The following is a 111,395-nucleotide window of genomic DNA, read 5'->3' as shown; positions in this document are numbered from 1 at the left end:
CCGCCCCTCGTCCACCCGGCGGCGCCACATCCGCAGTTCGTAGGCGACCGCGAACACCGGCACCAGCACCAGGACGGCGATCACCCCGTTGGGGAAGTGCGGCAGCTTGGCCTCGGCGAAGAGCAGCACCAGCGCGGCGGTCGCGGCCGGGAGGCTGAGCAGCACGGCCGCCGGACGGCGCCCGTACGCGGCCACGCTGTACGCGGCGACGATGACCGACACGCCCGCCGAGTACGCGATGTCCTGCGACTGGTGACGGACCAGTAACGCGGCCGGCAGCACCGTCCAGAGCACCGCCAGCGGGTGGCGGCGACGCAGCACCAGTGGCAGCGGCACCAGCGGGACCAGCAGCAACAGCCCGGTCACCGTGGTCACCTGCGGGTTGTCCGCGATGGTCGCGTAGCGACCGCTGCTGATGGCGAGAAAGAGGGCCAGGGCGACGTCGAAGGCCTGGCCGCGCCGGGTCGGCCGGGGCGGCGGGGCGTCGCCCGGGCCGTCGGCCAGGCGGAGCGCCGCGCGCAGCCGCCGCACCGTCGGATGGTTGATCACCGGGACATTGTGCGGGCCGGGGGCCGCCCGGCACAGCCCTGCGGGCGGCGGTGACCGGTACACCCGGCGACTACGTCGCAAGGATGACGCCGCGTCCGGTCCGCCGGGCGCGGTACGGGAGTTGCCGCGGGCGGCGGACGCCACCGGGCGCCGCCCGTCCGTACCGTCGTGCCGACCACCAGGCGGAACGGACGAAGGAGCGGGGATGAGCGGCGTCCGAGGAGTGACAGGACCGGGGCCGGGCGACGGCCCGGTGATCGAGCTGAACGGGGTGAGCCGCCATTACGCGGGGGCCCGGGCGGCGCTGGACGGAGTCACGCTGAGCGTGCGGGCGGGGGAGTCGGTGGCCGTGCTCGGGCCGTCCGGGAGCGGGAAGTCCACCCTGCTGAACCTGGTGGCCGGACTGGACCGGCCGAGCGCCGGGACGGTCACCGTGGCCGGGATCCGCGTCGACCGGCTGGGCGAGGCGGCCTCGGCCCGCTACCGGCGCGCCACCATCGGCATGGTGTTCCAGTTCTTCAACCTGCTGGACGACCTCACCGTCGCCGACAACGTGGTGCTCGCCGGTGAACTGGCCGGCGTGCCGCGCGCCGAGGCCCGGCGCCGGGCCGGCGAGCTGCTGGAGTCGCTCGGGATCGACCGGCACGCCCGCGCCCACCCGGGCCGGCTCTCCGGCGGTGAGCGCCAACGCGTCGCGGTGGCCAGGGCGTTGATGAACCGGCCGACGCTGCTGCTCGCCGACGAGCCGACCGGTGCGCTGGACTCGGCCTCGGGCGAGGACGTCAAGGAGCTGTTCCGGGACCTGCACGAGGAGGGCCAGACCGTCCTGCTCGTCACCCACGACCTGAGCCTGGCCGAGGACTGCGCGACCCGCACGGTCCGGATGCGCGACGGCCGGGTCGAGGCGGACTCGGAGGTCGCGGCGTGACCGCGCTCGGACGGGTCGTGCGCGCCGGGGTCCGCAGGCGCCGGACCCAGTCGGTCGCGGTCGGGCTGGCCGCGATGGTGGCGACCACCTGCTCCGTCCTCGGCGGCTCGCTGCTGGTCGCCTCCCAGGCCCCCTTCGACCGGGCCTTCGACCGTCAGCACGGCGCCCACCTCACCGCGCGCTTCGACGGCACCAGGACGGACGCCGGGCAGCTCGCCGCCGCCGTGCACGCCGCCGGGGTGACGGCCGCCGCCGGGCCGTTCCGCACCGTCACCGTCGACCCCGAACCCGGCCCGGGAACGGACGCGGGCGTCCCGCCCGGCCTGACCATGGCGCCGATGACCGTCACCGGCCGCGTCCCGGCCGCCGCCGACGTCGACGACGTCGACCTCCTCCAGGGCAGGTGGCCGGAGCAGCCGGACGAAGTGGTGATCGACACCGGGTACCGGAACCAGCAGGCGGACGTCGGCGGCACGCTGCGCCTGCCCGGCCTGCCGGGGGCACCGGTGCTCAAGGTCGTCGGCCTCGCCCGGTCCGTCAGCCGCACCTCCGACGCCTGGGTGACCCCGGACGCCGTCGCCGCCCTCACCGCGCCCGGCGACACCCCCGGCTACGCGCTGCTCTACCGCTTCGCCCGGGCCGGCACCGCCGACGAGGTGGCCGCCGACCGCGCCGCCGTGGCCGCCGCCGCGCCCGCCGGCTCGCTCATCGGCGCGCAGTCCTGGCTCACCGCCAGGCAGGGCTCCGACCGCAACACCGCGCTGTTCCTGCCGTTCATGGTCGCCTTCGGCCTGCTCGGCCTGGCGATGTCCGTCCTGGTGGCGGGCAACGTGGTGGCCGGCGCCGTCGGCACCGCGACCCGCCGGATCGGCGTCCTCAAGGCCCTCGGCTGCACCCCCGCCCAGGTGGTGCGGGCGTACGTCGCCCAGGCCCTGGTCCCGGCCGCCGTCGGCACCCTGCTCGGCGTGGTCGTCGGCAACCTGCTGACCGTCCCGGTGCTCGCCACCACCGGGCAGCTCTACAGCACCACCACCTCCGGCATCGCGCCCTGGGTCGACGTCGCGGTGGCGGGCGGCACCCTCGCCGCCGTCTCCCTCACCGCCTGGGCCGCCGCCGCCCGTGCCGGACGGCTGCGCACGGTGGACGCGCTCGCCGTCGGCCGGACGACGGGCGGCACCCGGCGGGACGCCGTTGCGCGACGCGCCACCGCGCTGGCCGCCCGGCTGCCGCTGCCCCGGCCGGTGAGCCTCGGCCTCGCCCAGCCCTTCGCCCGCCCGGCCCGGGCCGCCGGGACGCTCGCGGCGGTGCTGTTCGGCACGGCGGCGGCGGTGTTCGCCGTCGGCATGGGCGGCACGATGGCCTGGGTGCAGGAAGCGAAGAACCACGACGTCGCCGACGTCCAGGTGCACCCCCAACGGCCCGACGCCCCGACCGCGGGCCGGCCGGCCCCGGTGCCCGGGCCGGTCGCGGCCGACCCGGCCGTCGTCACTGCGGCGCTGGCCGCCCAGCCCGGCACCGCGTCCCTCTACGGCACCGGCGTCGAGGACGTGACCGTGCCCGGAGTCGCCGGCAACACCACGGTGACCGCCTTCACCGGCGACAGCAGCCGGGCCGGCTACCGGATGGTGTCCGGCCGCTGGTACCGGGGGCCGGGAGAGGCCGTCGCACCCGCCACCTTCCTGACCGAGGCCTCGGCGAAGCTCGGCGACCGGGTGACCTTCACGACCCACGGGCGGCCCGTCACCGTCCGGATCGTCGGCGAGGTCTTCGACCCCCACGCGCAGACCGACGAACTGTTCACCGACGCCGCCACCTTCCCGCCCGGAACGGCCCCCGCGCCGGCCGTCTGGTTCGTCGGCCTCAAGCCCGGCACCGACCGCGCCGCCTTCGCCACCGCGGTCAGCGCCGCACTCGCCCCCGCCCACATGACCGCCGAGGCCGACGCGTCGCACCGCTCCAGCGACGTGATCCTCGCGATGCGCTCCCTCACCGCCACGCTGACCGCGCTGCTGGTGGCGGTCGCCGGACTCGGGGTGTTCAACACCGTCGTCCTGGAGACCAGGGAACGCCGACGGGACACGGGCGTCACCAAGGCGATCGGCATGACCCCGGTGCAGACGGTGGCCGCGGTGCTCGCCTCGGTGGTTCTGGTCGGCGCCGTCGGCGGCGCGCTCGGCCTGCCCGTCGGCCTGCTGCTGCACCGGGTCACGGTGCCAGCCATGGGCCACTCCGCCGGGCTGAACTTCCCGGCCTCGGCGCTGAACGTCCTCTCCACCCCGCTGCTGGCGCTGCTCGGACTGGGCGGCGTGCTGATCGCGGTGCTCGGCGCGCTGCTCCCGGCCGTCCGGGCGGCCCGGGCGAGGACGGTGGACGCCCTGCGGGCGGAGTGACGGCGGTCGCGGGAGGCCCGGGTGGCGGCGGGCGGCGCGCGCCGGGCAGCGCGGTCAGGCCTTGCCGGGCCCGTCGGTGGGTCCCTCGGTGGGTCCCTGTGCCGGGGTCTGCCGCTCCTCGGCCTCGTGCTCCGCAGCCCGCTGCTCCTCGGCCTTCTTCTCCGCCGCCCGGACCTGCTCGGTGAACGTGTGTGCGTCGATCCGCTCGACCGTCGCCCCGTGCCGGGCGGCCAGGTCGTCGGCCGGGCCGGGCGAGGCCTCCCGCATTTCCAGGACGACCAGCGCGCCACCGTCCGGCACCCGGGTCGAGAGCACGATCAGGGCGGCGCCGGCCTCGGACGCGTACCGCTCCTCCGCCGCGTTGCCGAGGGCCGCGCCCGCCGCGAAGCCCAGCAGCATGCCGACCGGCCCGGCGAGCAGCCCGACCAGCCCGCCCAGCAGGCCCGAGCCGACGGTGGCGACGCCCGCGCCCCGGGTGAAGGTGTCCTTGATGTCGAGCACCCCGTCGGTGCTGCGCTCCAGCGCGGCCGCCACCCGCAGGCCCGGCAGGTGCTGCGCCTCCTCGAAGGCCGGGCGCCGGTCGGCGGCATCGGGGAAGGTCAGCAGGACGGCGTTGTGCTGCTCGCTCATCGCACTCCGATCGGGCCGGGACCGGCGGGTGGCCGGGCCTCCATCGTCACCCTGGGTGCAGGGCGGTGCCACAGGAGGGCGGTGTTCAAACCTCAGCCGGGGCTCACCCCGTCGCAGCCGTCCGGCTTTCGGACAGGTGTGCGGGGGTCTGTGGGGCCGAGCCGCGCGAACGGGCCGGACGTGGCCTGGGGGAACGGGGAGGAGGGCGTCGGGCGGACGCTATTTCGATCCTGGCCGAAATCGGAACCGGTGATGCGCGGGCCCTGGTGTGACGGGTGGACCGCTGTCAGGATCCCGACCCGGCACACCCGTGCCAGACCGAACGCTTGGAGGAGGCACCATGCAGCCCACGGCTGAGCAGGTTCGCGCGCTCAAGGACGAGGACTTCCGGCTCACCCTCGGTCAGGGCCACCAGGTCCACCCGGCCGGCGAGCCGACGGACGAGCTCTACGTGACCGCCGCCGTGCAGGCGAGCACCTGCGGCGGCTGGTCGAGCTGCGGGCACGTCTGCAGCTTCTGACACCGGGGGCCGACGCGGCCGCCGGTCGCACCGGCGGTCCGCGTCGGTCCGTGCCGCACCCTTCGGAGGCGGCCGTCCGACAGCGCTGTGCAGCGCAACGCAACGCAGTACAGCGCAGCGCAATGCAGTGCCGGGCAGCCCAGCCCAGAGCAGAGAGGCAGCACCGCCCCGTGGCCGACGCGTCCGAACTCCTCCGGGCTGCCGCCCGAGCCGTCCCGCTGTCCGCCCGCGGCCCGGTGCCGGAGGGCGGCGCCCCCGAACAGGAGGCCGTCGAACAGGAGGCCGCCGAACGGGCCGTCCGGAAGCTGGACCGCTGGCGGGCCCAGGCACCGTTCGACCGGGACGGTTGGTTCGAGCGCCGCCTCGCCGCCGACGGCCTCGACCCGGAGGCCCTGCGCGCCCTCCTCGCCGAGCGCCCGGACGCGCTCGCCAGCCGCCTCGGGGTGCCCCCGTGGGCCGAGCGCCTCGCCGCCGCGTTCCACCGCCACGCCCCCGCGGCCGCCCCGGAGGGCCGAGCCGCCCCGGCCGTACCGCCCGTCCTGGCCGTTCCCGAGGAACACGCCTTCGCCCGGCTCGTCGCACCGCTGCTCGCCGACGCCCGCGACCGGCTGCGCGCCGGGATCGCCGGGCTGGACGCCCCCGCGCTCGGCACCCCCGAGGACCTGACCGCGCTCGCCCTCCCCGCGCTCACCGCGACCGTCCACGGGACGGCCACCCGGACCGTCATCACCGAACTCCATGTCGCCCGCCTCACCGGCGAGTCGACCGGCGAGACCCCCGAGCTGCGCTACCGCGACTTCCTGGACCGGCTCACCCGCCCCGAACGGGCACTGCACCTCCTCTCCGAGTACCCGGTCCTGGCGTTCCGCCTCGTCACCGCTGCCGAGCAGTGGACGGACACCACCCTCACCCTGTTCCGCCGGCTCGCCGCCGACCTGCCCGCCCTCACCGCCACCTTCGCGGGCGGCCGCCCGCTCGGCCGGCTCGCCGAACTCACCACCGGTCTCGGCGACCCGCACCGGGGCGGCGCCACGGTCGGCTCGCTGCGCTTCGAGCACGGCGTCCGGATCGTCCACAAGCCGCGCCCGTTCGGCGCCGAGACGCACTTCCAGCAACTCCTGCACTGGCTCAACCCCCGGCTGCGGCTGCCCCTGCGTGACCTCGCCCACCTGCCCGGCGACGGCTACGGCTGGGTCGCCCACGTCACTGCGGAACCGGCACGTGACGAAGCCGAGTTGAGCGACTTCTACCACCGGGCCGGAACCCTCGCGGCGCTGATGTACGTCCTGGACGCGGTCGACTGCCACGCCCAGAACCTGCTCGCCGTTCGCGACCAGCCCGTCCTCATCGACCTGGAGGCACTCCTCCACCCCGACCTGCACGAGCCCGCCAAGGACCTCTCCGAGTCCGAGCGGCTCGCCCGCCACCGGGCCCGGCACTCGGTCCTGCGCTCCGGCCTGCTCCCCGAACGCATGTGGGACGAGGGCAACGGCGGCACCGACCTCTCCGCCCTCGGCTGGGACCCGGCCAGCCTCCCGCCCCGGCCCGCCCCCGTCCTCGTCGGCCAGGGAACGGACGAACTGCGGCTGGAGTACCGGAGGTTGCCCGTCGAAGCGCCCGGCAGCCGTCCGGTCCCCGCCGGGCAGCCGCTGCGACTGGCCGACCACCTCGGCGCGCTGGAAGCCGGATTCACCGAGGCCTACCGGCTGCTGGCCGCCGACAAGGACCGGCTCCGCACGCTGCTCCGGGCGTTCGCGGGGGACGAGACCCGGCTGCTGCGCCGCGACACCTTCGAGTACCGCAGCCTCCTCAACACCGCCTGTCACCCCGACCTGTTGCGCGACGCCCTCGACCAGGACCGCCACCTCGACCGGCTCTGGGCGCTCGCCGCCTGGGAGGAGCACGCCCTCGCCTTCGTCGCCCATGAGCGCGCCGACCTGTGGCGCGGCGACGTGCCCGTCTTCACCGTCCGCCCGGACGGCGTCGACGCCCGCTCCGCCACCGGCGCCGTCATCCCCGGTGTCACCGACCGGCCCGCCCTGGACCTCGCGCTCGCCAAGGCGGACGGCCTCGGCGAGGAGGACCTCGCCCACCAACTCCAGCTCCTGCGCCTTTCGGTGACGACGGCCGACGGTGCTCGCGAGCCGCGCCGGACGGTCACCGTCGACGTGCGGGATCTACCCGCCGAGGCCGGCGAACTCGACGGAGCGGGCGAGGTGGCCGGGCCCGACGAGGCGGCAGGGCTCGCCGGCCGTGCCCTCGCCAAGGCCGTCGAGGCGGGCGAGCAGCTGCTCCGCGAGGCCCACCGGGGCAGCGCCGACCTCGCCTGGGCCGGCCCCAACTGGACGCCGCCCGGCCGCTGGGCCCCCGCCGAACTCGGCCCGGACCTCTACAGCGGTACGGCGGGCATCGCGCTCTTCCTGCACCAGCTCGCCGTCGTCACCGGGGACCGGTCGCACGGCCAGGCCGCGCGCGCTGCCGAACTGACGCTCCGGCACCAGATCCGCCGCCGTGCCGACCGGCTCGGCGGCGGGCTGGCCGGGACGGGCGGCGTGCTCTACGCCCTCGCGCAGTTCGCCGCCCACCACCCCGACGCCGAACTCGACGACCTGGCCGGGCTGGTGATCGGCCGGATCGCCGCCACCGCACCCGAGGACACCCTCCACGACCTGCTCTCCGGCAACGCGGGTGCCATCGGCGGCCTGCTCGCCTGGGAGGCCGTCCGGCCGGGCCCGGCCGTCACCGCCGCCCTGGCCGCCTGCGCCGAACGCCTGGCCCGGTCCGCCGCCCCGCACCCCGAGGGCGGCGTCGGCTGGCTCCCCGCCTCCCTCGCCGGGGCCGCAGACCGCCCCCTGGCCGGGTTCGCCCACGGCGGCTCCGGCATCGCCTGGGCCCTCGCCCGCGCCGGCCACCGCCTCGGCGACCCGGCGCTGCCCGAACTCGCGCTCGCCGCGCTCGACTACGAGCGCACCCTGTTCGACCCGTCCGCCGCCAACTGGCGCGACGTCCGCGAGGACGGCGGTCCGGACGGCCCCTCCTTTCCCGCCCTCTGGTGCCACGGCGCCTCCGGGGTCGCCCTGGCCCGGGTCGAACTCGCCGAACTCCTGCCGGACGGAGCGGAGTTGCTGCGCAAGGAGCGGGACACCGCGCTCGACACGGTTCGCCGCGAGGGCTTCGGCCTCAACTTCTCGCTCTGCCACGGCGACCTCGGCAACCTGGAGACCCTCCACCTCGCCGGCGTCCCCTGGCACGCCCGGGCCCACGCCACCATGGACGCCCTCGACACCCGCGGCTGGGTCTGTGGGCTCCCGCACGGCGTCCACAGCCCGTCCCTGATGGTCGGCCTCGCCGGCATCGGCCACGGCCTCCTCCGCCTCGCCGCCCCGGCCCGCGTGCCGTCCCTCCTCGCCCTTCACCCGCCGGTGGCTCCCTGACCGGCCCCGGCTCGGTTCCCCTTCTCCTCGGGCCGGTTGACCACCGGTCCGAGGTCCGGCGGGAGGTGCTCGACGACCAGGGCGACGGCTGCCTCCGGGCCGGCCGGACTGCCGAGCGGGTCGTGGCCGGACGGGTGGTGGACGCGGTAGACCCCGCCCCCCATCGGCTCCACGAACGGGATGCCCTCGTCGGCCCACGGGGAGGTCGTCGAGCGGCTGAACCGCAGGGTGTAGTGGCTGGTCCAGGGGTAGAGCCAGCGCAGCCGGGGTTCGGCGTACGCCGCCCGCAGCAGCCGGACGAGGTCGACGCATTCGCTTCCTGGACCGCGCCCGTGGGTGCGTGCGGTCGATTCCCACCGGGGGATCACCGTCTGCCACCGTGCCTCCACCGCCGCGTCCGGACCGATCGCGCGGGCGGCGGCGATGTCCGGCATCGCGGGCTTGGGCGGGAGTTCGTTCTGACCGTCGGATCGCATGCCGAACAGTCTGCCCGTCCCGTGCGGGATCGGACAGCACGGACTCATCCGTGATCGACCGCCACCAACTCGGCGTTCCCGACACGGAATCGCCCGGATCGAGAGAGACCCGCCGGGACCCGCCGGGACCCGCCGGACGAACGGCGGCCTGGCGGCCCGGCGGCCCGCCGGACCGGCGGACTCAGTCGGCGGCGCGGGCCGCGTCGCGCAGCCGGCGCCAGGTGCGGCCGACGGACCCCAGCCCGGCGCGTCCGGTGCCGGGCCCGCCGGTCTCCCAGGCCCGGGCCGTCCCGGTGAAGGTCTCCGGCTCCGTCGCGGTGACGGGCCCCCTCCGCGCGGCCGGTGCGTCCGGCGAGGCCGGCTGCGCGGAGGAGCGCCGCGCCGCCCGGGCGGCGCGCAGCAGGTCCCCGGGCTCGACCGTGTCGAGCCGCGTCCTGGCATGGCCGAGCAGGGTGGCGCAGGCGTCGGCGATCGCGGCCTGGCCGAGCGGTCGTGCCGGGAGGTCCAGCCCCTCGGCGAGCCGGCGGGCGAGGGCCGTCCGCAGGTCGTCCAGGGAGAGGTCGCGGACGGTCAGCGACAGGTGGGCGGACAGCCCGCCGGCGCCCACCGCGCGGTGGGCGAAGCCGCGCGGGACGTAGAGCACGTCGCCGGGTTCGAGGACGCGGTGCAGGCGTTGCGGCGAGCGCTCGTCGTCCGGGAGTTCTCCGAGGGACCAGTCCGGTGTGGCCGGCGCGTCGTGGACGTACCAGGTCTTGCGTCCGGCGGTCTGGAGGACGAACACGTCGGCGTCGTCGCGGTGCACCGCGAGGCCCTGGCTGCCGGCGGGGGTGACGAAGAAGAACGCCTCGACGCGCCGGTCGAGTTCCTCCGACAGCCGGGTCACCAGCTCACCGGTCGGGCGGTGCCACTGGTCGACGCACCGCAGCAGCAGCGTCGCCCCGGTGCGCAGGCGGGCGAGGACCTTCGCCCGGTCGGCGAAGCCCTCGTACGTCACGCCGTTGACCACGCGCGGGGTGGTGAAGGCCTCGGCCGGGACGGTGACCTTGTCGGAGCGGACCATCTCCAGGTACGGGGTGCGCAGCAGCCCTCCGTCGAAGGCGTCGTCCAACGCGTCGAGGTCGAACGGCGGGGCGGGGGCCTGCGGGGTGAAGACCGCGGGCTCGCGCTGCCACCGGTGGTCGGCGAAGCTCTCGACGTCGCCGACCCAGTGGGCCAGCGTGGGCGATTCCATGGTGTGTCCCGTGGTGTCAGGGGGTTCGGTTCTCGCGGTCGGCGGTCGGCGGTCGGCGGTCGGCGGTCGGCGGTCGGCGGTCGGCGGTCGGCGGTCGGCGGTCGGCGGTCGGCGGTTTCCGGCCCGGAGCCGCCGGGTCAGGCCCCGGTCGCCGCGTCGAACCGCACGGAGAGCAGGGAGCGCAGGGGGACGGGGGCGTCCCGGTGCGGTCCCCGGATGACGAGGCCGTTGTCGAAGGCGACGGTCAGCAGGCGTTCGGCCAGCGGGACGACCAGGTGCTTGGCCCAGCAGCGCGCGCCGTCGAACCCGAACGGCATGAAGGCGGGCGTTTTCTCGGGGTCCGCCACTCCGGTCCACCGTTCGGGCCGGAACTCCATCGGGTCGGACCAGTAGTCCGGGTGCCGGTGCATCAGGAGTGGGAACAGTGCGACGTCGTCCCCGGGGCCGATCTCGGGGTGCAGTGCGGTGTAGGCGTCCCCGCCCTTGCGCCACAGCATCCACGCGGGCGGGAGCAGTCGCAGGGTCTCCCACAGGGCGGCGGTGAGGTCGGCGGGGGCCGCACCCCGCTCCTCGCCCCGCTGTTCCCGCGCCTGCCGCAGCAGCCACAGGGCGTTGCCGGCCAGTGCGGCCACGCCGTCGCAGAGGGTGGCCGTCGCCCGCCGGTACATCGCGATGGCCTGCTTGCGGTCCAGGGGGTCGGAGGCTCCGCGGATCAGTCCGGCCAGTGCGGTCGACCGTCCTGCGGCCTCGGAGCCCGGCCGGAGGGTGACGGCGCGGTCGACGATCCGGGAGAGCGCGTCGGAGCGGGTGACGCCGCGCTTGGACAGCAGGGAGACCGGCAGCGGGTCGGACGCGAAGAGCCAGCGGCGCAGGTAGGAGGTGGACGCGTAGGGCCAGGCGCCGGCGAGTGCGCGGGCCGGGGGCGGCGGTGTCCGGATGCCCGCCATGACGTCCTGCCCGAGCGCGCGGATCGTCCGGGTCGCGCTGTCGTGGGGGATGTCGGCTCCCGCGGCCGGCTTGTAGACCGAGCGCTCGTCGGACCGCACGGGGCGTGCCGCGACGATGTCGGCCAGGAGCCGGCAGTCGGCGACGCCGACCGTGGCCGGGTCGATCCGGAATACCTTTTCGGTCCGGTCCAGCAGGTCGCGGATTCTCGGGGCATAAACCAGGGAATGGTTGCGCACGGCGGCCGGCGCCATTTCTTCCACGAGTTTCCTGCCTTTGTCGGAATGTCGGTGGCGTGCGTTCGTGCCGCGCCGTCGGGTGGGGGACGCGGCTCGGCCGCGCCGCGTCCCCACCCGTCAGCGGTGCATCAGATGACGTGCAGGACCCAGGCGTTGGCGGCGAGGTCCTCGTCCTTCTTGAACTTCTTGACGATCGCCTTGATCATCTTCATGGCTTTCTCCATTTCGTGGTTGTGGGTGCGACGCAGGGTGCGCACCGAGCCGTGAAGCGAATCGGTAATTCCGCTGGCGGACTCCGAAGCGCTTCATTCGTGCCTGGACCCTAACCGACCGTTCGGTGTTTCGACACCCCTCGGACAGAAGATGATCGGATCTCTATGGAATGTTGACGGCCTATTCTTGGGGGAATTGTTATAACCCTGATCCGGAACGTCCACGGGTGGGGGGAAGATGGCGGTATGGAGCTGGGGACCGAGGCCACCGGCCTGCCCGGCGGCCTGCCCGGCGGCGGGAACGGCGGCGGGAACGGCGGAGGGCCCCGCGTCGCCGCGGGGCCCTCCGGTGCGTACGGGAGCGCTCGGTCGCCGAGCCTCCCGGTCGGTCAGTTGTAGCTGGTGGTGACGGTGACGCCGCCGAAGCCCTGCTGGCCGTAGAGGCTGAAGTACACCCAGCCGGACGGCGGGTTGGCGATGGTGAGGGTCTCGTTGTTGCCGCCGGCGGTGGACTTGGCCTGGTACGAGCCGGTGGTGGCCCAGGCGCCGCCGTTGTAGTACAGGTCGGCGTTGCCGGTGCCGCCGCTGGTGGTGATGGTCAGCTGCTGCACGCCGGCCGGGAGGTACAGGAAGCTGTAGCTGTAGTTCCCGGTGGTGGCGGCCACGCCGTCGCGGCGGCAGTTCTTGTCGAACTGCCGGGTGTCGGCGGCGGTGCACAGCGGCGCCTGGGAGGTGGGCAGCGAGCCGCAGTTGTCGGCGGCGCAGGCCTTGAGCCAGGTGGCGAAGTCGGCGTCGTACCGGGTGCCGATGGTGGTCTTGAGCAGGGAGCGGGCGCCGTTCCAGTCGCCGACGCGGTACTTGGCGAGCAGCGCGTCGACGTCCTGGGGGTGCGACTGGAGCATGTAGCGGACGGCCAGGTAGCCCCAGTTGTAGATCCGGGTGGAGTCGGCGTTGTCGTAGGTGCTGTCGAACAGGGTGCTCAGCGCGTAGGTGCCCTTGCCCGCCTGGGCGACGGCATCGTCGTAGTGGACGCCCCGGTAGCTGTAGGAGACGTACTCGGCCAGGCCCTCGACCCACCAGACGGTCGGGGTGGTCATGCCGGCGTCGAAGTCGCCGTAGAAGTCGTAACGGCCGTCCAGGTAGTGGGTGTACTCGTGGTTGAGGTTCCAGATCTGGAACTGGGGGCGCAGCCAGGAGGCCTCGTGGGCGATGAAGCGGGCCTGGTTGCCGGCGACGTCGGGCTTGCCCTCCTCGTACATGCCGCCGTTGTCCACGGCGATGTTGTACATCTCCCAGGCGTAGAGGCTGTAGTTGTAGTAGTCGTCGAAGACGACGACCTCCAGGCTGGTGTTGTTGTCGTTGGCGACCGGGCCGTTGTCCTTGACCACCTTGTGGAAGTACGCGTCCTGGTTGACCAGGCTGGTGCAGGTGTCGGCGAGCTGCTGCGCGGTCATGTCCTGGGCGCGGATGCGCAGGTTGGCGTTGCAGGTGTGGTCGACGGTGAGCACGAGCGGGACGAGCTTGGCCGGGACGTCACAGGTGCCGTAGTAGGAGCAGTTGCCGCTGTCCTTCTTCTCCGCGAACCAGAGCAGGTTCATGGTGAGCGGGCCGGTGTTGCCGACCAGCGGGTAGCGGTTGATCAGGTCCTTGAGGATCGGGCGGCCCTGGGCGCGCAGCGCGTCGTTGGCGACCAGGTTGCCGATCTGGATGCCGATCGAGGTGACCGCGTCGGAGCCGTTCAGCTGGGAGCTGTTGCGGGTGACGAAGCCCGCCATGCTGGTGGCGAACGAGGGGTCGGCCTGCAGGGCGGCGGTGAAGGCCGGCAGGTCGAAGCCGCGCTCGATGACGGTCTCGGTGTTGGCGACGGCGGTGGCCATCGAGCCGGTCCAGGCGGTCGAGTAGCCGTCCAGCAGGCGCTTGACGACGCCGGTGTAGCGGGCGTTCTCCTGGGCGCTGTCGATCAGGGTGACGGCCTCGGCGAGGGTGGCGCCGTTGGCCTCGGTCACGTCCTTGCTGTGCGGGGCGGCGAAGAAGCCGTCCAGCGCGCCGCGGATGGCGGTCTGCAGGGGCGTGCCGTACGGGCCGACGACGTCCGAGTGGTTCCACTGCACGTAGTAGCCGGCGCGCAGGAAGAGCACCAGCTGGCCGGTGGAGGTGGAGTCGTCACCGGGGTAGTTCGTGGCGCTGTCGCGCAGAGCGTTGGCTACGGTGGCCATCTGGGCCTCGTTGAACGCGGCCTTGGCGTCGTTGCCGGTCAGGTTGAACAGCGTGTTGACGCAGTCGAGTCCGGCGGCCTTGACCTGCTGGACCAGTGCGGCACCGGTGTTGCCGGTGAACGCGGAGACGTCGCAGGCGTTGGCGGCGGCGGTGAGCTGCTTCGCCGTCCTGGAGGCGCCGACGGTGCTGCCCGCCGTCGGGGCGGTGGCCTTGGCCTTCGGGTCGGAGGCGAGGGGGCGCGCGTCCTGGGGCGTGTCGGGGGACTTGGGGACGGGGATCGCGTGCGGTGCGGCGGCCTTGGTGGCGGGCGCGGCCGACGTGGCCGTCGACGCGGGGGAGTCGGCCGCGTGGGCCTGCGGGGCGAAGAGTCCGAGGGCGAGGAAGAATGCGGCGCCGAGCGCAGGGAGTCTGCGCGCGTTCGCCTTCGCTATCCGGAAGGGACGCATGTGTGGGGGCCTCCGGGGCCGTTGAGGGTTCGTGCGGTGATTGGGGCGCACGGGTTCCCGATGTGTGACATGTAAAATGGCACAGGGGTCGGCGCGGTGGGAAGTCCCGGGAATGGATTGCCTCCCGATGAAACCGAAACGTTGTCAGGTTCGCGCGGGCGGTCGGCTCCGCGCGGGCACCGCCGCCCGCGCCGCCCCCTCCGCCGCCGCCCGCGGCCGGCGTCGGCGGCCATGGTGCCCGATGTGACGTGCGGAATAAGCAGGAGCCAATACTTCGTTCCTGCAACTCATACGCAATAGTGTTGTCCCGGCACGATCAGCATCGTTCAACCCGCCGAAAGGGGCCGTGTCCTGATGGGCACCTACACGCTTCCCGACCTCCCGTACGACTACTCCGCGCTTGAGCGGGCGATGTCGGCCGAGATCCTGGAGCTGCACCACTCCAAGCACCACGCCGCCTACGTCAAGGGCGCGAACGACACCCTGGAGCAGCTCGCCGAGGCGCGCGACAAGGAGCAGTTCGGCGGCCTGGTCGGTCTGCAGAAGACCTTCGCCTTCCACCTGTCCGGCCACGTGCTGCACTCGCTGTTCTGGCAGAACCTCTCCCCGGAGGGCGGCGACCGCCCCGAGGGCGAGCTGGCCGACGCAATCACCGAGCACTTCGGCAGCTTCGAGACCTTCAGGAAGCAGCTCACCACCGCGACCACCGGCGTCCAGGGCTCCGGCTGGGGCATCCTCTCCTGGGAGCCGCTCGGCGAGCGCCTGATCGTGGAGCAGGTCTACGACCACCACGGCAACGTGGGCCAGGGCACCACCCCGCTGCTGGCGTTCGACGCCTGGGAGCACGCCTACTACCTGCAGTACCGCAACGTCCGCCCGGACTACGTCACCCGCCTGTGGGACGTCGTCAACTGGCAGGACGTCTCGGCCCGCTTCGCGGCCGTCACGGGCGCCTGACCGCCGGCCCCGGGCGTCGACGGCGCCCGGGGCCGGCGTCGGGTGACGGGAACGCCCCGGACCGGTCGGGCGGTCCGGGGCGTTCCCCCGTGCGCGGTGCGGGGCCACGCGGTCCCCGAGGACCGGCGTCGCCGCCTACGGGGCGCCGAAGAAGCCGTCGAGGATCTGCTGGGCGGCCGCTCCCGCGGGCAGGGTGCCGGCGCGGACGCGGGCCTCCAGGTCGGGGGCGAGGCGCCGGACCTCGGGGTGTTCGTGCAGTCGGGCGTAGAGCTGGTCGTGGACCATGGCCCAGGTCCACTCCACCTGCTGGTCACGGCGCTTGGCTGCCAGGGAGCCGGTGGCGTCGAGCACCTTGCGGTGCTGCTGCAGGCGCTCCCACAGGACGTCGAGGCCGACGTTCTCCTGCCCGCTGCAGGTGAGCACCGGCGGGCTCCAGGCCGCGTCGGGGGCCTGCAACAGACGCAGGGCGCCGGCGAGTTCGCGGGCGGCGGCCTTGGCGTCGCGCTCGTGCGCGCCGTCGGCCTTGTTGATGGCGATGACGTCGGCGAGCTCCAGGACGCCCTTCTTGATGCCCTGCAGCTGGTCACCCGTCCGGGCGAGGCTGAGGAGGAGGAAGGTGTCCACCATCCCGGCGACGGCCGTCTCGGACTGGCCGACGCCGACCGTCTCGATCAGTACCACGTCGTAGCCGGCCGCCTCCATCACCACCATCGACTCGCGGGTGGCCTTGGCGACGCCGCCCAGGGTCCCCGAGGTCGGGGAGGGGCGGACGAAGGCCTGCGGGTCGACGGCCAGGCGCTCCATCCGGGTCTTGTCGCCCAGGATGGAGCCGCCGGTCCGGCTGGAGGTCGGGTCGACGGCGAGGACCGCGACCCGGTGGCCCAGCGCGGTCAGCATGGTGCCGAAGGAGTCGATGAAGGTCGACTTGCCGACACCGGGCACCCCGGTGATGCCCACCCGGACCGCCCCGCCCGCGTGCGGCAGCAGCCGCTGGAGCAACTGCTGCGCCAGCGCGCGGTGGTCGGGCCGGGAGGACTCGACGAGGGTGACGGCGCGCGCGATCCAGGCGCGCGAGCCGTCCAGGACACCCGTCACGTAGCTGTCGAGGTCGATCGTCCTCGGTGGCATCCCTCAGCGACCCCGGCTCACAGCTCGTGGCCGAGTTCGGCGGCCAGGGCCGTGAGCAGGTCGTGGGCGGCGTCCGGGATGACCGTGCCCGGGCCGAACACCGCCGCCGCGCCCGCCGCGTGGAGCGCGTCGAAGTCCTGCGGGGGAATGACCCCGCCGACGACGATGGTGATGTCCTCGCGGCCCGCCGCGGCCAGCTCGGCGCGCAGCGCGGGCACCAGGGTGAGGTGGCCGGCGGCCAGCGAGGAGACGCCGACGATGTGGACGTCGGCCTCGACGGCCTGACGGGCGACCTCGGCCGGGGTCTGGAACAGCGGGCCGACGTCCACGGTGAACCCGAGGTCGGCGAAGGCGGTGGCGATCACCTTCTGGCCGCGGTCGTGGCCGTCCTGGCCCATCTTGGCGACCAGGATGCGGGGCCGGCGGCCCTCGGCCCGCTCGAACCGCTCGACCAGGTCGCGGGTGCGCTGGAGGGATGCCGACGGGCCCGCTTCGTCTCGGTACACACCGGAGATGGTACGGATCTGGCCGGAGTGGCGGCCGTACACCTTCTCCAGGGCGTCCGAGATCTCGCCGACGGTGGCCTTGGCGCGGGCCGCGTCGACGGCCAGGTGCAGCAGGTTGCCGTCCAGCGAGCCGCCGCGCTGCGGGCCGGCCTCGGCGGCCCGGGTGAGCGCGTCGAGCGCGGCCTGGGTGACGGCCTCGTCGCGCTCCTCCCGCAGCCGGCGCAGCTTCTCGATCTGCCGGGCGCGCACGGCGGAGTTGTCGACCTTGAGCACGTCGATCTGCTCGTCGCTCTCCACCCGGTACTTGTTGACGCCGATCACCGGCTGGCGGCCGGAGTCGATGCGCGCCTGGGTGCGGGCGGCGGCCTCCTCGACGCGCATCTTGGGGATGCCGGCGTCGATCGCCTTGGCCATGCCGCCGGCGGCCTCGACCTCCTGGATGTGCTGCCAGGCCCGCGCGGCCAGGTCGTTGGTCAGCTTCTCGACGTACGCCGAGCCGCCCCACGGGTCGATGGACCGGCAGGTGCCCGACTCCTGCTGCAGCAGCAGCTGGGTGTTGCGGGCGATGCGCGCGGAGAAGTCGGTGGGCAGGGCGAGTGCCTCGTCCAGGGCGTTGGTGTGCAGCGACTGGGTGTGGCCCTGGGTGGCGGCCATCGCCTCGACGCAGGTGCGGGTGACGTTGTTGAACACGTCCTGCGCGGTGAGCGACCAGCCGGAGGTCTGCGAATGGGTGCGCAGCGACAGCGACTTGGGGTTCTTCGGGTCGAACTGCTTGACCAGTTTGGCCCAGAGCAGCCGGGCCGCGCGCAGCTTGGCGACCTCCATGAAGAAGTTCATGCCGATCGCCCAGAAGAACGACAGCCGGGGCGCGAAGGCGTCCACGTCGAGCCCCACGTCCAGGCCCGCGCGCAGGTACTCAACCCCGTCGGCCAGGGTGTAGGCGAGCTCCAGGTCGGCGGTGGCCCCGGCCTCCTGGATGTGGTAGCCGGAGATGGAGATCGAGTTGTACCGGGGCATCTTCTGCGAGGTGTACGCGAAGATGTCCGAGATGATCCGCATCGAAGGCTGCGGCGGGTAGATGTAGGTGTTGCGGACCATGAACTCCTTGAGGATGTCGTTCTGGATGGTCCCGGCCAGCTTCTCCGGCGGTACGCCCTGCTCCTCGGCGGCGACGATGTACAGCGCCAGGACGGGCAGCACGGCGCCGTTCATGGTCATCGACACCGACATCCGGTCGAGCGGGATGCCGTCGAACAGCTGGCGCATGTCGTAGATCGAGTCGATGGCGACGCCCGCCATGCCGACGTCGCCGGTGACGCGCGGGTGGTCGCTGTCGTAGCCGCGGTGGGTCGGCAGGTCGAAGGCGACCGAGAGGCCCTTCTGGCCGGCCGCGAGGTTGCGGCGGTAGAAGGCGTTGGACTCCTCGGCGGTGGAGAAGCCCGCGTACTGCCGGACGGTCCACGGCTGGTTGACGTACATGGTCGGGTACGGCCCGCGCAGGTACGGGGCGATGCCCGGGTAGGTCTCCAGGAAGTCCAGCCCGGCCAGGTCCTGCGCGGTGTACAGCGGCTTGACGCCGATGCCCTCGGGCGTGTCCCAGACCAGCTCGTCGACGCCCTTGCCGGTGGACTGCCGCCAGGCGGCCTGCCAGCGCTCGTCGGTGGCGTCCGCGGCGGCGTCGCCGTCCAGCCCGATTCCGGTGAAGTCAGGGATCATCGGGCCACTCCGATCAGGTCCAGCAGGGAGGTCAGGACGGCGACCGCGTCCCCGCCCGCGTAGATGAACTCGTCCACGCCGTCCGGCACTTCACCGGGGCGCCCGGCCAGCAGCACCTTCGTGGCGCCGGCCGCCCGCAGGGCGCCGGCGACCGGTGCGGCGTGCTCGCCGTACAGGGCGTCGCTGGAGCAGAGACAGGCGACGCTGGCGCCGGAGGCGGTGAACGCCTCGGCGAACGCGGCCGGGTCCACGGACTCCAGGGAGGTCGTCGCGATGCCGCCGGCCTGGAACAGGTTGGCCGCGAAGGTGGTGCGCGCGGTGTGCGCGGAGGCGGACCCGATCGAGGCCAGGAACAGCTTCGGCCGCTCGCCGGTGGCGGCGAGCGCCGCGTCCGAGCGGTCCCGCAGGGCCTCGTACGCCTCGGCGCGGCGCACCCGCGGCAGGCCGCCGGAGAGCGCGGCCGGGGCCGGCTCGCGGACCAGCGGCTGCTCGTCCAGGTGCGGGAACTCGCTGACGCCGGTGACCGGTTCGCGCCGCTTGGCGAGCTTGACCGAGCGCTCCGCCCAGGTCGCGGCGAGCCGCTCGCCGACCAGCCCCGAGTCGAGCGCGGCCTGCTGCCCGCCGGCCCGCTCGATCTCCTGGAACCAGGCCCAGGCCGCCCGGGCCAGTTCCTCGCCCAGCTGCTCGACGTACCAGGAGCCGCCGGCCGGGTCGATCACCCGGGCCAGGTGGGACTCCTCCAGCAGGATCGACTGGGTGTTGCGGGCGATCCGGCGGGCGAAGGCGTCCGGCAGGCCGAGCGCGGTGTCGAAGGGCAGCACGGTGACGGCGTCGGCGCCGCCGACCCCGGCGGCCAGGCAGGCGATGGTGGTGCGCAGCATGTTCACCCACGGGTCGCGGGCGGTCATCATCACCCGGGAGGTGACGGCGTGCTGACGCTGCGCCGAGGCCTCCGCGGACGCCCCGGAGACCTCGGCGACCCGCGCCCAGAGGCGGCGCGCGGCACGGAACTTGGCGATCGTCAGGAACTGGTCGGCGTCCGCCGCGTAGCGGAACTCCAGCTGGCCGAGCGCGTCGTCCACCGACAGTCCGGCCGCGGTCAGCGCGCGCAGGTAGGCGACGCCGGTGGCGAGCGAGCAGCCCAGCTCCTGGGCCGGGGAGGCGCCGGCCTCGTGGTACGGCAGGGCGTCGACGGTGAGGGCCCGGATGCCCGGGTAGCCGGCCGCGCAGCGCGCGGCGAGCGCGGCGGCCTCGGCGACCAGCGCGTGGGTGCGCGCGGTGTCGCCGGTGCGGGCCTGCAGGCCGAGCGGGTCGGCGCCGAGGTTGCCGGAGGCGGCGGCGGGGGAGACCTCGCGCTGCTCGTACAGGGCGAACAACTGCTCGGCAGCGGCGGTGAAATCGGGTCCGGCGTCGAGCGCCACGGCGGCCAGGTCGAGGTACACCCCGGTCAGCGCCTCGGGCAGGGCGTCCAGCGGAAGGGCCTCGCCGCCCAGCTCCAGCCAGAGCGAGCCGACGCCGTTCTCCAGGTCGGCGAGCACGGCCTCGTTGGTGCGCCGCCGGTCCCGGTCGGCGTGCCGCTGCCGGACGTCCCACCCGGAGACGGCCGAGCCCTGCGGCCGCCCGCCGCGGACGAACGGAGGGAAGCCCGGGTAGCCGGGGTCGGCCGCGGTGTCCTCGGCGGTGTAGAGCGGGCGTGCGCCGAGCCCGTCCTGGAGCTCGGTGGTGAGTGCCTGCTCGGCGGCGGCGCCGTCCTCGGGCTGGGCACCGGACTTGCGCAGCACGCCCTGGACGAGCTGCTGCCACTGCTCTCGGTGCGCAGCCGGGAACTCGGCGGCGAGGGGGAGCCCATCGGGCGGGACCTTCATGTGCGCAGGTTAGCGCCCGTTCGCATAGCGGCAAGAGGGGCGGCGCGTGTGACCTTTCCCTCGATTTGGCGGGTTCTTGTGCACTTCGTGGGGCGGGCGGTGCCAAGGGGAGTGGGGTCCGGTCGGGCGGGCTGCGGCAGGCCGTCCCGTCGGGCTGGCGTGGTGTCGGCGTCGGTGGCTGAACCGGCGGCAGGGTCGCGTCCGTAGTCAACACCGATGGCACAGAACGCGATCGATGTCCCGTCATGGCACCGAAACGTCATGATCAGGGGGATTGCGGAACCCGGGCCCTCATCTATTAAGTTACTTCGAAGAAGGTGGGCGGGGTGGCATCCCCCCGTTGCTCGTCCTGCCTGCCTTCGCCACCCCCCCGGCCCGTCCGTTCCGGCCGAGATTCCCCCGAAGGAGAGCCGACCGCCCATGGGAAAGCGCCGCAAGCCCAGTCCCCCCGGCCGGGCCCGCATGGCGGTCCTCACCACGGCCATGGCGGCCGGCGGCGCGGTCCTCGCCTCGGGCACCGCCCACGCCGAGCCCGCGCCGACCCTCGCCTCCGTCAAGGAGCAGGTGGACAACCTCAACGAGCAGGCCGAGCAGGCGATCGAGCGCTACAACGGCTTCCAGGCCAAGCAGCAGAAGCTCCAGAGCGACGCCAACCAGATCCAGGAGAAGGTGGTGCGCGGCCAGGAGACCATGAACGAGCTGCGCACCCGGCTCGGTTCGGTCGCCGCCGACCAGTACCGCAACAACGGCATCGACACGTCGGTCCAGCTGATGCTCGACTCCGACCCGGCCGCGTACCTGGAGCGCGCCGCGGTGCAGAACCAGGTCGCCGACTCCCAGGCGAGCCTGCTGAAGCAGGCCCAGGACGAGCAGCGCAAGCTCGACCAGGACCGCGCCGAGGCCACCGCGACGCTCGCCGAGCTCGACACGGTCGGCAAGCAGCTGGCGGAGCAGAAGAACGACATCCAGACCAAGCTGTCCAAGGCGCAGGACATGCTGAACAAGCTCAGCGCCGAGGACCGGGCCAAGATCAACGCCCAGCAGTCCGCCGAGAAGGCCAAGGCCGAGGCCAAGCAGGCAGCCGCCGCAGGGGCGGCGGACCGCGCCTCCCGATCCGCCGACCGCCCCGACATGAGCACCCCGGCGCCGCCCGCGAGCGGCCGGGCCGCCTCCGCCATCGCGTTCGCCCAGGCCCAGCTCGGCAAGCCCTACGGCTGGAGCAGGACCGGTCCCGACAGCTTCGACTGCTCCGGCCTCACCAGCATGGCCTACCGGGCGGCGGGCATCACGATCCCCCGGATGTCCCAGGACCAGTGGAATTTCGGCCCGCACATCGACCGGGCCAACCTCCAGCCCGGTGACCTGGTCTTCTTCTACGACGACCTGCACCACGTCGGGCTGTACATCGGCGACGGCAAGATGATCCACGCGCCGCGCACCGGCAAGAACATCGAGGTGCTGCCGATCGCGGTGATGCCCTACATGGGTGCCGTCCGCCCGGCCTGACCACGGACCCGACGGCCCGCTCCCGCTCCGGCGGGGGCGGGCCGACGCCGTTTCCGGGCGGACGGCCTACCGACCGGCCCGCGCGCACCGCGTCCGGCCCGCGCCCGTCACGGGCGCGGTGCGCAGGCCAGCAGGTACGGCAGTACCGGCAGCACCGGCAGTGCCGCCACCCCGAGCCGCCGGGCGAGCCTTCGCCGGCCGCCGCCGGGGCGGGCCAGCCGCCGGACCCTGGCCAGCACCCCGGTGGCGGCCACCCCGAGCGCCCCGCCGTCCGGGACCGCAGCTCCGGCGGTCGCCAACGCGCAGAGCGCCGAAGCCAGTTCACCCCGCGACACCTGGGCCAGCGCCGCGTCGTCCGCCGCCATCTCCAGCAGCAGCGCGACCTCGGAGCACCCCAGCCGGGCCAGCGGCAGCGGCCCGAGGAGCAGTGCGAAGGTGTCCGCCGGCAGCCGGAGCAGGTGGTGGCGGCCCCGGAGGTGTCCGTGCTCGTGCGCGACTGCCGCGGCGAGCTGCCGCTCGTCCAGCAGCCGCAGCGCCCCGCGCGACAGCACGACCCGGGAGCGGCGCCCGGGCAGGCAGTAGACGGTGGGGTGCGGGTGCTCCAGTACCAGCGCGCCCCAGCGCCGGTCGGGTACGGCGACCACGTCCAGCAGCGCCCGGTGCCGCCGCCGGGCCCGTCCGGTGCGGACGCCGACGGTGGTCACCAGGGCGGCGACCACCGCCCCGGCGGCGGTCAGCAGCCACCAGTCGTGGGTGTGCGGGAGGACGGCGCCGGGCGGCTCGGCGTGGGGGAGCAGGCCGAGCAGCCCGGCCGGCTCGTGGGCGAAGGGCTCCAGCGCGTGGTGCGCGGCGAGCAGCAGGGCCACCATGAAGGAGGCCATCAGCGCGAGCCAGAGCGCCGCGCCGGCCAGTGGACGGGCCTGGAGCCGGGCGGAGCCGGCCAGCCGGCGGGGCAGCAGGACGCCGGTCACCGCCAGGTACAGGCCCAGCAGTGCGAGGGTCACTCGGGGTCCCGGGACTTCACCTGGGCGAGCGCCGAGAGCAGGGCGGAGGCCTCGTCGCCGCTGATCCGGTCGACGAAGTGGAGCAGCGCGCCGGCCCGGTCGGAGGTGGTCTCCAGAGCCTGGTGCATCAGCCGGGCGGTGTACTCCTCGCGGGTGCAGGTCGGCTCGTACACCCAGGCGCGGCCGACCTTGTCGCGGCGCAGCCAGCCCTTGGTGTGCAGGATGTCGGCGACGGTGGTGACGGTGGTGTACGCGACGGCCCGCTGCTGCTGCAGGTCGTCCACGACCTCGCGCACCGTGACCGGCCGGCCCCAGGACCAGAGCCGGTCCATGATCTCGGCCTCCAGGTCGCCGAACCCGCGTAGCACCGCCTTGTCTCCCTCGCCGAGCCCACCGCCGGCGCCCTTCGCCCGCCGGAACGCGGCCCATGGTACGGCGAGCGCCGGGCGCCCGTCCCCGGCCGGTGGGGGAGGGCGCCCGGCGCGTTCCGGGTCGTGTCCGGGTGGTGCCCGGATCGTGTCCGAGCGGTGTCGGTCGGTGTCGACCATTGTCCGGTCGATGCCCGGAGTCGATCGGCCGGTGCTCGACGGCCCGGTGCTCGACGGCCCGGCGCTCGACGGTCCGGGGCCCGGCCGGTGTCCGGGGCCGACCGGCCACCGCGGGCGGCGGTGACCGGTCGGGGCCGCGGGGCGGCGGTCAGGACAGCCGTCGTCCCAGCGGGATGCGGGACTTGGTGAACAGCGCGGCGAGCAGCCCGGCCACCACCGGCAGTACCAGCACCACCACCAGCAGCTCGACCCAGGGCGCGGTGATCAGCGCCGGCTTGGCGCCGAACCCGCTCGCCCGGGACTTCAGCAGACCCACCGCCGGCACGAATCCGTTGGCCGCCCCGAGCAGCGCCCCCAGCAGCGCGATCAGCGCGCACTGCAGGCCCGCCATGGTGCGGCGGATCCGCGGCGGTGCGCCGACGGCGGCGAGGGTCGCCTGGTCCTGCCGGGAGTCGGCGGCCGCGAGGCCGGTGGCGATCCCGGCCGCGCCGAGCACGACCAGCGCGGCGAATCCGGTGAGCGCCAGCGTGAGTGCGTCGCTCTTCGGCTGGAAGCCGCGCTCGATGGTCAGCTCGGCCGTCCGGTCCAGCCGGACCGCGGCCGCCTCGGCGCGCTGCTGCGCCTTGCGGTCGGGCGGGGTGGCGGGCAGCCAGACCGAGCCGGTCGGCTGGGCGGAGAGCCCGAGGCGCGGCAGCACGGAGGGCAGCACCAGGCCCTGGGCGAAGCCGGCGGCGGCCGGGTTGTCGACCAGGACGGCGTCGACCGGTACCTCCTGGAGGTCGGGCTTGGGGATCTCGCCCGGCTGCACGGTGCCGCTGCCGCCGCGCAGCATCATCACGGCCTTGCCGTCGGCGCCCACCAGGGACTTGTCGAAGACCAGCAGTTTGCCTGCGGCCAGCGCCTGTTCGGCGGCCGGGTCGTGGACGGCGAAGAGGTTGTGCAGCACGGTGGCGTCACCGGCGGCCAGGTGCGGTGGGGCACCGAGGCCGCGCAGGTTCACCGGGCCCTTCAGCTGGACGACGCTGGAGCAGTTGTCGCAGAAGCGGTACTGGACCTCGGCGAGGTCCCCGCGCGGGCCGAGACCGGTCAGCTGCTTCTCCAGTTCGCCGCGCAGCCGGTCGAGCTGGGGCCCGTCGACGTGGCTGGTGAGCTGGACGGCGCCGTACGGGGCCTGCGGCCGGTAGTCGCGCCGGTTCTCGGCGTCGGTGCTGGTGGTGTAGACGCCGATGGCGACGGCGCCGGCGACCGCGGCCATCACCGCGGCGACCGCGGGGGCGGTGCGCGAGCGGTGCCGGGCGGAGTCGCGCAGCGCGAGCCGGGGCCCGAGCGGGAGCCGGCCGGCGGCGCGGCCGACCAGAGCGACCAGCATCGGGGTGCAGAGCAGCAGTCCGAGTTCGGCGGTCACCGAGCCGCCGAGCACGGTGAGCGTCCGGGTGTCGTAGCCGCCGACGCCCGGCTGGTCGCGCTGCACGGCGCCCGCGCCGTACATCGCGAGGACGGCGCCGACGGCGACCAGCAGCACGCCGCCGACGGTGACCCAGCGGCTGGGGCCGCGGACGGTGTCCCGGCCGGTGAGGCCGGCGGTGACGCTGCGGCGGGCGGCCTGGACGGCGGGCAGCGCGGCCGCGAGCAGGGCGGTGACCAGGCCGATTCCGGCGATCGCCAGGAGGTCCAGCGGGGGCAGGGCGAAGTGTCCGAAGCGCGTGCCGCCGACCCGTTCGATCTGCGGCCGGAGCGCGGCGACGAGTCCGGTGCCGAGCGCCACGCCGGCCACCGCCCCGACCGCGCCGAGGACGAGGCCGCCGCCGAGGACGACCGCGCCGACGTGGGTGCGGCTGCCGCCGGCCGCGCCGAGCAGGGCGAGCTGGCGGCGCGAGCGGCGGGCGCCGACCGCGAACGCGGGCCCGGCGAGCAGCGCGACCTCCAGCAGTGCCATGCCGGTGACGGTGGCGACGACGACCTCGGTGTTCTTGCCGGTGGCCTGGTCGCCGAGGCGGAACGCGTCGCGGTAGTAGGGGACGGCCCGTGCCGGCGGCGGGGCGAGCGCCACCGAGCGCGCGGTGAGCGTGTAGCCGTGGGCGTTGAACCGCTGGACCTCGGCCCAGTCGAGCGCCGTCCCGGACGGCAGCCGCACCAGCCAGGCGCCGCGTTCGGCCGGCCCCTTCCCGGCGTTCGGCCGGTCGGCGCTCTGGGCGGCGATCAGCTGGTCCAGCAACTCTCCGGGCCGGGCGACGAGTTCGACCCGGCCGAGCTCGTCCGGGTGTTCCACGACGCCGGTGATGGTGTAGGTGGTCCGCTCCAGCCCCTGGACGGTGGTGGTGCCGCCGGGCTTGAGCCCGGAGTGGTCCAGGAAGGCCCGGGTGACGGCCACTTCGTGCGGGGCGCTCGGGGCGCGGCCCTCGACCAGGTCGATCCGGCCGCGCCAGATCGGGTCGGCGAGGTTCGCCTCGGTGGTGAGGGTGCGGACGAGACCCTCGGGCGAGGTCGCGCCGGTCTCCGGCCCCGGCCGGGCCGGGGTGAGCGCGCTGCCGGGGGGAAGCAGCGCGCCGACCAGGGTGACCGGATCGGTGCCGGCGCCCTTCAGCTGCTCGGCGGTGGGCTGTTCCCCCGGGCGGGGCTGGACGGCGAAGGCGCCGTCCTCGGCGACCGGGGCCTGTTCGACGGTGCGGCCCGGGTCGAGGGCGGTGACCAGGGCGTCCGCCCCGCCGACCACCCGCTCGACCCGCTCGGCGGGGCTGAGCTGCCCGCTGCGGTGGACCACGTCGGCGCCGGTGACGCCGAGGACGGGCAGGGCGATCATGGCGACGATCAGGGCACTGCGGCCCTTGGCGCGCAGGGCGTCGCGGCGGGCGATGCGCAGGGCGACCCGCCAGGCTCCGAGCCTCACCACGTCATCTCCTCGGTGCCGCCGGGCCGGTGGACGGCGGCCGGGCAGGTCGCGGAGCGGTAGCCGGGGCTCTCCGAGGCGATCGCGCCGTCCCGCAGGTGGACGATCCGGTCCGCCCAGCCGGCGTGCGCGGCCTCGTGGGTGACCATCATCGCGGCGGCGCCGGCGTCGCAGCGGGCGCGCAGCACGCCGAGCACGGCCTCACCGGTGGCGGAGTCGAGGGCGCCGGTGGGTTCGTCGGCGAGCACCAGCCGGCGTTCGCCGATCAGGGCGCGGGCGATCGCGACGCGCTGCTGCTGGCCGCCGGACATGTCGTCGGGGAAGCGGTCGGCGAGCTCGCCGATGCCCAGTTCCTCCAGGGCGGCCAGTGCCTCCCGGCGGGCCCGGCGGCCCGGGACGCCGTCGAGTTCGCGGGGCAGGGCGATGTTCTCGGCGGCGGTGAGCGCCGGGATCAGGTTGTAGTCCTGGAAGACGTACCCGATGGAGCGTCGCCGCAGATCGGCGAGCCTGCCGCGGCGGAGGCCGCCGAGCGGGACGCCCTCCACCAGCACCTCGCCGCCGCTGGGCTGGTCCAGTCCGCCGGCCAGGGTCAGCAGGGTGGACTTCCCGGAGCCGGACGGCCCCATGACGGCGACGAACTCGCCGGGGTGGACGGCCAGGTCGATGCCGCGTAGGGCGTGTACCTCGGCGGCGCCCCGCCCGTGCACCCGGGTGACGGAGGCCAGGCGCAGGACGGGCGCGGGCCGGGTCGGATCGGTGTGGGACACACTTCCCCCTCGTGAGCTGCTCAACTGCATATGTCGGTGAACTATATATGCCGGAGGTGAGTATCCAAGGCCGGGTCGGGTCCGGTCAAACTTCTACAAAGCTGTCGAGCGAGGGTCGGAAGCCCGGCAGGGCCGGCGGAGGCGTCCTGCGCGCCTCCCCGGCCACGGTGGCGGCGATGGCCATCATCAAGATCGTCCGGACCGCCCCGGGGCGACCGACCCGCCGGTACCCCGATCCCGTGAAGGAGGTGCCGTCGTGCACACCCTGACCACCGCCGACTTCCTGATCCGGCTCGCCACCGGTGTCGCCTGCGGCGCGCTGATCGGCATCGAACGCCAGTGGCGGGCCCGGATGGCCGGCCTGCGCACCAATGCCCTGGTCGCCGCCGGCGCCACCCTGTTCGTCCTCTACAGCGAGGCCGTCGGCGACACCGGCAGCCCCACCCGGGTCGCCTCCTATGTCGTCTCCGGCATCGGCTTCCTCGGCGGTGGCGTCATCATCCGCGACGGCGCCGGCGTCCGCGGCCTCAACACCGCCGCCACGCTGTGGTGTTCGGCCGCCGTCGGGGTGCTGGCCGCCTCCGGCCAACTGGAGTTCGCCGTCCTCGGCACGCTCGCCGTGCTCGCCGTCCACGTGGTGCTGCGCCCCGCCGGCCGACTGCTCGACCGCGCCCCGCAGTCCGGCAGCGACCCGGACTCCACCGTTCGCGCCACCGTCCACCCGGAGTGCGACCGCACGTCCGAGACCCATGTCCGGGCCCTCCTGCTCCAGGCCCTCGCTGCCTCCGGCCTCGCCCCGACCGGCCTGCGGGCCCGCCGTACCGACCAGGGCGACGCCACCAGCCTGCGGGCCACCGTCGCCGTCACCGGACAGGTCGCCCCGGCACTCGAACAGGTCGTCAGCCGGCTGTCGTTGGAGCCGGGGGTGCATGACCCTGCACTGGCACCTGGACGAGGAACCGGACGACCCGGGCGGCCCGGCGCTCGCCTGAGGGAGTAGAACGGAAGGACCGTCACACGAACCGCCTGGGAGGCCCGATGCTGACCCCCGACCCCGACCCCGAGCACGGGCCGCTGGTGCCGATGCTGCTGGTCCTGACCGTGGTCACCGGAGTGGTGGACGCCGTCAGCTACCTCGAACTGGGCCACGTCTTCGTCGCCAACATGACCGGGAACGTGGTCTTCCTCGGCTTCGCCCTGGCCGGCGCGCCCAACCTCTCCGCCACCGCCTCCCTCGCGGCGCTCGCGGCCTTCCTCCTCGGCGCCCTGACGGGCGGCCACCTCGCCCGCCGCCTGCCCGGCCACCGGGGCCGCCTGCTGGCCACCGCCGTCGGCGTCCAGTCCGGGCTCGTCGCGGTGAGCACCGTCCTGGCGGCGGTCGTCGGCCACACCGCCGACCCGGTCCGCTACACCCTGATCGGACTGCTCGGCTTCGCCATGGGCGGCCAGAACGCGGTGGTCCGCGCACTCAAGGTCCCCGACCTCACCACCACCGTGCTCACCATGACCATCACCGCCCTCGCCGCCGACCGCACCGGCCTGCGCCGACTCGCCTCCGCTGGCTGGATGTTCGCGGGTGCCCTGCTCGGCGCCCTCCTCGTCCTCCACGCGAACGTCCCGACCGCCCTCGGCCTGGCCCTCGCCCTCCTCCTCGCCGTGGCCGCCCTCGTCCACCGGGCCGCCCGGCCCACCCCCGCCCCGGCCTGGACCCGGCCCCGCTGACGTCCCGGCCCTCGCCGAGGCGTCCGGCCCTGCTGAACAGCCCGGCCCTGCTGAACAGCCTGGCTCCCGCGGAGCCGCCCGGCCCCGCGGCCCGTGGTCAGTCCTCGGTGCGCTGACCGGCGCGGCCGCTCCAGCGGGGTTCGAGGCGGGCCCAGGCGTCGGCCCAGGCGCTCTCGGCGCGGCGGTCGAGGGCGTGCAGGCGCAGTCGCAGCACGAGCACGACGAGGGCGAGCAGGGTGAGGAGGACGCCGATGCCGGTGCAGGCGGCGGAGACGGCGAGGGCGGCGCGGTCGACCGGGGGAGCGGAGGCGTTGCCGGCCCGGTCGATCCAGATCGGTACGCGGCCACCGGCGGTGGTCGAGTCCGGGGCCTGGACGGTGCCGGAGCGCTGGGTGCCGTCGGGGGCGGTCCACGCGACGTCGACGTCGGTCCGGTTCCGGTGGCCCCCGGCGAAGCGCCCGCCGGTGGCGGCGCCGCGGTCGGGGACGCCGCGCACCACGGCGTCGACCCGGTGCAGCCGTGTGCGTTCGGCGGCGGCCTGGGGCGCCGCACCCCGGTAGAGCAGCAGTGCGCCGCCCACCGAGAGGGCGACGGTGAGCGCCGCGCCGAACGCGGCGAGCAGCCAGGCCCGGGCCCGGGAGCGGTCGAGCGGACGGACCAGCGGTTCGTGCCGGGCGCCGAGGGCCCGCCGCAGCTGGCGGCCGGTTCGCCGCGGGAGCGACGCGGGCCGTGCGGGGCGGGGTGCGCTGGACACGTTGACGGCTCCTCAGGGGCGCTGGGGCGAAAGGCGGTTCGCCACCAATTTCCACCCCTGGCCCCTCCGCGCACAAGAGTCGTGCGCGTTCGTAGCACCGCCACGCCCGTGGGGCGTCCCGCCAGTGCCGCTCGGCCCCGCCGCCGGGACGTTCGGCCCTCGGCAGCGCCGGGCCGGGCAAGGCAGGCTGGGTACCGGCGGCGCCCCCCGTGCCTGGGCGCGGCCGTGGCCCGGTTCGACCGTGGGGGTGCCGGGCCGAACGGCGGAGCAGGGGGTGGTCGTGGGGCCGCCCCCTGCTTTCCCGCGCCCCGACGTCGGCGTCCTTCCAGGTCGGAGCGTTCTTCTCGCCATGTATACACTCGGAGTATACGTCGGGTGTATGTTCCTCCCATGAGTGTTCCTTTGACCCTGCTGGGGCTGCTGGAGCGGGAGCCGAGCCACGGCTACGACCTCAAGCGCGACTACGACGCCCTCTTCGGCCGCGGCAAGCCCCTCCCGTACGGCCAGGTCTACGCGACCCTCGGCCGGTTGGCCCGCGACGGCAAGGTGGTGGCCGGTGAGGCGGAGCCCGGCGACGGGCCCGAACGCAAGCGGTACGTCATCACCGACACGGGGGCGACCGAGTTCGAGGACTGGCTCCGGGAGCCCGTCGCACCCGAACCCAACCTGCAGTCCGTGCTGTTCACCAAGGTGGTGCTGGCCCTGATGCTGGGCCGCGATGCCGAGCAGTACCTGGACGCCCAGCGCGCCGCCCACCTGCGCCGGATGCGCGAACTCACCGAACTGCGTCGCACCGGCGCCCTGGTGGACGCCCTGCTCGCCGACCACGGTCTGTTCCACCTGGAGGCCGACCTGCGCTGGATCGACCTCACCACCGCCCGCCTCGACGCGCTCGCCGCGGAGGTGCGGGCATGACCGCCGTGATCGAGGCCCGGGACGTCGCCCTCTCGTTCGGCGAGACGCCCGCGCTGCGTGGTGCGAGCCTGTCCGTCCAGGCGGGGGAGGTACTCGCCGTCATGGGCCCCAGTGGCTCGGGCAAGTCGACGTTACTCCACTGCCTGGCCGGCATCCTGGTGCCCGACTCGGGCGAGGTGCTGTTCGACGGGCAGCGGCTGGACACCCTGTCCGAGGCCCGGCGCAGCGCCCTGCGCCGGGACACCTTCGGCTTCGTGTTCCAGTTCGGCCAGCTGGTACCGGAGTTGACGGCCGAGGAGAACGTCGCCCTGCCGCTGCTGCTGAACGGCGTGCGGCGGTCCTCCGCCCTGGCCGAGGCCCGCCCCTGGTTCGCCCGCCTCGGCCTGGACGGAATGGAAGGCCGCCGCTCCGGCGAGCTGTCGGGTGGTCAGGCCCAGCGCGTCGCGCTGGCGCGTGGCCTGGTGGCCCGCCCCCGGGTGCTCTTCGCCGACGAGCCGACCGGCGCGTTGGACTCGCTGACCGGCGAACAGGTGATGGAGCTGATGGTCACCTCGGCCAAGGAGCAGGGCACCACCGTCGTCCTGGTCACCCACGAGCCCCGGGTCGCCGCCTATGCCGACCGCGAGGCGATCGTCCGCGACGGGCGGGCCCGTAGCCTCACCGCCGGACCGGTGGCCCCGTGATCGCCTTCTCGCTCCGGCTGGCCGTCAGCGGCGGCCGGGAGGCGGTGGCCCGACTGCTGACGATCGTGGCGGCCGTGGCGATCGGCGTCGGGCTGCTGCTGTCGACCTTGGCCAGTGTCGACGCGATCGACCGCGCCAACCAGCGGCAGTTCTGGATGAACACCGGAGTCAAGGGCGGGACCGTCGCCGCCCCGGTGGACCCGCTCCGGTGGAGCGCCCGGATGGACTACTACCGGGGGAGGGCCGTCTTCCGCGCCGAGGTCGCCGCCACCGGGCCCACCTCGCCCGTCCCGCCCGGCCTGAGCGCGTTGCCGTCCCCCGGCGAGTACTACGCCTCGCCCGCCCTGGCGAAGCTGCTGGGCACGACGCCGGCCGTCGAACTCGGCGACCGCTTCCCCGGCCGACTGGCCGGTACGCTCGGCGACGACGCGCTGCCCTCACCGGACACCCTGGCGGTGGTCGTGGGCCGCACGGTGGACGAGGTCGGGGCCCTGCCGCGGGCCACCACCGTGACGACCGTCGCCACCGAGCTGCCCGCCGTGTGCGACAACGACTGCTACGGCGCGGGCGTGCACGACGACGCCCTGGTGCTGGTGCTCACCGTGGTGGCCGGGGCGCTGATCTTCCCGGTGCTGGTCTTCATCGGCACGGCCACCCGGCTGTCCGCCGCCACCCGGGAGCAGCGCTACGCGGCGATGCGGCTGGTGGGGGCCACGCCGGGCCAGGTGTCGGTGATCTCGGCGGTGGAGTCCACGGTGGCGGCGGTGGTCGGTACGGTGCTCGGCTTCGGCGCGTACGCCGCGTTGCGGCCGGTGGTGGCCGAGGTGCCGTTCACCGGTGACAGGTTCTTCGCCGGGGATGTGAGCCTGAGTCCGTCGCAGGCGGTCGGCGTGGCACTGGCCGTGCCGCTGGCGGCCGCGCTCGCCGCCCGGTTCGCGCTGCGCCGGGTCGTGATCTCGCCGCTCGGGGTGTCCCGTCGGGTCACCCCGAAGCCGCCGAGCCCGTGGCGGCTGGTGCCGCTGGTGGCCGGCCTCGGCGAACTCGGCTACTTCGCCGTCAACCACCCGGCGACCACCAACGCCCAGTCGGCGGCCTACCTGACCGGCTTCGTCCTGGTGATGTTCGGCCTGGTGATCGCCGGTCCGTGGCTCACCGCGGCGGCCGCCCAGGCGGTGGCCCGGCGTACCCACCGCCCGGCCGCGCTGATCGCGATGCGCCGGCTGGGGGACGACCCGCGGGCAGGGTTCCGCTCGGTCGCCGGTCTGGTGCTGGCCCTGTTCGTGACCACCGCGACGCTGAGCATCATGAGCACCATCGACGCGAACCGGAGCGCGCTCAACGGCGCTCCGGAGGTCCGCAAGGCGGTCGTGGACACCCCGCTGCTCGGCCCGGAGAAGCCGGTGCTGCTCCCCGCGGTGCCCGACGGGGTGGTGGCCCGGGCCCGGGCCGTTCCCGGCTTCGAGGGGATGGCGCTGCTGCACGACAACCCGGCCGGGATCGGCGCGTCCCAGGACGGCAGGGAACGGATCGTGCCCGCCCTCGTGCGCTGCTCGGAGCTGGCGCAGATCCCCGTCGTCGGCCACTGCGCCCCCGGGGCCGCCGTCGCGGCCGTCGACCGGAACGGCGTCCTCGACCTCCAGGCGCACCCCGACAAGGAGTGGCCGTCGGCGCCGGTCTCCGCCGACGAGGTCGCCCGCCTCCCGGTGTTCATCATCTACGCGACGACCGACGACTCCCCGGCGGCCAAGGAACAGCTGCGGACCCTCTTCGCCGAGGAGTTCCCGTCGTACCTGGCCAGGATGGCCGAGGACTGGAGCTCCGAGGGGCAGAAGAAGCTCCAGGGCTGGCGTCAGCTCGCCGACGTCGTCCTGCTGACCACCTTGCCGATCGCGGGCTGCAGCCTCGCGGTGAGCGTGGTGGCAGGACTCTCCGACCGCCGCCGCCCGTTCGCGATGCTGCGGCTGACCGGGGCGCCGCTGCGCCTGCTGCGGTGGGTGGTCGGGCTGGAGAGCGCGCTGCCGCTGCTGGTGGTGTCGGCGCTCGCGATCGGGACGGGCTTCGCCGCGGCGGCGATGTTCCTCGAATCCCAGATGCACTACGACCTGGTGTCCCCGGGCCTCACGTACTACGGGCTGACGGCCTTCGGGCTGGCCGCCTCGCTCGGGATCATCGCCTCGACGCTGCCGCTGCTGCGGCGGATCACCGGGCCGGAGGCGGCCCGCAACGGCTGAGCACCGTCGGTCAGTCGAGCACCGGCCCGGCGCCCCCAGTGGGCGCCGGGCCGTCCGTGCGTCCTCAGTGGGCGACGGGGTAGCCGTGCGTCCCGTCCCGCCGTACGCCGTACGGACCGGGCAGCCAGCTGCCGAGGACCAGTGCGGACGGGTAGAACATCGGCTCCGGCAGCTCGTCCACCGCGAAGCGCTCCCAGCCGGCGCAGGCGTGCGGCTCGGTGACCACCGCCTCCGCCAGGCTCGGCGGCGCGAGGACGGCAGCGGTCAGCCGCGGCCGGCCGAGCTCGTGGTCGAGGTGCACGGCGAGCACCCGCATCCCCTCGGCCGGCAGCACGATGCCGGTCTCCTCCGCGAGTTCGCGGGCCGCGGTCTGCTCGAAGGACTCGCCGGGGTCGACCTTGCCGCCCGGCAGGCTCCAGGTGGGCGGCTCGCCGGCGGTGGTGCGCCGGCCGACCAGCACCCGGCCGTCCCCGGTGGGCACGATGATCCCGGCGCCGAGCAGCGGTGCGGTGGTCCCGGCCTGCGGTGCGGTGGTCAACTCGCCGTCTCCTTCGGGTGGTTGCGGGAAGCGCTTACCAGTTGCCGCGCTCGTAGTCCTTGAGGAAGCAGCCGTACAGGTCCTCGCCCTGCTCGCCGCGCACGATCGGGTCGTAGACGCGGGCCGCGCCGTCGACCAGGTCGAGCGGGGCGTGGAAGCCCTCGTCGGCGAGGCGCATCTTGTCCGGGTGCGGCCGCTCGTCGGTGATCCAGCCGGTGTCGACGGCGGTCATCAGGATGCCGTCGGCCTCGAACATCTCCTGCGCGCTGGTGCGGGTGAGCATGTTGAGCGCGGCCTTGGCCATGTTGGTGTGCGGGTGGCCGGCGCCCTTGTAGCCGCGCTGGAACACGCCCTCCATCGCGGAGACGTTGACCACGTACTTGCGGCGGGACGCCGAGGCGGCCATCGCCGGGCGCAGCCGGCTGATCAGGATGAACGGCGCGGTGGAGTTGCAGAGCTGCACCTCCAGCAGCTCGACCGGGCCGACCTCGTTGACGGTCTGCACCCAGCTGTTGGTGGGCGCGAGGTCGGGCACCAGGCCGCCGGCGTCGATCGCGGTGCCGGCCGCGATCCGGGCGGGCGTGGCGGAGCCGGTGACCAGGGCGAGCGAGGTGACGTCCTCGGCGGCCAGCCGCTGTTCGTCGCCACCCGCCTGGTGGGGGAGCGCGGGCAGGTCGACGCTGCCGCTGCCGAAGCGGCCGATGGTGGTGGACTGCGGCAGCTCGCCGGCCGGCAGCGGGGCGGACTCGGCGTTGACCAGCTCGCGGTAGGACTCCGGCGGGCGGCGCACGGTCTGCGCGGCGTTGTTGATCAGGATGTCCAGCGGGCCGTCGGCGGCGACCTCGTCGGCGAGCGCCATCACCTGGGCCGGGTCGCGCAGGTCGATGCCGATGACCTTGAGGCGGTGGATCCAGTCGGCGCTGTCCGGCATCGCCGTGAAGCGGCGGATCGCGTCGTTGGGGAAGCGGGTGGTGATGGTCGTGTGGGCGCCGTCGCGCAGCAGCATCAGCGCGATGTACATCCCGATCTTGGCGCGGCCGCCGGTGAGCAGCGCGCGCTTGCCGGTGAGGTCGGCGCGGGCGTCCCGGCGGGACCGGTTGAGCACCGCGCAGTTCTGGCACAGGTTGTGGTAGAAGGCGTCGACCTCGACGTACCGCTGCTTGCAGGTGTAGCAGGAGCGCGGCCGCTCCAGGATCCCGGCGATCTCGGTGGTGGTGACGGTGGTCAGGCCGAAGGCCCCGGCCGTCTCGTCGTCGATGCGGGTGGGCGCGCCGGTGGCGGTGCGGGCGGTGACCGCGCGGTCGTTGGCGGTCTTGCGGGCCCGGGTCTCCTGACGGCGGCGCTGCTTGAGGGTGCGGAATATGCCGCCCACGGCCTGGCGGACGGTGATCGCGTCCGGGTGGTCGACGTGCAGCTCGTCGAGCTCGGCGATCACCTCCAGGCAGAGCCTCAGGCGCTCGGGGTCGAGGCCGGGCCCGTAGTCGATCGCCTCCTCGGTCCCCTCGTCCTGGCCCTGCTCGATGTCCGTCTGCCCGTTGCCCACGCTTGCTGCCGCTTTCCCGTTCGCCTCGCCCATTACCGCGTGAATGCTACGGGAGCGGTCCGGGCCGGGGCGAAAAGCCGACGTCGGAGGGGGGCTTTGGAGGATCCTCCATGTCTACGCGCGGAGCATTGATCACGGTTTGTGTACAGCCCCAGCAATGCTCCTCGAACTGGCTTTTGCCCCCGCCCTCCCGGAGAATCGAATGCTGGGTGCAGGGCGCCCGAGTGCGCCCCGACGGCATCGCCGCAACCGCACCCGAGGTGTAATTTCTCCCAGCCAGAGAGCCCCCTTCATGCGCTTCCTGAACGACCTCAAGCCCTCGTACGACCTCACGTACGACGACGTCTTCATGGTCCCCAGCCGTTCCGCCGTGGGCTCCCGGCAGGGCGTGGACCTCTCGTCGAACGACGGCACCGGCACCACCATCCCGCTGGTCGTGGCCAACATGACCGCCATCGCCGGCCGCCGGATGGCCGAGACCGTCGCCCGCCGCGGCGGCCTGGTCGCCATCCCGCAGGACATCCCCACCGAGGTCATCGCCGAGGTCGTCTCCTGGGTCAAGCAGCGGCACCTGGTGTACGACACCCCGATCACCCTCGCCCCGGGCGCCACCGTCGCCGAGGCGCTCTCGCTGCTCCCCAAGCGCGCGCACGGCGCCCTCGTGGTCGTCGAGGACGGCAAGCCGGTCGGCGTGGTCACCGACTCCGACTGCCAGGGCGTGGACCGCTTCACCAGCCTCGCCGACATCATGTCCCGCGACCTGCTGTTGCTGGACCAGGGCGTCGAGCCGCGCGCCGCCTTCGAGAAGCTCACCGAGGCGCACCGCAAGCTCGCCCCGGTGGTCGACGCCGAGGGCCGCCTGATCGGCATCCTCACCCGCAAGGGCGCGCTGCGCGCAACCCTGTACACCCCCGCCGTGGATGCGGCCGGCAAGCTGCGGATCGCCGCCACCGTCGGCATCAACGGCGACGTCGCGGGCAAGGCCAAGGCCCTGATCGAGGCCGGCGCCGACGTGCTCGTGGTGGACACCGCGCACGGCCACCAGGAGTCCATGATCAGCGCGCTGCGCGCGGTCCGCGGCCTGGACCCGCAGATCCCGATCGTGGCCGGCAACGTGGTCGCCGCAGACGGTGTCCGCGACCTCGTCGAGGCGGGCGCCGACATCCTCAAGGTCGGGGTCGGCCCCGGCGCCATGTGCACCACCCGGATGATGACCGGCGTCGGCCGCCCCCAGTTCTCCGCCGTCCTGGAGTGCGCCGCCGAGGCGCGCCGGCTCGGCAAGCACGTGTGGGCCGACGGCGGCGTGCGGCACCCGCGCGACGTGGCGATGGCGCTGGCCGCCGGCGCCTCCAACGTGATGATCGGCTCGTGGTTCGCCGGGACCTACGAGTCCCCGGGCGACCTACAGACCGCCGCCGACGGCCGCCAGTACAAGGAGAGCTTCGGCATGGCCTCGGCGCGCGCGGTGAGCAACCGCACTGTCCAGGACTCCTCGTACGACCGGGCCCGCAAGGCGCTGTTCGAGGAGGGCATCTCGCACTCCCGGATGTTCATCGACCCGGCCCGTCCGGGCGTCGAGGACCTGATCGACTCGATCATCGCCGGCGTGCGCAGCTCCTGCACCTACGCGGGCGCCAGCAGCCTGGAGGAGTTCCGCGAGAAGGCGATCGTGGGCGTCCAGAGCGCGGCCGGCTATGCCGAGGGCAAGCCGCTGCACTCCAGCTGGGCCTGATCGCCCGCTCCGGCGGATTCACCGGTCGGCCGGTTCCTCGCTTCGGGGAGCCGGCCGACCGGTGCCGTCCGGGGACCGGCGCCCGGTCCGTCGTCCCGACGGTCGCCCCGGCCGTGCCCCGGTCCGTCGTCTGGTCCGAGCGGGATCAGCAGGGCGCGCCCCAGCAGTCCCACCGAACCGTCCAGCGCAGCGGCGAAGGCCCGGGCCGCGCCCGGCAGGTGCCGCAGCTCCCAGAGCGCCCGGACGGCGGACCAGGCCGTCTCACGGGCGGCCCCGACGGACCAGGTGCCGAGCATGTGGGTGAGCGGTTCGGCGCGCTCCAGCAGGTCGGGTCCGGGCATCAGCCGCTCCCGGACGGCCGTCTCCACCTCGGCCAGCACTCCGTTGATCCGGTGGTAGTCCTCCTCGATCCCGGCCGGTTCGCAGCCCCGGCGGCGGCAGGTGTCCACGACGGCCAGCGGCAGGTCGTGCTGGATGTGGGCGTTCATCCCGGCCAACGCGAACTGCAGCGGGTGCACCCCCGGGCGGGCGCGCAGCGCGAACAGCGGCCGCCAGCAGGCGGGCGGCTCCTGCCCGGCCGCGTCGGCGGCCACGGCCCGCAGGTACCGCCCGGCGAACACCACGTCCAGCTCGGCCATCGCCGACGGGTCGGCGAAGCAGCCGCCGTCGAGCTGGTCGCGGACCGCCTCCGTGACGTCGCAGTAGAGCCGGTTGAAGACCGCCACCCCGTCGGCCGGGGGCAGCCCCGCCCCGATCTCCCGCAGCCGGCCGAGCACCTCCTCGACCGTTGACGCCTCCGTTGCCGACGCCGTGACCACCGTCGTCGTACGATCCACCGCCGTGCCGGGCATGCGCCACCCTCCGATGTCGATCGTGCACTGATCGCATCATCGTGACAGCGCCGCCTAGCGCCCGGCCCACGCGGCACACGGCCGTCGAGGTGACGGAGCCCGCGGGGCGTGAGCCGTCGGGCACGGGCGCGGGCCGTCAGGTGTCGGGAGCGGCCCGTGGGCCGGAGGAGGTGCGCCGCAGGGGCGTCAGCCCAGCTCGTACTCCAGGACGAAGGTGTGGGCATCGGACGCGTCGACGGTCAGGTGGAACTCGCCGGTGATCCCGACCAGCTCGCCCGCCCCCGTGCCCGGCACCACGCGTATCGTCGTGCCGGTGGTGTCCCAGGCCGCGTGCTGGAGCACGAACGAGCCCGTGCGCCCGTCCAGTGCACCCGTGACGTGCTCCACCGCGACGTACGACGCCGGGGCGCCGGACGGACCGCCGACGGAGATCATCCGCACTTCGCTTGTGCCGCTCAGCCCGCCCGTGAAGGTCTTGGCGATCCGGATCCGCCCGAAGGCCGCGCTCTCGCGCTCCTCCGTGTCCACCGGCTCGAACGCCGTCACCTCGAACGATCCCTCAGCCCTGAACCCCATGACACCCGTCCCGTCGTCGATCGTCGACCGTGCTCCGGCGACCGGCTCCCCGCCGACCGTGCACCGAGCCTTGCACAGGCCACTGACAATCCGACCGGGCGGTCGAGGGCGCCCGGCCCCGGGACGGCTCCCGCCGAGCCCTCGCCGAGCCCCCGCCGGGCCTGCCCGTCACGGCTCCCAGCGCACCGCCAGCACCGCCGCGTCGTCGGCCAGCCCGGCGTTACCGACCCAGCCGCCGACGTCCGCCAGCACCGCGTCCAGCACGTCCGCCGGGCTGCCGCCGTGCAGGTGGGGCAGCCGCTGCGCCAGCGGGTAGAACCGCCCCCCGGCGTCCCGCGCCTCCGACACGCCGTCGGTGTGCAGGAGCAGCAGGTCGCCGGGTTCGGGGTCGAAGTGTCGGGTGGGGTACTCGTCGTCGGTCAGTCCGAGCAGGCCCAGCGGGGGTGCCGGGAACGGTGGTTCCAGCTCGCTGACGCGGCCGGCCCGGCGGAGCAGTGGGGGTGGGTGGCCGCAGTTGACGACCCGGACCGGGCCCCGGTCCGGGGGCACGTCGAGCAGCAGCGCGGTGGCGAAGCGGTCCGCGTCCGGGCGGGCGGTGAGTGCCGCGTCCAGTCGCTCGGCGAGCCGGCCCGGGTCGGGTTCGGTGCGGGCCGCTTCCCGGAACACTCCGAGGACGTCCGCGGCGGTCTCCACCGCGGGGAGTCCGTGTCCCTGGACGTCGCCCAGCAGGATCCGTACCCCGAAGCGGGTCTCGACCACGGCGTACAGGTCCCCGCCGATCCGGGCCTCGGCCGCCGCCGCGACGTAGCGCACCGCGACCCGCAGCGGCCCGATCCGCTCCGGCGGCGGCCGCAGCAGGGCCCGCTGCGCGGCCTCGGCCACCGTGCGGACCTGGAACAGCTCCCGCTCGCGGGCCGCCACCAGCACCACGCTGGCCGCGCTGGCCAGCGTCGAGGCCAGTACGGTGACCGGCACGCTGATCCGGACGGAGAGCGGCAGCTGCGCGTTGGCCGACTCCAGCAGCCCGACCACGAGCAGCGCCGCCGCGCCGACCAGCAGCGGCACCCGGGCCCGCCGGGTGGTCGCCCCGGCGAGCACCGGGGCCACCGCGAGCAGCGGGGCCAGGGTGGTCCCCGGGCCGATGGCCAGTGCGGCCACCACGGCGGCGACCAGCAGCAGGAGCGAGCCGTACAGCAGCATCCGGGTCCGTCGGGGCAGGTGCAGCGGTGGCACCCCGTCCGGGCCGTCGGCGGTCACGCGTCCTCCAGTGGTGCGTCGGATGAGCCGACGGGCCTCCGACAGGTGGTGCCCGGCGGATGGCCGCAGGCCCCCGGCGGAGCGGGCCACCGGTCCACTCTCCCCGCCCCGCTCCGGGGCGGCACCTCGACGGGGCCCGGGCCGGCACCCCGAGCCGGTCCCGGGCGTCGGCACCGGCCGGCCACGGGGACGGCCCCGGCGGGGGCCGCACCTCGGGCGCGGGCCCGGCCGGGGCGCGCACTACGCTGGGCCGGGAGATGAGACGCAAGAGCCGCCGACCGGCCTCCCCCCTCCCGCAGCGCCTCGGCGTGGAACCGGTGCACCTCCGGCTGCCGCTCGAAGGCCCCTGGCCGACCGTGCGGGAGCACCTGGTCGAGCGACTGCCCGCCGTCCCGGCCGAGCGGATCGACGCGGCGCTGCGCGACGGCGAGATCGTCGGCGAGCACGGCCCGGTCGCCCCGGACGAACCGTTCCGCCCCGGTGCGCACCTGTGGTTCCACCGCGACCTCCCGGTGGAGGTCCCGGTCCCGTTCGACCTGGTCGTGCTGCACCGCGACGAGCACCTGGTGATCGTCGACAAGCCGCACTTCCTGGCCACCACCCCGCGCGGCAGGCACGTCACCGAGACCGCGCTCTCCCGGCTGCGGCACACCCTCGGCCTGCCCGCGCTCAGCCCCGCGCACCGCCTCGACCGGCTGACCGCCGGCCTGGCCATGTTCATCGTGCGCCCGGAGGAGCGCGGCGCCTACCAGACGCTGTTCCGCGACCGCCTGGTGCGCAAGGAGTACCAGGCGATCGCCCCGTACGACCCGGAGCTGAGCCTGCCGCGCACCGTGCGCAGCCACATCGTCAAGGAGCGCGGGGTGATCGCGGCGCAGGAGCTGGACGCGCCGCCGAACAGCGAGAGCCGGATCGAGCTGCTGGAGCCGCGTGACGGCCTCGCCCGCTACCGGCTGCTCCCGCTGAGCGGCCGCACCCACCAGCTGCGGCTGCACATGAGCGGCCTCGGACTGCCGATCCTCGGCGACCCGGTGTACCCGGTGGTCCTCACCGAGCCGGCCCCGGACGACTTCCGCCGCCCGCTGCAACTGCTCGCCTCGGTGGTCGAGTTCACCGATCCGCTGACCGGCCGCGAACGCCGCTTCGAGAGCCGTCGTACGCTGGCCGCGTGGACCGATCCGCAGGGCTGGTCCGAGGGCTCCGGCGGCGGGTCCCGGCCCCGGCCGTAGGCCCGTGGGCGGTCAGGTCGGTGGGCCCGTGGGCCCTGGGCCGGTAGGTCGGTACGCCGGTCGGCCGGTCGGCCGGACCGGGTCACCGACGGGGTTGCAGGCCGTCCGTCGGCTCCTGGACGGGCGGGCCGTCGGCAAGATCATGGTCACCGTCCGAACCCGTTCGCCGCCCGGGCCGTCGTCGCCGGTATCCGGCCCGTAGGCCAGGATCCGACCGGTGGACGAGGAGGTCCTAGGACGTTCCGTCGATCTAGGGCGAACGTCCGACCGGTCCCGGTCCCGGGGGCCGATCCGCCGCCCGCCCGGCGGCGGGATCGTTGCGGCATGAACGCAGCACAGCGCACCGCCGCACCGCACACCGCCCCCGTCGCCCTGGTCACCGGCGCCTCCCGGGGCCTCGGCCTGGCCCTCGCGCGCGCCCTCGCCGCCGACGGCTGGCAGCTGGTGATCACCGCCCGGGGCGCCGCCGCCCTCGCCGCCGCCGAGGCGGACCTGGCCGCTGTCACCAAGGTCGTCGCCCTGCCCGGCAGCGTCGTCGACGACGACCACCGCGCGCACCTGGCCGAAGCCGCCGAGCGGCTCGGCGGGGCGAGCCTGCTGGTCAACAACGCGGGCACGCTCAACGGCGCGCCCGCCCCCGGCTCCCAGCCGCTGCCCCGCCTGGCCGACCACCCGCTGCCGGACCTGCTGGAGACCTTCGAGGTCAACGCGCTCGCCCCGATCGCCCTCACCCAGCTCGTCCTGCCCCAGTTGCGCGGGCACGCCGGCGCCGTCCTCAACATCAGCTCCGACGCCGCCGTGGTGCCCTACGCCGGCTGGGGCGGCTACGGCGCCAGCAAGGCCGCGCTCGACCTCGCGACCGCCGTCCTCGCCCAGGAGGAACCGGAGTTGCGGGTCTGGGCCGTCGACCCGGGCAGCATGCGCACCCGGATGCTCCAGGAGGCCGGCCCGGGCGAGGACATCTCCGGCGAGCCGCTCCCCGAGGAGGTGGTGCCGGTCCTGCTCGGCCTGGTCCGCGACCGCACCCTGTCCGGCCGCTACCTGGCCGAGGACCTGGCCGCGCAGGTCGCCCCGGCGGCCCCGGTGGCCCAGGCCACGGACGCGGGTGACCGATGACCGCACCCGCCGACCTCGGCCTCGACCTCACCGTTCCGCCCGAACTCTCCGCCCGCGCACCGGCGGAGGCCCGCGGCGCGGCCCGGGACGACGTCCGGATGCTGGTCGGCCGACGCGCCACCGGCGGCGTCGAGCACCGCCGCTTCACCGACCTGCCCGAGGTGCTGCGCCCGGGGGACCTCCTGGTGGTCAACAACTCGGCCACCCTCCCCGCCGCGCTGCCCGGCCGACTGCCCGACGGCACGCCCGTCGCGCTGCACCTCTCCTCCGCCCAGCCGGACCGGTACGGCTCCCACCTGGTCGAGCTGCGCCGCGTCGTCCCCGGGGAGGCGGCGGCGTACTACCCGCCGGCGGAGTCCCCGGCCCGCGCGGGGCTGCGGGTCGCCCTGCCCGCCGACGGTGCGGCGGTGCTGACCCGGGCCTTCACCGCCCGCCTCTGGTACGCCGAACTCACCCTGCCCACAGACCTGTCGCCCTACTTGGCGGAGCACGGCCGGGCGATCCGGTACGGCTACGTGGACCGTGACTGGCCGATCGACGCCTACCAGACGGTGTTCGCGACCGTCCCCGGCAGCAGTGAAATGCCCAGCGCGGCCCGCCCGTTCAGCGCCGAGGTGGTGGCCCGGCTGGCGGGCCGGGGCGTGCTCGTCGCGCCGGTCACCCTGCACACCGGGGTGGCCTCGCCCGAGGCGCACGAGGCTCCGTACGCCGAGCGCTTCCACGTCCCCGCCGCCACCGCCCGCCTGGCCGGCCACGTCCGGGCCGGCGGCGGCCGGGTGATCGCCGTCGGCACCACCGTGGTCCGCGCCCTGGAGTCGGCCGCCGATCCGGACGGCACCCTCCGGGAGGCCGACGGCTGGACGGAGCTGGTCATCACCCCCGAACGCGGCGTCCGCGCCGTCGACGGCCTGCTCACCGGCTGGCACGAGCCCCGCGCCTCCCACCTCCTGATGCTCGCCGCCGTCGCCGGCCGCCCCCTCCTCACGGCCTGCTACCGCGCCGCGGTGCGACACCGCTACCTGTGGCACGAGTTCGGCGACGTCAACCTCCTGCTGCCGGACTGAGTGCGGCGTCGGCCCGCGCCGCGTCTCCCCACCGGTCCGTCCGCCTGCCCGAGAGCCCGTCGGTCCGAGAGTCCGTCGGCCCGCTGTCCCGCCGGTCAGGCGAGCAGGGTACGGGCGACGTGGTCGGTGTCCAGGTACTCGCGGACGGCGGTGACGCGGCCGTTCTCGACGGTGAAGACGCCCAGGCAGTGGTTCTCGTACGGTTCGCCGTTGGCGGCCCTGCCGACGGTGGTCCACTCGGCGACCGCCTGCGGGCCGTCGGCGAGGACGTGGGTGAGGGTGATGACGGGCAGGCCGTCGGGGGCGAAGTAGTCGCCGATCCGGCCGAGGAAGTCGCCGAAGATCTCCTGCTTGCCCTGCCAGGTGCGGGAGATGGGGAGGTGGCCGGGGTAGGTCCAGGTGGCGTCCTCGGCGAACAGGGCGATCGCGGCCTCGCGTTCGCCGGCCGCGAGGAGGTTGACGTAGTCGGTGACGACGGTGCGGGCGTCGGGGTGGTTCACGGTGGCTCCTCTGGTCCGTCCGGTCGGGGCTGTCCCGCCGTGGCACCAGGTAACCGCCGGGGCGGTCCGCCGGGCCAACAACCGGCGCGGCGGCCCGACAACCGTCCGTTGTTCATGCAGTGGGTGGGGCTCCCGGGGGTAGTTCCAGCTCGAACCAGACCACCTTGCCGCCGTCGGTCCGGCGACTGCCCCAGCGGTGCGCGAGCTCGTTGACCAGGTGGATGCCCCGGCCGCCCTCGTCCTCGGTGCGGGCGCGCCGGATCCGGGGCGTCTCGGTCTCCCGGTCGGCGACCTCGACGGTGAGCACCCGGTTGCAGAACAGCCGCAGCTGGGTGGGGGATCCGGCGTGCACCAGGGCGTTGGTGATCAGCTCGCTGGTGAGCAGTTCGGCCCAGTCGACCAGCGCGCCGAGGCCCCAGGCCGCCAGGGTCTCGCGGGTGAAGCGGCGCGAGTGCGCGACCATCGCGTGGTCGCCGGTGAGCGGGAGGGTGGCGATCCGGTCGGCGCCGTGCGGGCGGACCTGCGCCATGATGACGGCGATGTCGTCCTCGCTGGTGCGGCCGGTGAGCCGGGCCAGGACGGCGTCGCAGGTCTGCTCCAGCGAGTGGTGCCGGTCGGCGACCGTGCGGCAGAGCAGTCGCAGTCCCTCGTCGATGTCTCGGCCCCGGCGCTCGACCAGTCCGTCGGTGTAGAGCGTCAGGATGCCCTCCTCGGGGAGGGTGAACTCGGCGTTCTCGAAGGGGACTCCACCGACCCCGAGCGGGGTGCCGGTCGGCAGCTCGATCAGGTGCGCCCGCCCTTCGGTGTCGGCGACCACGGGCGGCAGGTGTCCGGCGCTGGCCGCGGTGCAGTGGCGGTCCACCGGGTCGTAGACCACACAGACGCAGGTGGCGAACTGGCCCTCGCCGACGGCGGTGGTGGCTTCGTCCAGCCGGTGCAGGACCCGGGCCGGATCCAGGTCGAGAGTGATCAATGTCCTCGCTGCCGTGCGGAGTTGGCCCATGGTCGCGGCGGCCCGGATGCCGTGGCCCATGACGTCACCGACGATCAGGGCGACCCGCCCCGAGGAGAGCGGTACCACGTCGAACCAGTCGCCGCCGACCTCGCTGACCACGCTGCTGGGCAGGTAGCGGTAGGCGATGTCCAGGCCGAGGGTGCGGTGTACCTCCTGCGGCAGCAGGCTGCGCTGCAGCATGAGCGCGGTGTCCCGCTCCCGGCGGTAGAGGCGGCCGTTGTCGATCGCGAGCGCGGTGCGGGCGGCCAGTTCCTCGGCCAGCGAGCGGTCCGCGGAGCCGAACGGCAGCGGATTGTGGGTGCGGACGAACTCCGCGCCGCCCAGCACGTGTCCGCGCGCCATCAGCGGCACCATCAGGTACGAGTGCACCCCGGCTTCCAGCCCCGGCTGCACCCGGTCGGGGGAGGCGACGATCCGGCGCAGCTCCGCCTCGGTCACCTCGGACACCAGGATCGAGCGGCGGGTGCGCAGGCTCTGCGCGTACAGCTGGGCGGAGTGCGAGGTCTCGCCGACCTGGTCGGCGGCCTCCGTCATGGTGCCGTCCTGGGCCGACTCGCCGACCGCCACGGCCCGCATCAGGACCCGGCCCTCGGCCGGGACGGACCCGGGCTCCTCGCCGCTGAGCACCGCGTCGCGCAGGTCCACGGTGACGAAGTCGGCGAAGCGCGGGATCACCACCTCCACCAACTCCTGGGCCGTGCGGTGCAGATCGAGCGTGGTGCCGATCCGGTTGCTGGCCTCGTTCAGCAGCGACAGCCTCTGCTGGGCGGCCCAGGCCTCGTCCAGCGCCCGCTGCCGGGCGGCTGCCGCGTCGCGCTCGCGGGTGAACAGCAGCGCGTTGTCGATGGAGACGGCGGCCCGCACCGCCAACTCCCCGGCCAGCGCCACGTCGTCGTCCTCGTACGGGCGCTCCACCAGGGTCCGGTAGAAGCCCGCGACGCCGACCGGGGTGCCGCGTGCGATCAGCGGGACCACCATGAACGAGCGCACGTTCTGCTCCCGGACCGCGGCGGTGCGCACCGGGTCGTCGGCGAACCAGGCCATGCCCTGCTCGTCCATCCGCGGCACCAGCACCGGCTTGCGGTGCGCCAGGCTCCACGCGTACGGCGAAGTGGGCCGGAACCGGTGCACGTTGCCGGTGCGGGCGATCGGCTGCAGGGTCGAGCCGTGCACCGAGTGGAAGGCCATCCGCCGCAGCAGCGCCGAACCGTCCGCGGGCGCACGGGCCTCGCGCTCCCCGCGGACCAGTTCCTCCAGCACCTCCACCACCACCGTGTCGGCCAGCCGGGGCGTCGCAACCTCGGCCAACTCCTGCGCGGTCTGGGCGAGATCGAGTGTGGTGCCGATCCGGGTGGAGGCCACGTTGACCAGGGCCAGGCGTTCCTGCGCGGCCTTCGCCTCGCGCAGCGCCTGCTGACGGGCCAGGACCGTCTGGTGCTGGCGCAGGTACAGCCGGGCGTTGTCGATCGCGACGGCGGCCCGCGAGGACAGTTCGTCGCCGAGCGTGATGTCCGCCTCCGCGAAGGACTCGCGCTCACCGCGCCGCGAGTACACCACCATGCCGAGCGTGGTGCCGCGCGCCACCAGCGGGGTGATCCGCACCGAGCGCGGACGGTCGCCGAGGAAGGCCTGCCGGCGGCTCTCGTTGATGCCGCTGCTGAGCATCGGCAGCTCCCAGGACGGGATCACCACCGTCCGCCCGCTGCTCAGGGCGCGGGCGTACGGGGAGTCCGCGGGCAGCTCGTACACGGTGTCCACCGGCAGCGCGTCGGCCGGGTAGAGCGGGTCGGCGGTGGCCAGTGCCAGCCGGCGCACCAGCTGTGGGGCGCCCGCCGTGGGCGGCTCGACGGTGCGGCCGGCCACCAGCGCCTCCAGCGCGAACACCCCGCTGATGTCGGCGACCCTGGGCACCATCGCGTCGGCCAGCTCGCGCGCGGTCTGCCGCAGGTCGAGCGTGGTGCCGATGGAGGCGGTCGCGTCGACCAGCAGCGCGAGCCGCTCCTGGGCGCGGGCCGCCCGGGCGTCGGCCCGGAACCGGCCGGTGACGTCGACGACGGTCGAACTCACCCCGAGCACCCGGCCGCTGCGGTCCTCCAGCCGGAAGTAGGAGGCGGACCAGGCGTGGTCGTGCTGCGGGTCGCCCGGAGTGCGGCCGTGCGAGCGGGTGTCCACCACCGGCTCTCCGCTCTCCAGCACCCGGCGCATCACCGCCTCGGACTCGGAGCCGTTGATCCCGGGCAGCAACTCGGTGATCCGGTGGCCCAGATGCTGCTCGGTGGGGAGGCCGTTGATCCGGGCCAGCGCCTCGTTCAACCGGATGAAGCGCAGCTCGGTGTCGTACACGGCCATGCCGACCGGGGACTGGGTGAAGAACCCGTCCAGGACGGCCAGGTCCGCCTGGATCCGGCGCAGCGTGGTCACCTCGGAGGCGACCGCCAGCACCAGCGGTTCACCGCCGGGGCCACGGATCGGGTGGGTGCGGAACTCCAGGTTCACCAGGTGCCCGTCGCGGTGGCGGACCGGGAACACGCCGGTCCAGGCACGGCCCTCCAGGATCTGCTGGAACAGCCGCAGGACCTCGGGCCGTCCCTCGTCGGTGGTCAGCAGCTTGGCCGCCTTCGCCCCGACCGCGTCCTGCGCGCGGTGACCGAGCAGTGCCTCGGCGTCACTGCTCCAGTGCAGGATCCGCCCGTCGGCCGCGATCAGCGCCGTGGCGATCGGCACCATCAGCAGGACGTCCTGCTGCGGTTCCCCCGCGCGCTGCGAGTTGTCGTCGACCATGGCCAGAGAACCGTCCCAGAGGCGTCCGGAGATCGTTCCCACCAGCCCTGCCATCTTCGCACGCGGCCCCGGGCGGCGCCGCTCACCGAGGCAGCAGGCGCTCCAGGTGGAACTCCGGCCACCGCCCGGCCTCGGCCCTCAACGACTGGACCAGGTAGCGCCCGGGCGGCACCTCGACCGTCAGGTACTCGCCGCCCTCCAAGGCCTCCTCGCCGTCCTGGAACACGTCGACGAGCAGGTGCCGCCCAGCGGCCAGATCGAGCACCGGCCCGTCCTCCCAGACACCCGACCGCAGCGCCTCGCGCACCAGCGGCCGGACAGCGTCCGAACACTCCACGCTCAGCGGCCGGACGAACACCCGCTCCTCGGGCAGCCACCCCACCGGCAGCGGTTCCCCGCCCAGCACCAGCACGTCGCCGTACCCGGGCACCGGGTAGGCGGCCGCGTAGCCCCCGGCGGCCTCCACCAGCGCCTCCTGGCACCCCTCCCACCTCTCGACGGCTGCTTCCGGGCACAGCACGAACAACCCCGAGTCGGTCCCGTCCAACCAAGCCACGTCCACGGTGATCATGCGCGGCATCCTCGCACGTCAGAACGACAACGCCTGCCGTCCGCCCAGCCCGCCCGCTGCCGCGGTCCCGCGCACCCGGCACGCGAGAAGCCGGCCCGGTCGGGCTTCCTGCGCGGGTGCCGCTCGGCCCAGGGCGGGCATGGTGCGGTGGTCGGGGTGCCATGGTGAGGCCGGTCACGGTCGTCCCGGGGGTCGACTTCCGGTGTCACCGCGCAGGCGCAGGCTTCCGGGCCGGTCCTGTCGCCTCCGCGTCTGCCTCCGCCTCCGCGTCTGCCTCCGTCTCAGGACGAGCGGCTGCGCGGCGCTCGGCGGTGCGGGCGGCGAGGGCGAACAGGGTGCCGGCCAGGCAGAGGGCGGCGGCGACCAGGACGGCCCGGTCGGCACCCGCTGCCAGTGCGCGGGCCGCCGCGTCGGGGCCCGGTGCGCCCGGGCGGGCGGAGTCGGCGACGGCGACCGCGACCGCCACTCCGAGGGCCGAACCCAGGTAGCGGGCGGTGTTGTTGGCGCCGGAGCCCATCGCCGCCCGGTGCGCCGGGACGCTGCCGACCGCCAGCCGGGCCAGGGCCGCGTTGAGCACCCCGCTGCCGATGCCCGCGACCGCGAGGCCCGGTGCCGGCCGCAGCCAGGACGAGTCGGGGGCGAGCCCGTACAGGCCCAGCTCGCCCACTCCGCAGACCAGCAGGCCGAGGGCGACCTGCGCGGTGGCCGGCAGGTGCGCGGCCAGCCGTCGGGCCTGCAGCGCGGACACCACCGACAGGCCCGACCACAACGCCAGCACGCCGCCCGCGGCCGGCCCGGACAGTCCGAGCACGCCTTGCAGCAGGGTGGGCAGGTAACTCATGAAGCCGACCAGCGACAGTCCGGTGAACAGGGCCCCGCCGGTGGCCGCGAGGAAGCCGGGGCTGCGGAACAGCGCGAGGTCCAGCATCGGCTCCGCCGTCCTCGCCTCGACCGCGGCGAACGCCGCCAGCAGCAGCACCCCGCTCACCAGCAGGGCCGGCACCAGCGGCTGTGTCCAGCCGGCGCGGCCCTCGGCCAGGCCCGCGATCAGCAGGGACGTTCCGGCGGCCAGTGCGAGCACGCCGTACGGATCGAGCGCGCGCGGCCGCTCGGACCGCGACTCGGTGAGGGCGGTGACGGCGCAGGCGGCCACGACGGCCGAGGCCACGGCGATCCCGCCGCTGACCGCGCGCCACCCGGCCCACTGCTGGACGAGCGCTCCGTAGACCGGTCCGACCGCGATCCCGAGGCCGACGGCCGCGCCCCAGACGCCCAGCGCCCGGATCCGTTCCGGCCCGGTCGGGTGGGCGTGGCTGATCAGGCCGAGCGCCGGGGCGAGGACGGCCGCCGAGGCGACGCCGAGGAGCACCCGGGCGGTCAGGTAGACGGCGCCGCCGGGCGTCAGTGCGGCCAGTGCCTCGGCGGCGGCGAAGAGCAGCACGCCGATGGTGAAGACCCGCTTGCGGCCGTGGTCGTCGGCCAGGCTCCCGGCGGTGAGCAGTAACGCCGAGATGCCGACCAGGGTGCCGGTGAGGATCCAGGTGCGGCCGGAGGCATCCAGGTGGGCGGCCTGCGCGGTGGCCGCGAGCGAGGCGGTGGGGGCGGTGTAGGCCACGGTGGTCAGCGCGGTCGCGGCCGCGGTGGTGGCGAGTGTGGCACCGGGCCGGACGCGGTGAGCGGGGGCGACGTGGCCGTCGGGGGGCGAGGTGGTTGGTGCGAGGGGCATGGGGTGTTCCCTCCGGGACGGGACCAGCGATCCACCAGCGGATCCCTGGCTTTGAGTCTGGTGAATGAACCTTTGGCTCAAGTCGCACGCTAGCACCATCGGTCTGTTCATTGAACCCATACGGGGTGTGGACTAGGCTGACGCCCATGGCCCTGGGAACCGACTACGAACTGCAGGACTGCGCACTGGCCCGCGCCCTGGAGGTGGTCGGCGAACGCTGGAGCCTGCTGATCGTCCGCGACGCGTTCTACGGCGTGCAGCGCTTCAACGACTTCCTCACCCACCTCGGCATCCCGCGCGCCGTCCTCACCGCCCGCCTCAACGGCCTGGTCGCGGCCGGTGTGCTGCGCAAGGAGCCCTACCTGCAGACGCCGCTGCGCCACGGCTACCTGCTCACCGACACCGGCCTCGAACTCTGGGGGCCGCTCTACCAGTTGAGCCGCTGGGGCGGCCGGCACGCCACCGAGGGCGGCCCGCACCACCTCTTCGCGCACGCCGACTGCGGCACCGACCTCGACCTCGTCGGCGCCTGCCCGGCCTGCGGCGGCGCACCCGTCCCGCCCGACCGGGTCCTCATGCGCCCCAACGCCGCCCGCGGCGGCAGCCTCCGCGACGACCCGGTCTCCCGCGCCCTGGTCCGCCCGCACCCGCTGCTCGAACCCATCGCCTCGGCGGCCGCACCCGCCTGAACCGGCCGCACCCGGCCGCATCCGCCTGGACCGGCGCCCCGCCCCCCTCCTCACCGCACGCGGACGAGGCCGTCGGCGGACTGCCGACGGCCTCGCCCCGGACGCCGCCGTCAGGACTGGAACCGCACCTCCGGGTCGGCGGCGGTCGGGCCGTCCAGCAGCGGCTGCTCGATGCCCTTCAATTGCAGGTCGAAGAAGGCCCCGACGTACCGGCGGGTGAGTTCGACGGCGCGCCGGGGCGCGATGGTGGCCCCGGGCCCCTGGGGGAGGCCGAGGCCTTCGAGGAGCACCGGGAAGTCGGTGAAGCTCGGGTGGATGGTGCCGTCGACGGTCAGCCAGCGCTTCCAGCCGTCGAGGTTGGGCCAGCTCTCCGTCCAGGAGCTGTCCTCGCCGCCGCCGGGCAGCGGGTGGCCCATCATCAGGTACGGCTTGCCGCCGATCCCGGAGGCGGGCACCGGGACGTCCATCGTGCCGTCCAGGTCCACTCCGGCCCGGATCCGGTCGTCGGCGACCAGGGCCGGGACGGTGGCCGCGCCACCGGCCGAGTGGCCGGCCATGCCGATCCGGTCGCGGTCGATCATGCGGGCGTAGCGCCAGGCCGGGTGCGGGCGGTCGGTCAGGCGGTCGATGACGAAGGACACGTCCTTCGCCCGGCTCTCGTCCACCTGCGCCCAGTCCTTGGGCCGGTCGCACATCAAGCAGGGCAGCGTCTGCCCGTCCGGGAAGGTCGTCCCGGTGTTCTCGTAGGTGTGGTCGACCAGCGCGACCACGTAGCCGCGGCTGGTCAGGTCCGTGGCGAGGCCGGTGAGCGAGGTCCGTGGCATGGTGAAGCCGGGGGACAGCACCACCAGCGGGTAGTGGCCGCCCTGCGGGCGTGCGCCGGACTCCGCCCAGGTCCGGGTGCCGGTCAATGCCTCGGTCGGGATGGTGTTGCCCGGCAGCTTCGTGTCCAGCAGCGCTCGGGCCGCCCCGTCGGTCATGTACGGGGCCGGGCTGCCCGTGCCGGCGTGCGCGGGGTAGTACATCGAGACCATCAGCCGGCGCGGACCGGCGGAGGGCACCCACGGGTCCGGACGGTCCCGGTCCACCAGTTGCAGGACCTCCTGTCCGACCGCGTACGGCCCGGTCGGATGCGGGAGTTCGATGGGGACGGCGGCCCGGGTGCCGGTCGGGGCATCGGCGGTGAGGCTGGAAGCGGGCGGCGCGGGTGCGGCCAGGGCCGGGGCGGCAGCGGCGACGGACAACGGCAGCGCGAGCAGCAGGGCTGCCGCGGCAGCGGTACGAAGTCGGCTCATGTCTGCGACGGTAGGTCGCGAGCCGTGGAGCTGACGTCGGCTCAGCGGCTGACCGGTCCCCTCCGGGTCGTGCCCGTCGCACCCCTAGGGGGCCGCCGCCGCCCGGAGTTCGGTCAGGAAGTCCGCTGCCGCGCGGGCGTTGGGCACCGGGAGGGTGAGCGGCAGGCCGACCGAGTGCGTCCGGATCTCCAGCTCCCCGAGGTCGGAGGCCCGGGCCGACTCGACCTCCGCCCACCGGTAGGCCTCCGTCGCCGCGAGCGGATGCGGCGGCCGGTGCACCAGGCCGCCGGCCGTGACGGTCAGCCGGCCCCGGGCGAACCGGATGCTGCCCTCGGTGCGCAGCGTTTCGTGCAGGGCGGCCCGGAGCCCGGGGGAGAGGCGTTCCTCCAGCTCGCGGAACAGCCGGCCCAGCCCGCGCAGGTGATCCAGCACCAGCGGTTCGCTCGCGCCGGCCGGCCAGATCCGGCCCTGTTCGCCCTCCCCGTGCCGCCCGCCGGGGGAGTACTCGGTGGCCTCCAACGAGCTCCACGGCAGCGGGCGTTCGTCGCCGTCCGCCGCGAGCAGCACCAGGCCGCCCTCGTGGACCCGGACCGCCCGCAGCCCGGGCGCCGGCCGCAGCCAGCCGTACCCGCTCGCCGCCAGCACCGCGACGGCCACCACCACGGGCGCGGGCCACCACTGGCCGAGCGTCAGGCAGGCCGCGACCGCCATGACGATCGTGCACACGTCCAGCGGGATCCGTGCCCGCCGGGGCACCGGCCGGAAGCGCCGGTACACGCGCACCGGCGGCCCGAACCGGCCGGCCGACCCGGCCTGGTCGAACCGGCCCGACCGACCGACCGGCTCGGCCGGACGGACTGCCCGCACCCGCGTCGGCGACCACACCACCGCCACGTCGGCCACCTCTCACTCGGCGGACCCCAATCGGAACCGCATCTGCCGGATCAGCATCGACCGTTCATGGACCCGGCAACAGTGCCAATCGGCATCTTTTGGCCCGAAACGACCCCGCCATCATCACCCCCGGCCCGGAACCCCCCACCACCGGGGTGCCGATGAGCAGGGGGAACGCCTACGCAGGGCCCTCCCCGGGCCGCGTGAGTGCCCGCCCGCCGCGAATCCGACCCGGGGCTCCGGACCCGCCGGGCCGGAGCCCCGGACGGTCCGCGCGCTCCCGCCCGGTCCCGCGCGCCCCCGACGCCGCGCACGCCCCCGGTGCCCCGCCCGCCCCCGGTGCCCCGCGCGCGGCGACGGCGCCCCGTAGGCGGCGGCCCGCACGCCCCGGGGCGGCTGTCGACCGCTGCGCGGTCACCCCGCCGTCGCGAAGTCCTTCTGAAGTCGGCGCAGCAGCGCCGTCCCCACCGGATCGACGGACCGGCGGGTGTTGGCCAGCACCGCCACGCCCACCTGCGTCTCCGGATCGAAGGCCACGAACGAACGGAACCCGCCCGTACCGCCGTTGTGCCAGATCTGCAGGTGGCCGCCCTGCTGGCTGTGCAGCCGGTGGCCGAGCCAGCCCAGGTACATCCAGGCGAAGGGGTTGACCCGGTGCCTGGTCTCCCGAGTGAGCACGATCGCGGGCGTCAGCGGTGACTCCGGCTCACGGTCGGCCGCCAGCTGGGCCCGCAGGAGTATCGCGAGGTCCGCGGCGGTGGACCGGAGCCCGCCCATGCCCGGGAGGGCCGCCATGTCCCAGGAGGGCACCGGCCGCCCTGGGTGTGCCCGTGCGCGAGCCGCCCGGACCGCTCGGCGCCCGACCGCACCAGGGTGTCCACCAGTCCCAGCGGCTCGCAGACCTCACGCGTCACCAACTCCTCGTACCCGGTGCCGGCCCGGTGCGCGAGGGCCAGGCCCAGCAGCCCGGCACCGAGGTTGGAGTACCGGAAGCCGCGCCCGGGCGCGGTCCCCAGACGGGTCCGGGCGAGCCCGTCCAGCACGTGCTCGGCGGTGCAGTGGGCGTACGGGTCCGGGTCGTTGGGCCTGAGCAGCGCCCTCACCAGCATGCCCCGGGGCAGCCGGGGGAGCCCCGCGCTGTGGGTGGCCAGGTGTCGCAGCGTGATCGGCTGCCCGCCGCGGGCCGGGACGACGACCCGGCCGTCCCGCGCGTCGGCGAGCACCTCGGCGAGCGGCTCGTCGAGTCGCACCGTGCCGTCGAGCGCGAGCCGCGCGAGTGCGAGCGAAGTGAACACCTTGGTGACGGAACCGATTTCGAACAGGGTGTCAGGCCCGGGGGTGCCGCCGCCCGGCCCCGTCCGCCCGATGCCGCGGATCTCCGTGTCCCCGCCGGCCAGTCCGGCGACCACCGCGCCGACGTGCCGGCCCGCGAGCCGGTCGACCGTCTGCTGCACGACGCGCGCGAGTTCGTTCATGACAGTGAGCCTAGGCGGCCCGACCTGCCGACTCGTCAGACCCGAAAAGGATTTCGGCCGCCCCGGATGCTCCTCCGGGCGTACGCCCGGCTGCGCCCGGCACGGTAGGGGCGAGTACGGCACGCGAGGGGCGGGTGCGGGAGGTCCGAGCACGGGGCCGCCTGCGCTCAACCGGTCAGTGCGGTCCGCAGCCGGGCCGCGATCTCCGCCGCGCCCGCCTCGTCCGGGTACGCCCGCCGGGGCCAGAAGAAGCCGCGCAGCCCGTCCTTCGGATTGCGCGGCACCACGTGGACGTGCAGGTGCGGCACCGACTGGCTGATCCGGTTGTTGGCCGCCACGAAGCTGCCCGCCGCGCCCAGTCCGTGCTCGACGGCCGCCGCCACGCGCTGCACCTGGAGGAAGAACGGCCCGACCTCGTCCGCCGGCAGGTCCGCGAGCGTGCGGTGATGGGCGCGCGGGACGACCAGGACGTGTCCGGGGAACAGCGGCCGGCGGTCCAGGAAGGCCACGGCCGCCTCCTCGTCCAGCACCCGGTGCGCGGGCTCCGCGCCCGCCACCACCGCACAGAAGACGCAGTCCATCCGTCCATTCAAGCCACCGGCGGCAGCCCCGGCACGCCGGCGGACGGCCGTGCGGCCGTCGTCACCCGACCGGCCGCCGACCGGGTGCGGCCGCGCCGCCGCCGGGCGCACCGTGCTGCAGGGGGCCGACCGGCGGGCGCACCACGCGCTCCGGGCCCGGCGCCCCACCGGCAGACGCGGACCCCACCCGCGCACCCGCACGCGGCACATCACACGGCCACGCCGCGCCACGCCGCGCCGCGCGGCACCGCCGTCCGCCCTCACTCGTACCGGTACAGCAGCGCCTCCCGCTCCGTCTGCTCGATCATCTCGATGGTCAGCGACTCGTCCCGCAGGTGCGAGAGCGTGACCTCCGCCGAACTCGGCTGGTCGTCCTTGGCGAGCCAGTTCTCCGGCTTCCACGCCGAGCTCCGCAGGAGCGACTTCGGGCAGTGGGCGTACACCTCCTCCACCGCGACCACGATCGCGCTGCGCGGCGGCTTGCCGACGGCGGTCAGCTGGCGCAGCAGTTCGGGGTCGGTGGAGACGCAGGCCCGGCCGTTCACCCGCAGGGTGGTCTCCCGGCCCGGGACGACGAAGAGCAGTCCGACCCGGCCGGTCTCCACAATGTTGTGCAGGGTGTCCAACCGCTTGTTGCCGGTGGCGTCCGGTATGGCCAGGGTGTACTCGTCGAGCACCGAGACCAGCCCGGCCGGCCCGCCGCGCGGGGAGACGTCGCAGTGTCCGGCGGCGTCGGCGCTGGCGACGAAGACCAGCGAGGCGCAGGCGATCAGGCGCTGTGCGACGTCGTGGAGGTGGCCGACCTGTTTGCGGCGCGCGTGGTCGCCGGGTTGTTCGTAGATCTCGCGCAGCTGGGCGGCGTCCCTGAGGGCCCCCGCGTCGAGGGCATCGAACAGGCGGCCCGGCCGGTCCGGTCCGGTGCTTGACGCAGTGACAGCTTCCGGTGTGGTGGTCATGCCGGGAATCTAGCGGAGCGCTCCCGTCGCGCCCGGGGCCGACCACCCCGGGACGTGCGGACCGATCGTGGCTGAACCCCTCGCCACCAGCGGTTTTCCGCCGATAATGGGCACAGGGCATCGAGTCGTGGGCACGGGGATCCAGTCGGCCGGAGGTGGTGGTCGTGATCGTCAGGATCTGGACCGGGCAGGTGCTGGCCGGTCACGCCGAGGAGTTCTGCACCCACCTGGCGGCCCAGGTGATCCCGCAGCTGGGCCGGACGGACGGCTGTCTCGGCGGCGAGCTGCTGCGCTCGGTGTCGGAGGAGGACGGGTACCGGGTGCTGGTGTTGAGCCGCTGGCGCGACGAGGCCGCCCTGCGCGGGTACGCCGGGCCGATGTGGCGGATCCGGCCGGTCTGGTCGGAGGGCGAGCTGCGCCACCTCGCGCACCCGCCGGAGGTCACCCACTTCCTGCAGATCACCGCGCCCGCCACACCGTGACCCGCGGCCGACGACCAGCACGGTCGACGGCGTCGACGGCCCGCACGGTCAACCGGTCGACGGCGTCGACGACTCACACGGTCAACGGCACCGGGTGGATCTCGTCCGCCGGGTGCCCGGTACGGCTGTGCACCCGCTGCACGGCTTCCTTGGAGGGCGCCTCGGAGAGGCAGTACACCGTGCCCGACTCCGGGTCCGCCCACGCCTGCTGGAAGTGCACGCCCTCCTCGCCCTCGACCGCGAGGTCGGCCGCGTGGGCCTGCCTGAGCATCTCCGCCGTGATTCCGTTCATCCCGTGGTGGACGTCCATGAACTTCGCCATCGCGCTCGCCTCCGTAGCTTCGGTGCGCCGACCGGCAGGACCCCATCTACCAGCGTCGCCCCTGCCGCCCGCCTCCGCCACCAGACCGTCCCCGTCCCCGTCCCCACCCCCGCCACAGGGCCGCCGGCCCGGCCTCCGCCTCCGGCACCGACCCGATCCCCGACTGAGCGCGTAGCACCCCGTCGCACATTCCCCGCACGTTCGTGAAACAGGCCACAGCGGAAGCCACTCCCTGTCCTTGCGCCGACCGTGGCAGAATGACCGCAACAGCAGTGACGTTCAGCGCACTCCGGGGTCGGTGAAAATCCGAACCGGCGGTTACAGTCCGCGACCCGTCCGCAGCCAGCGGCCGGTTGACCAGGTGAAATTCCTGGACCGACGGTTAAAGTCCGGATGGGAGGCGTGCGCGGGCGGACGTGGAGCAGTACCCGTGGTCCATCGTTACCGGACCGGACCGCGGTCAGGTGAACGCCGGGAGCAGTGTCTCCCGGGCCGGGCGAGCGATCTCCCGGCGGCTCCGGCACCCCGGCGACGGGTCGTGCCGCCGGCCCGTGCGCCGTTGCCCGTCCGTGTCATCTCCCTCTGCCGCCCCGGAGTCCGCGCCCCAAGCGCGAGGAGAACCCGGGTGTTCACCGGCATCATCGAAGAGCTCGGCGAGGTCGTGTCGATCGAGGAGATCGGCGACTCCTCGCGGATCCGCCTGCGCGGCCCGGTGGTCTGTACGGACGCGGGTCACGGTGACTCCATCGCGGTCAACGGCGTGTGCCTGACCGTCGTCGACACCCCGGAGGAACTGGCCGCGGGCACCGGTGAGTTCAGCGCCGACGTGATGGCCGAGACGCTGCACCGCTCCAGCCTGGGGGAGCTGAAGCCCGGTTCCCGGGTCAACCTGGAGCGTGCCATGGCGCTCGGCGCCCGGCTCGGCGGTCACCTCGTCCAGGGCCACGTCGACGCCACCGGGCGGCTGGTGAGCCGCGAGCCCGGCGAGCGCGACGCGAACGGCGAACTGCGCTGGGAGGTACTGCGGTTCTCGCTGCCCGACACCATCTCCCGCTACCTGGTGGAGAAGGGCTCGATCACGGTCGACGGCGTCAGCCTCACCGTGGTGGAGGCGGCCCGGGACAGCTTCACCGTCAGCCTCATCCCGGCCACCCTCGCGCTGACCACGCTGGGCGCCAGGACCGTCGGCGAGAGCGTCAACCTGGAGGTGGACGTGCTCGCCAAGTACGTCGAGCGCCTCCTGGAGTCCCGCACCCTGCCGAACCTGCCGGGCCTGCCGAACCTGCCGGGCCTGCCGAACCCGCCGGGTTCGCAGGACCTGCCGATCGACGAGACCCCGGGGGAGTCCGAGTGAGCTGGCTCAGCGGAGAAGCGTTCACCGTCCTCGGCGAACACGTGAGGTGGGCCGACATGTTCGGCAACCTGCTCGGTTTCGCCGGCCTCGCGCTCGGCTGGCGCCGTTCGGTCTGGAGCTGGCCGGTCCAGCTGCTGTCCGGCGTGGTGCTGATCACCGCCTACCTCGGCGGCCACGTCCCCGGCCTGATCGGCAAGCAGCTGATCGTGATCGCCACCGCCGCCTGGGGCTGGGCGCAGTGGCGCCGGGGCCGCCAGGACAGCGGCACCATCGCGGTGCGGTTCGCCCGTTGGCCCGAGCGCCTGGCGCTGGCGGCCGGCACCGCGGCCGGTACGGTCGCGCTCGCCCTGCTCTTCACCTCGTTCCCCAGCCTGTCCTGGAGCCCGTGGTCGGACGCCTACATCTTCGTCGGCACGCTGGCCGCGATGGTGGCGCAGGCGCGCGGCTGGGTGGAGTTCTGGTTGGCCTGGATCGCGGTCGACATCGTCGGCGTCCCGTTCGCCTTCAACAGCGGTTACACCTTCTCCGGCCTCACCTACTCCGTCTACTTCGTTCTGGTGCTGCTCGGCCTCCGCTCCTGGTGGCTGAGCACCCGTGAGCCGCGCACCGAGTCCGTCACCGTCCCGCAGGGAGCCACGGCATGACCGAGAACCAGTCCGACAAGGGCACCGTCGAGGCCGAGCTCGTCCTCGACCCCGTCGAGCGGGCGATCGCCGACATCGCGCTCGGCCGCGCGGTGGTCGTGGTCGACGACGAGGACCGCGAGAACGAGGGCGATCTCGTCTTCGCCGCCTCCGCGGCCACCCCCGAGCTGATGGCGTTCACCATCCGCTACAGCTCCGGCGTGATCTGCGCCCCGATGACCGGGGAGGAGCTGGACCGCCTGAAGCTCCCGCCGATGACCCAGGTCAACGAGGACCGCAAGGGCACCGCGTACACCGTCTCGGTGGACGCCCGCGAGGGGGTCGACACCGGCATCTCCGCCGCGGACCGCGCCCGCACCGTCCGGCTGCTCTCCTCGCCCGGCACCGGGCCCGGCGACCTGACCCGCCCGGGGCACGTCTTCCCGCTGCGCGCGGTGGAGGGCGGCGTGCTGGTCCGTCCCGGCCACACCGAGGCCGCCGTCGACCTGGCACGGCTCGCCGGGCTGCCGCCGGCGGGTGCGATCGCCGAGGTGGTCAACGACGACGGCACCATGGCCCGGCTGCCCGAGCTGGTCGTCTTCGCCCGTGAGCACGGTCTCGCGATCATCTCGATCGAGGACCTGATCGCCTACCGCCGCCGCACCGAGCTGCACGTCGACCGGGCCGCCGTCACCGCCCTGCCCACCGTGCACGGCGAGTTCACCGCCGTCGGATACGAGGGCACCATCGACGGCGTCGAGCACATCGCCCTGGTGGCGGGCGGTCTCGACGCGGACGGCCGGCTGCCGGACGGCGAGGACGTCCTGGTGCGGGTCCACTCCGAGTGCCTGACCGGCGATGTCTTCGGTTCGCTGCGCTGCGACTGCGGCCCGCAGCTGGAGGCCTCGCTGCGGCGGGTCGCCGAGGCCGGCCGCGGCGTGGTGCTCTACCTGCGCGGGCACGAGGGGCGGGGGATCGGCCTGGCCCACAAGCTGCGCGCGTACCAGCTGCAGGAGCAGGGGCGCGACACCGTCGACGCCAACCTGGACCTCGGCCTGCCCGCTGACGCCCGCGACTACAGCATCGCGGCGCAGATGCTGGTGGACCTCGGCGTCCGCTCGCTCACCCTGCTCACCAACAACCCGCGGAAGCTGACCGCGCTCACCGAGCACGGTCTGAAGGTCAAGGGGCGCGAGGCGGTCGAGATCGCGCCCGGCGAGCACAACCTGCGCTACCTGCAGACCAAGCGCGACCGGATGGGTCACGACCTGCCCGGCCTCGGCTCCTGAAGCACCCACACCCACCCGACAGAGAACGGATCAGAACATGAGCGGTCACGGAGCCCCCGAGCTGACCATCGACGGCGCGGCCGACCTCAAGGTCGCGGTCATCGCCGCCCAGTGGCACGACCGGGTGATGAACGGCCTGCTGGACGGCGCCCACCGCGCGCTCAAGGAGCTGGGCGTCGCCGAGCCGACCGTGCTGCGCGTCCCCGGCACCTTCGAACTGCCCGTCGCCGCCAAGCGCCTCGCCGACCGCGGCTACGACGCCGTGGTCGCCCTCGGCGTGGTGATCCGCGGCGGCACCCCGCACTTCGACTACGTCTGCCAGGCGGCCACCGTCGGCCTCACCCAGGTCAGCGTCGACACCGGCGTTCCGGTCGGCTTCGGCGTGCTGACCTGCGACAACGAGGAGCAGGCCATCGACCGCGCGGGGCTGCCCGGCTCCGCCGAGGACAAGGGCCACGAGGCCGTCACCGCCGCCGTCGCCACCGCCGCGGTGCTGCGCGCCGCGCGCTGACACCGACGCCCGCGGCCGTGCCGCGACGACAACGCGCACGGTCCCGGACCGTGGACGTCCACCGGACCGTCCACGGTCCGGGACCGTTTACCGTCCGTCCGCCCGCACGCCGTAAGGTGGCCCCATCATGGCTTCGAAGACATTCGAGGAGCTCTTCTCCGAGCTCCAGCAGAAGGCCGCCACCGGCGACCCCTCGTCCTCCCGCACCGCGCAGCTCGTCCAGCAGGGCGTCCATGCGATCGGCAAGAAGGTCGTCGAGGAGGCCGCCGAGGTCTGGATGGCCGCCGAGTTCCAGTCGGACGAGCAGACGGCGGAGGAGATCTCCCAGCTCCTCTACCACCTTCAGGTGATGATGGTCGCTCGCGGGCTGACGCTCGACGACGTCTACAAGTACCTCTGAGCACCCTGAAGAGACCCCGTCGACCGGCCGTCGCCGAACGGGCACGGCCGTGACGGCTCCCGCTCCGCCGAGCACACCCCTCCCTACAGGTAAGGAAGCAACCTCCCATGCTGCGCATCGCCGTCCCCAACAAGGGTTCGCTCTCGGGTCCCGCGGCGGAGATGCTCCATGAGGCCGGCTACCGGCAGCGGAAGGACCCGAAGGAGCTCGTCCTCGTCGACCCGAACAACGAGGTCGAGTTCTTCTTCCTCCGCCCGCGCGACATCGCGGTCTACGTCGGCTCCGGCCGCCTGGACGTCGGCGTCACCGGCCGTGACCTGCTGCTGGACTCGCACTCCAACGCCGAGGAGGTGCTCGCCCTCGGCTTCGCCGGGTCGACCTTCCGCTTCGCGCGTCCCGAGGGCGTGGCGGTCGAGGACGTCAAGGGCCTGGAGGGCCTGCGGATCGCGACCTCGTACACCGGCCTGGTCGAGCAGCACCTGGCCGACCACGGCGTGACGGCGACGGTCACCAAGCTGGACGGCGCGGTCGAGACCGCAGTGCAGCTGGGCGTAGCCGACGTGATCGCCGACGTGGTGGAGACCGGGACCAGCCTGCGCAACGCCGGCCTGGAGGTCTTCGGCGAGCCGATCCTGATCTCGGACGCCGTGGTGATCCGCCCCAAGGGCGCCGGCGAGGACCCGCGGGTGGAGCAGTTCCTGCGCCGCCTCCAGGGGGTGCTGGTGGCCCGCCGCTACGTGCTGATGGACTACGACATCCGCGCCGAGAACGTCGGCGCCGCCGTGGGGCTGACCCCGGGCCTGGAGTCGCCGACCGTCTCGCCGCTGCACACCGAGGGCTGGGTCGCGGTCCGCGCGATGGTGCTCCGCAAGGAGGCCCAGCGGATCATGGACGACCTGTGGGGCATCGGTGCCCGGGCCATCCTGGTCACCAACATCCACGCCTGCCGCCTCTGACCTGCTCGCCCGCGCGAGAGTAAAGAACGGTTCAATGGGGCGGGGACGCCGGCCGGCGTCCCCGCCCCGTCGCGCTGCCGCCACCAGAACCACCCGGAGACCCCCGTGTCCACGCCGCCCGTCGAGTTCCCCGTCACCTGGGCGCCGCGCCGCACCCGCATCGTGCTGCTGCCGGTCTGTGTCGTGCTGGTGGTGCTGTTCGCGGTGCTGGCCGTGTTGCTCCCGGAGAACTGGCAGCTCAACGACCGGATCATGATGATCTCCAGCGGTGTCCTGTTCGCCGCCGTCGGCCTGATGCTGGCCCGCCCCCGGGTGAGCGCCGACGCGAACGGCGTGACGGTGGTCAACTTCGTGCGCAGCCGTCGGCTCGCCTGGGCCGAGATCGTCCGGGTCAACCTCCGCCAGGGCGACCCGTGGGCCACCCTCGACCTCGCAGACGGCACCTCGCTGGCCGCGGTCGGCATCCAGCCCGGCGTCGGCAAGGAGCAGGCGATCGCGGACGCCCGCGCGCTGCGCGACCTCGTCGAGTACCACGTCGAGGCCTGAGTCCGGTCCGCGGGCGGGGTGGGGCACGGCGCCCTCCGACCTGCGGTTCCGGCGCCGGGAGGGCCCGACACTCCCCCTTACGTCCGTCCGGGTATGGTCTACGCTGGTAAAAGCGGGGCAAAGTCCGCCCTGCCCGAAAGCGACCGACCGCACCGACCTGAGGAGTGACACTCCCCCTCGATGGACGATCCGTCCGGTAGTACCTGCGCCGCCCCACTTCCGGTCACCGGAAGGCGAGCGGCACTGTGATCACCGCCTGGCTGCTGTTGCTCGCAGCCGTTCTCCTGATCCTCGCCAACGGCCTCTTCGTGGCCGCCGAGTTCGCCTTCGTGACCGTCGAGCGCGGGGCGGTGGAACGTTCCGCCGCGGCGGGCGACGCCCAGTCCGGCCGCGTCGCCAGGGCCCTGCGACACCTCTCCTTCGAGCTCTCCGGAGCCCAACTCGGCATCACCGTCACCTCGCTGGTGGTCGGCATGCTCGCCGAGCCGGCCGTGTCGACGCTGCTCTCGCCCGTCATGTCCGCCCTCGGCGTGCCCGAGGCGGCCGCCCGCGGCGTCGCCGTGATCGTCGGCATGGTGCTGGCCACCGTCGTGCAGATGGTGATCGGCGAGCTGGTCCCGAAGAACTGGGCGATCTCCCGCCCGCTGCAGGTGGCCCGTGCGGTCGCCGCCCCGCACATGGCCTTCTCCTTCGTCTGCCGTCCGCTGATCAGCTTCCTCAACGGCGCGGCGGACCGTACGGTCCGGGCCTTCGGCGTCGAGCCGCAGGAGGAACTGGGCCACGCCCGGACCCCGGCCGAGCTGGTCTCGCTGGCCCGGCACTCGGCCAAGGCCGGTGCGATAGACGAGGAGTCGGCGACCCTGTTCGTCCGGACCCTGGGACTGAGCGAGCTGACCGCCGAGTCCGTGATGACCCCGCGCGTCGACGTGGCAGCGCTCCAGCGCGACGCCACCGCCTCCGACGTCGTCAACCTGACCAGGGCCACCGGCCTGTCCCGCTTCCCCGTCTACACCGACAGCCTGGACGAGGTCACCGGCACCGTGACGCTCAAGGACGCCCTCGCCGTCCCGGCGGCCCGCCGTGGCCTGGTGCGGGTCGCCGACCTGTCCTCGCCGCCGCTGCTGGTGCCCGAGACGCTGCCCGCCGAGGTGCTGCTCGACCGGCTGCGCAGGCTCCAGCCGATGGCCATCGTGGTCGACGAGTACGGCGGCACCGCCGGCGTCGTGACCGTCGAGGACATCGTCGAGGAGATCGTCGGCGAGGTGCAGGACGAGCACGACCCCGACGACCACCCCGAACTGTTCCCGCTGCCGCCGGTCAACGGCCTGCCGGTCTGGGAGGCCGACGGCCGCGCCCGGCTCGACCAGCTGGAGGGCATCGGCCTGAACGCCCCGGACGGCCCGTACGAGACGCTGGCCGGCCTGGTCGCCGACCTGCTGGGCAAGCTCCCCGAGGTCGGCGAGCAGGCCGGGCTGCCCGGCTGGCGCCTCACCGTGACCGGTGTCGACCGCCACCGCACCAGCCGGGTCCGGGTGGAGCGCACCTCTGCGCCCGGTTCGTTCGGCGAGGACGGGGAGCACCTCCGATGACCGCGCTCCAACTGGCCGTCGCGCTCCTGCTCCTGCTCGGCAACGCCTTCTTCGTCGGCGCCGAGTTCGCGGTCGTGTCCGTGCGCCGCAGCCAGATCGAGCCGCTCGCGGAGTCCGGGCACAAGCGCGCCCGCACCGTGCTGCACGCGCTGTCCAACGTTTCCGCGATGCTGGCCGCGGCCCAGCTCGGCATCACCGTCTGCTCGCTGGGCCTCGGTGCGCTCGCCGAGCCGACCATCGCCTCGCTGCTGGAGGGCCCGTTCCACGCGATCGGCGTGCCGCCCGGTCTGATGCACCCGCTCTCGTACGGGATCTCGCTCGCCGTCGTGGTGTTCCTGCACATGGTGATGGGCGAGATGGTGCCGAAGAACATGGCGATGGCCGGCCCGGAGCGGGCCGCGCTCTGGCTCGGGCCGCCGCTGGACCGGCTGGCCCGCTGGCTCGCCCCGGTGATCCGGCTGCTGAACGCCTTCGCCAACGGCATCCTGAGGCTGTTCCGGGTGGACGCCAAGGACGAGGTCGAGTCGGTCTTCACCACCGAGCAGCTGATGTACCTGCTGGTCGACTCCCGGGACGCGGGCCTGCTCGACGAGGAGCGCCAGGAACGCCTGGAGGACGCCCTGGAGCTGGGCCGTCGCCCGGTCACCGAGGTGCTGCTGGAACCCGAGCAACTGGTCACCGTGGACACCAAGGCGACCGCCGCCGAGGTCGAGGAACTCGCCCTGCGCACCGGCTTCTCGCGCTTCCCGGTCACCGACGGCGACCCGGCCGGGCACGGCTACCTCGGCTACATCCACCTCAAGGACCTCCTCGACGTGGAGGACCCCTCGGCGCCGGTCCCGGCCCGCCTGTGGCGGCCGATCACGGTGCTGCGCGGCGGCCTCCCGCTGGACGACGCCCTCGGCGCGATGCGCCGCGCGGCCTGCCACCTGGCCGCCGTGCTGGACCAGGACGGGCGCACGCTCGGCGTGGTCATGCTGGAGGACGTCCTGGAGGAGCTGATCGGCGAGATGCACGACCCGGACCACCGCGCGACCGCGTAGGAACTCCGACGCCGGGGTGCCCCGACCAGGGGCACCCCGGCGTTCCCGATTTCGCCGACGGCGTGTCCGCTCGTGGCGATTCTGCCCAGAGCATGCAGCCGTTCCCTGCCGGCCGCCCTCGGAGGAGAGTGGCGGGCATGAGACTTCTCCTGCTGGGTGGAACCAAGTTCGTCGGGCGGGTCATCGCCGAGGAGGCACTGGCCCGGGGGTGGGAGGTGACGGCCCTCAACCGCGGTACGCAGCCCGCCCCCGAGGGCGTCCGGGTGCTGCAGGGCGACCGCACGGCCGAGGCCGGGCTCGCGGCGCTCGGGACGGGGGAGTGGGACGCGGTCGTGGACACCTGGTCGTGGGCCCCGGCGGCCGTGCGCGACAGCGCCCGCGCGCTGAAGGGCCGGGTCGGCCACTACGCGTACGTCTCCAGCCGGTCGGTGTACGACTACCCGCTGGTGGCCGGCGCGGGCGAGTCGGCGCCGGTGGTCGCCTCCTCGCCCGACCTCACCGGCGAGGTGCCCTACGCCGAGGCCAAGCGCGGGGCCGAACTGGCCCTGGAGGCGGAGTACGGGGAACAGGCGCTGCTGGCCCGCGCCGGGCTGATCCTCGGCCCGCACGAGAACATCGGCCGGCTTCCCTGGTGGCTCGACCGGATCGCCCGGGGCGGACCGGTGCTCGCCCCCGGACCGCGCGGGCTGGCGCTGCAGTACATCGACGTCCGCGACCTCGCGGCCTGGATCCTGGACGCGTCGGCGGCCCGCCTCGGCGGCCCGTACAACCTGGTCAGCCCGTCCGGGCACGCCACCACGGGCGAACTGCTGGAGGCCTGCGTGCGGGTCACCGGCTCCGACGCCGAACTGCGCTGGACCGACCCCGAGCGGATCCTGGCGGCCGGCGTGGAGCCGTGGACCGAGCTGCCGATCTGGCTGGCGCCCGGCGAGCTGTACGACTTCCTGCACACCGGCTCGGTCGAGCGGGCGGTGGCCGCCGGGCTGCGCTGCCGCCCGGTCGCGGAGACGGTCGAGGACACCTGGGCCTGGCTGCGGACGATCGGCGGCGCCGCCCCGCTGCGCTCCGACCGGGTCAGGGTCGGGCTCGACCCGGAGCGGGAGGCCGCGCTGCTCAGGGGGTGATGCCGTGGCGCGGGCCGGGGTGCCTTCGAGGAACGGGCCCCGGCCGGCCGCCGCCGTCGGCCGGCCGCGGCTGTCGACGAGCCCCGGTGGTCGATGAGCCCCGCGGTGGTCGGTCAGCTCCGTCCGTCGATCAGCTCCCCGTACGCCTGGACGAGGTCCGGCAGCCGCAGCGTGGCCAGGTCCTCGCGGCCCGGCGGCTCGCGCAGCAGTGACAGCCGCAGGTCCCGGTAGGCGCAGGACTTCTCGTACAGGGTGCGGATGAACCGGCCGTTGCCCAGTTCGTCGATCCAGCCCTCGCGGACGACGTGGGTGCAGATGCTGGCCAGCTCCTCGGCGGCGTCCTCGTCCCAGCCATCGCCGTCCCGCCCGGCCAGTGCGGCGCCGATCGCGGTCAGCTCGCCCGGGCGGTAGCTCGGGAAGTCGACCCGGGTGGTGAAACGGGAGTTGAGGCCGGGGTTGGTGGCGAGCAGCCGGTTCATCCCCTCGGGGTAGCCGGCCAGGATCACCACCAGCCGGTCCCGGTTGTCCTCGGCGCGCTTGAGCAGTACCTGGAGCGCCTCGTCGCCGTACGCGTCGCCCTTGGTGTAGCCGGAGTTGGAGAGGCTGTACGCCTCGTCGATGAACAGCACGCCGTCCAGCGCGGAGTCGATCAGCTCGTTCGCCTTGACGGCGGTCTGGCCGAGGAACTCGCCCACCAGGTCGGCGCGCTGGGCCTCCACCAGGTGGTCGCCGGAGAGCAGGCCGAGGGCGTGGAAGACCCGGCCGAGGATGCGGGCCACGGTGGTCTTGCCGGTGCCGGAGGGGCCCGAGAAGACGAAGTGGCGCTTGGGCGGCTGGACCGGCAGGCCCTGCTCGGCCCGCAGCCGCGACATTCTCAACTGGGCGGAGAGCGCCCGCACCTGGCGCTTCACCGGCTCCATGCCGACCATCAGCGAGAGTTCGGCCAGCGCGGCGTCCAGCTCCCGCTCGTCGCCGTCCGGCCGGGGCGCGGGCCCGGCGGCCGTGCGGGACTGCGCCTGACGGCGGACGGGCAGCGGCGGGGGTGCGAGGGGCGCGCTGGGCGCGATGGGGGAGCCGGAGCCGGACCGCTCCCCGGCGGCCTGCGGAGCGCCGTCCGGAACGGCGCCGTCGGTCGGCACACCGGCGCCCGGGGCGCCGCCGGGCAGGACCGGCTCGGCCGTGGTGCCGTCTCCCGGGAGGCCGTCCGCCGAGTCGTCGTCCACGGCGGTGCCGCCGGTCAGGAGCCCGTCCACCAGACCCGCGTCCACCAGGCCCGCGTCCACCGGCGACCCGCCGTTCAGCACCCCGTCGCCGGAGACCGTCGCGCCGCCCTGCCCGGCTCCGCCCCCGAACTCCTCGCCGTACCCCGGCCCGACGGGGTACCCGACGTCGTCCGGGAACTCCGCGTCGATGTCCGGCCCGCTCGCGGTGCCGCCCGCGCCCCCGCCCGGGCGCCCGGCCGTCGTCAGCCCGTCCACGAGCAGCCCGTCGGCGAGCGCGTCCTCGGCCGAGATGGCGGTCAGTCGCGTCGCGGTGTCCATGAACGCCGGGTCCGCCCGGTGCACCGCGCGGTAGAGCGGCAGTGCCGCCGCGCTGCGCCCGGCGCCCTCGTACGCCCGCGCCAGCCAGTAGCGCAGCTCCTTGCGCTGGGGCTGCTCGGAGCGGCAGCGGGCCAGCGAGGCGGCCAGCGGGGCCTGGGCCTGGGCGCACATGTCGAGGCGCACCCGGGCCATGCCGGCGAACAGACCGGCCTCGATGCCGAGCAGCGGGTCGTCCAGGAGCCGGTCGGTGTCCCGGATCAGCTGCTCCCAGTCCTTGAGGAGGTAGGAGCGGCAGGCGTACAGGAACCGGGCGGACGGGTCCTCGCCGGGGGCCGGGCACTGCTCCAACGCCCGGTCCAGCTCGGCCAGGTGGCGGCCGTCCAGCCAGTGCGAGGCGTGCGCCAGCGCGAGGTCGCGGGCGTCCTCCAGGACGGGTTGCACCCACCAGCCGAGCCAGTACCAGGAGCTGAGCGGCCGGTGGTGCAGTCGCCGCTGCTCGCCGAAGCGCTTCTGGTGGCGGTACATGGCCAGCAACGCCGCCGAGGTGTCGCTGCGCAGCGCGTGCAGGCCGAGCCAGGCGTCGGCCATGCCGGGGTCCAGCCGGACGGCCGCCCGGAACTCCTCCTCGGCCCGGGCGTACGCGCCGGCCGTGTAGGCGTCCATGGCGCGCTGCCAGGCCCGGTCGGCGAGTCGGTCCGGGCCGCCCGCCGTGCTGTCGGAACTGTCCACCGTCGTCACTCACGCCCCCCGCGGTGTGGCCCGGGGCTCGGCCGGCGACTCGCCTTCGCGCAGCCTGGCCGGTGGTCGTCGAGCCCCCTGCGGCGCAGATGCGCCTGCCAGGAATCGTACCGGCGCCGGGCTGATCCGGAAGGGTGCCGCACGAGGTCAAATCCGATCGCGCGAGCGGCCGTTGAGCGGCCGGGCGCCGGAGAGGGCGGCGGGGGAGCGAGTTTCGGAAGGGGACCGGACGGCGCTCCCGGCTCACGGGGGAACAAGCCGGGAGCGCCGGGTCCGAGGCGGCCGGAAGCTTTCGTTCCGGCAGCTGAGGAGAACCTAAGTCCTGGTGACGTCGCAGGTCAAGGCACTTGTTGAAGGTTCACCGACGGTGCCCGGTGCGATCCGGCCGGTCACCCCGTCGACCCGGGTCGCGGCGTACGGGCGGCTCGGGTCGACGGCGAAATGCGCGGATTCGGCCCGGGCCCAGCCCGCCCAGAACGCGGCCAGATCCGGACCGTCCCGCTCCTCGCCGCGCCGCCGGGCCGCGGCGGCGTCCAGCTCCATCCAGACCACCCGGGCCAGCCACGGCCGCACCGCCCGCCGGCCCGCGCCGACGCCCTCGACCAGCACCACCGGGGCGACCGGCACCCCGGCCGTGCCCGCGAAGCGGCGCAGCGTCCAGTCGTACACCCGGTACGCCGCGTCCCGGCCGGCCGCCAGCGGCTCCAGCACCTGCTCGCGCAGCCGCCCGGTCCACTCGAAGGGCTCGTCGTGGGTCGCCAGGTCGTCCAGGTGGACTACCGGGGCCCCGCCGAGCGCCGCCGCCAGCCGTCCGGCGAAGGTCGTCTTGCCGGAGCCCGCGTGCCCGTCCACGGCGACCAGCCGCACCGGCCCGCAGGACGGCGGCAGCGCGCGCAGCTCCGCCGCGAGGGTGTCCAGCGCGTCACCGGGAGTGCACCGAGCATGGGTGGGGAGGGTTCCGGAAGCAGCCACATCGTCAACCCTACGGTGCCGTATCCCACCACTGCGGACAGTTCATCTGTGCAGGTCGTGACGGCAGCGCGGGTTTCGGGCATACTCGCTTCGCCACGACTGTGAACGGCCGTTCACCGCAACCCGGTGCCGGTCGGTCCGACCTGCCCCACCCGCGCCGGACCCGCCAACACCTCGGCCCGGCGCCCGATCGAGGAGGCGACCACCGCCATGACCCCCTCCCCTGTGAAAGCCGTGGAGCGCCAGCTGCCCACCGCCGAGGCCCGTGAGCTGCTGAGCCTCACCCGGGACCTGGTCCAGCGTGAGCTGCAGCCTCGCGCGGCGGAGGACGAGGCCGCCGGTCGCTTCCCACGGGAGGTCTTCCGCACCCTCGGTGAGGCCGGCCTGCTCTCGCTCCCGTACGACGAGAAGTACGGCGGCGGCGACCAGCCCTACGAGGTGTACCTGCAGGTGCTGGAGGAGCTCGCGGGCGGTTGGCTGGCCGTCGGCCTCGGCGTCAGCGTGCACACCCTGTCCTGCCACGCGCTGGCCGCCTTCGGCACCGACGCGCAGCGGGACGAGTGGCTGCCCGGCATGCTCTCCGGCGAGCAGCTCGGCGCCTACTGCCTCTCCGAGCCGCAGTCCGGCTCGGACGCGGCCGCCATGCGCACCCGCGCCGACCTCGACGGCGAGGCGTACGTGGTGAACGGCACCAAGGCGTGGATCACCCACGGTGGGCAGGCCGACTTCTACAGCGCCCTGGTGCGCACCGGCGGCGAGGGTGCCAAGGGCATCAGCTGTCTGCTGGTCCCCGGCACCCAGCAGGGCCTGTCCGCGGCCCCGCCGGAGCACAAGATGGGCATGCGCTCCTCGCCGACCGCCCAGCTGCACTTCGACGGCGCCCGGGTCCCCCGCGAGCGGCTGATAGGCGCCGAGGGCCAGGGCTTCCAGATCGCCCTCGCCGCGCTGGACTCCGGCCGTCTCGGCATCGCGGCCTGCGCGATAGGCGTCGCCCAGGCCGCGCTCGACCTCGCGGTCGACTACGCGTGCACCCGGCGCCAGTTCGGCCGTCCGATCGCGGAGTTCCAGGGCCTGTCCTTCATGCTCGCCGACATGGCCACCCAGATCGAGGCCGGCCGCGCGCTCTACCTGTCCGCCGCGCGGCTGAAGGACGCGGGCCTTCCGTTCTCCAAGGAGGCGGCGATGGCCAAGCTGTTCTGCACCGACGCGGTGATGCGGGTGACCACCGACGCCGTCCAGGTGCTCGGCGGCTACGGCTACACCCAGGACTTCCCGGCCGAGCGCTACATGCGCGAGGCGAAGGTGCTGCAGATCGTCGAGGGCACCAACCAGATCCAGCGCCTGGTGATCGGCCGCCACCTCACGAAGGGCTGACGCCCGACGAAGGCCCGGGACCCGGCGACGGGCCGGGGCCTCCCCCCCAACGGCCTCCGGCCGTCACTCCAGGGTGCGGAGTGACGGCCGGAGGCGTTCCTGTCGGGGCGTCAACTCGCCTGCACGGTAAGGCGGGTCAGCGCCGTACGAGCCGGCGGCGCTGCTCCGGGATCGAGCGGAGCGCGGCGAGGGTCGGGGCCGAGGGGGCGGCGGGCCCGGCCGGGTCGACCGCGGCGATCCGCACCGGGCAGTGCGCCACCGCGTGCGAGAACGGCTGGGTGCGCCAGTCCAGCCCGTTCGGGAGCTGGAACAGCGCGTCGAACCCGGCCGGTTCGGCGTCCTCCGGCGCCTCCACCTCCGCCAGGTCGTCGGTGGGCGTGCCCGAGCCCGGGCAGACCGCGGGGGCGAAGGGGTTCCAGGCGGTCGGCAGCAGGGCGTGCTGCGGGAGCCGCTCCTCGTCCGCCACCAGCGCGATCGGACGGCTGCACTCGGGGCAGTGGACCCGGAAGATGTCCCAGGTCTCGGCCTCGCCGGGGTCGGTGCCCGGCGCGTGGTCGACCGCGAGGTCGTCGCGGCCGGTCGTATCGTCGGTCTCGTCGGCGCCCAGCACGCGCTGGTCAGTAGCAGGCATGAGGATCCCCCTAGGATCGGGCCCGGCGTGGTCGTCCAGGGCCACAACCAGCACTTCCCTGTGATCCGGACTCATAATCCTGCGGTGTTGTGCACCGTGATGCACCGGGTGTGTCCTTGGCCACATCGCGTGCCACATTCACCCGGCACGTGCCCGCTTGACACCTGCGATCCCTCCGCGTGCCACCTCGTGCGCCCCCCGTGCTCCCGACCGGGTAGGTTTGCGGACTGTGGAGGATCTCGACCAACGCATTGTCCAGCTGCTCCTGGAGGACGGCCGGATGAGCTACACGGACCTGGGCAAGGCCACCGGCCTGTCCACCTCGGCGGTGCACCAGCGCGTGCGCCGCCTCGAACAGCGCGGGGTGATCCGCGGCTACACCGCGATCATCGACCCCGACTCCGTCGACCTGGCGCTGACCGCGTTCATCTCGGTCAAGCCGTTCGACCCGAGCGCCCCGGACGACACCCCGGAACGCCTGGCCGGCCTGCCCGAGATCGAGGCCTGCCACAGCGTCGCCGGCGACGAGAACTACATCCTCAAGGTCCGGGTCGGCGCCCCCGGCGACCTGGAGGACCTGCTCGCCCGCATCCGCAGCGCCGCCGGCGTCTCCACCCGCACCACCGTCGTCCTCTCCACCCCGTACGAGGCGCGACCCCCGAAGCTCTGACACCGATGGGCCGGGGTGCAGACTTGGCGTCATGACCGAGAGCACCCTCCCTCCTCGCCCGTCCTCGGGTAGGAGGGGTCCACGAACCGTCCTGCTGCGCGGCGGCGCCGTCTACAGCCCCGCCGACCCCTTCGCCACCGCGATGCTCGTGGAGGGCGAGCACGTCGCCTGGGTCGGCAGCGACGGCGCCGCCGAGGCGTACGCCGCGACCGCCGACGAGATCGTCGAGCTGGACGGCGCCCTGGTCACCCCCGCCTTCGTGGACGCCCACGTGCACGCCACCGCCGCCGGTCTGGCGCTCACCGGTCTCGACCTCACCGGCAGCCCCTCGCTGGCCGCCGCCCTGGCGGCCGTCACCGCCTTCGTCGAGGAGCGGGCCGAGCCCGACGGGGTGCTGATCGGCCACGGCTGGGACGAGAGCGGCTGGCCCGAGGGCCGCCCGCCGACGCTCGCCGAACTCGACCTCGCCGCCAAGGGCGCCGCGCTCTACCTTTCCCGCACCGACGTGCACTCCGCGCTCGCCACCACCGCGCTGCGCACCCTCACCGAGGGCCTCGCCGAGCGGCCCGGGTACCACCCGGAGGGCCCGCTCGCCAAGGACGCCCACCACGCCGTCCGGCAGGCCGCGCTCGACCGGCTCACCCCTGGGCAGCGCCGCCGCGCCCAGCGCGCCACCCTGGACCGCGCCGCCGAACTCGGCATCGGCGCCCTGCACGAGTGCGCCGGACCGGAGATCTCCTCCGAGCAGGACCTGGCCGCGCTGCTGGCCCTGGCGGCCGACGGCGACGGGCCCGAAGTCTTCGGCTACTGGGGCGAGTTGGGCGGAGTCGAGACGGCCCGCCGGCTCGGCGCGGTGGGCGCGGGCGGCGACCTCTTCGTGGACGGCGCGTTCGGCTCCCGGACGGCCTGCCTGCACGTTCCGTACGCCGACGCCGAGCACACCGGGACCGCCTACCTGAGCGCCGAGCAGGTCGCCGACCACGTCGCCGCCTGCACCGAGGCCGGGCTGCAGGCCGGCTTCCACGCGATCGGCGACGCGGCCGTGGCGGCGGTCGTCGAGGGTGTCCGGGCGGCCGGCGAGCGGGTCGGAGCGGGCCGGGTCAAGGCACTGCGCCACCGCGTCGAGCACGCCGAGGCACTGGACGACACGTCCGTCGCCGCGTTCGCCGAACTCGGCCTCACCGCCTCCGTCCAACCCGCCTTCGACGCCGCCTGGGGCGGTCCGGAGGGCATGTACGTCCAGCGCCTGGGCGCCGAGCGGGCCGCCGCCCTGAACCCGTTCGCGGCCCTGCTGCGCTCCGGCGTCCCACTGGCCTTCGGCTCGGACGCCCCGGTCACCCCGCTCGACCCCTGGGGCACCGTCCGGGCGGCGGCGTTCCACCGGACCCCGGAGCACCGGATCTCGGTGCGCGCCGCCTTCACCGCGCACACCCGCGGGGGCTGGCGCGCGATCGGCCGCGACCAGGACGGCGTCCTGGTGCCCGGGGCGGTCGCCAGCTACGCGATCTGGGCCGCCGGTGACCTGGTCGTCCAGGCCCCCGACTCCCGGGTGGCGGGCTGGTCCACCGACCCGCGCTCCGGCACCCCCGGCCTGCCCGACCTCACCCCGGGCCACCCGCTGCCGACCTGCCTGCGCACGGTCGTCCGCGGCCGCACGGTCCACCGGGCCCAGGGTTCCGCGTAGCGGCGGAAATGCGGGTGAAGTGCCGGGCCGCCGGCCCGTAGGTTGACCGGCATGACGACCCACCCGCTGGTACCCGCCGACTTCGACGTCCCGCGTGAGCTGCTCGCCCCGGAGTTCCGCCTGGAGCCCCTGGGCGAGCAGCACAACGCCTCCGACCACGCCGCCTGGACCGGCAGCATCGAGCACATCCGCGCCACCCCGGGCTTCGTCGGCCGGAACTGGCCGCCCGTCGACGGGATGCCTCCGGAGCGGAACCTCGACGACCTGCGCCGGCACGCCGCCGACTTCGCCGCGCGGACCGGCTTCACCTACACCGTCCTGGCCCCGGACCGGGACGAGGTGATCGGCTGCGTCTACATCTACCCCGACCGCGAGGACCCGGCCGTGGTCGCCGTCAGCTCCTGGGTCCGGGCCGACCATGCCGGGCTGGACGCCCCGCTGTACCGCGCCGTCTCCGGCTGGCTCGCCGAGCACTGGCCGCTGGGCCCGGTCCGCTACGCCGAGCGCTGATCGGGGGCCGGCCGGGCCGGGGCGGGCCGGGCCGAGCGGGGACGAACGGGCCCCGGCCGGCCGTAGCACCCTCACCTCACGTCCCACCGACGTTCCGGGGTACCTTCTTCGCACAGCGTCCGAACAGCAAGCCCCAGGAAGATGGTGCGCCGGTGGCCATTCCCGTCACCCAGGAGCGGTCCGGGACCGCGCCCGAGCCCCAGGAACCGGCACCCCGGCCGGGCCGCGCCGTCCGTGCCGTCGCCAAGGTCCGGGCCGGGCTGTCCCGGACCGGCCTGGCGGCGCTGGCCGGCCTGCTGCTCGCCCTCGCCTTCCCGCCCTACGACCTGTGGCCGCTGTCGCTGCTCGGCGTCGCCGCGCTCTCGCTGCTCACCCGGGGCCGCACCTTCCGCCAGGGCCTGTGGACGGGCTTCGCCTTCGGCCTGCCGTTCTTCCTGATGCTGCTCAGCTGGCTGCGGGTGGTCGGCTGGGACGCCACGGTCGGCCTGTCCGTCGTCGAGGGGCTGTTCCTGGCGCTCCTCGGCGGCGCGCTGGCCGTGACCTCCCGGCTGCCCGGCTGGCCGCTCTGGACGGCCTGCCTGTGGATCACCCAGGAATGGGCCCGGGACCGGCTGCCGCTCGGCGGCTTCCCCTGGGGCCGGCTCGCCTTCGCCAACACCGCCACCCCGTACACCCCGCTCGCCGCGCTCGGGGGCGCGCCCCTGGTGACCTTCGCGGTCGCCCTCTCCGGCGCCCTGCTCGCCTGGGCCGTGCTGCGCCTGCGCGGTCCGGGCAGGGCCCCGAAGGCCGCCGCGCTGGCGGCGCTCGGCGCGGTGGCCGCACTGCTCGCCGGCTACGTCGTGCCGGTGCCGACCGCCGCGGCCGACACGGTGAAGGTCGCCATCGTCCAGGGCAACGTGCCCAACCCGGGCATGGACTTCCTGGGCCGCCCGATGATGGTCCTCAACAACCACGCCTCGGCGACCGAGCGGCTGGCCGCCGACATCGAGGCCGGCAAGGTCGAGCGCCCCGACGTGGTGATCTGGCCGGAGAACTCCTCCGACCTCGACCCGTTCAGCGACCCGCTGGCCCGGCAGCGCATCGACGAGGCCGTGCGGGCGGTGGGCGTGCCGACCCTGGTCGGCACCCTGGTGGACGGCCCGGACGCGCAGCACGTCCAGAACGAGGGCATCGTCTGGAGCCCGCAGACCGGTCCCGGCGCCTCCTACACCAAGCAGCACCCCGTGCCGTTCGGCGAGTACGTGCCCTTCCGCGCCCAGCTGATGAAGGTGATCACCCGCCTCCAGCGGGTCGCCCGGGACTTCTACCCCGGTGACCACAACGGCGTGATGCAGCTAGGCCCGGCCCGGATCGGCGACGTCATCTGCTTCGAGGTGGCGTACGACGAGATCGTCCGCGACACCGTGGACAGCGGCGCCCGCGTCATGGTGGTCCAGACCAACAACGCGACCTACGCCAAGACCGGCCAGCCCGAGCAGCAGCTCGCGATGAGCCGGCTGCGGGCCGTCGAGCACGGTCGGGCGGTGCTGATCGCGGCCACCAGCGGCATCAGCGCGGTGATCTCCCCGGACGGCACCGTCCAGCAGCGCACCGAGGAGCTGACCGCGGCCGAGCTGTCGGCGACCGTCCCGCTGCGCGACGGCACCACGGTGGCCGACGAGGTCGGCGCCGCCCCGGAGTGGACCCTGGCGATCGGCGGCCTGCTGGCCTTCGGCGCCGCGGTGCTGGTCGGACGCCGTCGGAAGGCGTCCGCCGGAACACCGGCCGGGCAGGATTCGTTGGACCAGGTGGTGCCGTAGCCGGCCCGGACCTCCCGTGCGGCGCGCAGAGCACCGCTTGGAGTGGATCCGTACCGTGACGCAGCAAGCAACCCCGACCCGTCCGGCCCCGCGCGGCAGGCTCCGCCGGGTGCTGCCGCTGCTGATCACCGCGTGGGTGGTGCTGGAGATCTGGCTGCTGGTCCAGGTCGGTACCTGGCTGGGCGGCCTCACCGTCCTGCTGCTGCTCGTCGTGGGCGCCGTGATCGGCGGCTCGCTGGTCAAGCGGGCCGGGCTGAAGGCGCTGTCGGCGGCGATCGAGCAGGGCAGGAACCCGCAGTCCCAGCAGCCGCAGACCGGCACCAGCATGACGGTGCTGGCCGGCGTGCTGCTGATCGTCCCCGGCTTCCTGTCGGACCTGCTGGCCCTGACCCTGCTGTTCCCACCGACCCGGGCGCTGTGGCGGATGGCCGGGCGCCGGCTCGCCGACAAGGCGCTGCGCAGCACCGCGGGTGTCGGCGCCGACCCGCTGGCGGACGCGATGCGGCTGCAGGAGCAGCTGCGCATCCACCGTCCGGACGGCAAGGTGATCCAGGGCGAGGTGGTCGATCCCGAGGCCGGCCCGGCCGGCCCGCAGGGCCCGGACACCACCTATCGTCCGCCGATCACCGGCTGAGTCGGTTCCCGGTCCCGGTGCGGCCGCGGCCCCGCCGGGCCGCGGCCGCCGCGCGGGCGAGGAGCGGATCACGGGCGGGAAGCGGGACGACAACGGGCGGGAAGCAGGACGACCAAGGGCAGAAAGCGGGACGGCCAACGCGAAAGGGACCCTGGAAACCAGGGTCCCTTTTCGCGTCCTCCCGCCCAGGGGCGGGAGCGAGGTCAGGCGCTCTTGCGGGTGTCCCGCGGGTGCACCGCGAGGTTCATCCCGCCGGAGCGGAGCACGGCCAGCCGTTCGGCCAGCACCTCCTCCAACTCCTCGCGCGTACGGCGCTCCATCAGCATGTCCCAATGGGTGCGCGTCGGCTTGGTCTTCTTCTCCTCCGGCTCGTCACCGTCGAGAAGTGCCGCCTCCTGGCCACAGAAGCGGCATTCCCAGGCGGAGGGGATCTCCGCCTCGACCGAGAAAGGAACCTCGAATCGGTGTCCGTTCTGACATGCGTACTCGACGGTCTGGCGGGGAGCCAGATCGATACCACGGTCGGTCTCGTAGCTAGTGGCCCCGAGTCGCGTGCCGCGGAGAGCTCGCTCGCTCATGAATCGTGCCTCCCGGGCTTATGGCCCACAGGACTAGTGGTCGCTGTTCTTCGTCGTTCGGTCAACGCTCGGCTTCCGACGAAGATTCCCGTCCGGGGACATGCGTCGTCTGTAGTGCCGCCCCTGTTTGTACCCACCTGCGCCCGATTTGTCACATCTGGCCGGTGATATCACCCCAGGTGTCACCTATTTCACATCTGGTGATCGGGCGGACTTTCTGTGACGAGCGTACCGGGGCGGGTTCCGACAGCGTTCGCCGACCCCGACCCGGGGCCGTGCCCGGTCAGGAGATCGGGCGCGAGCGGATCATCGGCTCGTCCTTGGCCAGGTCGACCGGGCGGGCCCGCGGGGCCGGCTCGACCGGCGCGACCAGCGGCGGGCGCTCCGGGCGGGGCGGTACGCCGGCGGCCGCCTCGGTGCGGGTGTCGCGGTGCGGCAGCAGGGCGATGACCGCGTCCCGCAGCTGGGCCGGGGCCTCGTCGTCCAGCGGGTCGACGGTGGCGGGCACCTGCAGCCGGACCGGAGTGCCGTTGCCGATCCGAGCGTAGCCCCGGCCGACCGGGGCGTGTGCGGCGGGCACGATGTCCAGCGGCGCGCCGAGCGCGGCACGGCCCTCGTCCGGGCCGGCCGGGCCGAGCACCACGCGGGCCCGGGTGGTGGAGCGGACGGTCGGGGTGATCCGGTCCCGGGCCTCCAGGTCGTCGGCGATCACCACGGTGACCCGGGCGGCCCGGCCGTGCCGCAGCGGGAGTTCCAGCAGGTCCTGCGGGTCGGGGCGGCCCTCGGCCTGGGCGAGCTCGCTGAGCTCGGTCGGGTGGTCCAGCAGCAGCCACAGCGGCCGGGTGGCGTCCTCGGGCGGTGCGGAGCCGGCGTGCCGGGCGGCGTTCAGCGCGGTGAGCCGGCGGTCGGTCTCCTTGGCGGCCCACTCCAGCGCGGCCAGCGCGCCGTGCAGGCTGGTCTCCACGGTGTGCACGCCGGGCCGGTTCACCAGGCAGGCGTGCTCGCCGGTGCCCGCGCCGTCGACCACCACCAGGTCGGCGTACGGGAGGGCCTGCAGTGCGATCGAGCGGAGCAGGCTGGACGTGCCGTAGCCGGTGACGCCGAGCGCCAGCAGGTGCGGTTCGGAGGAGCGCGGGCCGGTGCGCCAGACCACCGGCGGCTGCTGGACGGGCGTGCCGCCCCGGCCGACCGGGATGGTCCGGGCGGTGCCGTCCTCGTCGGTGAAGCCCAGCACGATCTCGCCGGGGGCGGCCACGAAGCGCTGGGCGACGATGTCGGTGGGCAGCGGGGCGAGTGCGGAGATCCGCAGCCGGTTGGACTCCTCGTCCCAGTCGAAGCGGTACTCCCGGGCCCGGCCGGCCTTGCCCTGGACGACCTGCTCGATCCGGGCCCGGGCGGCCGGTTCGGTGTCGGTGAAGTAGGCCGGGTAGCCGAGCTCCAGTCGGGAGAGCCGGCCCTCGCCGTCGAACTCCCAGGAGTCGAAGACCTTCTTGTAGTCGCCCTCGAAGCGGTACATCGGGTTGGCGTCCTCGGGGCCGCACAGGTACGGCGTGAGGGCGGCGTAGAGGGCGCCGAGCTTGACGTCGGCGACGTCCGGCGCGGGCGGGGTGGGCGGCGCCTTGGGGGACCTTCCGGCCCAGGCCGCGCTGGCCATCAGGGCGATCAGGGCGAACAGCAGGCCGTGCGGCAGCAGGTAGATGCCGACCAGCATCGCGGCGGTGAGGAAGACCGTCGGGCCGCGGCGCTCCCTGGGCGTGGCCTGCCAGCGGTCCTTGGCCCAGGCGACGTGGTGGCGCATGCCGCGGCCGATGACGGAGAGCGGGGCGAACATGTCGGAGGCGTGGTCGCCGGCGGTCCGGGCGAACTCGCGGCCCTTGCTGAGGTGGCGGTGGAGCGGCATTCCTTGACTCCCCGGGCGAGTGGGACGGGTGGGGTGCGGGGGTGGGGCTGGAGCTGGGGTGGGGCTGGGGTACGACGGGGCCCGGGGGCGGTGGGATCCGCGCCCGGGCCGGTACGGGGGAGTGGCGGCGGCCAGGTCCTAGAACCTGATGCCGCTGAGCAGGCTCGCCAGGCTGGCGCCGCCCGCGGTGATGCTGGGGGCGATCGACGAGCCGGCGATGTAGAAGCCGAAGAGGGCGCAGACGATGGCGTGGGAGACCTTTAGTCCGTCCCTGCGGAAGAAGAGAAAGGCGATGGTGCCGAACAGAACGATGCCGGAAATCGAGAGGATCACGATCCGCTCCTCGGGAGGGGGACAAGCGGGGGTGTTACGGAAAGTGCACTAATCGTGACAAAAAGTAATAGATGATGGAACGGGGCAAATGGGTGGTTCTGCCGTTCATTGCCGTTCCGGTAGCCGGACGGCGGTATGCGAACCGGCAGGGGTGGGGGCCGGTCGCCGTGGGGATTCGGTGTGCCGAGGCATTCCCGGGGGGTGGGCGGTAGGTTTCCGAGGGGTGCCGGAAGTTCGCTCGAATGGCTGCGCGACCCGCGCCGCCCCGTGTCGTGGCGGGCCAGGGCCGTCATCCGGATCACGGACACGGCTGGCCCGCTCGGGCGGCGGCCGCTACCGTGCCCTGGGCGCAGCCCCGAGACCGCCCGACGTCCCGACCGGAAAGGCCGCCCGCCATGACCGACGCCGCCAGCCAGCAGCCCGCCGACGCCCCCGATGCCGAGGTGATCGCGCTGGCCGGGAAGCTCTTCGACGCCGCCCGTGCCGGGGAGACCGACACCCTGGCCGCCTACCTGGACGCCGGTGCCCCGGCCGACCTCACCAACGACCGCGGTGACACCCTCGTCATGCTCGCCGCTTACCACGGCCACGCCGCCACCGTGGAGGTGCTGCTCCGGCACGGCGCCGATCCGAACCTCGCCAACGACCGCGGCCAGACCCCGCTGGCCGGCGCCGTCTTCAAGGGTGCCGAGGACGTGCTCGACGCCCTGCTGGCGGGCGGCGCCGACCCGCAGGCCGGCACCCCGAACGCCCTCGACACCGCCCGGATGTTCGGCAAGGAGGACCTGGTCGCCCGGTTCGAGGTCCGCTGACCGGAGATCGTAGGCTTTTCAACCATGGACACCACGGCCACCAAGGACACCGGCACCGTCGACCTCCGCATCACCGGCTACGCGCACCCCGACGCCCAGGCCCTCTCGGCCGAGGTGCAGCAGGAGTACGTCCGCCGCTACGGCGACCCCGACTTCACCGAGATGCACCCCGAGCACTTCGAGGCGCCGGCCGGCCTGTTCCTGATCGCCTACCTGGACGGCCGCCCGGTCGCCTGCGGCGGGTGGCGGGCCAAGCAGGCCGGTCCGGACGGGCTGCGCGACGGCGACGCCGAGCTGAAGCGGATGTTCGTGGTCCCGGACGCCCGCGGCCGCGGCCTGGCCCGGGCGGTGCTGCGTCGCCTGGAGCGGACCGCGGTCGAGGCCGGGCGCACCCGGTTCGTCCTGGAAACCGGCACCGAGCAGCCGGAGGCCATCGCGCTGTACGAGTCCGAGGGCTACGCCGCGATCCGCAAGTTCGGCTTCTACAAGGACCACCCGCTGAGCGTCTGCCTCGGCAAGGAGCTCGACGCGGCGGTCTGAGCGGACGCCCCGCCGGGTAGGCTCCCGTCGCCCTGACGACCGGCCCTGGGGGACGGATGAGCCACCGAGCACCCGGAGCCGACCGGCTCCCCGCCCTGGCCGCCCCCGGCGGCGCGCTGGACCGGCTGGTCGGCACGGGCGTGCGCACCGTCGGGGCGGGCGCCGTCTGGGCCGTCGGCGACGCCTCGGGCACGCTCGGCGGCGGCAGCCACGGGGCGCTCGGCCGGGGCCCGTACGCGCGGCTCGTGCCCGGCCCCGACACGCTGTACGACCTGGCCAGCCTCACCAAGATCGTCGCGCTCTGGCCCTGCGCCGGGGCGCTGTGGCGGTCCGGACGGCTGCCGCTGGACGAGCCGCTCGGCCGCTGGTGGCCGCCGGCCGCGGGCCGGCCCGCCGGCGCGGTGACCGCCCGGCAGCTGCTCACCCACACGGCCGGGATGCTCCCGTACACCCGCTTCGAACAGCTCTACGGGCGTGGGCCCGCGGCGATCCGGGCCGGCGTGGTCGCGGCGCCGCTGCACCGCCCGCCCGGCACGGCCGTCGAGTACACCAACCGCGCCGCCGTGCTGCTCACCCACCTGGTCGAGGACCTCGGCGGTGCCCCGCTGGACGCGCTCGCCGCGCGCTGGGCCTGGCACCCGCTCGGCATGGCCGACACCCGGTACGGGCCGCTCGACGCCGCGCTCCTCGACCGCACGGCGCCCACCGAGTACGACGAGCGGACCGGCGCCCACCTGCGCGGTGTCGTCCACGACCCCTCCGCCCGGCTGCTCGGCGGCGTCTCCGGCAACGCCGGGGCCTTCTCCACCGCCCGCGACCTCGCCCGCTTCCTCACCGCGCTGCTCGACCCGCCGGCCGGGCTCGCCTGGGGCGGGGCGTGGACCGAGGAGTCGCTGCGCGAGCAGACCGGCGGACTGCGGCCCGCCCGCGGCCTCTCCTGGCTGCACGCTCCCGGCACCGAGCCGGCCGAGGGCACCTTCGTCCACTACGGCTTCACCGGTACCGGGTTCTGGGTCTCCCGGAGGCTCGGCCGCTGGGCGCTGCTGCTCACCAACAAGGTGCACCACGACCGGGTCACCCAGCCGCTGACCGACCTGCGCAACGCCTACCGGGGCGCGGTGTTCGGCTGAGGGGCGGACGGCACTCGTTCGGGTGATCGCGTGCGGGCCGCCGTTTGCCGGGCGGTGATCGCGGCAGAGTGTCCACGAGGACGGCACCCGGCGGAGGAGGCGCGATGACGGACACCTGGCCACTCTCGGAGGAGGAGTGGCTCGCCCGCCTGGTGCGCGCCTACGTCGGCTGCAGCGTGCTGCTCACCGACACGGCCGGCAGGGTCCTCCTACTGAAGGCCGGTTACCGCGACCAGTGGCAGTTCCCCGGCGGCGGGATGGACCCGGGGGAGGGGCCCGCCGAGTGCGCGGCGCGCGAACTGCTGGAGGAGACGGGCCTGGTGGCGGGCGGTCTGAGGCTGCTCGTCGTGGAGTGGCGGGACGTGATCCCCGATCAGGGCGAACACGCCCACCCCGCCGTGCAGTTCATGTTCGACGGCGGGACGGTCGAGGAGGGCGCGACAATCCGGCTGCAGGCCGAGGAGATCGCCGACCACGGCTGGTTCACCCCCGCGCAGGCGGCCGCCCTGCTGCACCCCTGCGCGGCGCGCCGCCTCACCGGGGCCCTGGAGGCCCGGCGGACGGGCGCCGCCGCGCTGCTGCATTCGGCGGGGTACGTGGGGTGACGGACGGTCCGGCGATCAGAGGAGGGTGCTCCAGTAGGACCAGAACCGGTTGAGCACCAACAGGGCGATCACCGCCGCCCACAGCACCGGCAGTGCCCAGTGGTAGCGGTCCGCCTCCCGGACGACCGCCCGCAGGCGCGGGCCCGCCGGGATCACACCGGTGCGCAGGTTGTGCAGCGTGGTGTACCAGAACAGCACCACCACCGTCGCCCACACCACCATGCAGTACGGGCACAGCGCGCCGATGTCGTACAGCGCCTGGTCCACCAGCCAGTGCACGAACACGACGCCCAGTGCGGTGCCCGCGTGCAGGCCCAGCCAGAACCAGCGCCGGTACGCGGCACCGGCGATCAGCCCCGCCCCGATCGCCGCCAGGGCGCCGAAGGCGGCCAGACCGAGCAGTGGGTTCGGGAAGCCGAACACCTCAGCCTGCTCGGTGCGCATCACCGAACCGCAGCTGATCACCGGATTGATGTTGCAGCCGGGCACGTAGGAGGGGTTCTCCAGGATGCGGAGCTTGTCGAAGGTCAGGACGGCCGAGGCGGCCAGCCCGATCAGCCCGCCGAGGAACAGCAGGACCGCGTAGGCGCGGCTCGCCCCGACCGGGGACCGGCCGGAGCCGTCGGGAGCGGGACGGGCGACGTGCACGGTGGTAGCGGCGGACATGGCAGCACACTCCGGTGGCTGGCTGGGAGGGGCCGGCCCGGCCGGGGTTCGGCCGGGCCGGTGGTGCCGTGCGGTGCGGTGCGGTGGGGGTGGGGCCCGGGACCGGGCCCCGGGCCGGCTACTGCAGGCCGGCGGCCTGCTTGACCTGGGCGGTGAACTGCTCCGGCGAGACCACGGCGTTGCCGGCGAACAGGGTCACCGGCTTGCCGTCCACCTTGACCGTCGGCGTACCGGTCACCCCGCTGTCGTTGAACGCGTCCGCGACCTTCGCCGCCCACGGCGCGTACGTCTTGTCGGTGACCGCCTTCACGAAGGAGTCCGTCTTCAGCCCGGGCACCTGGCCGGCCAGGTCCAGCAGGTGGCCGACGTCGCCGAAGCCGTCCTCACGCTCGTCCGGCTGGTTGGCGTACAGCACGTCGTGGAACGCCTTGAACTTGTCCACGCCCTCGTTCAGCGCGGCACCGGCGGCGGCCAGCGCGGTGCGCGAGCCCTTGCCGCCGAGGTTCTTGTCGAGGAAGGCCGCCAGGTGGAACTCCACCTTGACCTGGCCGTCCTCGGTGAGCTTCTTGACGGTCTCGCCGTTCGCCGCCTCGAAGTGCTTGCAGACCGGGCAGCGGAAGTCCTCGTAGACCTCCATGGTGTGCGGGGCGTCGGCCTTGCCGTAGGTGATCACCGTGCCGTTCGGGCCGCCGGCGTTCGCCGGGACGACCAGCGGGGCCGAGGTGGCGGCCGCGCCGGCCTTGTCGGCCTTGCCCGAGGCCGAGCCGATCGCGACGGCGACACCGCCGGCGAGGGCGAGCACGACGGCGGCGGAGACCGCCACCACGATCCGCTGACGGCGCCTGGCGGACTGCTGCTCGCGCCGCTGCGCCTCCTGGATCCGCTCACGGGCACTGATGCGCTTGGCCTGCTTCGAGCTGGGGGCCTGGGTCATGGGGAGTCAACTCCTGTACGCGGCGCGCGGGTGCGCGCGGGGAACCGCACCGGGTGCGGCGGGGTCGGGGAACGCGGGAGTCGGGCGCACTGCCTGCGGGCGTACGGGGGCCTCGGACCGGCCGGGTACGGAGAGGGGATCGGCGTACGCGGGGTGACCCGGTACGGGATCAGCAGGCAGGCGCGAAGACCGGCGGGCCACGCCGGGGAGCCGGGCTCAGCACCACGTCCTCGCGGCGCGGCCGCGCGCGGTCCGACACCGGCAGCGGCACCCGCAGCACCGGACGCACCGGGGCCGGCACCAGCAGGACGACCAGGGCGCGCAGCGGCCGGGCCAGCGACGCGTGCAGCGCACGCAGCGCCCGGGCCAGGCCCGACAGGGCCGAGTCGCCCAGCCGCAGCCAGGCGGCAGCGGCCAGCGCGATCACCAGGTGCACCAGCAGGAGCAGCAGTTGGGTCACGGCCGGCGCCAACTGCCCGGCGTGGCCCAGCGGGCCGGAGAGCAGTGACCCGTCCATCGAGCCGCCGCCGCACACCAGCAGGTTCACCCCGCGGGCGGGGACCTGCCCGGACAGCATCGGCCCACAGGTGGTCTGACCCAGGTTGAACGTCGTGTTGAGCAGCAGCTCGACCGGCACCATCACGGCGGCGATGTGCAGCATCCGCCGCTCCCCGCCGGCCAGCGCGGCCGCGACCAGGAAGACGACGGCGCACGCCGAGGCCACCAGTGACAGCGGCAGCGGGCGGCCTGTGATGACCACCTGGCCCAACGCGGCCATCGGCACGGCGAGCGCGGTGAACACCGCGGCCCGCAGGGCCCTGGTCGCGTGGGAGGAGATCGTCACGCTCCGGAGTATGTCATGACGCTCACGCCCGGCACGAGGGCACATCGGCCCTTGCCTTTGCCTTCCGCCTGACACCCCCTCACCGGGACGCGGGGTCGACAGCGCCCGCGGCCGGACTAGCCTGGAAGCGTTCCCGGCGGCCCCGACGAGGGGATGGACGCGCATGGCGAGACCCGAGACCACGGTGGGGCAGGTGCTGCTGGCCCGAGTCGAGGCCCAGGCGGCGGTGCTGGCCGCACTGGACGACGCAGTCCGGGCGGACGAGCCGGACGCGGTGCACAGGATGCGGGTCGCCTGCAGACGGCTGCGCAGCGCCCTGCGGACCTTCCGGCGGCTGTTCACCCCAGGGGCGACGGAGCAACTGGTCGCGGAGCTTCGCTGGCTGGCCGCCGCGCTCGGCGGCGCCCGCGACCTGGAGGTGCTGGTCGAACGGTTGGCCGCGCAGGCCCGCGAGCTGCCCGCCGAGTGCGGGCCGGAGCGGGTCGCCGAGGCCTTGGAGCGGTGGGGCGGGACCGAATACCGCCGGATCCGCCCCGAGGTGGTCGCCGCCCTCGACAGCCCCCGCCGCCGCGCCCTCGGCGACGCCCTCACCGCCTTCCTCGCCGACCCGCCGCTGCGCCGCCGCGCCGCCCGTCCCGCACTCCCCGAGCTGTCCCGGGTCGCCGCCCGCGAACAGCGCCGCACCGCCGATCGCGTCCGGACGGCCCTCGCCGCCGCCCCCGAGGACCGCGACCACGCGCTCCACGACGCCCGCAAGGCAGCCAAGCGCGCCCGCTACGCCGGGGAGACCGCCGCCCCGGCGGCCGGCCCGCGGGCCGAGCGCTACACGCGGCGGATGAAGGCCGTCCAGGAAGTGCTGGGCGAACACCAGGACGCGGTGGTCGCCGCAGCCACCCTCGCCGCCCGGCCGGTGGCGGCCGCCGAGCCGTTCGGCTACGGCGTCCTGTACGGTCGCCAGCTCGCCGCGGAGGCGGCGGCGCGCGAGCGGCTGCCGGGGGTGTGGAAGCGGGCGGGCAAGCCGAAGCTGGCGCGCTTCGGGTAGCGGGCGCGGGTCGGGGGCGGAGCGCTGTCGGACCTCGGGCGTCCGTACGTCCGTGACGGCGTTCCGGGCGACGGCGACGGCGAGGGCGTGGCGGGCGGGGCCGTCCGGCGGGGCGGCCGGGGCCGGACACTGAGGTGGCGCAGGCAGCGGACCGGCTGCCGAGCGACCGGGCCTCGGACCTCGCGGGCGTCACACCGCCGGTGGACGGCGCGATCACGGCCACCCGCCGGTAAGACCGACGGACCGGTCAGTGGGTGCCGAGACCCGCCGAGCGGGCCGCGTCCCGCAGCAGGTCCCGGAGCATCGTGGTGGTCAGGCGGCCGGTGTTCGTGTTGCGCGGGCTCACGTGGTAGCAGCCGTAGAGCCGCAGGGGCGGGCCGCCGTCCCGGGCGGCGAGGTCGACCCGGGCGGCGTGGCCGAACGCGGGCCTCGGGCGGGGGACCTGCCAGCCGGCGTCCGCGACCACCGGCAGCAGGGCCTGCCAGGCGAAGCCGCCGAGGGCGACCACGGTCCGTACGGTCGGGCGCAGCAGCTGCAGTTCGCGGGTGATCCACGGGCGGCAGGTGTCACGTTCGGTGGTGCTCGGCTTGTTGTCGGGCGGGGCGCAGCGGACCGGGTCGGTGATCCGCACGCCGTACAGCTCCAGGCCGTCGCCGTGGCGGACGGACTCGGGGCGATTGGCGAGCCCGAGGTCGTGCAGCGCCGCGTAGAGCAGGTCGCCGGAGGGGTCGCCGGTGAAGATCCGCCCGGTGCGGTTGGCGCCGTGGGCGGCGGGGGCGAGGCCGACCAGGACGAGCGGGGCGTCGGGCGGGCCGAAGCCGGGGATGGGGCGGGCCCAGTAGTCCCAGTCCAGGTAGGCGCGGCGCTTGGTGCGGGCGGTCTCCTCCCGCCACTCGACCAGGCGCGGGCAGGCCCGGCAGCCGGTGACCACGCGGTCCAGCGCGGAGAGTCCGCCGGCGCGGGCGGCGGCCTCGGCGGGGTGGCGGGGGTCGCCGGGGTCGTCGGCGGGGGACGGCGGCGTGGCCGTGGTCGGCATGGACCGATCCTAGGGCGCGCGACGTCGGGGAGACCGGGGGCTTTCCTCCGGCTTCGGGCGGGTTCATCCGGGTTCGCTCCGGCCGGGGCCGGGCAGACCTAGCGTGGAAGCAGTTGTTCCGGCAGCCCCCGTCCGGGGCGGGCCGGAGGCGCCGGTGCGTGCTGGCTGCGAGGAGGCCGCGATGATCGTCGATGCGGTGCTGGGGGTCCTCGGGGGGCTGGTGGGGCTGGGGGCGATATGGGCGGGGCTGAGCCTCAGGGTGGTCCAGCAGTTCCAGAAGGGTGTGGTGTTCCGCTTCGGGAAGGTGCGGAACGAGGTGCGCGAGCCCGGGCTGGTGGCGCTGATGCCGGTCGCGGACCGGCTGCGCCGGGTGAACGTGCAGATCGTGACGATGCCGATCCCGGCGCAGGAGGGCATCACCCGGGACAACGTGACTGTGCGGGTGGACGCGGTGGTCTACTTCCGGGTGGTGGACCCGGTGAAGGTCACGGTCAACGTGCAGGACTACAACTTCGCGATCTCCCAGGTCGCGCAGACCTCGCTGCGCTCGATCATCGGCAAGAGCGAGCTGGACGACCTGCTGGCCAACCGGGAGCCGATCAACCAGGGGCTGGAGTTGATGATCGACAGCCCGGCGCTGGGCTGGGGCATCGAGATCGACCGGGTGGAGATCAAGGACGTGGCGCTGCCGGAGTCGATGAAGCGCTCGATCGCCCGGCAGGCCGAGGCCGAGCGGGAACGTCGCGCGCGGATCATCACGGCGGACGGCGAGTACCAGGCCTCGGCGCGGCTGTCGGAGGCGGCGGCGGTGATGAGCGCCACCCCGACCGCGCTGCAACTGCGGCTGCTGCAGACCGTGGTGGAGGTGGCGGCGGAGAAGAACTCGACGCTGGTGCTGCCCTTCCCGGTGGAGCTGCTGCGCTTCCTGGACAGTGCGACCGAGGTCCAGCAGCGGAACCTGCTGACGGCTGCCGCGGCCGCCGCCGGGGCCAAGGTCGCGGAGGAGGCCGTGGAGAGCGGCGAGGTCTCGGAGGAGGAACTGGACCAGGATCCGCCCCGGCACGAACTCCCGCCGTTGGAGGAACTGTTGGACCGCTCGCCGCTGGAGGGTGCGGACGAGCCGGACGGACAGGCCCGGAGCGGCTCCGGAACGCCGGCGGACCCGGAGCGCTGAGCGGCGCCCGGTGGCGTCGGCCACCCGGCCGGACCACGATGGACAGGGGGAGGAAGCCAGGTCAGGAGGCGGACCATGACCATAGCCAGCGACATCATGCACCCGGGCGCGGAGTGCATCCGCGAGCACGAGACGCTCGCTGCCGCCGCCCGGATCATGCGGGAACGCGACGTGGGCGCCCTGCCCATCTGCGGGCCGGGCGACAAGCTGCTGGGCATCGTGACCGACCGCGACATCGTGCTGCGGTGCGTCGCCGAGGGTCGTGACCCGGCGTCGGTGACGGCGGGGGAGCTGGCGCAGGGGCGGCCGATGACGGTGGAGGCGGACGAGGACTGCGAGCAGGTGCTGCGGGTGATGGAGCAGTACCAGGTGCGCAGGCTGCCGGTGATCAACCACCCGGAGCACAAGCTGGTCGGCATGATCAGCGAGGCGGACATCGCCCGCGGCATGCCGCAGTCCCGGGTGGCCGAGTTCGTGTCGGCGGTCTGCGCGGAGGAGGCGCCCTCGGCGGCCGCCGAGGGCTGAGGCCGTCGGACGTCCGGGGTGTGGCCCCCGCCCTCGAGCGGCGGGGTGCCGGGGTCCGGTGGGGTTCGGACCGATCCGGTCGGTAACTTCGGTTGTCGAAAGGTGGAATGGCAACTGGAGTTGTCATCATGACGACCGTGGAGATCACCCCCGAGGAGAAGGCCGAGCTGGTCCGGGCCCTGCTCGACGCGCTCAACCCGCTCGCCGCCGCCGTGCGCTCCCGTGTGACCGGACTGCCCGAGGCGCGGATGTGGGACGCGGAGCCGGTCGAGGTCGCGCTCTCCGTCCTGTCCGCCTGGAAGCTGGTGGATGCCGAGGTCCGGCAGCTCACCGCGGTCGCCGCCGCCACCGCCGGTTCCTACGGGGCCGGTTACGAGCAGCTCGGTGGCGCCTGGGGCATCACCCGGCAGGGTGCCCGGAAGAAGTGGCCGGAGGCCGTCAGTCGTCCGCCCGCCCGCCCGGGCGTGCTCGAACTGTTCGGCGGGAAATTAGAGTTGGCCTCGGGCGCCGCCCGGGGCGGTTGGCGCTGGACGGGCACCGGCGCGGACGGGACGACCGGCGCGGCCGACGTCGGCTACCCGACCCGCGAGGAGGCCGCGGCGCACGCCGGGACCTTCCTCGCCGCGCACGCTTAGCCCGGGCGCGCGTGGCCCGGGTGTGTGGGCAGTGCCGGCGCAGGCGGCCCCGGGTGCGCAGCGTCACTCCGTGTGGCGCAGCTCCCGGGCGATCAGCTCCGCCAGGTGCAACGCCTGCCGCCCGTCGGTGAGTTGGGAGATCTGCGTGCGGCAGCTGAAGCCGTCCGCCAGCACCACCGTGTCCGGCCCGGTCGCCCGGACCTCGGGCAGCAGGACCCGCTCGGCGATCGCCGCGGACACCTCGAAGTGGCCCTTCTCGAAGCCGAAGCTGCCCGCCAGCCCGCAGCAGCCGGAGTCCAGCACTCGGTTGTGCAGGCCCAGTCGGGACTCGACCCGGCGGTCGGCGGCGCTGCCGAGCACGGCGTGCTGGTGGCAGTGGGTCTGGGTGACGGCCTCCAGCGGGACGCGGGGGAGCGGTGCGTCCGGGGCGTACGCGTCGACGAACTCGGCGAAGGTGCGGGTGCGTTCGGCGAGCGGGCGGCCGTCCGGACCGAGCAGTCGGGGCAGGTCCTCGCGCAGGGTGGCGATGCAGCTGGGCTCCAGACCGACCACGGGGGTGTCGGCCGGGAGCCCGGCCGCCGCCAGCGTGCGCAGGCTGCGCCGCAACACCTTGCGGGCGGTGTCGAGTTGGCCGGTGGAGTACCAGGTGAGGCCGCAGCAGACCGGGCCCGGGGGCAGTCGGACGTCGAAGCCCAGGTGCTCCAGCACCTCGACGGCCGCGCGCGGCACGTTCGGCTGCAGGTGCTCGGAGAAGGTGTCCGGCCACAGCACTACCGGGCGGGCGCCCGCCGGTGCCGGGTGCGCGGCGCGGTGCCGCCGGTACCAGGCGGTGAAGGTCTCCGGCGGGAAGACCGGCAGCACCCGGCGCGGGTCGATCCCGCCGAGCCGTTTGAGCAGCCCGCCGAGCGGCGAGCGGACCAGGGCGTTGGCGGCCCCGGGGGCGAGCGCCACCGCGCGCAGCCAGAGCGGCAGTCCGCCCATCGCGTAGTGCGCGCGCGGGCGCGGCCGGTGCCGGTAGTGCTGGTGCAGGAACTCGGTCTTGTAGGTCGCCATGTCGACGTGGACCGGGCAGTCGCTCGCGCAGCCCTTGCAGCTCAGGCAGAGGTCCAGCGCCTCCCGGACCTCCTCGGACCGCCAGCCGTCGGGGATCGCGTCCCCCCGCAGCATCTCGGCGAGCAGCCGCGCCCGTCCCCGGGTGGAGTGCCGCTCCTCGCCGGTGGCCATGTAGCTCGGGCACATCACCCCGGTGGTCGGGTCCACGCACTTGGCGACGCCGACGCAGCGGTGCACCGCCTTGGCCAGGCTGCCCCCGTCCTGCTCGTACGGAAGGGCCAGTGGCAGCGGGCGGCGCGGGGCGGTGACGAAGCGGAGGTCGGCGTCGAGCGGGCGGGGGTCGACCAGGGCGCCCGGGTTGAGCAGGTTCTCCGGGTCCCAGATCCGCTTGAACCCGCCGAACAGGTCGATGATCCCGGCCGGGTACATGCGCGGCAGCAGTTCGGCGCGGGCCTGCCCGTCGCCGTGCTCGCCGGAGAGCGAACCGCCGTGGGAGACCACCAGGTCGGCGGCCTGCTCCAGGAAGTCCCGGAACACCAGCACCCCGTGGGGCTGGTCCAGCGGGAAGTCGATCCGCAGGTGCACGCAGCCCTCGCCGAAGTGCCCGTAGGGGACGCCGCGCAGGCTGTGCCGGCGCAGCAGGGCGCGCAGGTCCCGCAGGTAGTCGCCGAGCCGCTCGGGCGGGACGGCGGAGTCCTCCCAGCCTGGCCAGGCCTCCCCGCCCCCGGGCAGCCGGGTGACGATCCCGGCACCGGCCTCCCGGACCCCCCACAGCTGGCGCTGCTCGGCGGGGTCGGTGACCAGCGCGACGGAGGCCGAGCGCTCGCGGCGGACGGCGTCGGCGAGCCGGCGGGCGGCCTGGTAGGCCGCCAGTGTCGTGGCGCCGCCGGTCTCCAGGAGGAGCCAGCACTCGCCGGCGGGCAGCCGGTCCAGTGCGGGCGGGCGGCGGCCGGCCGCGAGCAGCGCGGCGATCAGGTCGGCCGCCATGCCCTCGGCGGTCAGCGGCCCGAACGGCAGGAGCGCGGGGACGGCGTCGGCGGCGGCGCCTTCGTCGGGGTAGCCGGCCACCACCAGGGCGCGTGCGGGCGGGTCCTCGACGAGGCGGACGGTGGCGCCGAGCAGCAGTGCGCAGGTGCCCTCGGTGCCGGTGAGCGCCCGGGCGAGGTCGTGGCCGTGCTCGGGCAGCAGGGCGTCCAGCGGGTACCCGGAGGTGCGGCGCGGCAGCCGGGGCATGCCCTGCCGGATGGCGGCGAGGTTGTGGTCGGTGAACTCCTGGAGCTGCCGATGGAGTTCGCCGACCCGTCCGGGCAGCCCGGTGAGTGCCGCGCGCTGCCCGGCGTCGAGCGGGCCGCCGACGGTCAGTTCGGTGTCGTCGGCGAGCAGCAGCTCCAGCCGCTCCACGTTGTCGGCGGTGCGGCCCCAGGCGAGTGAGTGCGAGCCGCAGGAGTCGTTGCCGATCATGCCGCCGATGGTGCAGCGGCTGTGCGTGGACGGGTCCGGGCCGAAGCGCAGCCCGTACGGCCGGGCGGCGCGCTGGAGGTCGTCCAGGACGGTGCCGGGCCGGACGCGGGCGGTGCGGGCCTGCGGATCGATCTCCAGCACCTCGCCGAGGTGGCGGCGGAAGTCCAGCACCACCGCACCCGGACCGATCGCCTGGCCGCCGATGCTGGTCCCGGCCCCGCGCGGCACGACCGGCACCCGGTACTCACGGCACAGCGCCAGCGCGGTGCGCACGTCGTCCGAATCGGCGGGCTTGACCACGCCGAGCGGCAGCTGCCGGTAGTTGGAGGCGTCGTGGCCGTAGACGGTCCGCTCGGCGGCGCCGAAGCGGACCTCGCCGCGCAGCACGGCGGACAGCTCACGGGCCAGCTCGGCCCCGGGGTCGGCGGACGGACGGCTCACCAGGGACCTCCCGGGCGGTGCGGGGACACGGCTCCGCCGATGATCGCAGGCATCCGGCCGCGCGGGCACCGGGCGCGACGGGGGTACCACCGACGGGGTGTCATGTGGCACTGTCTGCACCCATGATCACCGAACCCGCGGCCGACGACCCGGCCGGTCCCGACGCCTACCTCGGCCGCCTCCCGATCGGTGAGCCGCTGCCCGTCCCGGCGGACGGTGCGCCGTCGTGGGAGATCTTCCCGTACGAGGGCGAGCTGACCGTGCGGCCGCTGCGGGCCCCGGACCTGCCAGAGCCGCCCCGCCAGGGCGAGGACGGCCCGGAGGACTGCAAGCAGTGCGCCCGCCCCGACTCCGACTTCCTCTGGACCGACGAGCACTGGCGCCTCAGCGCGACCGACGAGCCGACCGGCCTGCCCGCCGTCCTGCTGCTCCAGCCCCGTGCCCACCACGACCTGACGGACCTGCCGGCCGAGCTGTCCGGGCGGCTCGGCCCGATGCTCCAGCGGGTGGAGCGGGCCGTGCTGTCGCTCGGCGGCGTCGGCCGGGTCCATGTGAACCGCTGGGGCGACGGTGCCGCGCACCTGCACCTGTGGCTGATCGGCCGGCCGGAGGGGATGGCGCAGCTGCGCGGCTCCACGCTGCCGCTGTGGATGGACGTGCTGCCGCCGCTACCCGCCGGGGTGGCGGCCGAGCGCGCCCGCCGGATCGCCGCCGCGATGGCGGCGGACGGGGGCACCGCGCACGCCTGAGGCGGGCCGCCCCGGGGAGGGCTGCTCCCGGGCCGCCCGGCTCCGGTCCGGGAACGGTCCGGGCTACTTCCGCCCGGTGAGGGTGCCGCGCGCGATGTGTGAGAGCTTGGCGACCTCGAACGCCGGGTAGGCGCCGCCGGCCAGCAGGGAGAACTTGATCCCCTCACGGCCGCCCGGCCGGCGGTGGCCCGGCGGCTGGAAACGGCGGTGGTGCTCGGCGGCGCGGTGGAAGAACTGCGGGCGCTCGGCGCGGGTGACGCAGCCGGCGAGGTCGAAGACGAACAGGTAGTGCCGGACCATCCGGACGAACAGCGCGTCGCGCACCGCGTACAGGTGGGGCAGGTCCTCCAGCAGCGCGAAGCTACGCTCGTACTGGTCGAACAGGTCGAAGACGCTGCTGCCGGGCCCGCCGGACGGGTGGACGGTCTCGCGGCGGCGCAGCTGGACGCACTCGCGCGCAAGGGCGGCGGCCTTCTGCGCGCCGAGCAGGGCCGCGTGCACGACCGGGATCTCCTCGTAGCGGCCGTCCGGGAAGGCGAGCCCGAGGTCCTCCCAGTGGCCGCGGCGGATCAGCCGGTCCCAGATCAGCGGCGGCGCGCCGAACAGCTCGGGCCGGTCGAAGGGGGCGAACGGCTCGGGGCCGACCTCGGCGAGCAGTGCCTCGGCCCCGCCGGGCCAGTCCCGGTCCTGGTGCCGACGGGAGTGGCCGAACAGCAGCACGTCGACCGGGCCGGTCTGCTTGAGCCGGTCGGCGAGCGTCCGGAGCGCGTCCCGCGGCAGCAGGTGGTCGGCGTCGAGGAACAGCAGGTACTCGCCGCTCGCCCGGGCCGCCCCGGCGTTGCGGCTCACCCCGACCCCGACCGCCGCGTTCAGGTGCAGCGTGGACACCCGTGGATGCCGCGCCGCGTACGCGTCGGCGAGCTCGCCCGCCGTCTCGGGGGAGCGGTCGGCGACCACGATCACCTCGACGTCGGCCAGGGACTGCGCGAGCAGCGAGTCCAGGCAGTCGGCGAGCTGTTCGTGCTGGTCGTAGGCGGGGAGCACGACGCTGATCAGGGGTGAGGGCATGACGCCGGAGCGTAAGAGGGCGCGCGAACTGTGGCAAAGCTCTGACGGCGTGTAATTCGGATCAATTGGCGGCAAATCGTACTACCGTGCGCCATATCTTCACGCGGCCTTCCGGACGCGTCCACGACAGACGGCAGTGTGGCGGGGTGCGGGTGAAACGCCGCGCGGCCCGCGACGCGGGTGCGTCGCGGGCCGGGTGCGCCGAGTGGAGGGGTCGGCTCAGTACCAGTGGTGCGCCTGCCAGAACGACCAGGCGCCGCACGGGCTGCCGTAGCGGGTGTTCATGTAGGTGAGGCCCCACTTGATCTGGGTGGCCGGGTTGGTGCGCCAGTCGGCGCCCGCGGAGGCCATCTTGGAGCCGGGCAGGGCCTGGACCAGGCCGTAGGCGCCGGAGGAGGCGTTGACGGCCAGCGGGTTCCAGCTGCTCTCGCGGAACACGATGTTGCTGAAGCACTGCAGCTGGCCGGCCGGGACGATCTGCGCGGCGATCTGCTGCGGGGTGCCGGAGTAGGTCGTGGCGAGGTTCTGGCGCTCCTGGGAGCGGGAGGCGGCGGCCTCGGCGTCGGCCTTGGCCTTGGCGTCCGCCTGGGCCTGGGCCTGCGCCTGCGCGTCGGCCTGCGCCTGGGCGGCGGCCTGGGCCTGCGCCTGGGTGGCGGCGTCCGCCTCGGCCTTGGCCTGCGCGGCCTGGGCCTCCTGGGTGGCCTGCTGGGCAGCGGCAGCGGTGTCAGCCTGGGCCTGGCCGGTGACCGGCTTGCCGTCCACCGAGACGGCGGCCACGGGGGCGGCGGCCTCGGCGGTGTTCCCGGCCTGCGGGATGGCGAGCGCGGCGGTGGCGGCGCTCGCGACCACGAGGGTGGCGACGCCGGTGATCAGGGAGTTGCGGCGGGCATGGCTGAGCTGCATGAAGCGGGCGTTCCTTCTCCGTCGGGGGCCGTGCCGGGGGTGCCGGGCACGGGGCATCGCGCGGGCTCCGGGGGAGCGGGGCCCGCGCGGCCGTCGGGGACGGCCGTGGCGCCCCGGCGGGAACGGCGGGGCGGGCGGGCTGCGCGGCGGATCGGACCGGCCGCGCCGCCGTGGCGACAGGCCATTCTTGGCAGGGCCCGTGACGGCTCGCAAAGGCACTCACTACTACGCCGCATCGTGGTTGCGGGCGCGGCCGGGCGGGGCCGGTCAGTGCATTTGTGGTGATTTGCCCGAATTGCGGACCGGGGGGTCATTTCACCCGTGGCATCGGAGGAATGCAAGGGTGACAGCCGCGGTGGCCTGCGTTCTTCAGGCCGTACTCCGTCGGTCCAGGGCCGGGGCAGGCCCGGCGTCGATGCCCGGTCGGGGCCCGCGCGGCAGCCGTCCACTAGCGGGGATCGTAGATGCCGGACCGCCTGTGGGAGGTGTCACACGTTTGCCGACGCGGGTTCGACGCGGAGTGACCGGGTGCTCACCCCTTCACGGGGTCGTGGACGGGTTTCCCGGGCCGGGCCGGGCGGCGGGTGCGGGAACGGCCGGGGCCGAGGCCCCCTCCTCCCCCTCTCCTCCTGTCTCGTCCCCGGCCGGGACGAGGTCGCGGGCCAGCAGGGTGGCACCCGCGACGGCACCCGGCATGGCGAGGACCGTCACCAGTGGCACCAGGAACGCCAGCGCCAATGGCGTGCCGAACCCCAGTGCCAGCCCGAGCCGGGCCCGCAGCAGTCGGATCCGCTCCGGCTGCGGCACCCGGCGCCGCTGCAGGGCGACGGCCGTCAGCTCGACGGTCAGGAAGAAGCCGGACACCAGGAAGCCGAGCGCCGGGACCACCGTCTGGCCGACCAGCGGGATGAACCCGCAGGCGAACAGCACCACGCCGAACGCCGCCACCCGCACCAGCACGTACACGCTGTCGCGCACGGCGACCAGCAGCTCGCGCCAGAGCGGGGTGTCCGGTGGGGTCGGGGCGCCGCCCTCGGTCTTGTCGACCTCGGCGCAGAGCGCCTCGTAGAAGGGCTGGCCGACCAGCAGGGTGACGGCGGTGAAGGTGAGCAGGGCGAACAGCAGGCCGCCGCCGAAGACGGCCGCCGCGAGCGCGTCGCGCAGCAGGGCCTGCCAGGGCGAGCCCCAGTGGTCGGCGAACGGCGTGGCCCAGCCCGCGAGGTCCACGGACCGGGCGGCGAGGAAGGTGAGCGCGACCGCGTAGCCGATCAGGGCGAGCAGGGCCGGAAGCATCCCGAAGCCCCACCAGCGGCCGTGCCGGCCCACCCACTTCTGGCCCTCGATCAGGTACTTCATCCCCGCCGCAAGATCCCGCATGGGCGATCACCCTAGGGCCTCCGCACGCGGAACCCTGCATTGCCGTGTTCCTGCCAGATTCGACCGGCAATGCCGGGCCCCTCCTGCGGCGCCGCCCACCGGGCCACTCTCGGTTCTCCCCCACCTGCAAGGAGGAGACTGATGAAGCGTCAATTCAGCAGAATGGTAAGCCTGTTGGCCGGGCTGGTGTTCGGCGCCGGCCTGCTCGTACTGCCCGCCGCGGCCTCGCCCGCGCCGTCGCCGACCGTGGTCGGCGGCACGCGTGCCGCGCAGGGCGAGTTCCCCTTCATGGCGCGGCTCTCGATGGGCTGCGGCGGCGCGCTCTACACCCCGCAGATCGTGCTGACCGCCGCCCACTGCGTCGACGGCACCGGCGCCGACAGCAGCATCACCGCCACCTTCGGCGCGGTCGACCTGCGCAGCGGCAGCGCGATCACGGTCCGCTCCTCGTACGTCTACCAGTCGCCCGCCTTCACCGGCGCCGAGAACGGCGACGACTGGGCGCTGATCAAGCTGGACTCGCCGGTGAGCAGCAGCCAGGTCGGCACCCTGCCGATCGCCACCTCCACCGCCTACGACAACGGCACCTTCACCATCATGGGCTGGGGCGCCGCACGCGAGGGCGGAGCCCAGCAGCGGTACCTGCTCAAGGCCACCGTGCCGTTCGTCGACGACGCGACCTGCGCCGGCGCCTACCCGGGCCTGAACACCGCCGGGTCGCTCTGCGCGGGCTACGTCGACCGGGGCGGGGTCGACACCTGCCAGGGTGACTCCGGCGGCCCGATGGTCCGCAAGGACGCGGCTGGCCGCTGGGTCCAGGTCGGCATCGTCAGCTGGGGCGAAGGCTGCGCCCGCGCGGGCTACCCGGGCATCTACACCCAGGTGAGCACCTACGCGGCCGACATCGCCGCGGCGGCGGCCGGCCTCTGAGCCGGTAGGGCCGGACGGACCGGTAGGACCGCTCGAACCGGCCCGGCGGGGCCGGCCACCACTCCCGCAGGTGGTGGCCGGCCCCGCCGTTCTCCGTGGGGCCCGCTGCCTCGCGGAGCCCGCCGCTCCGCCGGCTCGGTGCCTCGCCGCCGGGCCGGGCGGCGCCGTCCGGCCGCGGACCGGCGCCTCCGCCGCTCCCGGGCGGTTACCGGACTGCCCGGGCGTTCAGCTGTTCAGCCACTCCTCGGCCCGCCGCCGCTCACGGGCGATGCGGCCCGTGGTGTGCGGGGGCAGCCGGGCGAGCATGGTGGTGGCGGCGTCCGGGCGGCCGGCGAGGGCGTGGGCACCGGCGAGGCGGGCGCTGACCAGGGCGTGGTCGCGCGGGTGGGCGGCCGGGTCGACGAGCCGTAGGGCGGCCTCCAGCCGGGCCGCCGCGGTGCGGGCGTGGGCGGTGCGGGAACGCGCGGTGCCGCCGGTGCGGACGGCGAGGTCCCGGTGGCAGGTGCCGTGCGCGACCGCCAGGACCAGGTCGGCGCGCGCCGACCAGGGCGTCGGATCGCCCGAGCGCAGCGCGGCCGCGGTCAGCCGCCGGGCGTCCGCCAGGGTCCGGCGCACCTTCGGCGTCTCGCCGGCCAGCGCGTGGGCGTGGGCCAGGGCGACGGCGACCCAGGCCCGCAGTCCGGCCAGGGGCGGGGCGGCGGTCCGGGCGGCCTCGGCGAGGGCGAGCGCGGTGGCCGGGTCGCCGCGCCACCAGTGCAGGGTGCTCTGGCGGGTGAGCAGTGCGGCCGTGGTGGCCTGGTCGCCGGTCGCGCGTGCCCATTCCAGCCCGGTGGCGTACCAGCTGAGTGCCCGGGTGCGGCGTTCGGCCTCGAAGTGGGCCCAGCCGGCGAGTTCGGCGTACTGGGCGGCGAGCGAGCGGGCGGCGGCGGGGCTCTCCTGCGGCGCGGCGTGGGGCCGGCCGGCCAGGGTGCGGGCGTGGTGCTCCAGGACGGCGGCCAGTTCCTCGCCGCCGATCCGGCCGGCGGCCGCACGGTAGCCGGCGAGCAGGTGGGCGAGCACCTCGACGGTGGCGGCGTCCGGTGGGGCGGCGCCGGTGGCGAGTGGCGGCCGGGTGGCGGCGGCGAGGTCGCCGAGGCGTTCGCGCTCCTGCCGGACGGTCTGCCACAGGTCTGCCAACTCGCCGCAGGCGAGCAGGAGTTCGTCGGCCCGGGCGGGCATTCCCGGCGGTGGCCAGCGGCGGGCGTTCTCCACCCGGCTGATCAGTGAGTTGTGGTAGCCGAGCAGCCGGCCGAGTTCGGTCTGGCTGAGGCCGCGGGCCTCGCGCCAGTGGCGTAACCGGCGGCCGAAGCGCAGGCGCGCGGACTCGGGTTCGGCGCGCGGCGGGGGTGGCGAGGGTGTCGAGGACGGCGTGGGGGAGGGCAGGGGCGGCACGGGGTCTCCCGGAGGGGGTGGGGGAGCGCTCGTGGGGGAGCGCCATGCCGAGGTATCCCCCTTGACGTGCCTTGGTCAAACTGTCGCGTCCCGGTACCGGCATCAGGGCGGCCGGGCGGCGGGTCGGCGGCCCGGAGAACGGCACCGGGCCCGGGAGCCTCCGCAACGGCTCCCGGGCCCGGCGTTTCACGCGCGGCGCGGACGGGTCAGGAGCCCGCCGCCACCGCGGCCCGTCGCCGTCGGCCCACCACGGCCGAGGCCGCGAGCACGATCGCCGCGGCGACCAGCGACAGGTACATCTGCTTGCGCCCGTCGGCGTCGGTGAACATGTACGCCATGACGAACCCGATCATGCCCATCGCGGTCCAGGTCAGGTACGGGTACAGCCACATCCGGACGGTGTGCCGCTCGGGCATCTCGCGCTCGATGATCTTGCGCATCCGCAGCTGGGTGGCACAGATCACCAGCCAGACGAAGAGCGCGACCGCGCCGGAGGAGTTGAGGAGGAAGGCGAACACGGTGTCCGGCGAGGTGTAGTTGAAGAACACCGCGACGAAGCCGAAGACCACCGAGGAGAGGATGGCCACCCGCGGCACGCCGCGCTCGGTCACCTTGGCGAAGGCCTTCGGGGCGTCGCCGCGCTGGCCGAGCGAGAAGGCCATCCGGGAGGCCGTGTACATCCCGGAGTTCAGGCAGGACAGCACCGCGGTCAGCACGATCACGTCCATCACCTGGCCGGCGCCCGGGATGCCGATGTGGTCCAGCACCGCCACGTACGGGCTGGCCTTGACCTCGGCCGAGTCCCAGGGCAGCAGGGTGACCACGAGCAGGATCGAGCCCAGGTAGAAGATGCCGATGCGCCAGATCACACTGTTGGTGGCCTTGGTCACCGCCTTCTGCGGGTCCTCCGACTCGCCGGCGGCCAGGGTGACGATCTCGCTCCCCATGAAGGCGAAGACCACGGTCAGCATGCCGGTGAAGACCGCGCCCACCCCGTGCGGCAGGAAGCCGCCGTGGCCGGTCAGGTTGCTGGCGCCGACCGCGTGGGTGCCGGGCAGCAGGCCGAATGCGGCGAGGACGCCGATCACCAGGAAGGCGGCGATCGCGACGACCTTGATCCCGGCGAACCAGAACTCGAACTCGCCGTAGGAGGCGACCGAGAACAGGTTGGTGGCGGTCAGCACCGCCATGACGATCAGCGCCCAGCCCCACTGCGGCACGCCGGGCACCCACTGGTTGAGGATCTTCGCGCCGGCCGTCGCCTCGACCGCGAGCACCACGACCCAGAAGAACCAGTACAGCCAGCCGATGGAGAAGCCGGCCCAGCGGCCCAGCGCGCGGTCCGCGTACGCCGAGAAGGAGCCGCTCTGCGGGTCGGCCGCGGCCATCTCGCCGAGCATCCGCATCACCAGCACGACCAGCGCGCCGGCCAGTGCGTAGGAGAGCAGGATGCCGGGGCCGGTGGACGCGATGCCCGCGCCGGAGCCGACGAACAGGCCGGCGCCGATCACACCGCCGATGGCGATCATCGACAGGTGGCGGTTCTTGAGCCCGGCCTTCAGGTGGCCGTCGCCGCCGTGCCCGTCCGGTCCCGCCTGGTGGGGGACCTGGGCGGCTGCCGGCTTGGTGGTGTTCGCACTCATCTAGGGGTGCCCTGTGCCTTTCCAGCGCGGCGACCCTCGGCTCGTCGCCACAGGGTGGGGGGACAGACCCGCGCATTGCGGTGCAACCTAACTTCTACGCCCGAGTATCGGAACAAGGCATTGATAACTGTTCGCTTACCGGACATAAAAGCCCAGGTCAGGCTAGGTGCGGAGGGTGTCCGGAAAGCTCAGATCTGACGCATGGTCAGGCTTGCGGGGGTCCGGCGAGGTCAGATCTCCCTCAAGTCGAGCACGACGACCTCGGGCGTCCGCTCCGGCTGTGTCCGCTCCGACGGCGGCCCCGGCCGCAGCCCCGGGCGGTCGGAGGGCCGGCCGGCGAGCCGGGCCGCGAGGATGCGCGGGATGTCGTCCTCCCGGGAGTACCCGGGCACCACGGTGACCTCGTCCCGGCGGACCTCGCCGAACACGGTGTAGGTCACCCGGTATGTCGTCCGGTCCGGTGGCGGAGCGTGGCCGGGTCGGTGTGTGGCGGTCATCCGCATCGCCCTCCTCGGCCCATTGTCCGCGCGGTGTGGCCGATCGGCCCGAACGCGGGCAGAGTGGGACTTCTCGGGGCATTCGTCGGAGCAGTCCCCGAGCGTCCTCGGCGCCCGCCGGTTCCCGGCGCCGGACAGGAGCGACCCCATGCAGACCACCTGGAAGGGGACGATCAGCTTCGGGCTGGTCAGCATCCCCGTCCACCTCTACTCCGCGACGCAGGAGCACGACGTCCCGCTGCACCAGGTGCACGCCACGGACGGCGGCCGGGTGCGGATGAAGCGGTACTGCGAGCGGGAGGAGAAGGAAGTCCCGTACGCGGAGATCGCCAAGGGCTACGAATCCCCCGACGGGCGGACCGTCACGCTCAGCGACGAGGACCTCGCCGACCTGCCGCTCCCCAGCAAGAAGATCATCGACGTGCTGGCCTTCGTCGACGAGGGCGAGATCGATCCGCTGATGTTCTCCAAGGCCTACTACGTCGGGGTGGCCGACAAGGCGGCAGCCAAACCGTACGCGCTGTTGCGCGACGCGCTCACCGAGTCCGGGCAGATCGCCGTCACCAAGATCGCGCTGCGCACCCGGGAGTCGCCCGCGGTGCTGCGGGTGCACGACAACACGCTCGTGCTGCAGACCTGCATCTGGCCCGACGAGGTCCGCCCGGCGGCCGGGATCGCGCCCGAGGAGGACGTCACCGTCCGGCCGCAGGAGCTCAAGATGGCGCGGTCGCTGATGGACACCCTCTCCGAGGACTTCGACCTGTCCCGGCTGCACGACGACTACCAGCAGGCGCTGCAGCAGGTGATCAGCGCGCGGCTGGAGGGCGTCGAGATCCCGCACGAGGAGGACGGCGGCGAGGCGCCGGACAACGTGATCGACCTGATGGAGGCGCTGCGCAGCAGCCTCAAGCAGGCCAAGGGCGGACGCCGGTCGGACGTCGGGTCGGACGTCGGGTCGGACGTCGGGTCGGCGGAGGCGGAGGCGGAGGCGGAGGCTGAGACGGAGCCCGCGCCGCGCAGACGCGCGCCGGCGAAGAGGAACGCCGAGCCCCCCGCGAGGAAGCCCGCCGCGAGGAAGCCGGCCGCGAAGGCCGCCTCCGGGAAGTCCGCCGCCGCCGGGAAGACCGCCGCCGACCGGACCGCTTCGAAGGGCGACGCCGCCGGGCGGACCCCGGCGGCGAAGAAGACCGGGAGCCGGAAGTCCACGGCCCCGCGCAAGGCCTCCTGACCCCCCCCGGGCCAGGCGCTTTCCTCCCGTCCCGTATCGGAGGCGATCCCGATGGACCTGCTGACCTACAAGGAAGTCGAAACCGGCCCCGAGGCCCGGAAGAACCAGGGCTTCGGGCACCGGGCCTGGAACTGGCTGCTCACCCTCAGCCCCACCGTGGTGACGCTCATGATCACGCTGTCGGTCGGCATGGGCATGGCCGCCGCCCAGATCAGCCTGCTGGCGGTGCTGGTGCCGATGGCGATCTTCTGGGGCCTCACGGTGATCGCCATGATCGGCGTGCTCGCCCGCTGGATGACGCCCGGCCCGGGCCGGCACCGGGCGGCGGCCTGACCCGGCCCGGGGTGAGCGGGGGTCCGGGAGGACTCAGCCGATCCACACCGTGGTGACGTTGCAGAACTCCCGGATCCCGTGCCCGGACAGCTCCCGCCCGAACCCGGAGCGCTTGACTCCGCCGAACGGCAGCGCCGGGTGGGAGGCCGTCATCCCGTTGAAGAACACCCCGCCGGCCTGGACGTCGCGGACGAAGCGCTCCTGCTCGGCCCCGTCCGTGGTCCAGACGTTGGAGCTCAGGCCGAACGGGGTGTCGTTGGCGAGCGCGACGGCCTCGTCCAGGTCGGCCACCCGGTAGACGGTGGCGACCGGGCCGAAGGTCTCTTCCTGGTGGATCCGCATCGCCGGGGTGATGCCGGTCAGCACCGTCGGCTCGTAGAACCAGCCGGTGTCCCAGCCCTCCGGCCGCCCGCCGCCGCACTCCACCCGGGCGCCGTGGGTGCGGGCGTCCTCGACCAGCTCCTCCAGGTCGTCCCGGCCCTGGCGGCTGGCCAGCGGGCCGACGTCGGTGGCCTCGTCCATCGGGTCGCCGACCCGCAGTGCGCGCATCGCCGCGGTGAACCCGGCGGTGAAGCGGTCGTAGACGTCGGTGTGGACGATGAACCGCTTGGCGGCGATGCAGGACTGGCCGTTGTTCTGCACCCGGGCCCGGACGGCGGTCGCCACCGCCGTGTCCACGTCGGCGCTCGGCAGGACGACGAACGGGTCGCTGCCGCCGAGTTCCAGCACCGCCTTCTTGACCTCGTCCGCCGCGGCGGACGCGACGGCCCGCCCGGCCGGCTCGCTGCCGGTGAGGGTGACCGCGGCGACCCTCGGGTCCCGGACCACGCCCTCGACCGCGCCCGAACCGATCAGCAGCGTCTGGAAGCAGCCCTCGGGGAAACCGGCCCGCCGGAACAGCTCCTCGATCGCCAGCGCCGTGCGCGGCACGTTGGACGCGTGCTTGAGCAGGCCGACGTTGCCCGCCATCAGGGCCGGTGCGGCGAACCGGATCACCTGCCAGAACGGGAAGTTCCACGGCATCACGGCCAGCACCGGCCCGAGCGGGCGGTAGCGGACGTAGGCGCGGGAGGCGCCGGAGTCGGCGACGTCGGCCCGGGCCGGGTGCTCGTCGGCCAGCAGCGCCTCGGCGTTGTCCGCGTACCAGCGCATCGCCTTCGCGCACTTGGCGGCCTCCGCCCGCGAGGCGGCCAGCGGCTTGCCCATCTCCTCGGTCATGGTCCGGGCGACCGCCTCCCCGTCCTGGTCCAGCAGGTCGGCGGCGTGGTGCATCAGCTCCTGGCGAGCGGCGAACGGGCTGATGCGGTAGCTGTGGAAGGTGGTCTCGGCGCGGGCGAGCCGCTGTTCGATGCCGGCCGCGTCGAGCGGTTCGAAGGTCTCCAGGGTCTCGCCGGTCGCGGGGTTGACGCTGGCGATGGGCATGCGGGCTCCCGGGGGGTCTGGGCCCGGGCCCGGTGCGGGGCCGGGGCCGGTGCGTCTGCCCTCACACCCTCCCCGACGGCCCGGCTCCGGGCACGCCACGGCGCGCCCGGCGTGTCCCGCCGGGTGTCCGGCCCGTCCCCGTCACTCCGGCAGCGACTCCACCCGGGCCGCCGCCTCCCGGGCCCGGGCGCCGGCCCGCGTCCGCCCGGCGGTCACCAGCCGGTTGGGGAAGCGGTGCAGGTACTCGGCCTCCAGCTGCCCGGTGCGCAGCGTGTGCCGCTTCAGCGCCTCCTCCGAGCCGTACAGGAAGGTCTCGTGGCGCGTGCGGTGCAGCTGCTCCAGCTCGTGCAGGAGCGTGTCGTTGCCCAGAGCGTGCGGGGAGATGCCCTCGGGCCGGATGTGGGTGGCGTCGGCGTGCCGCATCTCGGTACCTCCTCGGCGGAAGTCCCCTCCTACGGGGTGCCCGGTGGCCCTCGCCGGTACACCCGTTCGATCGGGGCGGCCGGGCGCCGTTCGCGACCTGCGGAGCGGCGGAGCCGGGGCGGTGATCGCCTGGATCGTAGGATGAATTCATTCATACCTTCAGGTCCATCCCCTACCGCTCGGACAGATCGCTGATGCCCCTTCCCAAGGCCGAACTCCACCTGCACATCGAAGGCACCCTGGAGCCCGAGCTCGCTTTCGAACTCGCCGCCCGCAACGGGGTCGAGCTGCCGTACGCCGACACCGAGGAGTTGCGCACCGCGTACTCCTTCAGCGACCTCCAGTCCTTCCTGGACCTGTACTACGCGCTGATGGCCGTGCTGCGCACCGAGGACGACTTCGCCGACCTCGCCGACGCCTACCTGACGCGGGCCGCCGAGCAGGGCGTGCGGCACGCGGAGATCTTCTTCGACCCGCAGGCGCACACCGCACGCGGGGTGCCGCTGGGCGTGGTGGTGGACGGACTGACCATGGCGTTGTCTCGCAGCGAGGAGCGGTACGGGATCAGCACCCGGCTGATCATGTGCTTCCTGCGGGACGAGTCCGCCGACTCCGCGCTGGAGACCTTCGAGGCGGCCCGCCCGTACTTCGACCGGATCGCGGGCATCGGCCTGGACTCGGCCGAGGTCGGCAACCCGCCGGCGAAGTTCCGCGAGGTGTACCGGCGGGCCGCCGAGGCAGGGCTGCGGCGCGTCGCCCACGCGGGCGAGGAGGGCCCGGCCTCGTACATCACCGAGGCACTGGACGTCCTCGGCGTCGAGCGGATCGACCACGGGCTGCGCTGCCTGGAGGACGGTGACCTGGTCGCCCGCCTGGTCCGCGAGCAGATCCCGCTGACCCTGTGCCCGCTGTCCAACGTCCGCCTGCGCTGCATCGACACGATCGCCGACCACCCGCTGCGCGAGATGCTGGAGGCCGGCCTGCTGGTCACCGTGAACTCCGACGACCCGGCGTACTTCGGCGGCTACGTCGAGGACAACTTCCGCGCCGTCCACGAGGCCCTGGGCCTGGAGCGGGAGACCCTGCGCCGGCTGGCCGCCAACTCCTTCCGCGCCTCGTTCATCGACGACGACCGCCGGGCCGAACTCCTGGCCGAGGTCGAGGCGTTCGACTTCGGCGTGATCGGGGACTGACGGGCGGTTCGGGCGAACCCGCCACCCGGACGGGCCGGCCTGGCTAGCCTGTCCGGGTGGCGGGTTCGCCACCGGAGCCCCCGGCCCAGCTGGGCCTGCTCGACCTCTCGGTCGACCTCTCCGTCCCGCAGGTGTACTCGGGCACGGACTTCACGGTCTACCTGCACATCAAGAACCCCTTCTCGGTGCCGGTGTGGATCGACAAGGTGGACATGAGCCTGCCGACCCAGCTGTTCTGGCGGAGGCCCGAGCAGCCGGATCCGGCGGCGGAACCGGCTCTCCCGGAGGCCGACGTCGAACGGTTGGCGGCAGCCGTCGAGGAGCGGCAGGCCCGGATCCGGCGGCTGGAGGCGGACCTGGCCGCACTCCCGCCGGACCGTGCCGAGCAGGCGCGGGGGATCGAGGAGGAGATGGCCCGGCTGGCCCGGGCGAACTCGCGGGACCGGGCGCGCCTGGACGGCGCGGACGACCAGCTCCACCTCCACGCCTACGGAGAGTCGTCGGTGTCCCTGCACGGGCGGGCCCGGCAGACCCACGTCCACGCGTACGACGAGTCGAGCGTGACCGTCTTCGCCGACCGGCCGGCCGAGCGCGAACGCGTGCCGCTGATCGGCTCCCTGCCCCGGGGCGTCGCGCTGGAACCCGGGTCGACCGACGTCTGGACGATCCGCCTCGGCACTCCGCGGAACCCGTTCTTCGTGCCCGCGAGCTACCGCCTGCAGCTCAACGTGGTCTACGGGCTGGCGCCGGAGCAGACCGAGGGCGCGCTGCCGGGGGCCGGGGCGCCGGGAGCCGAGCGCCGCAGGGTCTTCGCCAATACCACGGCGCTGACCGTCCCGCTCAAGGCCGCGCTGTGGAACGTGATGACCGGCGGGGTGGCGGGCGGCCTGGTCGGCAGCCTCGGACGGTCGCTGCAGGAGGCGCAGAGCCTGGGTGCGCTCGCCGACCAGCCCCTGGGGACCACGCTCGGCTCGCTCGTGCTGGCGGTCATCCTGAGCGGGGCGGCGATCGTCTTCGCCGCGCGGAAGTCGGAGGCGCCGTCGTTCGTCACCGTCGAGGACTTCTGGGGCGGTGTGCTGGTGGGCTTCCTGATCGGCTACTCGGGCACGGCCGCCTTCACCGAGCTCACCGGGCTGCCGACGTAGCCCCGCGCTCCCGGGCGTAGTGGAGCAGGGTGACGCCGTTGGTGAAGCGGTGGGTGTCCTTCAGGGTGAGCGGGGCGGGGCGGTCGGTCGGGCGGAAGAACAGGGTGCCGCGGCCGAGGACGACGGGGTGGACGTAGAGCCGGAACTCGTCGATCAGGTCCTGGGCGAGGAAGGACTCGGCCAGGTTCGCGCCGCTGAGGCAGAGGTCGCCGCCCGGGCCGGCGGTGAGGGCGGCGATCGACTCCGGGGTGACCTCGCGGACGACCGTGGTGTTCCAGTCGGCGTGGTCGAGGGTGCGGGAGAAGACGACCTTCGGCATCGCGCGCCAGATGCCCGCGAACTCGATCATCGGGGCGTCGGCGTCCGGGTCCTGGTCGGCGGTCGGCCAGTACGAGGCCATCAGCTCGTGCGTCACCCGGCCGGAGAGGAAAGCACCCATCCGGGCGAGTTCCCGGTTGAAGTGGGTGTGCACCTCGTCGTCGACGAGGTGCCAGGAGAGGTCGTGGTCCGGGCCCTCGAAGTAGCCGTCCACCGAGACGGAGACGAAGAGAACGATCCTGCGTCGCATGGCGCCCCCAACGAGGAGGAGTGGTCCGCCGGCCCTCCCGCTCCGGACGACGGGGCGGGAGGGCGGCGGACGGGATCAGATCAGGGTGCTCCAGTAGTACCAGAACCGGTTGAGTACCAGCAGCGCGATCACCGCGTACCACAGGGCCGGTACGACCCAGTGGTAGCGGGCCGCCTCCCGGACCACCACCCGCAGGCGGGGGCCCACCGGGATCACACCGGAACGCAGGTTGTGCAGCGTGGTGTACCAGAACAGCGGGATCACGGCGGCCCACACCACCATGCAGTACGGGCAGAGCGCGCCGATCCGGTAGAGCGCCTGGTACATCAGCCAGGTCACGAAGCCGATCCCGAAGACCGTCCCGGCCTGCAGCCCGAGCCAGAACCAGCGCCGGTACGTCGCACCGGCGAGCAGCCCTGCGCCGACCGCAACGACGACGCCGAAGGCCACCAGTCCGATCAGCGAGTTGGGGAAGCCGAAGGCCTCGGCCTGCGCGCTGCGCATGATCGAGCCGCAACTGATGATCGGATTGATGTTGCAGCTGGGGACGTACGACGGGTCCTTCAGCAGCCGGATCTTGTCCAGGGTGAGGACCGCCGAGGCGAACAGGCCGATCGCGCCGCCGATCACCAGCAGCCAGGCGAACGGGCGGCTCGCGCCGTAGGCCGTCCGTGCGGCCGGGGCGGCCGGGGTCTCGGGGGTGGCCGGGGCGGCGGGCGTCACCCGGTCACCTGCTTGACCATGGCGGTGAACTGCTCGGGGGAGACGGCCTTGCCGTTGCTGAGGACGTCCAGCTTCTGGCCGTCCAGCTTGACGGTCGGCGTGCCGGTGACGTCGCTCTTGTTGAACTCCTCGTTGACCTTGGCGGCCCAGGGCGCGTAGGTGCCGTCCTGGACGGCCTTGACGAACGCGTCCGTCTTCAGCCCGGGCACCTGGCCGGCCAGGTCCAGGATGTGGTTGACGTCGCCGAAGGCGTCGCTGCGCTCGTCCGGCTGGTTGGCGTAGAGCACGTCGTGGAACTGCTTGAACTTGTCCACGCCCTCGTTCAGGGCGGCGCCGGCGGCGGCCAGCGCGGTGCGCGAGCCCTTGCCGCCGAGGTTCTTGTCCAGGAACGTCGCCAGGTGGTACTCGACCTTGTAGGTGCCGGCGTCGGCGAGCTGCTGGATGGTCTTGCCGGTGGTGGTCTCCAGCTGCTCGCAGAACGGGCAGCGGAAGTCCTCGTAGACCGACAGGGTGTGCGGGGCGTCGGCCTTGCCGTAGGTGATCACCGTGCCGCCGTCGCCGGTCGCGTTCGCGGGGACGACCAGCGGGCCGTTCGCGGCGGCGTCCGAACCGGAGCCGGAGGAGCCGCCGCCGACGGCGAAGGCGACGCCCGCGGCGAGGGCGAGCACGGCGGCGGAGGCGGCGCCGACCACCACCCGGCGGCGGATCCGGTCGGAGCGCTCGGCCTGGGCGCGGGCGGCGCGCATGCGGTCGGTGGCGGAGGCCTTGTCGGTCTTGCGGCTGTTGCTCATGGGGTGTCGTCCTGTGCTCTCGGGCGTGCGGGGTGCGGGCGCGGCCGGTCGGGGCCTGCGCGGGGAGAGACGGCCGGGTGAGCGGGCCGGCCGGGGCGAGCGGAGGGCTCGGCCCGGACGAAAGGGCTCAGGCGGAGCGGGGCTCGGGCCTGGCGGGGGGCTCAGACGGCCGGGGCGAACACCGGCGGACCGCGCCGGACGGCCGGACGGACGACGACGTCCTCGGCGGGGACCAGCGCGCGGCTGGCAGGGGGGAACGGCACCCGCGCCACCGGACGGGCCGGGACGGGCGCGGTGAGCAGCAGCAGCCAGCGGGCGGCGGCCGGGAGGTGCCGGTGCAGGAACTCGCCCAGCATCCGGGCGGTCCGGGCGAGGCCCGCCAGCGCGGCGTCCGCGCGACGCAGCCAGTACGCGCCGGCCAGTGCGATCACCGTGTGCACCAGCACCAGCACCAGCAGCAGCACGCCGGTCCGCTCGGAGACGCCGTGGCCGAGCAGGAAGCCGCCCAGCGAACCGCCGCCGCAGAGCAGCGGCTGCAGGCCGTGCCCGGCGCCGGGCGGCAGGGACGGGCAACTCGTCTGGGCGACGTCGAACAGGGCGCTGACGCCCAGTTCCAGCGGCAGGAACACCGCGGCGACCGCCGGGAAGCCCCGCTCACGGCCGGCGAGGGCGAAGGCCACCGCGAAGACGGCGACCGAGGCCAGGAGCATCGGGCCGACCGGCAGCGCGCGGCCGGTGACCAGCACCTGGCCGAGCCCGGCGAGCAGCACGACCAGCGCGGCGAAGACCGCCGCGCGGAGCGTCCTGGTGACCGGGCCGATGTCCATGGCATCCGAGTCTGCCACAGGTCGGACGCGGAACGGCCAGGCCGCCGGGAACCTGTGAAGAGCCTCACCACCCGTGCTGAGCTGGGCTTATGCGCTTCTTACAGCTCCTGCGGCCGGTCGTCGGCGGCGCTCGTCCGGTCGTCGTCACTGCTCGTCCGGTCATCGGCGGCGCTGACCCGGGCCTCGACCAGCTCCCGGAAGTGTTCCAGGTCCTCGCGGACCGTCCGCTCGATCGCCCCGGCCTGGGCGAAGCCGCGCGGCCCGCCGAACGTCCGGTGCACGGCCTCCGGGTCGTACTCCACCCGGATCTGCATCCGGGTGTGCCGGGCGTCGAGCGGCAGCAGGGCGAACGCCCCGCTCAGTCGGAGGGGTTCCAGCGTTCGCCAGGCCATCACCCGGCCCCGGCCGCGGTCGGTGATCTCGGTGTCGACCGCGTGCTCGGCACCGCCGACCGCCACCCCGAGGTGCGCGAGGTTGCGCCCGTGCGGATGCGCGCTGCGGACGCCGTCGACGAACTGCGGGTACTCGTGCACCCGGTGCAACTGCTCCCAGGCGGCGAGGACGGGGGCGGCGATGTCGATCTGTTCCTCAAGGGTGCTCATGGTCGCGAGGCACCTCCCTCCGTTCCAGCCTGCGCTTCGGGGTGGGGGTGGGCAAAGGGGCGAAAGGGCGAACCAGCGGGGGCGAAGGGGCGAAGGGGCGAAGGGGAGGGGCACCGGGCAGGGCGCGCGCCGGGCGGTGCGCCGGGGGAGACTGGGTGCATGCCGGAGCTGCCCGAGGTCGAGGCGCTGAGCGCCTTCCTGTCCGAGCGGCTGACCGGGCGCGTGATCGCCCGGGTGCAGCCGGTGGCGATCAGCGCACTGAAGACGTACGACCCGCCGGTGACGGCGCTGGAGGGACGGACCGTCGGCGCCGTGGGCCGGCACGGCAAGTTCCTGGATATCGAGGCCGGCGGGCTGCACCTGGTGGTGCACCTGGCCCGGGCCGGCTGGCTGCGCTGGAAGGACAGCCTGCCCGCCGAGCCGCCCCGGCCCGGCCCGAAGAACCCGCTGGCGCTGCGGCTGCGCCTGGAGGGGGAGGCCGGGGACGGGTTCGACCTCACCGAGGCCGGGACGAAGAAGGGGCTCGCGGTCTACGTGGTGAACGACCCGGCCGGGGTGCCGGGCGTCGCCAGGCTCGGCCCGGACCCGCTCGACCCGGGCTTCACCCTGGAGGACTTCGCCGCACTGCTGCGGGGCGACCGGCACCGGATCAAGGGCCTGCTGCGGGACCAGAGCGTGCTGGCGGGCGTGGGCAACGCCTACTCGGACGAGGTGTTGCACGCGGCCCGGATGTCGCCGTACAAGATCGCGGGCAGTCTGACCGAGGAGGAGACGGCGCGGCTGTACGAGGCACTCGGCGGCACGCTGCGCGAGGCGGTGGAGCGCTCGCGCGGGCTCGCGGCGGGGAAGCTGAAGGCGGAGAAGAAGCTCGGGCTGCGGGTGCACGGTCGGGCCGGCCTGCCCTGCCCGGTGTGCGGGGACACCGTGCGGGAGGTGTCCTTCGCGGACTCCTCGCTGCAGTACTGCCCGACCTGCCAGACCGGGGGCAAGCCGCTGGCGGACCGGCGGATGTCGCGGCTGCTGAAGTGAGGCGGGGCTGCTGAGGTGAGGCGGGGCAGCTGGGGTGAGGCGGGGCGCGGACGGGTCCCGCCTCGGCCGGCAGCGGTCCGGTCAGCGCTTGATGGCGACGCCGCCCCAGTAGTACGCGGCCTTCGGGTCGGCCGGGGGCTCGCCGTCCGGGCGCCAGGCCAGGACCGGGGCGACGCCCGGCTCGATCAGCTCCCAGCCGTCGAAGAAGCGGACCACG

The 111,395-nt window shown here is 74.3% G+C and carries 101 protein-coding genes, 1 pseudogene and 1 riboswitch (2 of these 103 only partly in view); of the genes and pseudogenes, 48 read left to right on the top strand and 54 right to left on the bottom strand.

Translation table 11 applies throughout. The features are described 5' to 3' along the window. Nucleotides 1–549: the 5' end (the start) of a histidine kinase gene (locus AB0D10_RS06675; RefSeq protein ID WP_360252356.1), read on the bottom strand. It extends 693 nt beyond the left edge of the window; the window shows 549 of its 1,242 coding nt (coding positions 1–549); its start codon is at nucleotides 547–549; its stop codon lies off the left edge, out of view. 205 nt (nucleotides 550–754) lie between these two features. Here AB0D10_RS06675 and AB0D10_RS06670 point away from each other — a divergent pair, with 205 nt between their 5' ends. After that, nucleotides 755–1,477 carry an ABC transporter ATP-binding protein gene (locus AB0D10_RS06670; protein ID WP_360252353.1) on the top strand — a complete coding sequence of 241 codons (723 nt, stop codon included), beginning with the start codon at nucleotides 755–757 and terminating at the stop codon, nucleotides 1,475–1,477. Further along, nucleotides 1,474–3,867 (top strand): FtsX-like permease family protein, encoded by a 2,394-nt coding sequence (locus AB0D10_RS06665; protein ID WP_360252350.1) that lies wholly within the window; start codon nucleotides 1,474–1,476, stop codon nucleotides 3,865–3,867. Before AB0D10_RS06670 ends, AB0D10_RS06665 begins: the two co-directional genes overlap by 4 nt. A 54-nt stretch (nucleotides 3,868–3,921) precedes the next feature. Here the strand turns inward: AB0D10_RS06665 and AB0D10_RS06660 are convergent, their stop codons facing one another. Next, nucleotides 3,922–4,497: a hypothetical protein gene (locus AB0D10_RS06660; RefSeq protein ID WP_360252347.1), complete on the bottom strand. Its 576-nt coding sequence runs from the start codon at nucleotides 4,495–4,497 to the stop codon at nucleotides 3,922–3,924. Between the two features lie 340 nt (nucleotides 4,498–4,837). On the opposite strand from AB0D10_RS06660, the gene AB0D10_RS06655 reads away from it, so the two are divergent. Both AB0D10_RS06655 and AB0D10_RS06650 read left to right on the top strand, forming a co-directional pair. Then, nucleotides 4,838–5,017: a hypothetical protein gene (locus AB0D10_RS06655; protein WP_350525036.1), complete on the top strand. Its 180-nt coding sequence runs from the start codon at nucleotides 4,838–4,840 to the stop codon at nucleotides 5,015–5,017. Nucleotides 5,018–5,187: 170 nt separating this feature from the next. Then, the gene (locus tag AB0D10_RS06650; RefSeq protein WP_360252343.1) at nucleotides 5,188–8,451 is read left to right on the top strand and encodes a type 2 lanthipeptide synthetase LanM family protein; all 3,264 of its coding nucleotides are present in this window, start codon (nucleotides 5,188–5,190) and stop codon (nucleotides 8,449–8,451) included. Here the strand turns inward: AB0D10_RS06650 and AB0D10_RS06645 are convergent. From AB0D10_RS06645 to AB0D10_RS06630, 4 genes are all read right to left on the bottom strand, one after another. Then, complete coding sequence (locus tag AB0D10_RS06645; protein ID WP_360252340.1) at nucleotides 8,430–8,927, bottom strand: DUF6193 family natural product biosynthesis protein; 498 nt, start codon at nucleotides 8,925–8,927, stop codon at nucleotides 8,430–8,432. The two genes, AB0D10_RS06650 and AB0D10_RS06645, sit on opposite strands and share 22 nt — an antisense overlap. A 181-nt stretch (nucleotides 8,928–9,108) precedes the next feature. Continuing rightward, on the bottom strand, nucleotides 9,109–10,158 hold the full coding sequence (locus AB0D10_RS06640) for a cupin domain-containing protein (RefSeq protein ID WP_360252337.1): 1,050 nt from the start codon (nucleotides 10,156–10,158) through the stop codon (nucleotides 9,109–9,111). Between the two features lie 137 nt (nucleotides 10,159–10,295). Continuing rightward, on the bottom strand, nucleotides 10,296–11,342 hold the full coding sequence (locus AB0D10_RS06635) for a cytochrome P450 (protein ID WP_360252334.1): 1,047 nt from the start codon (nucleotides 11,340–11,342) through the stop codon (nucleotides 10,296–10,298). A gap of 601 nt (nucleotides 11,343–11,943) precedes the next feature. Beyond that, nucleotides 11,944–14,217 (bottom strand): M9 family metallopeptidase, encoded by a 2,274-nt coding sequence (locus AB0D10_RS06630; RefSeq protein WP_360252331.1) that lies wholly within the window; start codon nucleotides 14,215–14,217, stop codon nucleotides 11,944–11,946. Nucleotides 14,218–14,571: 354 nt separating this feature from the next. Here AB0D10_RS06630 and AB0D10_RS06625 point away from each other — a divergent pair, with 354 nt between their 5' ends. Then, nucleotides 14,572–15,174, top strand: coding sequence for a superoxide dismutase (locus AB0D10_RS06625; RefSeq protein WP_360252328.1), 603 nt, complete (start codon nucleotides 14,572–14,574; stop codon nucleotides 15,172–15,174). Nucleotides 15,175–15,309: 135 nt separating this feature from the next. On the opposite strand, the gene meaB is transcribed toward AB0D10_RS06625, so the two are convergent. From meaB to mutA, 3 genes are read right to left on the bottom strand one after another with little or no spacing between them, the layout of a single operon-like run. Next, on the bottom strand, nucleotides 15,310–16,302 hold the full coding sequence (gene meaB, locus AB0D10_RS06620; protein ID WP_360252325.1) for a methylmalonyl Co-A mutase-associated GTPase MeaB: 993 nt from the start codon (nucleotides 16,300–16,302) through the stop codon (nucleotides 15,310–15,312). Nucleotides 16,303–16,319: 17 nt separating this feature from the next. Beyond that, on the bottom strand, nucleotides 16,320–18,524 hold the full coding sequence (gene scpA / locus AB0D10_RS06615; RefSeq protein ID WP_360252322.1) for a methylmalonyl-CoA mutase: 2,205 nt from the start codon (nucleotides 18,522–18,524) through the stop codon (nucleotides 16,320–16,322). After that, nucleotides 18,521–20,389, bottom strand: a complete 1,869-nt coding sequence (gene mutA / locus AB0D10_RS06610) for a methylmalonyl-CoA mutase small subunit (protein ID WP_360252320.1) — start codon at nucleotides 20,387–20,389, stop codon at nucleotides 18,521–18,523. Before mutA ends, scpA begins: the two co-directional genes overlap by 4 nt. A 420-nt stretch (nucleotides 20,390–20,809) precedes the next feature. Here mutA and AB0D10_RS06605 point away from each other — a divergent pair, with 420 nt between their 5' ends. Continuing rightward, nucleotides 20,810–21,895 carry an NlpC/P60 family protein gene (locus AB0D10_RS06605; RefSeq protein ID WP_360252317.1) on the top strand — a complete coding sequence of 362 codons (1,086 nt, stop codon included), beginning with the start codon at nucleotides 20,810–20,812 and terminating at the stop codon, nucleotides 21,893–21,895. A gap of 107 nt (nucleotides 21,896–22,002) precedes the next feature. On the opposite strand, the gene AB0D10_RS06600 is transcribed toward AB0D10_RS06605, so the two are convergent. The 4 genes from AB0D10_RS06600 to AB0D10_RS06585 form a co-directional block, all read right to left on the bottom strand. Beyond that, nucleotides 22,003–22,899 carry a M56 family metallopeptidase gene (locus AB0D10_RS06600; protein WP_360252315.1) on the bottom strand — a complete coding sequence of 299 codons (897 nt, stop codon included), beginning with the start codon at nucleotides 22,897–22,899 and terminating at the stop codon, nucleotides 22,003–22,005. Continuing rightward, nucleotides 22,896–23,267 carry a BlaI/MecI/CopY family transcriptional regulator gene (locus AB0D10_RS06595; RefSeq protein ID WP_360252313.1) on the bottom strand — a complete coding sequence of 124 codons (372 nt, stop codon included), beginning with the start codon at nucleotides 23,265–23,267 and terminating at the stop codon, nucleotides 22,896–22,898. Before AB0D10_RS06595 ends, AB0D10_RS06600 begins: the two co-directional genes overlap by 4 nt. 328 nt (nucleotides 23,268–23,595) lie before the next feature. Further along, entirely contained in the window at nucleotides 23,596–26,337 is a 2,742-nt protein-coding gene (locus AB0D10_RS06590) for an FtsX-like permease family protein (RefSeq protein ID WP_360252311.1), read from the bottom strand. Beyond that, a complete protein-coding gene (locus AB0D10_RS06585; RefSeq protein ID WP_360252309.1) occupies nucleotides 26,331–27,101 on the bottom strand; it encodes an ABC transporter ATP-binding protein in 771 nt (256 codons plus the stop codon). The genes AB0D10_RS06590 and AB0D10_RS06585 overlap by 7 nt, the downstream gene beginning before the upstream one ends. A gap of 256 nt (nucleotides 27,102–27,357) precedes the next feature. Here AB0D10_RS06585 and AB0D10_RS06580 point away from each other — a divergent pair, with 256 nt between their 5' ends. Both AB0D10_RS06580 and AB0D10_RS06575 read left to right on the top strand, forming a co-directional pair. Next, a complete protein-coding gene (locus tag AB0D10_RS06580; RefSeq protein ID WP_360252307.1) occupies nucleotides 27,358–28,101 on the top strand; it encodes an MgtC/SapB family protein in 744 nt (247 codons plus the stop codon). A gap of 38 nt (nucleotides 28,102–28,139) precedes the next feature. Then, on the top strand, nucleotides 28,140–28,823 hold the full coding sequence (locus AB0D10_RS06575) for a YoaK family protein (RefSeq protein WP_360252303.1): 684 nt from the start codon (nucleotides 28,140–28,142) through the stop codon (nucleotides 28,821–28,823). Nucleotides 28,824–28,920: 97 nt separating this feature from the next. Here AB0D10_RS06575 and AB0D10_RS06570 read toward each other — a convergent pair whose 3' ends face one another. Next, on the bottom strand, nucleotides 28,921–29,577 hold the full coding sequence (locus AB0D10_RS06570; protein ID WP_360252301.1) for a hypothetical protein: 657 nt from the start codon (nucleotides 29,575–29,577) through the stop codon (nucleotides 28,921–28,923). A 390-nt stretch (nucleotides 29,578–29,967) separates the two neighbouring features. Here AB0D10_RS06570 and AB0D10_RS06565 point away from each other — a divergent pair, with 390 nt between their 5' ends. The 3 genes from AB0D10_RS06565 to AB0D10_RS06555 are packed head-to-tail and all read left to right on the top strand — an operon-like array spanning nucleotide 29,968 to nucleotide 33,406. Further along, nucleotides 29,968–30,492, top strand: coding sequence for a PadR family transcriptional regulator (locus tag AB0D10_RS06565; RefSeq protein ID WP_360252298.1), 525 nt, complete (start codon nucleotides 29,968–29,970; stop codon nucleotides 30,490–30,492). Further along, the gene (locus AB0D10_RS06560; protein ID WP_360252295.1) at nucleotides 30,489–31,175 is read left to right on the top strand and encodes an ABC transporter ATP-binding protein; all 687 of its coding nucleotides are present in this window, start codon (nucleotides 30,489–30,491) and stop codon (nucleotides 31,173–31,175) included. Before AB0D10_RS06565 ends, AB0D10_RS06560 begins: the two co-directional genes overlap by 4 nt. Beyond that, a complete protein-coding gene (locus tag AB0D10_RS06555) occupies nucleotides 31,172–33,406 on the top strand; it encodes an FtsX-like permease family protein (protein WP_360252292.1) in 2,235 nt (744 codons plus the stop codon). Before AB0D10_RS06560 ends, AB0D10_RS06555 begins: the two co-directional genes overlap by 4 nt. Nucleotides 33,407–33,470: 64 nt before the next feature. Here the strand turns inward: AB0D10_RS06555 and AB0D10_RS06550 are convergent, their stop codons facing one another. Together AB0D10_RS06550 and AB0D10_RS06545 are read right to left on the bottom strand one after the other, a co-directional pair. Beyond that, nucleotides 33,471–33,944, bottom strand: coding sequence for an NUDIX domain-containing protein (locus AB0D10_RS06550; RefSeq protein WP_360252289.1), 474 nt, complete (start codon nucleotides 33,942–33,944; stop codon nucleotides 33,471–33,473). 34 nt (nucleotides 33,945–33,978) lie between these two features. After that, nucleotides 33,979–35,520, bottom strand: coding sequence for an SDR family NAD(P)-dependent oxidoreductase (locus tag AB0D10_RS06545; RefSeq protein ID WP_360252286.1), 1,542 nt, complete (start codon nucleotides 35,518–35,520; stop codon nucleotides 33,979–33,981). A gap of 259 nt (nucleotides 35,521–35,779) precedes the next feature. Between AB0D10_RS06545 and AB0D10_RS06540 the strand changes: the two genes are divergently transcribed. Next, entirely contained in the window at nucleotides 35,780–37,219 is a 1,440-nt protein-coding gene (locus AB0D10_RS06540; RefSeq protein WP_360252283.1) for a GuaB1 family IMP dehydrogenase-related protein, read from the top strand. Here the strand turns inward: AB0D10_RS06540 and AB0D10_RS06535 are convergent. The 3 genes from AB0D10_RS06535 to AB0D10_RS06525 form a co-directional block, all read right to left on the bottom strand. Further along, a complete protein-coding gene (locus AB0D10_RS06535) occupies nucleotides 37,180–38,070 on the bottom strand; it encodes a DUF5995 family protein (RefSeq protein WP_360252280.1) in 891 nt (296 codons plus the stop codon). The genes AB0D10_RS06540 and AB0D10_RS06535 overlap by 40 nt on opposite strands. A gap of 186 nt (nucleotides 38,071–38,256) precedes the next feature. After that, on the bottom strand, nucleotides 38,257–38,646 hold the full coding sequence (locus AB0D10_RS06530) for a DUF3224 domain-containing protein (protein WP_360252277.1): 390 nt from the start codon (nucleotides 38,644–38,646) through the stop codon (nucleotides 38,257–38,259). 168 nt (nucleotides 38,647–38,814) lie between these two features. Then, complete coding sequence (locus AB0D10_RS06525; RefSeq protein ID WP_360252274.1) at nucleotides 38,815–39,903, bottom strand: PP2C family protein-serine/threonine phosphatase; 1,089 nt, start codon at nucleotides 39,901–39,903, stop codon at nucleotides 38,815–38,817. A 257-nt stretch (nucleotides 39,904–40,160) separates the two neighbouring features. Between AB0D10_RS06525 and AB0D10_RS06520 the strand changes: the two genes are divergently transcribed. The 3 genes from AB0D10_RS06520 to AB0D10_RS06510 all read left to right on the top strand — a co-directional run bounded on the left by AB0D10_RS06520 (nucleotide 40,161) and on the right by AB0D10_RS06510 (nucleotide 43,312). Then, nucleotides 40,161–41,132 carry a pseudouridine synthase gene (locus tag AB0D10_RS06520; RefSeq protein ID WP_360252271.1) on the top strand — a complete coding sequence of 324 codons (972 nt, stop codon included), beginning with the start codon at nucleotides 40,161–40,163 and terminating at the stop codon, nucleotides 41,130–41,132. A gap of 324 nt (nucleotides 41,133–41,456) precedes the next feature. After that, nucleotides 41,457–42,248 (top strand): SDR family NAD(P)-dependent oxidoreductase, encoded by a 792-nt coding sequence (locus tag AB0D10_RS06515; RefSeq protein WP_360252268.1) that lies wholly within the window; start codon nucleotides 41,457–41,459, stop codon nucleotides 42,246–42,248. Then, nucleotides 42,245–43,312 (top strand): S-adenosylmethionine:tRNA ribosyltransferase-isomerase, encoded by a 1,068-nt coding sequence (locus tag AB0D10_RS06510; RefSeq protein ID WP_360252265.1) that lies wholly within the window; start codon nucleotides 42,245–42,247, stop codon nucleotides 43,310–43,312. The genes AB0D10_RS06515 and AB0D10_RS06510 overlap by 4 nt, the downstream gene beginning before the upstream one ends. Before the next feature lie 95 nt (nucleotides 43,313–43,407). On the opposite strand, the gene AB0D10_RS06505 is transcribed toward AB0D10_RS06510, so the two are convergent. From AB0D10_RS06505 to AB0D10_RS06490, 4 genes are all read right to left on the bottom strand, one after another. After that, nucleotides 43,408–43,812, bottom strand: coding sequence for a nuclear transport factor 2 family protein (locus AB0D10_RS06505; protein WP_360252262.1), 405 nt, complete (start codon nucleotides 43,810–43,812; stop codon nucleotides 43,408–43,410). Nucleotides 43,813–43,924: 112 nt separating this feature from the next. Beyond that, entirely contained in the window at nucleotides 43,925–47,650 is a 3,726-nt protein-coding gene (locus AB0D10_RS06500; protein WP_360252259.1) for a SpoIIE family protein phosphatase, read from the bottom strand. A 40-nt stretch (nucleotides 47,651–47,690) separates the two neighbouring features. Further along, entirely contained in the window at nucleotides 47,691–48,179 is a 489-nt protein-coding gene (locus AB0D10_RS06495; protein WP_360252256.1) for an Imm21 family immunity protein, read from the bottom strand. Nucleotides 48,180–48,384: 205 nt separating this feature from the next. After that, nucleotides 48,385–49,905 (bottom strand): MFS transporter, encoded by a 1,521-nt coding sequence (locus tag AB0D10_RS06490; protein WP_360252253.1) that lies wholly within the window; start codon nucleotides 49,903–49,905, stop codon nucleotides 48,385–48,387. Between the two features lie 146 nt (nucleotides 49,906–50,051). Between AB0D10_RS06490 and AB0D10_RS06485 the strand changes: the two genes are divergently transcribed. Further along, complete coding sequence (locus AB0D10_RS06485) at nucleotides 50,052–50,594, top strand: helix-turn-helix domain-containing protein (protein ID WP_360252250.1); 543 nt, start codon at nucleotides 50,052–50,054, stop codon at nucleotides 50,592–50,594. 110 nt (nucleotides 50,595–50,704) lie between these two features. Here the strand turns inward: AB0D10_RS06485 and AB0D10_RS06480 are convergent, their stop codons facing one another. From AB0D10_RS06480 to AB0D10_RS06460, 5 genes and pseudogenes are all read right to left on the bottom strand, one after another. Continuing rightward, on the bottom strand, nucleotides 50,705–51,889 hold the full coding sequence (locus tag AB0D10_RS06480) for an alpha/beta hydrolase (RefSeq protein ID WP_360252247.1): 1,185 nt from the start codon (nucleotides 51,887–51,889) through the stop codon (nucleotides 50,705–50,707). Nucleotides 51,890–51,973: 84 nt separating this feature from the next. Next, on the bottom strand, nucleotides 51,974–52,615 hold the full coding sequence (locus tag AB0D10_RS06475; protein WP_360252244.1) for a hypothetical protein: 642 nt from the start codon (nucleotides 52,613–52,615) through the stop codon (nucleotides 51,974–51,976). Nucleotides 52,616–53,197: 582 nt separating this feature from the next. After that, nucleotides 53,198–54,258: pseudogene (locus AB0D10_RS06470) on the bottom strand (serine hydrolase domain-containing protein). Between the two features lie 167 nt (nucleotides 54,259–54,425). Continuing rightward, entirely contained in the window at nucleotides 54,426–54,839 is a 414-nt protein-coding gene (locus tag AB0D10_RS06465; protein WP_360252241.1) for an HIT family protein, read from the bottom strand. Nucleotides 54,840–55,099: 260 nt separating this feature from the next. Then, entirely contained in the window at nucleotides 55,100–55,795 is a 696-nt protein-coding gene (locus AB0D10_RS06460; protein ID WP_360252238.1) for an MSMEG_1061 family FMN-dependent PPOX-type flavoprotein, read from the bottom strand. A gap of 164 nt (nucleotides 55,796–55,959) precedes the next feature. Here AB0D10_RS06460 and AB0D10_RS06455 point away from each other — a divergent pair, with 164 nt between their 5' ends. Further along, entirely contained in the window at nucleotides 55,960–56,277 is a 318-nt protein-coding gene (locus AB0D10_RS06455) for an antibiotic biosynthesis monooxygenase (protein WP_360252235.1), read from the top strand. Between the two features lie 73 nt (nucleotides 56,278–56,350). On the opposite strand, the gene AB0D10_RS06450 is transcribed toward AB0D10_RS06455, so the two are convergent. Then, nucleotides 56,351–56,599, bottom strand: a complete 249-nt coding sequence (locus AB0D10_RS06450) for an SCO4226 family nickel-binding protein (protein ID WP_360252232.1) — start codon at nucleotides 56,597–56,599, stop codon at nucleotides 56,351–56,353. A gap of 281 nt (nucleotides 56,600–56,880) precedes the next feature. Then, nucleotides 56,881–57,008: riboswitch (FMN riboswitch) on the top strand. Nucleotides 57,009–57,224: 216 nt separating this feature from the next. Here AB0D10_RS06450 and AB0D10_RS06445 point away from each other — a divergent pair. The 10 genes from AB0D10_RS06445 to AB0D10_RS06400 all read left to right on the top strand — a co-directional run bounded on the left by AB0D10_RS06445 (nucleotide 57,225) and on the right by AB0D10_RS06400 (nucleotide 66,034). Next, nucleotides 57,225–57,953 (top strand): riboflavin synthase, encoded by a 729-nt coding sequence (locus AB0D10_RS06445; protein WP_360252229.1) that lies wholly within the window; start codon nucleotides 57,225–57,227, stop codon nucleotides 57,951–57,953. Continuing rightward, nucleotides 57,950–58,597, top strand: coding sequence for a nicotinamide mononucleotide transporter family protein (locus AB0D10_RS06440; RefSeq protein WP_360252226.1), 648 nt, complete (start codon nucleotides 57,950–57,952; stop codon nucleotides 58,595–58,597). The genes AB0D10_RS06445 and AB0D10_RS06440 overlap by 4 nt, the downstream gene beginning before the upstream one ends. Beyond that, a complete protein-coding gene (locus AB0D10_RS06435) occupies nucleotides 58,594–59,865 on the top strand; it encodes a bifunctional 3,4-dihydroxy-2-butanone-4-phosphate synthase/GTP cyclohydrolase II (protein ID WP_360252223.1) in 1,272 nt (423 codons plus the stop codon). Before AB0D10_RS06440 ends, AB0D10_RS06435 begins: the two co-directional genes overlap by 4 nt. 37 nt (nucleotides 59,866–59,902) lie before the next feature. Further along, nucleotides 59,903–60,376: a 6,7-dimethyl-8-ribityllumazine synthase gene (gene ribH / locus AB0D10_RS06430; RefSeq protein WP_360252220.1), complete on the top strand. Its 474-nt coding sequence runs from the start codon at nucleotides 59,903–59,905 to the stop codon at nucleotides 60,374–60,376. Between the two features lie 127 nt (nucleotides 60,377–60,503). Beyond that, nucleotides 60,504–60,776, top strand: a complete 273-nt coding sequence (locus tag AB0D10_RS06425) for a phosphoribosyl-ATP diphosphatase (RefSeq protein WP_360252217.1) — start codon at nucleotides 60,504–60,506, stop codon at nucleotides 60,774–60,776. 107 nt (nucleotides 60,777–60,883) lie between these two features. Beyond that, nucleotides 60,884–61,732 (top strand): ATP phosphoribosyltransferase, encoded by an 849-nt coding sequence (hisG, locus tag AB0D10_RS06420; RefSeq protein WP_360252214.1) that lies wholly within the window; start codon nucleotides 60,884–60,886, stop codon nucleotides 61,730–61,732. Nucleotides 61,733–61,837: 105 nt separating this feature from the next. Continuing rightward, nucleotides 61,838–62,278, top strand: a complete 441-nt coding sequence (locus tag AB0D10_RS06415; protein ID WP_360252211.1) for a PH domain-containing protein — start codon at nucleotides 61,838–61,840, stop codon at nucleotides 62,276–62,278. Between the two features lie 245 nt (nucleotides 62,279–62,523). Further along, the gene (locus AB0D10_RS06410; RefSeq protein WP_360252208.1) at nucleotides 62,524–63,867 is read left to right on the top strand and encodes a hemolysin family protein; all 1,344 of its coding nucleotides are present in this window, start codon (nucleotides 62,524–62,526) and stop codon (nucleotides 63,865–63,867) included. Continuing rightward, on the top strand, nucleotides 63,864–64,910 hold the full coding sequence (locus AB0D10_RS06405; protein ID WP_360252205.1) for a hemolysin family protein: 1,047 nt from the start codon (nucleotides 63,864–63,866) through the stop codon (nucleotides 64,908–64,910). The genes AB0D10_RS06410 and AB0D10_RS06405 overlap by 4 nt, the downstream gene beginning before the upstream one ends. A gap of 137 nt (nucleotides 64,911–65,047) precedes the next feature. Next, nucleotides 65,048–66,034, top strand: coding sequence for an NAD-dependent epimerase/dehydratase family protein (locus AB0D10_RS06400; protein WP_360252202.1), 987 nt, complete (start codon nucleotides 65,048–65,050; stop codon nucleotides 66,032–66,034). A gap of 113 nt (nucleotides 66,035–66,147) precedes the next feature. Here AB0D10_RS06400 and AB0D10_RS06395 read toward each other — a convergent pair whose 3' ends face one another. Together AB0D10_RS06395 and AB0D10_RS06390 are read right to left on the bottom strand one after the other, a co-directional pair. Continuing rightward, nucleotides 66,148–68,238 (bottom strand): AAA family ATPase, encoded by a 2,091-nt coding sequence (locus AB0D10_RS06395; protein ID WP_360252456.1) that lies wholly within the window; start codon nucleotides 68,236–68,238, stop codon nucleotides 66,148–66,150. 390 nt (nucleotides 68,239–68,628) lie between these two features. After that, on the bottom strand, nucleotides 68,629–69,231 hold the full coding sequence (locus tag AB0D10_RS06390; protein WP_360252453.1) for a hypothetical protein: 603 nt from the start codon (nucleotides 69,229–69,231) through the stop codon (nucleotides 68,629–68,631). A gap of 264 nt (nucleotides 69,232–69,495) precedes the next feature. Between AB0D10_RS06390 and AB0D10_RS06385 the strand changes: the two genes are divergently transcribed. Further along, the gene (locus tag AB0D10_RS06385) at nucleotides 69,496–70,659 is read left to right on the top strand and encodes an acyl-CoA dehydrogenase family protein (RefSeq protein WP_360252199.1); all 1,164 of its coding nucleotides are present in this window, start codon (nucleotides 69,496–69,498) and stop codon (nucleotides 70,657–70,659) included. Nucleotides 70,660–70,795: 136 nt separating this feature from the next. On the opposite strand, the gene AB0D10_RS06380 is transcribed toward AB0D10_RS06385, so the two are convergent. Beyond that, nucleotides 70,796–71,290, bottom strand: a complete 495-nt coding sequence (locus tag AB0D10_RS06380) for a hypothetical protein (RefSeq protein ID WP_360252196.1) — start codon at nucleotides 71,288–71,290, stop codon at nucleotides 70,796–70,798. A gap of 229 nt (nucleotides 71,291–71,519) precedes the next feature. Here AB0D10_RS06380 and AB0D10_RS06375 point away from each other — a divergent pair, with 229 nt between their 5' ends. The 5 genes from AB0D10_RS06375 to fxsA all read left to right on the top strand — a co-directional run bounded on the left by AB0D10_RS06375 (nucleotide 71,520) and on the right by fxsA (nucleotide 76,587). Beyond that, a complete protein-coding gene (locus tag AB0D10_RS06375; RefSeq protein WP_030243361.1) occupies nucleotides 71,520–71,960 on the top strand; it encodes an Lrp/AsnC family transcriptional regulator in 441 nt (146 codons plus the stop codon). Nucleotides 71,961–71,991: 31 nt separating this feature from the next. Further along, nucleotides 71,992–73,644, top strand: coding sequence for an amidohydrolase family protein (locus tag AB0D10_RS06370; RefSeq protein WP_360252193.1), 1,653 nt, complete (start codon nucleotides 71,992–71,994; stop codon nucleotides 73,642–73,644). A gap of 51 nt (nucleotides 73,645–73,695) precedes the next feature. Further along, complete coding sequence (locus AB0D10_RS06365; protein WP_360252190.1) at nucleotides 73,696–74,154, top strand: N-acetyltransferase; 459 nt, start codon at nucleotides 73,696–73,698, stop codon at nucleotides 74,152–74,154. A gap of 152 nt (nucleotides 74,155–74,306) precedes the next feature. Next, complete coding sequence (lnt, locus tag AB0D10_RS06360) at nucleotides 74,307–75,953, top strand: apolipoprotein N-acyltransferase (RefSeq protein ID WP_360252187.1); 1,647 nt, start codon at nucleotides 74,307–74,309, stop codon at nucleotides 75,951–75,953. 55 nt (nucleotides 75,954–76,008) lie between these two features. Continuing rightward, nucleotides 76,009–76,587: an FxsA family membrane protein gene (gene fxsA / locus AB0D10_RS06355; RefSeq protein ID WP_360252184.1), complete on the top strand. Its 579-nt coding sequence runs from the start codon at nucleotides 76,009–76,011 to the stop codon at nucleotides 76,585–76,587. A 203-nt stretch (nucleotides 76,588–76,790) separates the two neighbouring features. Here the strand turns inward: fxsA and AB0D10_RS06350 are convergent, their stop codons facing one another. The 3 genes from AB0D10_RS06350 to AB0D10_RS06340 form a co-directional block, all read right to left on the bottom strand. Beyond that, entirely contained in the window at nucleotides 76,791–77,165 is a 375-nt protein-coding gene (locus tag AB0D10_RS06350) for an RNA polymerase-binding protein RbpA (RefSeq protein ID WP_360252181.1), read from the bottom strand. A gap of 283 nt (nucleotides 77,166–77,448) precedes the next feature. Beyond that, a complete protein-coding gene (locus AB0D10_RS06345; protein WP_360252178.1) occupies nucleotides 77,449–79,065 on the bottom strand; it encodes a hypothetical protein in 1,617 nt (538 codons plus the stop codon). A gap of 138 nt (nucleotides 79,066–79,203) precedes the next feature. After that, nucleotides 79,204–79,398: a hypothetical protein gene (locus tag AB0D10_RS06340; protein WP_049660046.1), complete on the bottom strand. Its 195-nt coding sequence runs from the start codon at nucleotides 79,396–79,398 to the stop codon at nucleotides 79,204–79,206. 395 nt (nucleotides 79,399–79,793) lie between these two features. Here AB0D10_RS06340 and AB0D10_RS06335 point away from each other — a divergent pair, with 395 nt between their 5' ends. The 4 genes from AB0D10_RS06335 (at nucleotide 79,794) to AB0D10_RS06320 (ending at nucleotide 82,485) form a co-directional block, all read left to right on the top strand. Beyond that, a complete protein-coding gene (locus AB0D10_RS06335; protein ID WP_360252174.1) occupies nucleotides 79,794–80,210 on the top strand; it encodes an ankyrin repeat domain-containing protein in 417 nt (138 codons plus the stop codon). Between the two features lie 24 nt (nucleotides 80,211–80,234). Then, nucleotides 80,235–80,750 carry a GNAT family N-acetyltransferase gene (locus AB0D10_RS06330; RefSeq protein ID WP_360252171.1) on the top strand — a complete coding sequence of 172 codons (516 nt, stop codon included), beginning with the start codon at nucleotides 80,235–80,237 and terminating at the stop codon, nucleotides 80,748–80,750. A 56-nt stretch (nucleotides 80,751–80,806) separates the two neighbouring features. Continuing rightward, a complete protein-coding gene (locus tag AB0D10_RS06325) occupies nucleotides 80,807–81,880 on the top strand; it encodes a serine hydrolase domain-containing protein (protein WP_360252168.1) in 1,074 nt (357 codons plus the stop codon). A 104-nt stretch (nucleotides 81,881–81,984) separates the two neighbouring features. Further along, nucleotides 81,985–82,485 carry an NUDIX hydrolase gene (locus AB0D10_RS06320; RefSeq protein WP_360252165.1) on the top strand — a complete coding sequence of 167 codons (501 nt, stop codon included), beginning with the start codon at nucleotides 81,985–81,987 and terminating at the stop codon, nucleotides 82,483–82,485. A gap of 15 nt (nucleotides 82,486–82,500) precedes the next feature. Here the strand turns inward: AB0D10_RS06320 and AB0D10_RS06315 are convergent, their stop codons facing one another. From AB0D10_RS06315 to AB0D10_RS06305, 3 genes are all read right to left on the bottom strand, one after another. Next, nucleotides 82,501–83,151, bottom strand: coding sequence for a vitamin K epoxide reductase family protein (locus AB0D10_RS06315; RefSeq protein WP_360252162.1), 651 nt, complete (start codon nucleotides 83,149–83,151; stop codon nucleotides 82,501–82,503). A gap of 118 nt (nucleotides 83,152–83,269) precedes the next feature. Then, nucleotides 83,270–84,085 carry a thioredoxin domain-containing protein gene (locus AB0D10_RS06310; RefSeq protein ID WP_360252159.1) on the bottom strand — a complete coding sequence of 272 codons (816 nt, stop codon included), beginning with the start codon at nucleotides 84,083–84,085 and terminating at the stop codon, nucleotides 83,270–83,272. A 169-nt stretch (nucleotides 84,086–84,254) separates the two neighbouring features. After that, entirely contained in the window at nucleotides 84,255–84,929 is a 675-nt protein-coding gene (locus AB0D10_RS06305) for a hypothetical protein (protein WP_360252157.1), read from the bottom strand. Nucleotides 84,930–85,092: 163 nt separating this feature from the next. On the opposite strand from AB0D10_RS06305, the gene AB0D10_RS06300 reads away from it, so the two are divergent. Further along, a complete protein-coding gene (locus AB0D10_RS06300) occupies nucleotides 85,093–85,971 on the top strand; it encodes a CHAD domain-containing protein (RefSeq protein WP_360252154.1) in 879 nt (292 codons plus the stop codon). Nucleotides 85,972–86,218: 247 nt separating this feature from the next. On the opposite strand, the gene AB0D10_RS06295 is transcribed toward AB0D10_RS06300, so the two are convergent. After that, nucleotides 86,219–87,007 carry a uracil-DNA glycosylase gene (locus AB0D10_RS06295; protein ID WP_360252151.1) on the bottom strand — a complete coding sequence of 263 codons (789 nt, stop codon included), beginning with the start codon at nucleotides 87,005–87,007 and terminating at the stop codon, nucleotides 86,219–86,221. Nucleotides 87,008–87,188: 181 nt separating this feature from the next. Between AB0D10_RS06295 and AB0D10_RS06290 the strand changes: the two genes are divergently transcribed. The 3 genes from AB0D10_RS06290 to AB0D10_RS06280 all read left to right on the top strand — a co-directional run bounded on the left by AB0D10_RS06290 (nucleotide 87,189) and on the right by AB0D10_RS06280 (nucleotide 89,341). Next, nucleotides 87,189–88,181 (top strand): slipin family protein, encoded by a 993-nt coding sequence (locus AB0D10_RS06290; protein WP_360252148.1) that lies wholly within the window; start codon nucleotides 87,189–87,191, stop codon nucleotides 88,179–88,181. Between the two features lie 75 nt (nucleotides 88,182–88,256). Beyond that, nucleotides 88,257–88,706, top strand: a complete 450-nt coding sequence (locus AB0D10_RS06285) for a CBS domain-containing protein (RefSeq protein WP_360252145.1) — start codon at nucleotides 88,257–88,259, stop codon at nucleotides 88,704–88,706. A gap of 128 nt (nucleotides 88,707–88,834) precedes the next feature. After that, entirely contained in the window at nucleotides 88,835–89,341 is a 507-nt protein-coding gene (locus AB0D10_RS06280; protein WP_360252142.1) for a hypothetical protein, read from the top strand. A gap of 63 nt (nucleotides 89,342–89,404) precedes the next feature. Here AB0D10_RS06280 and AB0D10_RS06275 read toward each other — a convergent pair whose 3' ends face one another. Further along, nucleotides 89,405–92,296 carry an FAD-binding and (Fe-S)-binding domain-containing protein gene (locus AB0D10_RS06275; RefSeq protein ID WP_360252139.1) on the bottom strand — a complete coding sequence of 964 codons (2,892 nt, stop codon included), beginning with the start codon at nucleotides 92,294–92,296 and terminating at the stop codon, nucleotides 89,405–89,407. A gap of 122 nt (nucleotides 92,297–92,418) precedes the next feature. Between AB0D10_RS06275 and AB0D10_RS06270 the strand changes: the two genes are divergently transcribed. After that, nucleotides 92,419–93,045 (top strand): hypothetical protein, encoded by a 627-nt coding sequence (locus AB0D10_RS06270; RefSeq protein WP_360252136.1) that lies wholly within the window; start codon nucleotides 92,419–92,421, stop codon nucleotides 93,043–93,045. A 63-nt stretch (nucleotides 93,046–93,108) separates the two neighbouring features. Here the strand turns inward: AB0D10_RS06270 and AB0D10_RS06265 are convergent, their stop codons facing one another. The 3 genes from AB0D10_RS06265 to AB0D10_RS06255 all read right to left on the bottom strand — a co-directional run bounded on the left by AB0D10_RS06265 (nucleotide 93,109) and on the right by AB0D10_RS06255 (nucleotide 96,393). Continuing rightward, nucleotides 93,109–94,113 carry a glycosyltransferase family A protein gene (locus tag AB0D10_RS06265; RefSeq protein WP_360252133.1) on the bottom strand — a complete coding sequence of 335 codons (1,005 nt, stop codon included), beginning with the start codon at nucleotides 94,111–94,113 and terminating at the stop codon, nucleotides 93,109–93,111. A 219-nt stretch (nucleotides 94,114–94,332) separates the two neighbouring features. Then, complete coding sequence (locus AB0D10_RS06260) at nucleotides 94,333–95,016, bottom strand: transglycosylase SLT domain-containing protein (protein WP_360252130.1); 684 nt, start codon at nucleotides 95,014–95,016, stop codon at nucleotides 94,333–94,335. 540 nt (nucleotides 95,017–95,556) lie between these two features. Next, nucleotides 95,557–96,393, bottom strand: coding sequence for an EI24 domain-containing protein (locus AB0D10_RS06255; RefSeq protein WP_360252127.1), 837 nt, complete (start codon nucleotides 96,391–96,393; stop codon nucleotides 95,557–95,559). Between the two features lie 141 nt (nucleotides 96,394–96,534). Between AB0D10_RS06255 and AB0D10_RS06250 the strand changes: the two genes are divergently transcribed. Next, nucleotides 96,535–97,323 (top strand): serine protease, encoded by a 789-nt coding sequence (locus tag AB0D10_RS06250; RefSeq protein ID WP_360252124.1) that lies wholly within the window; start codon nucleotides 96,535–96,537, stop codon nucleotides 97,321–97,323. Nucleotides 97,324–97,548: 225 nt separating this feature from the next. Here the strand turns inward: AB0D10_RS06250 and AB0D10_RS06245 are convergent, their stop codons facing one another. From AB0D10_RS06245 to AB0D10_RS06235, 3 genes are all read right to left on the bottom strand, one after another. Beyond that, nucleotides 97,549–98,754, bottom strand: coding sequence for a helix-turn-helix transcriptional regulator (locus tag AB0D10_RS06245; RefSeq protein ID WP_360252121.1), 1,206 nt, complete (start codon nucleotides 98,752–98,754; stop codon nucleotides 97,549–97,551). Between the two features lie 206 nt (nucleotides 98,755–98,960). Continuing rightward, nucleotides 98,961–100,397, bottom strand: a complete 1,437-nt coding sequence (locus AB0D10_RS06240; protein ID WP_360252118.1) for an amino acid permease — start codon at nucleotides 100,395–100,397, stop codon at nucleotides 98,961–98,963. 230 nt (nucleotides 100,398–100,627) lie between these two features. Continuing rightward, entirely contained in the window at nucleotides 100,628–100,894 is a 267-nt protein-coding gene (locus AB0D10_RS06235; RefSeq protein ID WP_360252115.1) for a hypothetical protein, read from the bottom strand. A 148-nt stretch (nucleotides 100,895–101,042) separates the two neighbouring features. Between AB0D10_RS06235 and AB0D10_RS06230 the strand changes: the two genes are divergently transcribed. Then, nucleotides 101,043–102,122 (top strand): Ku protein, encoded by a 1,080-nt coding sequence (locus AB0D10_RS06230; RefSeq protein ID WP_360252112.1) that lies wholly within the window; start codon nucleotides 101,043–101,045, stop codon nucleotides 102,120–102,122. Between the two features lie 51 nt (nucleotides 102,123–102,173). Continuing rightward, nucleotides 102,174–102,455, top strand: a complete 282-nt coding sequence (locus AB0D10_RS06225; protein WP_360252109.1) for a hypothetical protein — start codon at nucleotides 102,174–102,176, stop codon at nucleotides 102,453–102,455. 33 nt (nucleotides 102,456–102,488) lie between these two features. On the opposite strand, the gene AB0D10_RS06220 is transcribed toward AB0D10_RS06225, so the two are convergent. Further along, nucleotides 102,489–103,877, bottom strand: a complete 1,389-nt coding sequence (locus tag AB0D10_RS06220; RefSeq protein WP_360252106.1) for an NADP-dependent succinic semialdehyde dehydrogenase — start codon at nucleotides 103,875–103,877, stop codon at nucleotides 102,489–102,491. A 141-nt stretch (nucleotides 103,878–104,018) separates the two neighbouring features. Further along, a complete protein-coding gene (locus AB0D10_RS06215; protein WP_360252103.1) occupies nucleotides 104,019–104,300 on the bottom strand; it encodes a DUF6158 family protein in 282 nt (93 codons plus the stop codon). A 194-nt stretch (nucleotides 104,301–104,494) separates the two neighbouring features. On the opposite strand from AB0D10_RS06215, the gene AB0D10_RS06210 reads away from it, so the two are divergent. Next, complete coding sequence (locus AB0D10_RS06210) at nucleotides 104,495–105,493, top strand: adenosine deaminase (RefSeq protein WP_360252100.1); 999 nt, start codon at nucleotides 104,495–104,497, stop codon at nucleotides 105,491–105,493. A gap of 56 nt (nucleotides 105,494–105,549) precedes the next feature. Next, nucleotides 105,550–106,638, top strand: a complete 1,089-nt coding sequence (locus AB0D10_RS06205; protein WP_360252097.1) for a hypothetical protein — start codon at nucleotides 105,550–105,552, stop codon at nucleotides 106,636–106,638. On the opposite strand, the gene AB0D10_RS06200 is transcribed toward AB0D10_RS06205, so the two are convergent. From AB0D10_RS06200 to AB0D10_RS06180, 5 genes are all read right to left on the bottom strand, one after another. Then, on the bottom strand, nucleotides 106,619–107,206 hold the full coding sequence (locus AB0D10_RS06200) for a dihydrofolate reductase family protein (RefSeq protein ID WP_360252094.1): 588 nt from the start codon (nucleotides 107,204–107,206) through the stop codon (nucleotides 106,619–106,621). The two genes, AB0D10_RS06205 and AB0D10_RS06200, sit on opposite strands and share 20 nt — an antisense overlap. 75 nt (nucleotides 107,207–107,281) lie before the next feature. Beyond that, nucleotides 107,282–107,842 carry a vitamin K epoxide reductase family protein gene (locus AB0D10_RS06195; protein ID WP_360252450.1) on the bottom strand — a complete coding sequence of 187 codons (561 nt, stop codon included), beginning with the start codon at nucleotides 107,840–107,842 and terminating at the stop codon, nucleotides 107,282–107,284. 83 nt (nucleotides 107,843–107,925) lie between these two features. Then, nucleotides 107,926–108,720, bottom strand: coding sequence for a thioredoxin domain-containing protein (locus AB0D10_RS06190; RefSeq protein WP_360252091.1), 795 nt, complete (start codon nucleotides 108,718–108,720; stop codon nucleotides 107,926–107,928). A 161-nt stretch (nucleotides 108,721–108,881) separates the two neighbouring features. Continuing rightward, entirely contained in the window at nucleotides 108,882–109,547 is a 666-nt protein-coding gene (locus AB0D10_RS06185) for a hypothetical protein (protein WP_360252088.1), read from the bottom strand. A 98-nt stretch (nucleotides 109,548–109,645) separates the two neighbouring features. Beyond that, nucleotides 109,646–110,149 carry an SRPBCC family protein gene (locus tag AB0D10_RS06180; RefSeq protein ID WP_360252085.1) on the bottom strand — a complete coding sequence of 168 codons (504 nt, stop codon included), beginning with the start codon at nucleotides 110,147–110,149 and terminating at the stop codon, nucleotides 109,646–109,648. A 159-nt stretch (nucleotides 110,150–110,308) separates the two neighbouring features. Here AB0D10_RS06180 and AB0D10_RS06175 point away from each other — a divergent pair, with 159 nt between their 5' ends. Further along, on the top strand, nucleotides 110,309–111,178 hold the full coding sequence (locus AB0D10_RS06175; RefSeq protein WP_360252082.1) for a DNA-formamidopyrimidine glycosylase family protein: 870 nt from the start codon (nucleotides 110,309–110,311) through the stop codon (nucleotides 111,176–111,178). Nucleotides 111,179–111,259: 81 nt separating this feature from the next. On the opposite strand, the gene AB0D10_RS06170 is transcribed toward AB0D10_RS06175, so the two are convergent. After that, nucleotides 111,260–111,395, bottom strand: the end of a protein-coding gene (locus AB0D10_RS06170) for an SAM-dependent methyltransferase (protein ID WP_360252079.1). Its footprint extends 722 nt past the window's final position; the window shows 136 of its 858 coding nt (coding positions 723–858); the start codon falls outside the window, past its right edge; its stop codon occupies nucleotides 111,260–111,262.

Source organism: Kitasatospora sp. NPDC048545, from assembly GCF_040651155.1.
Lineage (GTDB): Bacteria > Actinomycetota > Actinomycetes > Streptomycetales > Streptomycetaceae > Kitasatospora.
The sequence above is the reverse complement of the archived record's forward strand: the minus strand, read 5'-3'. Positions and strand labels throughout refer to the sequence as shown.

Bases quoted from the DNA above. Each gene is read 5' to 3' on its own strand.
- AB0D10_RS06315 (WP_360252162.1), bottom strand. From the start codon at position 83,151: ATGTCCGCCGCTACCACCGTGCACGTCGCCCGTCCCGCTCCCGACGGC.
- AB0D10_RS06330 (WP_360252171.1), top strand. From the start codon at position 80,235: ATGGACACCACGGCCACCAAGGACACCGGCACCGTCGACCTCCGCATC.
- AB0D10_RS06380 (WP_360252196.1), bottom strand. From the start codon at position 71,290: ATGCCTGCTACTGACCAGCGCGTGCTGGGCGCCGACGAGACCGACGAT.
- AB0D10_RS06520 (WP_360252271.1), top strand. From the start codon at position 40,161: ATGAGACGCAAGAGCCGCCGACCGGCCTCCCCCCTCCCGCAGCGCCTC.
- meaB (WP_360252325.1), bottom strand. From the start codon at position 16,302: ATGCCACCGAGGACGATCGACCTCGACAGCTACGTGACGGGTGTCCTG.
- mutA (WP_360252320.1), bottom strand. From the start codon at position 20,389: ATGAAGGTCCCGCCCGATGGGCTCCCCCTCGCCGCCGAGTTCCCGGCT.
- AB0D10_RS06280 (WP_360252142.1), top strand. From the start codon at position 88,835: ATGACGACCGTGGAGATCACCCCCGAGGAGAAGGCCGAGCTGGTCCGG.
- AB0D10_RS06255 (WP_360252127.1), bottom strand. From the start codon at position 96,393: ATGCGGGATCTTGCGGCGGGGATGAAGTACCTGATCGAGGGCCAGAAG.
- AB0D10_RS06660 (WP_360252347.1), bottom strand. From the start codon at position 4,497: ATGAGCGAGCAGCACAACGCCGTCCTGCTGACCTTCCCCGATGCCGCC.
- AB0D10_RS06290 (WP_360252148.1), top strand. From the start codon at position 87,189: ATGATCGTCGATGCGGTGCTGGGGGTCCTCGGGGGGCTGGTGGGGCTG.
- hisG (WP_360252214.1), top strand. From the start codon at position 60,884: ATGCTGCGCATCGCCGTCCCCAACAAGGGTTCGCTCTCGGGTCCCGCG.
- AB0D10_RS06190 (WP_360252091.1), bottom strand. From the start codon at position 108,720: ATGAGCAACAGCCGCAAGACCGACAAGGCCTCCGCCACCGACCGCATG.
- AB0D10_RS06540 (WP_360252283.1), top strand. From the start codon at position 35,780: ATGCGCTTCCTGAACGACCTCAAGCCCTCGTACGACCTCACGTACGAC.
- AB0D10_RS06510 (WP_360252265.1), top strand. From the start codon at position 42,245: ATGACCGCACCCGCCGACCTCGGCCTCGACCTCACCGTTCCGCCCGAA.
- AB0D10_RS06335 (WP_360252174.1), top strand. From the start codon at position 79,794: ATGACCGACGCCGCCAGCCAGCAGCCCGCCGACGCCCCCGATGCCGAG.
- AB0D10_RS06385 (WP_360252199.1), top strand. From the start codon at position 69,496: ATGACCCCCTCCCCTGTGAAAGCCGTGGAGCGCCAGCTGCCCACCGCC.
- AB0D10_RS06485 (WP_360252250.1), top strand. From the start codon at position 50,052: ATGGCCCTGGGAACCGACTACGAACTGCAGGACTGCGCACTGGCCCGC.
- AB0D10_RS06350 (WP_360252181.1), bottom strand. From the start codon at position 77,165: ATGAGCGAGCGAGCTCTCCGCGGCACGCGACTCGGGGCCACTAGCTAC.
- AB0D10_RS06215 (WP_360252103.1), bottom strand. From the start codon at position 104,300: ATGCGGCACGCCGACGCCACCCACATCCGGCCCGAGGGCATCTCCCCG.
- AB0D10_RS06435 (WP_360252223.1), top strand. From the start codon at position 58,594: ATGACCGAGAACCAGTCCGACAAGGGCACCGTCGAGGCCGAGCTCGTC.
- AB0D10_RS06365 (WP_360252190.1), top strand. From the start codon at position 73,696: ATGACGACCCACCCGCTGGTACCCGCCGACTTCGACGTCCCGCGTGAG.
- AB0D10_RS06530 (WP_360252277.1), bottom strand. From the start codon at position 38,646: ATGGGGTTCAGGGCTGAGGGATCGTTCGAGGTGACGGCGTTCGAGCCG.
- AB0D10_RS06395 (WP_360252456.1), bottom strand. From the start codon at position 68,238: ATGGACGCCTACACGGCCGGCGCGTACGCCCGGGCCGAGGAGGAGTTC.
- AB0D10_RS06605 (WP_360252317.1), top strand. From the start codon at position 20,810: ATGGGAAAGCGCCGCAAGCCCAGTCCCCCCGGCCGGGCCCGCATGGCG.
- AB0D10_RS06640 (WP_360252337.1), bottom strand. From the start codon at position 10,158: ATGGAATCGCCCACGCTGGCCCACTGGGTCGGCGACGTCGAGAGCTTC.
- AB0D10_RS06295 (WP_360252151.1), bottom strand. From the start codon at position 87,007: ATGCCGACCACGGCCACGCCGCCGTCCCCCGCCGACGACCCCGGCGAC.
- AB0D10_RS06210 (WP_360252100.1), top strand. From the start codon at position 104,495: ATGCCCCTTCCCAAGGCCGAACTCCACCTGCACATCGAAGGCACCCTG.
- AB0D10_RS06480 (WP_360252247.1), bottom strand. From the start codon at position 51,889: ATGAGCCGACTTCGTACCGCTGCCGCGGCAGCCCTGCTGCTCGCGCTG.
- ribH (WP_360252220.1), top strand. From the start codon at position 59,903: ATGAGCGGTCACGGAGCCCCCGAGCTGACCATCGACGGCGCGGCCGAC.
- AB0D10_RS06235 (WP_360252115.1), bottom strand. From the start codon at position 100,894: ATGACCGCCACACACCGACCCGGCCACGCTCCGCCACCGGACCGGACG.
- AB0D10_RS06220 (WP_360252106.1), bottom strand. From the start codon at position 103,877: ATGCCCATCGCCAGCGTCAACCCCGCGACCGGCGAGACCCTGGAGACC.
- AB0D10_RS06400 (WP_360252202.1), top strand. From the start codon at position 65,048: ATGAGACTTCTCCTGCTGGGTGGAACCAAGTTCGTCGGGCGGGTCATC.
- AB0D10_RS06495 (WP_360252256.1), bottom strand. From the start codon at position 48,179: ATGATCACCGTGGACGTGGCTTGGTTGGACGGGACCGACTCGGGGTTG.
- AB0D10_RS06565 (WP_360252298.1), top strand. From the start codon at position 29,968: ATGAGTGTTCCTTTGACCCTGCTGGGGCTGCTGGAGCGGGAGCCGAGC.
- AB0D10_RS06645 (WP_360252340.1), bottom strand. From the start codon at position 8,927: ATGCGATCCGACGGTCAGAACGAACTCCCGCCCAAGCCCGCGATGCCG.
- AB0D10_RS06450 (WP_360252232.1), bottom strand. From the start codon at position 56,599: ATGGCGAAGTTCATGGACGTCCACCACGGGATGAACGGAATCACGGCG.
- AB0D10_RS06200 (WP_360252094.1), bottom strand. From the start codon at position 107,206: ATGCGACGCAGGATCGTTCTCTTCGTCTCCGTCTCGGTGGACGGCTAC.
- AB0D10_RS06490 (WP_360252253.1), bottom strand. From the start codon at position 49,905: ATGCCCCTCGCACCAACCACCTCGCCCCCCGACGGCCACGTCGCCCCC.
- AB0D10_RS06325 (WP_360252168.1), top strand. From the start codon at position 80,807: ATGAGCCACCGAGCACCCGGAGCCGACCGGCTCCCCGCCCTGGCCGCC.
- AB0D10_RS06465 (WP_360252241.1), bottom strand. From the start codon at position 54,839: ATGGACTGCGTCTTCTGTGCGGTGGTGGCGGGCGCGGAGCCCGCGCAC.
- AB0D10_RS06270 (WP_360252136.1), top strand. From the start codon at position 92,419: ATGATCACCGAACCCGCGGCCGACGACCCGGCCGGTCCCGACGCCTAC.
- AB0D10_RS06345 (WP_360252178.1), bottom strand. From the start codon at position 79,065: ATGCCGCTCCACCGCCACCTCAGCAAGGGCCGCGAGTTCGCCCGGACC.
- AB0D10_RS06260 (WP_360252130.1), bottom strand. From the start codon at position 95,016: ATGCAGCTCAGCCATGCCCGCCGCAACTCCCTGATCACCGGCGTCGCC.
- AB0D10_RS06285 (WP_360252145.1), top strand. From the start codon at position 88,257: ATGACCATAGCCAGCGACATCATGCACCCGGGCGCGGAGTGCATCCGC.
- AB0D10_RS06460 (WP_360252238.1), bottom strand. From the start codon at position 55,795: ATGACCACCACACCGGAAGCTGTCACTGCGTCAAGCACCGGACCGGAC.
- AB0D10_RS06515 (WP_360252268.1), top strand. From the start codon at position 41,457: ATGAACGCAGCACAGCGCACCGCCGCACCGCACACCGCCCCCGTCGCC.
- AB0D10_RS06405 (WP_360252205.1), top strand. From the start codon at position 63,864: ATGACCGCGCTCCAACTGGCCGTCGCGCTCCTGCTCCTGCTCGGCAAC.
- AB0D10_RS06370 (WP_360252193.1), top strand. From the start codon at position 71,992: ATGACCGAGAGCACCCTCCCTCCTCGCCCGTCCTCGGGTAGGAGGGGT.
- scpA (WP_360252322.1), bottom strand. From the start codon at position 18,524: ATGATCCCTGACTTCACCGGAATCGGGCTGGACGGCGACGCCGCCGCG.
- AB0D10_RS06185 (WP_360252088.1), bottom strand. From the start codon at position 109,547: ATGGACATCGGCCCGGTCACCAGGACGCTCCGCGCGGCGGTCTTCGCC.
- AB0D10_RS06655 (WP_350525036.1), top strand. From the start codon at position 4,838: ATGCAGCCCACGGCTGAGCAGGTTCGCGCGCTCAAGGACGAGGACTTC.
- AB0D10_RS06180 (WP_360252085.1), bottom strand. From the start codon at position 110,149: ATGAGCACCCTTGAGGAACAGATCGACATCGCCGCCCCCGTCCTCGCC.
- AB0D10_RS06230 (WP_360252112.1), top strand. From the start codon at position 101,043: ATGCAGACCACCTGGAAGGGGACGATCAGCTTCGGGCTGGTCAGCATC.
- AB0D10_RS06575 (WP_360252303.1), top strand. From the start codon at position 28,140: ATGCTGACCCCCGACCCCGACCCCGAGCACGGGCCGCTGGTGCCGATG.
- AB0D10_RS06320 (WP_360252165.1), top strand. From the start codon at position 81,985: ATGACGGACACCTGGCCACTCTCGGAGGAGGAGTGGCTCGCCCGCCTG.
- AB0D10_RS06425 (WP_360252217.1), top strand. From the start codon at position 60,504: ATGGCTTCGAAGACATTCGAGGAGCTCTTCTCCGAGCTCCAGCAGAAG.
- AB0D10_RS06225 (WP_360252109.1), top strand. From the start codon at position 102,174: ATGGACCTGCTGACCTACAAGGAAGTCGAAACCGGCCCCGAGGCCCGG.
- AB0D10_RS06670 (WP_360252353.1), top strand. From the start codon at position 755: ATGAGCGGCGTCCGAGGAGTGACAGGACCGGGGCCGGGCGACGGCCCG.
- AB0D10_RS06625 (WP_360252328.1), top strand. From the start codon at position 14,572: ATGGGCACCTACACGCTTCCCGACCTCCCGTACGACTACTCCGCGCTT.
- AB0D10_RS06545 (WP_360252286.1), bottom strand. From the start codon at position 35,520: ATGGGCGAGGCGAACGGGAAAGCGGCAGCAAGCGTGGGCAACGGGCAG.
- AB0D10_RS06560 (WP_360252295.1), top strand. From the start codon at position 30,489: ATGACCGCCGTGATCGAGGCCCGGGACGTCGCCCTCTCGTTCGGCGAG.
- AB0D10_RS06310 (WP_360252159.1), bottom strand. From the start codon at position 84,085: ATGACCCAGGCCCCCAGCTCGAAGCAGGCCAAGCGCATCAGTGCCCGT.
- AB0D10_RS06535 (WP_360252280.1), bottom strand. From the start codon at position 38,070: ATGCCCGGCACGGCGGTGGATCGTACGACGACGGTGGTCACGGCGTCG.
- AB0D10_RS06630 (WP_360252331.1), bottom strand. From the start codon at position 14,217: ATGCGTCCCTTCCGGATAGCGAAGGCGAACGCGCGCAGACTCCCTGCG.
- AB0D10_RS06265 (WP_360252133.1), bottom strand. From the start codon at position 94,113: ATGCCCTCACCCCTGATCAGCGTCGTGCTCCCCGCCTACGACCAGCAC.
- AB0D10_RS06175 (WP_360252082.1), top strand. From the start codon at position 110,309: ATGCCGGAGCTGCCCGAGGTCGAGGCGCTGAGCGCCTTCCTGTCCGAG.
- AB0D10_RS06250 (WP_360252124.1), top strand. From the start codon at position 96,535: ATGAAGCGTCAATTCAGCAGAATGGTAAGCCTGTTGGCCGGGCTGGTG.
- AB0D10_RS06300 (WP_360252154.1), top strand. From the start codon at position 85,093: ATGGCGAGACCCGAGACCACGGTGGGGCAGGTGCTGCTGGCCCGAGTC.
- AB0D10_RS06240 (WP_360252118.1), bottom strand. From the start codon at position 100,397: ATGAGTGCGAACACCACCAAGCCGGCAGCCGCCCAGGTCCCCCACCAG.